The organism is Mesorhizobium sp. M0772 (assembly GCF_040320135.1).
Taxonomy (GTDB): Bacteria; Pseudomonadota; Alphaproteobacteria; order Rhizobiales; family Rhizobiaceae; genus Mesorhizobium.
In genome coordinates this window covers 113,862-224,323 of the sequence record NZ_JAMYPB010000001.1, presented here as the reverse complement: position 1 = coordinate 224,323, position 110,462 = coordinate 113,862, and the positions used below count along the sequence as shown (strand labels likewise).

Here is a 110,462-nt window from a genome sequence, read left to right as displayed (position 1 = left end):
ACCGCCCTGCCCGCCCGGAAAAATCCGAAGGCGGCATCGCCATCAAGATGGTGTCGGATTTCGAGCCGGCCGGCGACCAGCCGACCGCCATCAAGGATCTTGTCGAGGGCGTCGACAACAATGATCGCACTCAGGTGCTGCTCGGCGTCACCGGCTCCGGCAAAACCTTCACCATGGCCAAGGTAATCGAGCAGACGCAGCGCCCTGCTTTGATCCTGGCGCCCAACAAAACGCTGGCCGCGCAGCTCTATTCCGAGTTCAAGAAATTCTTCCCCGACAATGCGGTCGAGTATTTCGTCTCCTACTACGACTACTACCAGCCGGAAGCCTACGTTCCGCGCACCGACACCTTCATCGAGAAGGAATCCTCGATCAACGAGCAGATCGACCGGATGCGGCATTCGGCGACCCGCTCGCTGCTCGAGCGCGACGACGTCATCATCGTCGCCTCGGTGTCCTGCATTTACGGTATCGGCTCGGTCGAGACCTATACTGCGATGACCTTCCAGATGCAGATCGGCGACCGGCTCGACCAGCGGGCTCTGCTCGCGGATCTGGTCGCCCAGCAGTACAAGCGCCAGGACATCAATTTCGTGCGCGGCTCGTTCCGCGTGCGCGGCGACACGATCGAAATCTTCCCGGCCCACCTTGAGGACCGCGCCTGGCGCATCTCGATGTTCGGCGACGAGATCGAGGCGATCACCGAATTCGATCCGCTCACCGGCCAGAAGACCGGCGAGCTGAAGAGCGTCAAGATCTACGCCAACTCGCACTACGTGACGCCGCGTCCAACGCTCAACCAGGCGATCAAGTCGATCAAGGAGGAGCTCAAGCACCGGCTGGTCGAGCTCGAGCGCGCCGGCCGCCTGCTGGAGGCACAGCGGCTCGAACAGCGCTGCCGCTTCGATCTTGAGATGCTGGAAGCCACCGGCTCCTGCGCCGGCATCGAGAACTATTCGCGCTATCTCACGGGACGCCAGCCGGGCGATCCGCCGCCGACTTTGTTCGAATATATCCCCGACAATGCGCTGGTCTTCATCGACGAAAGCCACGTCACCGTGCCGCAGATCGGCGGCATGTATCGTGGCGACTTTCGGCGCAAGGCGACACTGGCGGAGTATGGTTTTCGCCTGCCCTCCTGCATGGACAATCGCCCGTTGCGCTTCGAGGAATGGGACGCCATGCGTCCGCTCTCCGTCGCGGTTTCTGCGACACCCGGCGCCTGGGAGATGGAACAGGCCGGCGGCGTGTTCGCCGAGCAGGTCATCCGCCCGACCGGCCTGATCGATCCGCCGGTCGAAGTCCGCCCGGCGAAAAGCCAGGTCGACGATGTCGTCGGCGAAATCCGCGACACCACGGCCGCCGGCTACCGCACGCTGGTCACCGTTTTGACCAAGCGCATGGCCGAAGACCTGACCGAATATTTGCATGAGCAAGGCGTGCGCGTTCGCTACATGCACTCCGACATCGATACGCTGGAGCGCATCGAGATTCTGCGCGATCTCCGCCTCGGCGCTTTCGACGTGCTGGTCGGCATCAACCTGCTGCGCGAAGGCCTCGACATTCCTGAATGCGGTTTCGTCGCCATCCTCGACGCCGACAAGGAGGGCTTCCTGCGCTCCGAGACGTCGCTGATCCAGACCATCGGTCGCGCCGCCCGCAACCTCGACGGCAAGGTCATCCTCTATGCCGACCAGGTCACCGGCTCGATGGAGCGGGCGATGGCCGAGACCAACCGCCGCCGCGAAAAGCAGATGGAATGGAACGCGGCCAACGGCATCACCCCGGAATCGGTGAAGTCGCGCATCTCCGACATTCTGGACTCGGTCTACGAGAAGGACCATGTCCGCGCCGATATCTCGCAGTTCACCGACGGCGCCGGTGCGATGATGGGCAACAATCTCAAGGCTCATCTCGACGCCATGGAAAAGCAGATGCGCGACGCCGCCGCCAATCTCGACTTCGAGAAGGCCGCCCGCATCCGTGACGAGATCAAGCGGCTGCGCGAGATGGAACTGTCCATCTCGGAAGACCCGCTGGCCAAATACGCCGACATGGAAAGCCCGGTCTCCGGCCGCGAGAAGGGCAAGCACAACAAGGGCGTGGCCAAGCACCGTACGGCTGAGGAACAGGAGCGTTTCCGCAAGTTCGACGACGCACGCGCGGCTGAAGAGGCGGCCAGGGCTGCCCGGTCCAACCTCTTCCGCAAGCCGGCGCTCGACGAAATGGGTGCCGAGGGCGCCGTGCCGGTGAAGAAACCGCTATTTGCCAAGCCGTCGATCGACGATATGGGGCCTGGTACCGACATGCCGACACCGTCAGGCGCGGTGTCGCGCTCGCTGTTCAAGAAACAGTCGGCGCAGGAAGCGCACGGCTCCGACTTCGGCATTCCGGGCGGCGCCACCAAGCCACTGTTCAAGAAGAATTCGCTCGACGAGATGACCGTGCGGCGCACGGAAAAGCCGGTCGAAGGAAAAGTGCCGGCCAAGCCCCAGCCAATCTCCCCCCGAGTGGGGGAGATGCCCGGCAGGGCAGAGGGGGGCGCGAAGGAACGCGACGCCAAGCCAATCATTCGCCAGCGCGCCGGCATCGGCTCCTACGAAGACCCCGCCGACGCCCGCCGCGAAAAGCGCCGGCCGGGCAAGACGGGACGGCCGGGGAAATAGCACCTCTTTCCTTCTCCACTTGTGGGAGAAGGAAAGAGCGCTCCACCACCGCCGCATCCGTCGCCCACTTGCCTCCACCCCCGCCTTTGGTGTAATCGCTCCACACACTCAAAGTTTTGTCTTGAAAGGAGGGCTGCGTGTCTATCGATCACCATCGTCAGCGTGGCCCGATTTCTGCCCTGCGGGTTCGCTTGCAGGGCTGACCAGGGACATCACGGGTTTTTTCCCGTTTCGATTTTTTGGTCTGCCCTTCGTGGTGCGCAAAGCTGAGCCTGATGGCCGGCAAGCACACCGTCAAAGTGCATCCGGAGTTGTCTCCGGCGAGACCAGAGAAATCGCAATGGCCCTGATCAGCCTCAAATCCCTCGGCGTCACCATGAGTGCGCCGCTGTTTTCCAATCTCGACCTCACCATCGGCGCCGGCGACCGGCTCGGCATCGTCGCCGCCAATGGCCGCGGCAAGTCGACCTTGCTTAAATGCCTGACCGGCGCGCTGGAGCCGACCTCGGGCGACATTTCTCGCACGCGCGGCCTGCGTGTCGGCCATGTCGAGCAGTCGGTTCCGCCTGCCCTTCTTAGCCGCAGCTTCCATCAGGTGGTGGCCGATGCCTTGCCGGCCGAGCAGGCCGACAGCGAGATGTGGCGCGTCGATGTGGTGCTGGATTCGCTCGACGTGCCCGAGCCGATGCGCGAACGGCCGATGCAGGCGCTGAGCGGCGGATGGCAGCGGCTGGCGCTGATTGCCCGCGTCTGGGTCACCGACCCCGATGTGCTTTTGCTCGACGAGCCCACCAACCATCTCGACCTCGCCAAGATCAGCCAGCTGGAAAGCTGGCTGAACGCCCTGCCTCGCGAGGTGCCGGTGGTCATCGCCAGTCACGACCGCGCCTTTCTCGACGCCGTCACCAACCGCACGCTGTTCTTGCGCCCGGAGGACTCGCCGGTGTTTGCACTGCCCTATTTCAGGGCGAGGCAAGCGCTCGACGACCTGGACGCTTCGACGGCGCGCCGGTTCGAGCGCGACATGAAGGTGGCGCAGCAACTGCGCAAGCAGGCCGCCAAGCTCAACAACATCGGCATCAATTCCGGCAGCGACCTTTTGACGGTGAAGACCAAGCAACTCAGGGAACGGGCGGAGAAGCTGGAAGACGACGCGGTATCGGCGCATCGCGAGAAATCAGCCGGCGCGATCCGGCTGGCCAACCGCGGCACCCATGCCAAGATGCTGATTACGCTGGACGACGCCAGGGTGGAAACGCCGGACGGCATGCTGCTGTTCAAGACCGGCAAGCGCCACATCTGCCAGGGCGATCGCATCGTGCTGCTCGGCCGCAACGGCGTCGGCAAGTCGCGTTTCGTCAACCTGATCCGCAATGCCATCTCCGAGCCTGACACGGTGCCGAACGTCAAAGTGACGCCGTCGACGGTGCTCGGTTACAGCGACCAGGCGCTGGCCGGCATCAGTGGCGACGACACGCCGCTGGCCATGGTCTCGCGCCGCTACGATGTCGGCGAGCAGCGCGCCCGTTCGCTGCTTGCCGGCGCCGGCGTTGTCATTGAGATGCAGGAGAAGAAGATCGGCGTGCTGTCCGGCGGCCAGAAGGCGCGGCTGATGATGCTGGCGCTGAGACTCGCCAACCCCAACTTCTACCTGCTCGACGAGCCGACCAACCATCTCGACATCGACGGCCAGGAAGCGCTGGAGGAGGAACTGCTCAAGCACCAGGCGAGCTGTGTGCTCGCCTCGCACGACCGTTCCTTCATCCGCGCCATCGGCAACCGCTTCTGGCTGATCGACAAGCGGAAGCTGACCGAAGTCGAAGACCCCGAGGATTTCTTCCGCTCAGTGGCTGAAACGGCGGGCTGAGGAACTACCACCATGGGCCGCACTGTGTTGCGGCCATGGTCTCACATCTCCCAGAATATTTTCAGCGCTCTGTCGGATCGCCTGAACCTGCTGCGTCCTTGGGATGCCGACACGATGATGCCGGCTTCATCTGAGGAGAACGCATCATGTCCATCCTGTCATCCATAGGCCGCGTCGCCGCCCGTTACGCACAGAACCGCGCCCGCTATCGCAGCGAGCGCGAGCTTCTGGCCCTGCCGATCGAACTGCGCAAGGATATCGGCTGGCCGGAAATCCTCATCGACGCGCAAAACGGCCCGCAGATCTGCAGGGCGCCCTGACCATGCGGTCGGGAAAGATCGATGCAGGCCGCCGCGGGGCGACCGTTGCTCAGTCATGCGTATCGCCAGACAGCGGCGTCGCCTGCATCGATCGGCGCTTTTCGAACGCCTCGAACCAGCGCGTCAGCCGCGCCCGCGCGCGAAAGGACGGCAGCTGGCGGAACGCCATCCACGACAGCGTGGTGGCAAGCGCTATATGGCCGATATGGAGCGATGTCTCGTCGTCCAGCGCGCTTTCGATCCAGTCATAGCTGGCCTCGATTTTTTCCCGGTAGCCTTCGGCAAGCGCCGCATAGCGCAACTGTTCGGGCCGCCTTTCCGTCTCCCAGCGCAGGCCTATGCCCGTCTGCGCCAGGCCTTGGGCGACCGCCTGCAGCCGCAACGCCTGCCAGCGCGCCTCGCCATCTGGCGGCAGCAATTTGCGGCCGTCATGCAGCGTATCGAGATAGGCGCAGATGACATCGGAATCGAAGAGCGGCGGCGCATCCGGCCGCAGCAGCACCGGGACCTTGCCGAGCGGGTTTTCGGCGTAGACACGGGCATTGCGCAAGGTCGGGCTGGTCTCGTGATGAATGACCTCGAGCCGGTCGGCAAGCCCGACCTCATGGGCGAAGACGAGCGCCTTGCGCGCAAAGGGCGAATGGGTCTGGTAATAGAGGATCATTGTCGTCTCAGCGGGTTGAAGAAGCGGTCCCCTTTCTAGCCTGCTGACAGCGAGGATTGCGCTCTGATTGTGCGCCGCCGACGCAAGTTCATTTCACCCAAAAATCGCATCGGCCCAAAAAATCGCATCAGACATGTAGGATTGCCGCCGCCTCGTTCGTCCTGAGGTTCGCAAAGGCCAGACCAAGCGCCCAGACCAAACCCAAAGAGGAACAAGACATGACCGACCAGACCCCCATTCAGCCGGCCGCGAAAGTTCTCGGTGGATTGACCCCCTATCTGCAGCTGGACGGCGCCTTCAAGGCCGCCGAATTCTACAAGAAGGCCTTCGGCGCCGAACAGGTGTTCTTCTATCCGCCCGATGAGCAGGGCCGCACCATGCACATCCATCTCCACATCAACGGCTCGACGCTGATGATTTCCGATTTCTACCCCGAAAACGGCATGCCTGCCGTCAAGCCGCAGGGCTATACCATGCAGCTCCATCTCGGCGCCGACGAGATCGATGGCTGGTGGAAGCGCGCGGTCGATGCCGGCTGCGAAGTCGCAGTGCCGCTGCAGCTGATGTTCTGGGGCGACCAGTGGGGCAACATGCGCGATCCCTTCGGGGTCGAATGGGCGATGAACGCGCCGGCGAAGAAAGACTGACCACCGCTGACAAAGCTCCTCACCGGCTGACGCCGGTAAGGAGCTTTGTGAGATACTCCAAGGAGAACCTGATGTCCTATGTCGATGGTTTCGTGCTCGCCGTGCCGAAGGCAAATATCGATGACTACAAGAAGCTGGCCAACCTCGCAGGCCCGATATGGAAGGAACACGGAGCGCTCGCCTATGTCGAATGTATCGCCGACGACGTGCCCTATGGTGAGTTGACCTCGTTTCCGCGTGCCGTTCAGGCAAAAGACGACGAGATCGTCGTCTTCGCCTGGGCCGTCTATTCATCCAGGCAAAGCCGCGACGCGGTAATGGCCAAGGTTATGGCCGATCCGCGTTTGACGCCCGATTTGGGGCCTATGCCCTTCGATATGAAGCGCATGATCTTCGGAGGCTTCCAGCCCTTCATCGAGCTTTAGCCGCTGCTCAGGCCAGCTTGTCCAGCAGCGGCTTCAATCTGTCGCCATAGCGCTTCCAGAGATCGACCGAGCCCTGATACATCGGCTGGCGCACCTGCGCGGCCGAGGCCGTGCGCACCGGACGGTCGGTCTCGTGGAACGACAGCGCCTTGTCGTCCCAGGACAGGCCGAGATGCGCGATCAGCGCCCGCGTCTGTCCCTCCTGGTCGGCCACGAAATCCTCGTAACGCACGTCATGCACGACGCCCGGCAGAACATCGCGCCAATGCGCCATGATGTCGGTGTAGATGTTGTGGAAATCGGCGAGCTCGCCCAGATCATAGCCGTAGCGATGGTTGTCGCCGCGGAAATGCACCTTGTAGATCGAAAGGCAGGTCGCCGCCGCATCGCGCGCGCAATGGATGATCCTGGCTTTCGGCAGCATCATATGGATGAAGCCGATGAGCAGGAAGTTGCCGGGCATCTTGTCGGTGACATGCCTGAAGTTGGGATAGCGCTCATGCAGCATGTCGAGATAGGCTTGGCCCGCCTCCGCAAACTCCGCGTCGGATACATCGACCAGTCCCCAGGGGAAACCTCCCGGCATGGTCAGCGGAAATTGCTTGCCGACCGCGGTTTTCAACATGCTGAGCTCGCCCGCGCCATAGACTTGTGGATGGCTGGCGATGATCTGTTCGACCAGCGTGGTGCCGGAGCGCGGCATGCCGACGACGAAAATCGGCGTGTCGTCGGAGATTGCACTTGGCTTGTGCTTTTCGAAAAAGCCGGCGTTGAACACCGTCTTCATCGCCTCGAATTCGGCCCGCGTCCTGACCGGATCATAATCGATGCCCTTGCGGCGGATCGCATTGCCTTCAGCGAAATAGTCGAAGGCCCTGTTGTAGTCCTTCAAATCGTCATTGGCCTTGCCGAGACCGAAGGACAGCTGCATGCGTGCCAGGCTGTCGGCCGGCGCCTTGGCATGCTGGGCCTCCATGCCGGCGAGTTCGGCGTCGCGCTCCTTCTGGCGCTTGACCTGCGTCAGCATCAGCCAGGCTTTGGCCATGCCCGGCGTGATCGCCACCGCCTGCCGGAACAGATCGGCCGCTTCACCGAGCTTGCCTTTTTCCATCAGCCCGACGCCGAGCCCGTGCAACAGGTCGGCATCCCGGGGCCGGATCATCAGCGCCTCGCGAAAGGTCGCCAGCGCCTCGTCCAGACGACCGGCTTCCTGCAACGTTTCGGCCAGCCCGATGCGGGCGCGGACATGGAAGGGATTGCGCCCGATTGTGCCGCGATAGATGTCCTCCGCAGCCTCGAACTGGCCGAGCTGTTTTAACGCCGAACCCAGATTATCGCGTGCCGCGAGCTGGTCGGGCTTGAGATCTACCGCGCCGCGGAAGAAATCGGCGGCCGCTGCGATGCGGCCGAGATCGCGCATCACCGTGCCGAGATTGTTGAGGAAATCCGGATTCTTCGGCTGCAGACGCACCGACTGCTCGATCAGCTCCAGCCCTTCGGGGCTGCGCCCGGTCTGGTGCAGCAGCAGGCCCAGGAAATGCGCCGCCGCCGGGTGATTGGCCTTGCGCGCCAGCACCTGCCGGTAGAGCGTCTCAGCCTCCTGCCGGCGCCCGCCCTGATGCAGCTGCAGCGCCTGCTGCACATATTGGTCGAGGCCCAGCGGCGGCTGTCCGCCAGCTCCAGCACCCGCCGCTCTTCTCTGATCTCTGTTGATGGGAAACCTGCCGTGTTTGTCCGCTTGCCGGACCTAAGGCATGGAAGAGATAGATTCAAGGGTGCGGCCGGATATCCTCTTCGGTCCGGACAAGGTGTTGCTGCGGTTGAACCCAAAGCAGCGCAGCCCGGTCAAATCAGCCGGTTGCTCTCGGCGAGCCGGCGCTCCCGCCGTTGCGTGCCGTCGGTGTCGGCAATCTTGCGCCGTGCCGCTTCGTCGCTTCTTATCGTCAGGCGCACTGATATTGCCTTGGGGAAGAGGACGATTGGCTCGATTGTTGCGGTCGGACGATCCGGCGTTTTCATGATCCTCATATATTTTTCCCTTTCGTAAAAAATAATCTTAGGCACTGGAATAATTATTCCGATGCTCTCTAAATAAGAAACTGGCTGATATTGTTCCAGGATAGCAGATTTATTAGGGGTTTATACGAGAAATTTTTTATATCCGTCGAGCCGTGGCGGAAATCAGCTTGAATAGCCAACAATTTCGGATTATTGGTCTGAGATCGTTTTTTGGGCCAAGCTTGGCATATAGCGGCGTCGGAGATACTCGACCCGCCAAACTCATTCCAATCGCCGATGGTTGAGTTCCCGGTTGATGCCGGAAAGCATCGACGAACCAGAGCCAAGCCAATGCCGGATCGCACCACCCGTTCCATCGCCCATTTCGCGGCACCCTTCGTGCTTGGCGGGCTGGAAGGGCAACTGCCAGCCGGCGACTATGACATCGATCACGACGAAGAGCTGATCGAGGGCATGTCGCGGCTTGCCTGGCGTCGCGTCGCTACCTTCATCCATTTGCCGGCAAGGGCGGTGAAGAACCCGGCCACCAGCCAGCTTGTCGCCATCGACTACCTCGAACTCGAAACAGCGCTGAGGCGCGACCAGGAGAACGCAGCATGATCCGCTTCCAGCAGAATGCGCGTCCGCGCACCGACACGCCCTCGCACCTCTTCGCCATCGGCCAGACCGTGCGCATGAAGAGCCGCAGCGGGCTCGCCCAGCAGACGGCCGAGCTGTTTCAGATCAAGAGCAGATTGCCGGTCAAGGATGGCTCGCCGCAATATCGCATCCGCAGCGAGGAGGAGACCTATGAGCGGGTCACCACGGAAGACAACCTCGAAGTGGCGGACGCCCCGGCTGTCCCCGACAGCCCGGCCGTCTGACACCGCACCCACCCCAGCACGTACGAAGGAGCAGACAGATGGCCAAGGGTCAGCAGCGCAGCAATCGCGAAACGCGCAAGCCCAGGAAAGACAAGGTGGTGGCCAAGGCCGCCTCCCCGTTCGGTTCCTCGGTCAAGCAAGCCGAGAGCAGCCTGAAGCCGAAGTCGAAAGGCTGACCAGGCAGGGCGCGCCTGGCGCACCTGCCGGCAATGGACTGACGATCTCGGACTGACGATCTCGCGCAAAACTCTGCAACGGAGGCTTGCTTGACGTTCTTCGTCGAGCCGCTCGCGCGACGTCGACGAAGCCACGCTCGACAAGGTATCGCTGGACGCGCCGAACCTGCGCGCCGCCCTGCAGGGCGCCACCGCGCTGTTCCACAGCCTCGCCATGCCGCAGATCCCCGACCGTCTGCGCATTTGCGACGAGGACGGCGCAGAGCTTTATGCCGGCCCGGCCGACGGGGCGTATTCGGCGTAGGCAACCACTCCGATCCGCGACCTTGCCTTCTCCCTTGGGGGTGAGAAGCGGTCCGCGCAGCAGACGAAAAGCCAATTGTTGGCTTTTCGAGTTTCGAACGCCCTGAGCCTGCGAAGGACCAAGGGTGGTCCGGTCCACCCGCCCGGTCCCCGCTGCTTCGCAGGGTCCCGGCATTCGCCGCCTTTTATCGTGCCAGTGGGACGGTGAATTCGCCTCCCGGCGGACTCACCCGACAGGGGAGAAGGAAAAATCAGCAGGGGCCGTCCTCGACGACGCGGTAGTCGGCGGCACGGGCCTCGCAGGCGTTGGGGAAGGTGCGCAGTTCGCCATGGCGGCGGGCGCAGACCGGGGCGTATTCGCGCGTGCAGAATGTCGGCTCTTCGCCGCCACCACCGCCACCACCGCCGCCGTCGCGGCAAGGGCCGTCGCGAACGATGCGGTAGCCTTCCCGTTCGGCAAGGCAGGCATTGGCGAAGGTCTGGCGGTCACCGCCGCGCCGCGCGCAGACCGGCTCGTATTGCCTGGTGCAGAATTCCGGTTCCGGCCGTGGCGGGCGCGGACGTGGTCCCGGCCCGTCATCGACGACGACGGTGCAGGCCGCAAGAAGACCCGACAGGAAGAGAATAGTAAAACCCTGGCGCGAGAAGATCGTCGCAAGAAATCTCATGAATATGCCTCCCTCGAGCCGGCGCAAAACGCGCCTGTCGATCCTCGCCATTCCCTTGCCAAATGCAACCCCCGTTTGCGGCGCGGGAGCCATGCGATGCCCGGCCCGCGCATTGGTTTGGCCCTGGACCAGACCGCTGGACCATGCGTGGCCGGGCTCTGGCTGGTGAACTCTCAAGAGGCCGGGTTTATCGAAGCGCCTGCGTCGGGACGCGTCGATGGACGCGGCCCGCGGCGCTATCTTGCAACGATCACGTTTCCGTGCGATAAATTTTGTGTTCGGGCATTTGCGACCCGGAGAGCGGAACGTTTTGGACGACCTTTCCCCGATACTGTGAATCTCTGACGGCCCCGTTTTCGGCGGGGGGTTTTACCATGCGCAAATGCAGGACTGCCGAAGCAACCACCGGGACTTGCCCACGATGCCAGGCGGCGGGCAAACCACAAGACTGACACGGGTGAAGGAGTTTCCCCAATGGCCCAGACCGGCACCGTTAAATTCTTCAACGCGACCAAAGGCTTCGGCTTCATCACGCCCGACGGCGGCGCCAAGGATGTGTTCGTCCACATTTCCGCGATCGAGGCCTCGGGCCTGCGTACCCTCGTCGACGGCCAGAAGGTCACCTTCGACGTTGAACCCGACCGCATGGGCAAGGGTCCGAAGGCGGTCAACCTCCGCGCGGCCTGAACCGGCGGTGCCCGCGCGCCCGTCAGGGCGCTCGAAAAAGCACCTCAAGCGTGTTTGAACCGGCTTTGTCAGCCGTCCAGAGTTTCGAAGGCGCGACGTTTCTGGTCGCGCCTTTTTCATGTCCGCCGTCGCCGCAGGCAAAGGACGCTCTACCGGTCCATGGCGTGGCTGATCGCCGGAGCAATCGTCTGGCGCGAATTGCCTTCGGTGCAACAATCTATTTGACCAGCCTTCAGCGTTGCCGCCGTCGCCAAAACTTTCTCTTGCCGATAGCGCTAAAATAAAGGACAAATTTCCCTTCGGGCATTTGCCGGCCCGAAACTGGACTTTATGGGATCAAAGGGAGCTTCCCATGCCGCAGACCGGCACCGTCAAATTCTTCAATCATGCCAAAGGCTTCGGCTTCATTACGCCCGACGACGGGCAGAAGGATGTCTTCGTCCATATTTCGGCCGTGCAGGCCTCGGGTCTTTCCGGTCTGGAGGATGGACAGAAAGTGACATTCGACACCGAGCCGGACAAGCGCGGCAAGGGTCCGAAGGCCGTCAACCTGTCGGTCGGCTAAGCCGGCTCAAGACAGTCCGGACGGAGATTGACGAGGCGGAGCGCCTTGCGTACGCGCTTGGTTTTGCCGCAAGAACTGGATCGTGCCAGCCAATTCCGTTCAGCCCCCGTTCAGCCACGGTCTTCTATTAATCGTCCCCCAGGCTGGACCGCATCCCCGAAAACTATCCGGGCCGGCACGAAGGAGACCAAAATGAATCGCATTTTCAAGACCGCCATCCTGGGCGCCGCTCTCGCCGCGACCACCCTCGCCACCTTGCCTGCCGCCAATGCCAAGGACTGGAACCGCTGGCATCATGGCCATGGTCGTCATCATAATGGCGACGCGCTTGCGGCCGGTGTCGTCGGCCTTGCGGCCGGCGCTCTGATCGCCGGTGCGCTGAGCAACCCGCAGCCGCGCTACAGCAGCTATGACGACGACTATGACTATCGCGAAGTGCGGCCGGCGCCGGTGCGCCGTTACTATGCCGAACCGCGGGTCGTCTATGCCGACCGCTATGCCGAGCCGTGGACCCGCGATTGGTACGAATACTGCTCGGACCGCTACCGGAGCTTCAATGCCCGCAGCGGCACGTTCACCGGCAATGACGGTGAGCAGCATTTCTGCGTCGCGAATTGAGGCTTCCCTGCCCCAAAAAAAAGCGCTGACCGCAAGGCCAGCGCTTTTTTTGTTGGCAGAAAGACATCGCTAAGTCAGGAAGGGATTGGTCCGCCTTTCCTCGCCAAAGCGGCCACCCGGGCCGTGGCCGCAGATGAAGCCGATCTCGTCGCCGAGCGGCAAAAGCTTGTCCTTGATCGAGGCGATCAGCGCCGCATGGTCGCCGCCCGGCAGGTCGGTGCGCCCGACCGAGCCGCGAAACAGCACGTCGCCGACATGAGCGAACTTCGCCGCGCGATTGTAGTATACGACATGGCCGGGCGCATGGCCGGGGCAGTGCAGCACCTCGAACATATGTGAGCCGAACGAAACCGTCTCGCCCTCTGCGAGAAACCGGTCGGGCACGCAGTTGCGCGCCCCGGCAATGCCGTAGCGCTGGCCCTGGTTCTCGAGATTGTCGAGCAATAGCTTGTCGGCTTCGTGCGGGCCGATGATCTCGATGCCGAGTGCTTCCTTCAGCTCCATGGCGCCGCCGGCGTGATCGATGTGGCCATGGGTGATCCAGATCGCAGCGGCGGTGATCGCATTGTCCTTCAGCACCGCCAGCACCTTGTCGATGTCGCCGCCCGGATCGACGACGACGCCATGCTTGTCATCCATGTCGAACAGGATGGTGCAGTTCTGCTGGAAAGGCGTGACCGGCACGATGCCGGCATTGAGCTGACCCATGATTGTCCTTTCGCTGTTCCAGCGTGATGTAGAGGCGCGGGCGAAGGCCGTCCACTGCTGAAAGGCAAACAGTCCGTCCCAAAACAGAAATGGGCGGCCCAACGGCCGCCCATTTGACGAAGCCTGAGTCTCGGGCAATTCCAGGAAAAGTGTAAAGCGGTTTTGCGTCCGGAATTGCGTAAAACAACAAACTAGATCATTCGCCGTGAAACGGTGAATGATCTAGAGGCTTACTTCTTCATCGCGCCCATGACCGCACCGATGATGCCGGTCAGGATGGCGCCGCCGCCGGCGCCGCCGAGCAGGTTTTTGAGGTTCAGCGTATCACCCAATCCGCCCGCTGCCGTGGCAGCCGCTGCCGGGTCGGCCGTACCGCCGAGCAGGCTGCCGAGGATCGCCGCGCCGCCGACGCCGCCAACGGCGCCGCCGAGGATTTTGGTCAGCTGGCCCATCGCCGCATTCTTCAGCGCAACGCCGACCGCCTGACCACCGACAACACCTGCAATTACCTGCACAACGAGCGCAATGAGCGTATTCGTATCCATGTACCTAGTCCCTCCATAGCTGCCAGCCTCCCGGGCCGACACCATCATGAGACGCTGAATTATACGAAAGTCAAATGCACAGATGCTGAAATAAAGGGGCCGGCCTCAAAACCGCCCCTGCTTGCGAAAAAAGCTGTGACTTTCGTTATTCTGCGGCTATCGCATGCTTAGGTTGCACCGCAGCAGAATAGTCGTTCATCAAAGTCTTGGCGATCTCGCCGACCTCGAATCGGTACGGACCGATCTCGGAGACCGGCGTCACTTCCGCTGCCGTTCCGGTGAGGAAGCACTGTTCGAAGCCTGCGAGTTCCTCAGGCATGATGGCGCGCTCGACGACTTCAAGGCCGCGGTCCTTGGCGAGGCCGATGACGGTGCGGCGGGTGATGCCGTCGAGGAAGCAATCGGGCTTCGGCGTGTGGATCTTGCCATCCTTGACGAAGAAGATGTTGGCGCCCGTTGCTTCGGCGACCTGGCCGCGCCAGTCGAGCATCATGGCATCGGCATAGCCCTTGGCCTCGGCGGCATGCTTGGACATGGTGCAGATCATGTAGAGGCCCGCGGCTTTCGACTTCGACGGCGCGGTGCTCGGATCGGGCCGGCGCCATTCCGCCAGATCGAGACGGATGCCCTTGAGCTTCTGCGCCGGGTCGAAATAGCTCGGCCATTGCCAGATGGCGATGGCGCAGTTGATGCGGCTGTTCTGCGCCGACACCCCCATCTGTTCGCTGCCGCGCCAGGCGATCGGCCTGACATAGGCGTCCTGGAAACCCTGCTTCTCCAGAAGCGTGGTCGAGGCGTCATTGAGCTCGGCCACGGAATAGGGAATATTGAAGCCGAGCAGGCGCGCCGATTCATGCAGACGCTCGGTGTGCTCGTTGAGCTTGAAGATGGCGCCGCCATAGGCGCGCTCGCCCTCGAAGACGGCGCTGGCATAGTGCAGGCCGTGGGTCAGCACGTGGATCTTGGCGTCGGCCCATTTGACGAACTCGCCGTTGATCCAGATGAAGCCGCCCAGTTGGTCGAAGGGAACGGATGCCATGGAAACCTCCCGCGGGCGGCGACCCGCATATCATTGGTGTTGTTTTTGTTGCGCGACAGCCGCGTCGGGCGGCCCTTGAAGCGTAAGCGGAGAATCGAACTCTGGCAAACTCAGGAAGTTCCGGAAAAACCGCACTCCCTTGCCTTTTCGTTCGCATTCAGCCGAAAAGCTTGTCAAAAATTACCATTGCGGGGAAATTACGTCAATAGTACTGACATAATTTCCCTCTATGGACGGAGAAATGATGACGGATCGAAGCCCAGCTGCCGGAAAACCGATCAAGACGCCGATCACCGACGAGGACGGCATCGACTTCGCCATCATCGAACTGTTCTTCTTTGCGTATCGCGATTTCACTTCCGATCCGGACCAGATCCTGGCCGATTACGGCTTTGGCCGCGCCCATCACCGTGTGCTGCATTTCGTCAACCGCCGGCCGGGACTGACGGTCGCCGAACTGCTCGACGTGCTCAAGATCACCAAGCAGAGCCTGGCGCGGGTGCTCAAGCAGTTGATCGACACCGACCATATCGTGCAATTGCAGGGTCCGCGCGACCGCCGCCAGCGGGAGCTCTATCCGACAGCCAAGGGGCGCGCCCTGGCGCTGGCCCTGGCGCGGCCACAGTCACGCCGCATCCGTGCTGCATTGGAAGATTCCGGAGCCAGCGAGCGTCCCTTGATCGAACGATTCCTGGAAGCCATGGTCAATCCGGAACTAAGGGCGCAGATCGACATTGTGCCTGCAAACATGTCAGGGAAAAGCCATGGAGACCATTGAGAGGGTGGACCAGCCGACGGCGCCGGACGATGACGCGCCGCATCTGCTTGTGGTCGACGACGACACCCGCATCCGTAATTTGCTCAAGCAGTATCTGACCGAAAATGGTTTTCGCGTCACTGTCGCCGGAAATGCCGGCGAGGCCAGGCGCAAGCTCGCCGGACTCGACTTCGACCTCCTTGTCCTCGACGTCATGATGCCCGGAGAGACCGGCGTCGACCTCACCAAGGCGCTGCGGGCGGAGAAGAACGTGCCGATCCTGATGCTCACCGCGCTATCGGAAACCGACAGCCGCATCACCGGGCTCGAGGCCGGCGCCGACGACTATCTGCCCAAGCCCTTCGACCCGCGCGAACTGATCCTGCGCATCAATAACATTCTGCGCCGCGGCGGCCCGGCGACGACGCCCAAGGTCGAGCAGCTGGTCTTCGGCCCCTACACCTTCCAGATCGCCAGGCGCGAGCTGAAGCGGGGCGGCGAGGCGCTGAAGCTGACCGACCGCGAGCAGGAGATCTTGGCGATCTTTGCCGCGCGGGCCGGCGAAACGATCCCGCGTCACGAGCTTGTCGGCGACGATTCGGAAGTCGGCGAGCGCACCATCGACGTCCAGATCAACCGCCTGCGCCGCAAGATCGAGCGCGATCCGTCCAATCCGGTCTGGCTGCAGACGGTGCGCGGTATTGGGTATCGGCTCAGCGTGGAATAGAATGCCGCTGACGGCCGCCCTTGGCCATAGATGTGTGGCCATCGACCAGCGGCCATTGACCCAGCGGAAGGATAAATGGCGACCACGCAACTGGAACGGCCGGAACAAGGCGGCTTTGGCGCGCGCGTATCACGCGCGCTGAAAGCAATGCCGCGTGCCTGGAAGCGGTTCTGGCGGCTGGTTGCGTTCTATATGCCCAAGCGGCTTTATGCCCGCTCGCTGATCATCGTCATCGCGCCGATGATCCTTCTGCAGTCGGTCGTCGCCTTCGACTTCATGGAACGCCACTGGGCAACCGTGACGCAGCGCCTGTCGCAGGCCACCGTGCGCGACATCGCCGCGATCATCGACATGATCGAGACCTATCCGCACGATGGCGACTACGCCAACATCATCCGCATCGCCCAAGACCGCATGCAGTTGAAGGTCGACCTCTTGCCGCCCGACCCGTTGCCCGCGCCTGGACCCAAGCCCTTCTTCTCGATCCTTGACGACGTCCTTTCCACCGAGATCACCCGCCAGATCAACCGCCCGTTCTGGATCGACACGGTCGGCAATTCCAACATCGTCGAGGTTCGCATCCAGCTCGAGGGCAAGGTGCTGCGCGTCTTCGTGCGCCGCAGCCAGGCCTATGCCTCCAACACCCACATCTTCCTGATCTGGATGGTCGGGACGTCGCTGGTGCTGCTGACGATCGCCATCCCCTTCCTTCGCAACCAGATCCGGCCGATCCTGTCTCTGGCCGAGGCCGCCGAAAGCTTCGGCAAGGGTCGGCCGATGCCGCGCGATTTCCGCCCACGCGGCGCCGAGGAGGTTCGCCGGGCCGGCTTTGCCTTCATCCAGATGCGCGAGCGCATCGAACGCCAGCTGGAACAGCGCACCGCCATGCTGACCGGCGTCAGCCACGATCTCAGAACCATCCTCACACGCTTCAAGCTGCAGCTGGCGCTGGCCGGCGGCAAGCCCGAGACCAAGGCCGCGCTCAACCAGGACATCGACGACATGCAGTCGATGCTGGAAGGCTATATCGCCTTTGCCCGCGGCGAAGCGTCGGAAGATGCCGGCCATTTCGATCTCGAGGCCTATTTCCAAAAGCTCGGCGAGGAGGCGTCGCTGCACAAGCGCAAGCTATCGACCGTGCTTGCCGGTGATCCGGACGTGCATGTGCGCCCGCACGCTTTCGCCCGGCTGTTGTCCAATGTCGCCGGCAATGCCTTGCGCTATGCCAAGACGGTGGAGATCAGCGCCGATCACGGCCGCGGCTCACTCGTCGTCACCATCGACGACGACGGTCCGGGCATCCCGCCGGAAAAGCGCGAGGACGTGTTCAAACCGTTCGTGCGGCTCGACGAGGCGCGCAACCTCGACGCCAGCGGCACCGGCCTTGGTCTCTCTATCGCCCGCGATATTGCCCGCAGCCATGGCGGCGACATCATGCTGGAAGACAGCCCGCTCGGCGGCCTGCGGGCGGTGATCAAGGTGCCCGCCTGACCAAAGCATGATCTGGAAGGCGGGCTCGGCCAAAAACCACCTTCATCCGCCCGTCATGAAACCATGGTCAAGAGCGCGCATGAAGCGCGCGACCTCAGTTGATTCGGCTCAGCCGCCTTACTTCGACCTCGTGCCTGCCCGGGTGCGGTGGAGCGAAGCGAGGGCAGCCGGGCCGTACCGCTATCGCATCAAGGCAACCGTCGACCCGAGCAAAGGACCGCCATGCGCATCCTGATGGTCACCGACGCCTGGCGGCCGCAAGTCAACGGCGTCGTCCACACGCTGGAGCGGCTCACCGAAACGCTGAAAACCTTCGACGTTGCGGTCGACTTCCTGACCCCGAACATCTTTCGCACCTTGCCGTTGCCGACCTACCCCGACATCAGGCTGGCGCTGACCACGCCCGGTCATGTCGCGCGGCTGATCGAGGCTCGCAAGACCGACCATATCCATATCGTCACCGAAGGCCCGCTCGGCATCATGGCGCGGCGCTATTGCCGCAATGCTGGCCGTCCCTTTACCACCAGCTATCACACCCGCTTTCCCGAATATCTCAGCGCCCGCCTGCCGGTGCCGGAGAGCTGGGCCTATCGCTGGCTGCGTGATTTCCACAATTCCGGACAAGGCACGCTGGTCGCCACCCAGTCGCTGGCGGAGGACCTTGCCTCGCGAGGCTTCACCAAGCTCAGGCCGTGGACGCGGGGCGTCGACACCGATCACTTCCGCCCGGACAAGAAGAAGGACCTCGGCTTTCCCGGCCCGGTATTCCTGTGCGTCGGCCGCGTCGCCATCGAGAAGAACCTGAGCGCCTTCCTCGATCTCGACCTGCCCGGCAGCAAGGTGATCGTCGGCGAAGGACCGGAACTGGCTAGGCTCAGGGCGAAGTACCCGCAGGCGCACTTCCTCGGCCATCGCCCGAACGATGAGCTGGCCGAGATCTACGCCTCGGCTGATGTTTTCGTTTTCCCCAGCCGCACCGACACGTTCGGCAACGTCATCATCGAGGCGCTGGCCAGCGGCACGCCGGTGGCCGCCTATCCGGTCACCGGACCGATCGACATTGTCGGCGACGGCATCGGCGGCGCGGTGTCGACCGATCTGCGCGAGGCCTCGCTCGCCGCGCTCAATGTCGACCGCGCCGAGGCGCGCGAACGCGCCATGCGCTACAGTTGGAAAGCCTGCGCCGAAATGTTCATGGACACGGTCGAAGAGGCGCTGAGCACAAGGCGCAAGCTGGCCGCCTGACGCAATCTTCCTAAAACAACCTGCCGCCGTCCGGCACCTTGCGCTCGATGGCGCCAAGGACCACGGCGCCTTCCTCATCAGGGAAGCCGAGCGTGAGCACTTCCGACATGAACGGACCGATCTGGCGCGGCGGGAAATTCACCACCGCAAACACCTGCCGTCCCACCAGCGTTTCCGGCGCATAGTATTTCGTGATCTGTGCCGAGGATTTCTTCACGCCGATCTCAGGGCCGAAATCGATCTTCAGCTTGAACGCGGGTTTGCGCGCCTCGGGGAAAGGCTCGGCCTCGACGATCGTGCCGGCACGGATGTCGACACGATCAAAATCGGCAAAGCTGATCTCGGGCTTGCGCGCGCTGCTCGAACTCATGGAAGCTCAAGCGTTACCATAGGTCTCGAACAGGACGCCGGCCAGCGCATCCTTGGCCGAGGTTCCCGACCAGACAACGAACTGGAAGGCCTGGAAATAGCATTCGCAGGCTTCAAGCGCCGACGACAAAAGCACCTCGACCTGCTGGCTCGACGGTTCGACCCCGCCGGCGAGCAGCAGTGACTGGCGAAACATGATCGCGCCCTCCTGCTCCCAGAGATCGAAATGGCCAAACAGCATCTGCTCGTTGATCAGCGACAAAAGCCGCATCACTTCCAGCGCGCGGGCTTCCGGCACCTTGATGTCGAAAGCACAGGCCAGATGCAGCGCCTCGAAGTCCTCCATCCACGAGAAGGAGACGTGATAATCGGTCCAGCTGCCGGCAACCGAGATCGAGATTTCGTCATCGCCGGCCCGTTCGAAGGACCAGTCATTGTTATGGGCGACCTGCTCGATGACATCCACCGGATGGATTTCGCGGGAGAATTCGAGTTCGAGAAGTTCCATGGAATGCTTCCTGTGTTCAGGGGAGCGCCACACGCTCCGCGGGGCACACACGACGAACAATTTGTCTTGAACTCGGACGGCCAGGACTTCACGACACAAAGACCCCGGACCGGACCCCACCGCCCGGCCGCATGACCCTGCTCCGAATCATGCAACAAATTCAGTCTATTGATCGGGAGTCGCGTGAACAGCCTAATTTTTCGCACTGCGTCATCAGCATGTGGAAAGGCGCTGTCACAAAGATTCATGCATTGCCGGTAAACGATTCACGGCAAAGCATTTTTTCGGATTGTGCTTTGTGGAAAAGTTCAAATTTTATTTTTTTGCTTTGGGCTTTGCCGCAGCCACAGGTGCGGCCTGTCCGGTCAATTCGGCAAGCCTGGCCTCGAGCGCATCGATGCGGGCGGCCAGCCTGGTGTTTTCTTCGCGGGCCTTTGCAGCCATGTCGCGGGCAGCCTCGAACTCCTCGCGCTGCACCACATCCATGGTGTTGAGGATGCGCTCCGCCTGCCCCTTGAAGGCAGTCTCCACCTCGCGGCGCACGCCTTGTGCGGCACCCGCGGCATCGGTCATCAGCTTGGCGAATTCATCGAGAATGCGGTTCGGTCCGGTTGACATGGCAAATCCTCGCTTGCTCGAATTGACGTAGTGGCACTGCCTGCGGAATGCAAGAACGTTGAAGCTGGTGCGGCTTCATGTCGGACGCGATTTGGCTCACGGTCCGGCCGACAGATTGCTATTATCGCAAATGGATTCTTGGAACGACGGTTGCCGTGACGGACAGTGCGGACTTGGAGAAGCGCTTTGCAGCACTCGATGCAGCACTCGCAAAGGGCATTTCGGATGCCAGTGCGGGCCGGGTCTAGCCTGGCGACGAGGTGCTGGACAGGCTTGAAGCCAAATACAGGGCAACGTCAGAGAGAACCAAGTGAAGTTACTGGTCTTCACAGACCAGCGGCCTAGTTTTCCTCACGACTTGCTCCAGGCAAGAGTCACTCTCATTCAGGATCAACCAATGGCAACGCCCCCGCGCCGACCGACCAATGCGATGGAAGCCGCTGAAGCGGCCTTCAAGCCGGTCAAGAAACCCGCGCCTCCCATTCGCGAACCCTCCGCCGCACCAAACGTTCGCGAGCTTGTCTCGATCAGGATCGATCGCGCCGTGCTCGACCATTTCCAGGAAGATGGCCCCGGCTGGCAAGACAGGATCAACGATGCGCTCAGGCAATTGGTCGCCGGCAAGCCGCAGGGTTGAGCCCATTATCTCTGACGATCAGGCTGTCGTCACCTTGCCTTGACCCCGCCAAAACCCTGCCGCATGGTCCGCGCCCTAACGCGAGCCCTCCCAGGAGATCCTGTTGAACGACTATTTCCCGCTGCCGATGGCGTCGCTGTCCTTCCCCAACATCGACCCGATCCTGGTTCAGATCGGCCCGCTGGCTGTGCACTGGTACGGCATCGGCTATATCGTCGGCATCCTGTTCGCCTGGTGGTACGCCAAGCGGCTCGTCACCAACACAAGGCTGTGGCCTGATGGCGTCTTGCCGATGAAGCCGATCGACCTCGACGATTTCATCGTCTGGGCCGCCGTCGGCGTCGTGCTCGGCGGACGCACCGGCTATGTGCTTTTCTACGATTTAAAGCGCTATATCTACCACCCGCTCGACATCTTCGCCGTCTGGCAGGGCGGCATGTCGTTCCATGGCGGCCTGCTTGGCGTCATCCTCGCCATGACGCTGTTTTCCCTCAAGCGCGGCATCCGCACCTGGACGCTGTTCGACGTGGTGGCAGCCGGCGTGCCGGTCGGGCTCGGCCTCGTCCGCATCGCGAACTTCGTCAATGCCGAACTCTGGGGTCGCGTGACCGACGTGTCGTGGGGCGTCGTCTTCTGCAACGAGCGTCTCCAGCAGACCGTGGTGGGTTGTGTCGCGGGCCTGGAGCCTCGCCATCCGAGCCAGCTCTACGAAGCGCTGCTCGAGGGCGCGGTGCTGTTCCTGGTCCTGCGCTTCCTCACCCATTCGCGGCTGAAGCTGAAGACGCCGCGCTTTGTCGGCGGCGCCTTCATTTGCGGCTACGGCCTGTCACGCATCTTCGTCGAGTTCTTCCGCGAGCCCGACCAGCAGCTCGGCTACCTCCTCGGCGGCTGGCTCACCATGGGCATGGTGCTGTCGCTGCCGATGGTGCTGGCCGGCATCTGGGCGATGGCCACAGCCAAACCGGCGCCGCAACCACAGCCGGCATGACACGGCTGAAGACCCGCATCGTCGACCTGATCGGCGCGCTCGGCCCCCTCCCCGTCAACGAGTACATGGCGCTCTGCCTGTTCGATCCCAGCGACGGCTACTACACCACGCGCGAGCCGTTCGGCGCCGCCGGCGACTTCGTCACCGCACCCGAGATCAGCCAGATGTTCGGCGAACTCGTCGCCGTCTGGCTCTATCAGGCCTGGCTGGCGATCGGCCGACCGCTGCCGGCCACCATCGCGGAGATCGGGCCCGGCCGCGGCACGCTGATGAAGGACATGCTTCGCACCCTGACGCGGCTCGATCCGGCTATCGCCGCCGGAGCGTCCTTCGCTCTGGTCGAGACCAGCCCGCGGCTAACCGAAATCCAGAAACAGACGCTTGCCGAAAGTTCGGTTGAGCTCGGCTGGCACGAAACCATCGCCACGCTAGCGCAGGCGCCATTGCTGATCGTCGGCAACGAATTGTTCGATGCCGTGCCGATCCGCCAGTTCATCCGCGCCGGCGCCGGCTGGCGCGAACGGGTGATCGGCCTCGATGTCTCAGACGAGTTGAGCTTCTTCGCCGGCGCCGGCTCGGTCGCGGCGCCGCTGCTGCCGGAAGACGCCGCCGAGGCGCCACAAGGCTCTATTTTCGAAATAGCACCGGCCCGCGCGGCACTGATGGCGACCATTGCCGAACGCATAGCCGACCACGGCGGCGCCGGGCTGTTCCCTGATTACGGCCATCTCCAGCCCGGTTTCGGCGACACATTGCAGGCCGTGCGCAGGCACGCCCCCGAAGATGTGCTAGCCAATCCCGGCGAAGCCGATCTCACCGCCCATGTCGACTTCGCGGCACTGGCCGCCGTCGTGCGGGCGCATGGCCTCGATGTGGAATTGGCGACGCAGGGCGACTTTCTGCTTGGCATGGGATTGCTTGAGCGAGCTGGCCAGTTGGGCAGCCAGGCAAGCCAAGAGGCACGACAAACCATTGCCGATGCCGTCGAGCGCCTGGCCGGCCCCGACGGCATGGGCACGCTGTTCAAAATCCTGAAAATCCTGCCGCATCAGCCAGTCTGACCCTCAGAGATCGTTACAAGCCGTCCCGCGACGCCGCCTATGGTCGCATGCCTGCTTTTGGCCAATGCAAAGTCGACGCGGCAGCACTGTCGCAATCACTCGGCCGAACTTCGCCTTGACGAAAACGCTGGCACGGACAACAAACCCATCCATGCTGAATCAGACCAAACCGGATCCTGTTCGCTCGCCGCTGCTGGAAGCGGCCAAGCCGCAAGGTATCCGCCATGGCTATTTCACCCGTATCGGCGGCGTCTCCGGCGGCATCTATCAGGGACTTAACATCGGCACCGGCTCGGATGACGATCAGATGCTGGTCGCCGAGAACCGCCGCCGCGTCGCTGCCTGGATGGGCGTGCCGGCCAGCCATCTCCTGACCGCGCATCAGGTCCACTCGCCCGATGTCGTCATTGCCAGGGAACCCTTTCCCGGCCCGCGGCCCAACGCCGACGCCATCGTCACCGACCGGCCGGGCATCGCCATCGGCGCCTCGACGGCCGATTGCGGCCCCGTGCTGTTCGCCGATGCTCAAGCGCGCATCATTGGCGCAGCGCATGCCGGCTGGAAGGGCGCTTTTACCGGCGTGCTTGAAAACACCATTGCCGCGATGGAAAGCCTTGGCGCCCGCCGTGAGCGCATCATTGCGGTTCTCGGTCCTTCGATCGGCCCCGACAATTACGAGGTCGGGCCGGAATTCGTCGCCCGTTTCGTCGAAGCCGATGCCGAAAACATCGGCTATTTCGCGCCTTCGGCCAATCCGGCGCATGCAATGTTCGATCTCAACCTCTATACGGTCGACCGGCTGAAGAAGGCTGGCGTGACCGCCGAGGGGCTTGGCCGCTGCACCTATGCCGAGGAGGATCTCTTCTTTTCCTACCGGCGCGCGACGCATCGCAAGGAACCGGACTATGGTCGGCAGGTTTCGGCAATTGTTTTGGAGAACGGATAATGGCGCTGCATTTCGAACGGTCGGAATTTGACGCCCGGCGTGACCGGTTGATGATCGAGATGACGGAAAAGAAGCTCGATGCTGTACTGCTTTTCGCCCAGGAGAGCATGTACTGGCTAACCGGCTACGACACGTTCGGCTTCTGTTTCTTCCAGTGCCTGGTTGTGAAGGCTGACGGCTCGATGGTGCTGCTCACCCGCTCGGCCGATTTGCGCCAGGCGCGCCACACCTCGATCATCGACAACATCGTGCTGTGGACCGACCGCGACGGCGCCAACCCGGCGATCGACCTGCGCAACCTGCTCAACGACCTCAATCTCCTCGGCGCCCGCATCGGCGTCGAATACGACACCCATGGCCTGACCGCCTTCAATGGCCGCCGCGTCGACGAGCAGCTGCAGACCTTCGGCCAGATCGCCGACGCCTCCGGTATTGTCGGCCGTCTGCGCCTGTTCAAGAGCCCGGCTGAAATCGCCAAGGCCGAAAAGGCCGCCAACCTTTCCGACGACGCGCTCGACGCGGCCCTGCCGCTGATCAAGCAGGGCGGCGACGAAGCGCTGGTCCTTGCCGCCATGCAGGGCGCGGTGTTTGCCGGCGGCGGCGACTATCCGGCGAATGAATTCATCATCGGCTCGGGCATCGACGCGCTGCTCTGCCGCTACAAGGCCGGGCGCCGCAAGCTGACCAAGAACGATCAGCTGACGCTCGAATGGGCCGGCGTGTTCCATCACTATCACGCGCCGATGATGCGCACCGTGCTGACCGGCAAGGCGTCGAAGCGCCATCAGGAGCTGTTCGACGCCGCCCGCGCGGCTCTTCTGGCGGTCGAGAAGGCGATGACGCCCGGCAACACCTTCGGCGACGTCTTCGACGCGCATGCCCGCACGCTGGAGGCGCACAGCCTGACCAAGCATCGGTTGAACGCCTGCGGCTATTCCGTCGGCGCCCGCTTCACCCCGTCCTGGATGGACATGCCGATGTTCTACCAGAGCAATCCCGAGCCGATCGCGCCCAACATGACATTGTTCGCGCACATGATCATCATGGACTCCGAAACCGAGACGGCGATGACGCTTGGCCGCACCTACCTGACCACCGAATCCCAGCCGAAGCCGCTTTCACGCCATGATCTCGACTTGATCGTACAGTGAATCCATAATGGTTGGTCCACGCGGGGGCGTTCACGACTAAGGAGTTTTCGGGCAGATGAGACGATCGCACGTGACGACCGTGTCATTGCTCGCAGCGCTTGTGCTGGCCGCTTGCACCAACGCCAAGGACGTCCTTGAGCCGTCCGCCATCACGCCGCCGGCAGCCTCGGCCCAACCGGCTCAGCCCTTGGCTGCCCCGGGCGTCGCGCCCGCCGCCACACCAGCGCCGGCCGTCGGCGCCACGACACCCGCCAACCCCGCGCAGAGCGCCGCCGCTTTGTCGAAGACCCGGCTGCAGATCGCGCCGATCGTCGGCGCCTCCGTGGAAGCGGCAACGCCGCTGACGGCCGAACTGCAGACACGCGCCAAGCAGCGCGGCATCACCCTTGCCGGCAGCGCCGACCAAGCCGCCACCCATGTGCTGAAGGGCTACTTCTCGACGATGACGGAAGGCAAGGACACCACCGTTATCTATGTCTGGGACGTCTATGACCCCGCCGGCAACCGGCTACACCGCATCAATGGCCAGCAGAAGGCGCCCTCGGTCAATGCCGCCGAAGGCTGGCCCGCGGTTGCACCCGCTACCATGCAGGCGATCGCCGACCAGACGATCGACCAGTTCGCGGCCTGGCTCGGCGGCAGCGCCGGCTGATCCGCCTGTTACCGGCTTCCGTTCACTGTTGACGTTTTTGAGATTAGCCGGCGGATTCCCGTCAACGAGGCTTGCAATACCGGCACGGCTCGCTACAAGCCCGATTAAGAGGACCTCCCCATCCTTCGCCAGGAACGGTGCATGAAGCTTTTCGCGGGCAATTCCAACCGGGTGCTGGCCGAAGCGGTCGCCCGCTATCTCAATGTCCCGCTGGGCAAGGCCAGCGTCAGACGCTTCGCCGATCAGGAAATCTTCGTCGAAATCCAGGAAAACGTGCGCGGCGAGGATGTCTTCATCCTGCAGTCGACCTCGTTCCCGACCAACGATCATCTGATGGAACTGCTCATCATGATCGATGCCTTCATGCGCTCCTCGGCCAAGCGCATCACCGCGGTCATCCCATATTTCGGTTACGCCAGGCAGGATCGCCGGGCCTCGGGCCGCACACCGATCTCGGCGAAGCTGGTCGCCAACATGATCACCCGCGCCGGCGTGGACCGCGTCTTGACGCTCGACCTCCATGCCGGCCAGATCCAGGGTTTTTTCGACATTCCGACCGACAATCTGTTCTCGGTGCCGGTGATGGCCCGTGACGTGAAGGCAAAATACAAACAGCTTGCCAATGTCGTCGTCGTCTCGCCCGACATCGGCGGCGTGGTGCGCGCCCGCGCGCTCGCCAAACGCTTCGACGCACAACTGGCCATCGTCGACAAGCGCCGCGAACGTCCCGGTGAATCCGAAGTGATGAACATCATCGGCGCGGTCGCCGGCAAGGATTGCCTGCTGATCGACGACATCGTCGATTCCGGCGGCACGCTGTGCAATGCCGCCGATGCGCTGCTCGCCAACGGCGCTACCAGCGTCACCGCCTATATCACCCACGGCGTGCTGTCGGGCGGTGCGGTCGCCCGGATCAGCGGCTCGAAGCTGCAGGAACTGGTGATCACCGATTCCATCCAGCCGACGCAAGGCGTGCTCGACGCCCCGAATATCCGCGTCATCTCCATCGCCGACCTGATGGGCGAGGCGATTTCGCGCACAGCGACCGAAGAGTCCGTGTCGAGCCTGTTCGATTAATCCATGTTGCCCAAAAGCGTGCCCCCGGGCCTGGCTCGGGGGTAATCTCGTTTTTGGAATCTGCCCCAAACCGTCGTGAAAGGAGCGCAGCTGATGCGCAATCGAATCAAGGCTGCAGGCATCGCAGGAATGCTTCTCGCAATCGGCATCGCCAGCGCGGCCTATGCGCCGACAATCGCTCCGGTTTCGACCGCGCAGGCGCAAACGGAATATCTTCCCACCGAAAGGATTTCATCGGCAAATGGAGCATCGCAGGGTCCGCAATCCGACCACCGCGTGATCTGAAAGAGCCGGCGAAGCCCGACCAGGAAGCGGCTGCGACCGAATTTCAGCAGACTGTGACCGCCTTTTATGGCGCCTTCGACTATCTGGAGATCACGGCGGACGGCCGCTACAATTTTCACCAACCGGGTGACCCGGCATCGGGGCCTTGCGTCTGGTGCGGGACATGGTCGTTCAAGAACGATTCCCTGTGGCTCGAACTGGACACGGCGCCCAGGCTCGACATCTACGCCGAGGGCGGCGAAATGCAGATGACCTACACGGCCGAGCCTGAAGAGACGTCACGATACAAATGGCTTGTTTTCAGCTGGACCAAGGCTGATTGAACTGAGGGGTGAGGCGTTCTCGCGCACGCCAACCGAAGCATCGGTGTCAAGCCCGATCTCCTGAGGCGGGCAGTCAGTCCATGGTTGCATTGTGCGAGGAGTTCACCATGGCCATACTGCCCCTCCAATCAACGGAGGAGTAGCAGATGCGGCGTAGGACTTTGCTCGGGCTCGCGGTTTCCATCGCAGCCACCCTTTCAGCACCGGCGGCCTGGGCCGCCGATTTTCCGGACCGGACCATCACCATGGTTGTCCCCTTTTCCGCCGGCGGCTCGACGGATCTGGTCGCGCGCCTCATCGCCAACAAGATGTCCGAAAAGCTGGGCCAGCAGATTGTCGTCGAAAATGTCGGCGGCGCCGGGGGCAGCATCGGCGCTGCCCAGGTCGGCCGAGCCGAACCGGACGGCTACACGATCCTGATGGGCACGGTCGCAACCCACGCGCTCAACCCGCTGATCCTGAAGACAAAGCCCTACGATGCGGAGAAGGATTTTGCGCCGATATCGTTGCTCGTGCTGGTGCCAAACGTCCTGGTCGTGAACCCTGAATTCCCTGCCAAGGACGTCGAGGAACTGATCGAGATGCTGAAGAAGGATCCGGACAAATACGCCTATGCCTCATCCGGCAATGGCACCCCGCTGCATCTCTCCGGCGAGCTTTTCAAGACGATGGCCGGCGTCAGCATGCAGCACATTCCCTACAAGGGCGCCGGACCGGCCTTGAACGACGTTATCGGCAATCAGGTGCCGATGATGTTCGACAACCTCCCCTCTTCATCGGGCCACATCAAGAGCGGGACGCTGAGAGCGCTTGGCGTCACCACCAAGGAGCGCGTTCCCTCCTTCCCCGACATACCGGCCATTGCCGAAACCATTCCCGGCTATGAAACCTACAGCTGGAACGCTCTGTTCGCGCCCGCAGGCACGCCGCCGGAGGTCGTCGCCGTTCTTCAGAAGGCGGCAGTTGAAGCCCTGAAAGACCCTGATGTGATCGCCCGCATGGCCCAGTTCAGCGCCTCGATCGTGGCCTCCACCCCGGAAGAGCTTGGAGCGCATGTGAAGGCCGAACTCGCCAAATGGGAACCGATCGTCAAGGCCAGCGGCGTTCAGCTGGACTAGGGCCTACGACAAAGTGCTGCGGGCTTTTCCTGGCGCTACGGCGCCGGGGCCTCAAGCCGAGGCTGAGCCCGCCGCATGCCTTCGTCGCGGGCGCCGCGCATATAGCCGCGCGGCGAGGCGCCGAGCATGCGCTTGAACATGGTTATGAATGCCGGCACGCTGTCATAACCGAGGTCGAGCGCCACCCTGGTGATCGGCTCGCCGTCGGCGAGCCTGGGAAGGGCCGCAAACAGGCAGGCCTGCTGGCGCCAAGTCGACAGCGACAGGCCGGTCTGGCGCTGGAAGGCGCGGGTGAACGAACGGCGGCTCATGCCTGCGGCATTCGCCCACTCGTCGATCGTGGCGTGCGGCGAAGGTGCCGCGACAAAGCGTCGGCAGAGCGCCGCCAGCTTCGGGTCGGACGGGAACGGCAGCCCGAGCGGCCGTTCCGGCAAGGTCGGGATCTCGTGCAGCAACAGGTTCATGATCAGCCCGCCGCGGCCTTCCAGTTCGCCGCCTTGCGGCAGCTTTTCCGATTCGACGATCAGGCTGTGCATCAGCTCGGTGACGCCGACGACGCGCAAGCCTACCGGCAGGCCGGGGATCGCGCCCGGCATGACATAGACCGAGCGCATCGAGACATCGCCCAGCATTTCGACGGAATGCTCGGTGCCGGCCGGTATCCACATTGCGTGGTCGGGTGGCACCATCCAGCGCCCGTACCTGGTCGTCACCAGCACGACACCGACCAGCGCATGCAGCAGCTGGCTGCGGCTGTGGCGGTGTTGCGGAACGTGGTAGCCGTCGGGATATTCGGTCGGCAAAGCCACCGCCGGCCCGGAAACCTCCTCCAGCCACTGCCAGCGGCTTTCGTGCAATCGGCCGAGATCGGCATTGCCGGCGCGGAAGATATCCCTGCGATGTGGCATCGGCTATGGCCCACTTGCGAAACTATTGGACCAAACCACGAAAGAAGTCGCCTCGCAAGCGGCTTATAAGGCAGCCATCCCCAAGGCGCTCCGCAGGGGCGTCGCCCAAGCGCTTCAGACGAGCGTCCTTAAGGCGGTCCGCGGGAGCGGCCGCCAAGCCTGCCCGCGGGCAAACACCCGCCAAAAAGACCTCGGAGCCTGCCTTGACCGATACGACAGCCACCAGCATTGCACCGCAGCCAAGCGCCAGCCTCCCTTCAGCCCAGGCGACCGCCTTCACCGTCATTCTGGCGGTGAGCTTTTGCCACGGCATCAACGACATCATGCAATCGCTGCTGCCGGCGATCTATCCGCTGCTGAAAGAGAATTACGGTCTCGATTTCTGGCAGATCGGTCTTTTGACCTTCACCTTCCAGGTCACGGCGTCGCTGCTGCAGCCGGTCATCGGCATGATCACCGACAAGCGGCCAATGCCCTATTCGCTGCCCTACGGAATGGCGTCCTCGCTGATTGGCCTGATCGTGCTCGCCTATGCCGGCCACTATGCGCTGCTTCTGGTCGGCGCCTCGCTGATCGGCATCGGCTCGGCGATCTTCCATCCGGAATCCTCGCGCATTGCCCGCTTTGCCTCCGGCGGCCGCTTTGGCCTGGCGCAATCTTTGTTCCAGGTCGGCGGCAATTTCGGCCAGTCGATGGGGCCGCTGCTCGCTGCCTTCATCGTCGTGCCCTTCGGCCAGACCAGCATTTCATGGTTCGCCGTCGGTTCTCTGATCGGCATCATCGTTTTGTCGCGGGTCGGCGGCTGGTACAGCCGGATGCGCGCCGCGCAGGGCAATCGCAAGGCGGCAAGCTTCGTCTCGCCCTTCCCGCGCAAGAAGGTGATGGGAGCGCTGGCGGTGCTGACGCTGCTGGTGCTGACCAAGAATGCCTACATCGCCTCGCTCTCCAGCTACTACACCTTCTATTCCATCCATAAGTTCGGCGTGTCGGTGCAGATGAGCCAGGTCATGCTGTTCCTGTTCCTCGGCGCCTCGGCGCTGGGCATCCTGCTCGGCGGACCGTTCGGCGACCGCTACGGCCAGAAGGCGATGATCTGGTTCTCGATCGTCGGCGTGCTGCCGTTCACGCTGGCGCTGCCCTACGCCAATTTCGAATGGACGATGGTGCTGACGGTGCTGATCGGCCTGATCCTGTCCTCGGCCTTCTCCAACATCGTCGTGTTTGCGCAGGAGTTGGTGCCGGGACGTGTCGGCACCATCGCCGGGATCTTCTTCGGCTTCGCCTTCGGCATGGGCGGCATTGCAGCCGCAGTGCTCGGCGTCGTCGCCGACATGAAGGGCATCAATTTCGTCTTCCAGATCTGCTCGTATCTGCCGCTGCTCGGCCTGCTGACGGTGTTCCTGCCCAACATGAAGGAAGCCAGGAAGGCGCAAGCGGCGGCCAGATAAAACCGGTCGATTTTGCGGATTTGACGCAGGGCGAGGCATTGCTGCGCACTCTGTGATTCTTTCACCATGCGCTGGTTGAAAAGCCTGCTAGAGATAGTCATCAACGAAGGCTTGGGGCCTTCGACGTCTCTGGGGGATGACATGCGCAAGATCGTATTGGCCGTATTGGGTGTGCTTCTTGTTACCTTGCCGGCGACGGCACGCCTCGTTCCCTTTCCGCCGGGTTTCAAGACGCAGTCCGTCGAAACCAACGGCACCAAACTCTATGTGCGCGTTGGCGGCAAGGGTCCCGCCGTCGTGCTGCTGCACGGCTTTGCCGATACCGGAGACATGTGGGGCGCCGCGGCCATCGCCCTCGCAAAGGACCACACCGTCATCGTGCCGGACCTGCGCGGCATGGGTCTGTCGGCCCACCCGGAAGCGGGCTACGCCAAGAAGAACCAGGCCGTCGACATCGCCGGCGTGTTGGATGCCCTGAAGATCGACAAGGCAGATCTCGTCACTCACGACATCGGCAACATGGTCGGCTATGCGCTCGCCGCTCAGTATCCCAAGCGCATCACCAAATGGGTTATCATCGACGCGCCGCTGCCCGGCATAGGCGACTGGGAAAAGATCAAGCAAAGCCCGCTGCTTTGGCACTTCAACTTCCGCGGCCCGGATATGGAGCGGCTGGTCGCGGGGCGCGAGCGCATCTATCTCGACCGCTTCTACAACGAGCTGTCGGCTGACCCCAAGAAGATCGACGAGGCGACGCGCAGGCACTACGCCAAACTCTATGCCCGCCCGCATGCGATGCATGACGCTTTCGAGCAGTTCAAGGCGTTTGACCAGGACGCGATCGACAACCAGGCGATGCTTGCCGCCGGCGGCAAACTGACCATGCCGCTACTAGCTGTCGGCGGTGAAAAATCCGCTGGCACTACGCAGGCCGATCTCCTGCGGCTTGTTGCGACCGATGTCACGGGCGGCATCGTGCCCGCTTCCGGACACTGGATCATGGAGGAAAACCCCGACGACACCGTCAAACTGATCACTGGTTTTCTCGATAAATAGGCACTGTCCCGCTGACATTTCGACGAAAGCAAATGCACCCGCCCGGCGGCGGGTGCCTTGCCTATCCAACTGGACGATGTCTATTCAACTGAACGATTCTACGCCTTGAAGAACGCCAGCAGGTCGGCGTTGATCACATCGGCGTGGGTGGTCGCCATGCCGTGCGGGAAGCCCTTGTAGACCTTGAGCTCGCCCTTTTTGAGCAGCTTGACAGCCAGCAGCGCGGAGTCGGCGATCGGAACGATCTGGTCGTCGTCGCCATGCATCACCAGCACCGGCACCTCGATGGCCTTCAGATCGTCGGTGAAGTCGGTTTCCGAGAACGCCTTGATGCAATCATAATGCGCCTTGGTGCCGCCCATCATGCCCTGGCGCCACCAATTCTCGACGACAGCCTGCGACACCTGGGCGCCGGGGCGGTTGAAGCCGTAGAACGGGCCGGCCGCAACATCGTGGAAAAACTGGGCGCGGTTGGCTGCCTGGGCGGAGCGGAAACCATCGAACACCTCGATCGGCAGGCCACCCGGATTGGCCGCCGTCTTCAGCATGATCGGCGGCACCGCGCCGAGCAATGCGGCCTTGGCGACACGGCCACCGGAGCCGTACTTCGCGACATAACGGGCCACTTCGCCGCCACCGGTGGAATGGCCGACATGGATGGCGTCTCTGAGGTCGAGATGCGCCGCAAGTTCCGCGACATCGGCGGCATACGTATCCATCTCGTTGCCGGTATCGGTCTGGGTCGAGCGGCCATGGCCGCGCCGGTCATGGGCAATGACGCGGTAGCCCTTGGAAAGGAAGAACAGCATCTGGGCGTCCCAGTCGTCGCTGCTCAGCGGCCAGCCGTGATGGAAGACGATGGGTTGTCCCGTTCCCCAATCCTTGTAGAAAATTTCGGTGCCGTCCTTGGTGGTGATCGTGCTGCTGCCGGGCTTGGTCATCTCGCTCTCCATTGATTGCTTCCGCGATAATCAATATCGCGATAACCATAAGATTAGCGCAGGTCCAAATCCTTGTCTACAGAAAAATATATCGCGATATCATTTTTCGTGGTACATATTGATGTGCTCAGTCGGCAAAGGAATGCCTCGTGCCTCTCCCGTTGGACAACCAGCTCTGCTTCACGCTTTACGCCACCAGCATGGCAATCAATCGCACCTACAAGCCCATGCTGGACGAGATGGGCATCACCTATCCGCAATATCTCGTGCTGAACGCACTTGCCGAAGCCGGCGGGATGTCGGTCGGCTCGATTGCGCACAGGCTCGCTTTGGAATCGAGCACCATCACGCCGCTGGTGAAGCGCATGGAACAGGCGGGTCTCGTCACCCGCCAGCGCAGCCAGACGGACGAGCGCCAAGTGCAGGTCGACCTGACGCCTGCCGGCCGCGCGCTGCTCGTCCAGTGCAACTGCCTCAACGAAACCCTGATCGAACGCTCGGGCATGACGATGGCTGATCTCGATGCCTTGAATCGGCGGATCCAGGCGCTGCGCGAAGCGTTGAGCAGCAAGCCGGACTAGCTGCCCTACAAACACGCCAGGCTTAATCCTTGCCGGCCAGCCAGCGCACGACGTTGCCCATCAGCTTGCCGTAGAGCGGCCATCCCAAAAAGTCCTGCGACAGCCAGTGCGGGCCGATGTCGGTCGCCCACGCGACGGTGCGGCCACGGCCATGCTCACGAACCGCAAGCAGCGGCCAGTCCGTGCCACGATAATGGCAGGTCGCCAGAAGCTGGGACGAGCCGTCGCGCCTGAAATCGAGTTTGTTCATGCCGAGGATCGGCGGCAACGGACCCGCGACACCGGCAAGGATCGGATGCGACGCCTGAAGGATCGACGGCTGCAGGCCTTGCGGCACTTCCAGCCCGTCCGAGAATGGCAGGCAGCGCACGGGCAGCACGTCCTCGACCGGGGTGTCGTGGAAACGCGCCGTGCCGAACATGCCCTGGAACCCCATATAGCCGCCGGCCAGCATCAGCCCGCCGCCGCCTTCGACATAGGCCTTGAGGACGTCGAGGCGGTTGACGCCGATGCGCCCGGCGCGGGCCTCCGGCGTGACCAGCAAGGTCAGCGCGCCGACATCGGAGATCACCACCGCCTGGTATTCGGCCAGCGCGTCGAGGTCATACGGAAATTCGGCCGCACAGCGATCGCCACCGATCTGCGTCACCGCTATGCCCTCTGCGGCAAGGGCGGCATTGAAGGCCGTCGCGCCATTCACCCATGTCGCACTTGTCAGAACGTCGCCGCCGGCAGCGACCGACGTCGTCGCCGCGAAGGTCTCGCCTGCCAGCAAGAGTTTCATCGTCGCCCTCACGCTTTTCGACTGACAATTGAACGAGCGGGCGCCGGCTTGAACCGGCACCCGCCGGGCCTTGGGAGGCTTAGAACTTAAACTCGGCCAGGTTTTCCGGCGTCACGATCTTGGCCGGGCCAAGGATCAGTTCGCCGCTGGCCCCGATCGTGTATTCGCCGAGCCTGCCCGCCGTGAACTTCTCACCTTCCTTGCCGGTGATCTTGCACTGCGCCAGCGCCTGGGCCGCCTGATAGGTCAGGTAGCCGAGATCGGTGACATTCCACCAGATATCCTGGGCAGAGCCATCCTTGATGTATTTCGAAATCAAAGTGGCCGGCGCAAGGCCGGTCAGCTTGACCTTGCCGATCATGCCGGCTTCCTCGAGTGCGCGCGCGGCCGCCGGAAGGCCAATGCCTGCCGGCACGATGATCACCTTGAGATCCGGAAACGACTGCACCAGCGCCAAGGCCTGCTGCTGGTTGACCTGCTCGCTCTCCTCGCCATAGGCGACCTGCACCAGTTTCATCTTGGCGTATTTCGGCTCTGCCGCCATCTTCGCCTTCATGAAGTCGATCCAGGCGTTCTGGTTGGTCGCCGTCGGCGTCGACGACAGGATGGCGAACTCGCCTTCGCCGCCGCTGAGGTTGAATGCGCTTTCCAGCATCATTTCGGCCAGACTGTCGCCCTTCACCTGGTTCACGAACACCGCGCGCGCATCGGCCGCGACGTCGGAATCGTACGAGATCACCCGGACGCCTTGCTGAACGGCGCGCTTCAGCGCAGGCGCAACGGCATTGGCGTCGTTGCCGGCGATAGCGATGACCCCGACCTTCTGCGACACAAGGCTGTTGATGAATTCGATCTGTGCCTCGGCCGTCGCCTGCGAAGGGGCAACCTGGGTGGCGGTGCCGCCAATTTCCTTCGCAGCCTCCTCGGCGCCGCCGAAAGCCACCTTGAAGTAGGGATCGGTGTCGAGCTTGGGCAGGAAGCCGACGGTCACCGGTTCCTTGGCGCATTCCTGGCTGTAGGCCAGCGAGGCCGGCGCAAGCAGAACCGCGGATGCGAGCAGGGCTATTCTAAACGCTTTCATTGTGTCTCCTCCGTCAGAATTCGGGCTTGAAGAAAGGGGCCCGAGATCACCCCTTGGTTTCGCGCAGGACGCGCGATCTTGACAGCCGCTCCTCCAGGGAGCGCCAGTAATTGCCGACCAGCAGCGAGCCGATCAGAAGCAGGCCGATGATCATGCCTTGAGCGTCGCCGCCGATCTGGTTGAGCGCCAGCACATTTCGGATGATGGCGATCAACAGCAGCGCCAGCATGACCCCCGTGAGCCGCCCCTTACCACCGAAGACGCTGACGCCGCCGAGCAGCACGATGGTGATGACATCGAGCTCCATGCCGAGCGCATTGTTGGCGCGGGCGTTGGAGAGGCGCGCCGTATAGACGATGCCGGCGATGGCTGCGACCATGCCCGAAACGACGAACAGCTTCAGCACCATTTTGCGCGTATCGATGCCGGAATAACGCGCCACTTCGGGGCTGCCGCCGAGCGCATAGATGCGCTTGCCGGTCGGCGTCTTCTGCAGCACCACCGCGAAGATCGGCGCCAGCAGCAGGAACGGCACGATGGTCCACGGGATTTGTGTGCCCGGCAGATTGCTGATGCCGAAATCGACAACCGCCGGCGGCAATATGTTGACCGAACCGGTGCCGAGCAGGATGTAGCCAATGCCCCGATACAGCGCCATGGTGCCGAGCGTCACCACCAGCGACTGCAACCCGAGGCCCGACACCAGATAGCCGTTGAAGGCGCCGAGCAGGCCGCCGAAGACGAGCGTCAGCGGAATGGCCGCCAGCGTCGGCACGCCGCCCTGGACGAGCAGGCCAAACACCACGGATGTCAGCGCCAGCACCGAGGCGATCGACAGGTCGATCTCGCGGGTGACGATGAGCAGCGTCATCGGCAGGATCAGCAACGCCTTTTCCGAGGCGCTTGCGGCCAATTGCGAGAGGTTGAAGCCGGAGACGAAATACGGCACGAAGACCGCCGCATAGATAAAGACGGCGAGGCAGGCGGTCGCCAGCAGCAGATCCCAGAAGTCGATCGAGCGGATAAACTTTCTCATCTCGCCCTCGCCTGTCTCGCCTGTTCGGCGCGCCGCACGATGAAGGTGTCGATGCCGATGGCAACCAGGATCACCAGGCCATAGACGCCCTGCAGCCAGAGCGGATCGACGCGCACCAGCGTCAGCCCGTTCTTGATGACCAAGAGCGTGAGCGCGCCAAGGATGATGCCGAGCAGCGTGCCCGAGCCGCCGCGGATGGCGACGCCGCCGACCACCGCAGAGGCGATCACCGTGAGTTCGAAGCCGAGCGCGACGCGGGCATCGATGGTGGCGTAGCGCGAAGCCCACAGGGCGCCGCACAGGCCGCCTAGCAGGCCGGCCATGCCGAAGGCCAGCAGGATGCGCCAGTCGACCGGAATGCCGATCAGCCTTGCGCCGTCCGGGTTGGAACCGGTGGCAAACAGCTCGCGCCCGGTTGCGGTGCGATAGAGCAGCACATAGCCGGCGCACAGGATGACAATAGCGATGATGACGATCAGCGGCACGCCTGCGATCTTCAGCCCGGTCATGTCGAGCCAGGCTTGCGTGACTTCGTCGGCGCTGACCTGGTCGCCCGCCGCCCAGATCGAGTTGAAACCGCGGAAGATCGACATCGAAGCCAGCGTAACGACGATGGCCGGGATCTTTCCCCTGGTAACGACAAGGCCGTTGAGCAGTCCGGCAAAGCCGCCGACCGCGCAGGCGGTGATCAGGCCGATGCCGATGTCCAATCCGGGATAGGCCTGAACCATGCTGGCCGCCATATAGGCGGAGAGGCCGATCACAGCTGCGATCGACAGGTCGATGTTGCGGGTGATCAGCACCAGCATCTGCGCCAGTGCGGCGACAATCAGCAAGGCCGCGTCCATCGACACAGCGGTGAGGTTCGCCGCGCTCACCATGCGCGGGTTGATGATGGTGACCGGAATGGCGACGGCGAGCATCGCCGCAAGCAGGCCGAATTCCCGCCGCTTCAGAAAATCGAACGGTCCTTTTGCCTTTTCCTCCTCGGCGGCGCGTTCTATCTGCGCTGCCTGGCCGGCACGTTCATCGGTCCTGGTCGCCGCTTCCAGTACCTTTTCCTGCGTGGCTTGCCCGCGCGAAAACTCAGCAGTCTGGCGGCCTTCGCGCAGCACGATAATGCGGTCGCACATGCCGATCAGCTCGGGCATCTCTGACGAGATCAGCAGGATCGCCATGCCATGCGCGGCAAGGTCAGCGATCATTGCATGCACTTCCGCCTTGGTACCGACATCGATGCCTTGCGTCGGCTCGTCGAGGATGAGCACGCGCGGCTCGGTGCGCAGCCATTTGGCCAGCACCACCTTCTGCTGGTTGCCGCCGGATAACTCTTTCACCGGCTGCCCGTAGCCGGAAAAGCGCAGCTTCATGCGCTTCAGCCAGTCCGCCACCAGACCGATGGCGCGGTCGGTGCCGTAGAGACCGCGTTGTGCGGCCTTGTCGAGAACAGGTAGCACCGCATTGTCGAGGATGGAGAAATCCATCACCAGGCTCTGGCCCATGCGATCTTCCGACACATAGGCGATGCGCGCATCCATGGCGTCGCGCGCCGAGGCGAACTGCACGGGCTTGCCGTCGATCAGGATTTCGCCGGCGTCGGGCCGGTCGATACCGAACAGCACGCGCGCAATCTCGGTGCGTCCGCTGCCGACCAGACCGCCAAGGCCGAGCACCTCACCGGCGTGAAGCTTGAGGTCGATGCCGGCAAAGCCGCCGGCTCGCGAAAGTCCCTTCCCCTCCAGCACCAGCGCGCCTGAGGCATGGCGCCGTTCGGGATAGAGGTCGGTGACTTCGCGGCCGACCATCATGCTGATGGCGGCAGCGCGGCCAAGCTCGGCTCTCGGCTTGACGCCGATCAGGCGCCCGTCGCGCAGCACCGCGATGCGGTCGGCGATGCGGAAGATTTCATCCATGCGGTGGCCAACGAACATCATCGCCACGCCATGCAGCCTGAGATCGGCAACGACGGAAAACAGCCGCTCGACCTCGCGCTGTGACAGCGCCGCCGTGGGCTCGTCCATGATCAGCACGCGGGCATCCAGCGACAGCGCGCGGGCGATCTCGACCAGTTGCTGTTCTGAGGTACGCAGTGTTCCCAGCCGCGTTGCCGCCGGCACGTCGAGCCCGACGGTGGCCAGCACCTTGCGGGCGCCGGCCAGCATGGCGGCATTGTCGATGCCGCCAAAGCGGTCGCGCGGCATGTGGCCGAGATAGATGTTCTCCGCCACCGACAGATCGGGAAACAAGCCAGGATGCTGGTGCATGACCGCAATGCCGGCCGCCTGCGCGTCGTGCGGCGAATGGAAAGCTGCTGGCTTGCCGTCGACCTCGACGTGACCGCTGGTGGGGGAATGCACGCCGGCCAGAAGCTTCACGCAGGTGCTCTTCCCGGCGCCGTTTTCGCCAAGCAGCGCCAGCACCTCGCCGGAGCGCAATTCGAAGGAGGCGTCCTTGAGCGCAATCGTGCCGCCGAAAGCCTTCGTCGCCTGAACCAGGGAAACGGGAACAGCCCGCACCACCGCAGCGTCGGCTTCGCTTTGTGTGCCCGAGTGCAGCACGTCTCCTCCCTGACTAGTTATTTTTTCAATTTGCTATATTAAATGGCGCAAAGGCGCAACGGCAAAATTGACTTCCATGGTTCCGACGCGCACTGTCGCCGCCAACATAGGCACCGCAGGGTGCGCTCGGCCGCAGGTGGTTTGCGGGCTTCGCGCCGGGAACGGGACATTTGGGGAGTGTGCGGGTTTTGTCAGGGAAAGGCAGCAATTCTGTCAAAGTTCGGCACTATAATGAGCGTTTCGTGCTCGACGCCATCCGTCGCCTCAAGGAAGCCTCCAAGTCTGATCTGGCGCGCGCGGCAAGCCTGACGCCGGCGGCCGTCGCTGCCATCGTCGACGGCCTGGAATCTTCCGGATTCGTAAAGCAAGTGGGAAAAAGGTTCGGGCAGCGCGGTTCGCCCTCCACGCTGTACCGGCTGACGCCGGAGCGCATCTACAGCGTCGGCATCAAGATCGGCCGGCGTGCGCTTGAAGCCGTTCTGGTCGACTTCGCCGGTGAAATCCGCGCAAGAGAGTCGCACGAATACCGCTTCCCCGATCCTGATTTGGTGCTGAAGGCCGGCAACATGGCGCTGGCCACCTTCGAAAAGCTGGTGGATGGGCTTGGCGATGCCAGCATCGTCGGCGTCGGCATTGCCTCCCCCTATTTCCTCGGCGGCTGGAGCGAGGAACTCGGCTTTCCCGACGATCTCGGCAGCCGCTGGGAAGCGATCGACCTGACGACATGCTTTGCCACGCCGGCAAAGACGCCGGTGTTCGTGGAAAACGACGCCACGTCGGCGGCGCTGGCCGAACTTGTCCAGGGCGCCGGCGCCCGCTTCCGCGATTTCATGCACATCTCGATCGACACTTTTGTCGGCGGCGGCCTGGTGCAAGGCGGCAGGGTCCACACCGGGCCGCATGGCAACAGCGCTGCCCTCGGACCCTTGCCGGTCTCGCCCTCAAGCCTCGATTCGGTGGCGGCGAAGCCTGCGCGCTACCAGAGCCTGCTGCATCGCGCCTCGATCTATGTGCTGGTCAATCACCTGAGGTCGCGCGGCGTGGTGATTAATCGTGTGCGGGAACTCGATCCGTTGCCAGCCGAAGCGCGCGTGCCGCTGTTCGAATGGATCGACGATTGTGCGAGCGCGCTGGTCGAGGCGATCATCGCCATCACCTCCATCATCGACATCGAGGCCATCGTTCTCGACTCGATCCTGCCCAGGCCGATCCATCTCGAACTGCTGGCAAGGGTGCAGGCCCAGTTCAACCAGGCCAGCGCCATCGGCATCGTGGCGCCGGAGATCGTGCCGGGGCAATTCGGCCCTGAGGCCTCCTCGATCGGCGCTGCCATGCTTCCGTTCTCGGCGCTGCTGGCGCCCGACAGCGGCGTGCTCATGATCGGCAAGGACCGGACGAAACTGCTGAGCGCTCTGTCCACGCTCGGTGGCGCCAAGGGAAACGGATCAAATCCGCCCACCGACCTGCCGGCCTGAGCGCAATGCGGCGCGCCCAACGCAGGCATCGGCCGCCCTTGCCCGCCATGGCTTGCACGCCTGCCCGCCTTCCGCTATAGAGCCGCCACCCGCGTAGACACCCTTGGAGGCAACGCGGCGGAAGGCTGCCTTCCCTTGTGATCCCGAACAAAGCTCCGCGTATGCGGTTTCTGGCATTCGGACATCCAGGCCTGGCGGCTTTCGACGTTTACGGTCCAGGCACACTGCCACCGCAAACGCTCCATAAAACGCGAAAGGAAATGCCATGAGCCACGATACTTACGAGCTCAAGGCCGAAGCGCGCGAACAGGTCGGTAAGGGGTCCGCCCGTGCAGTTCGCCGCAACGGTAAAGTGCCTGCAGTTATCTACGGCGACAGACAGCCTCCCCTGGCGATTGCGCTGAACTACAAGGACGTCTTCTACAAAATCCATGGCGGCGGGTTTTTGACCACGATCGCCACGATCGATGTCGACGGCAAGAAAATCCAGGTTCTGCCCAAGGATTTCCAGCTCGACCCGGTCAAGGATTTCCCGGTCCATGTCGACTTCCTGCGCATCGGCAAGGACACCGAGGTCAACGTCGACGTGCCTGTCCACTTCATCAATGAAGACAAGTCGCCCGGCATCAAGCGCGGCGGCGTGCTCAACATCGTGCGTCATGAAGTCGAGTTCCACTGCCCGGCCAATGCGATCCCGGAATTCATCACCGTCGATCTCACCGGCGCCGACATTGGCGATTCGATCCACATCTCGGCGGTAACCCTGCCGGCCGGCGTCAAGCCGGTGATCTCCGACCGCGACTTCACCATCGCGACCATTGCCGGCTCCTCGGCGATGAAGCCGGAGACGGAAGAGACGGCGGAAGCGGCAGCCCCCGAAGCGGCGGCTCCTGCTGCCGAAGAGAAGTAATTTTCGAGCCCGGAGCAGACGATGCTTGTCTTTGCAGGCCTCGGCAATCCGGGCGCGAAATACGCTGATAACCGGCACAATGTCGGCTTCATGGCGGCGGACGCAATTGCCCGCCGCCATTCGTTTTCGCCCTGGTCGAAGAAGTTCCAGGGCCTGATCGCCGAAGGCACGATTGCCGGCGAAAAGATTCTCCTGATCAAACCGCAGACCTTCATGAACCTGTCGGGACAGCCGGTCGGCGAAGCCCTGCGCTTCTACAAGCTCGGCCCCGAGGCGCTGACCGTCTTCTACGACGAGATCGACCTGCCGGCCGGCAAATTGCGGGTCAAGGTCGGCGGCGGCGCCGGCGGCCACAACGGCATCCGCTCGCTCGACCAGCATGTCGGCAAGAATTTTCGACGCGTGCGCATCGGCGTCGGACACCCCGGCGTCCGGGAAATGGTGCATGGCCATGTTCTCGGCGACTTCGCCAAGGCCGATCGCGAGTGGCTGGACGTGCTGCTCGACACCATCGCCGACGATGCCGGGCTGCTGGCCAAGGGCGACGACAGTTCCTTCATGAACCGCATTACTCTGGCCCTGCGTGACAAGCTGGTGCCGACCAGCGACGACGACCGGCCGCCGCCCAAGGCGCCGAAGGCTGAAGGTCCAAAGGCTCAAAGCCACATCCGCCAGGCACGGCCACAGCAGGCGCCGGCCAAGCTGCCGGAAAGCGGCCCTATGGCCGCCATGCTGAAGAAACTGTTCGGCAAGAAGGACTGAGCGTCGATAGGATCGGGACTGCGGGGCTTGACGTTGCTCACCCCTATCGCCCATAGCCCTCATCAAATTTCTAGTTTCCCGATAGGACCGGACACATGGGTTTCAAATGCGGCATCGTTGGCTTGCCCAACGTCGGCAAGTCGACGCTTTTCAACGCGTTGACCAGGACGGCGGCGGCGCAGGCCGCCAACTATCCGTTCTGCACCATCGAACCGAACACCGGCGAGGTGGCGGTGCCCGATCCGCGGCTGCAGAAGATCGCCGCAATCGCCAAGTCTAAGGAGATCATCCCGACCCGCATCTCCTTCGTCGACATTGCCGGCCTGGTGCGCGGCGCCTCCAAGGGCGAAGGGCTGGGCAACCAGTTCCTCGCCAACATCCGCGAGGTCGACGCCATCGTCCACGTGCTGCGCTGCTTCGAGGATGACGACATCACCCATGTCGAGGGCAAGATCGACCCTGTCGCCGACGCCGATACAGTCGAGACCGAGTTGATGCTCGCCGACCTCGACAGCCTCGAGCGCCGCATCGTGCAGTTCCGCAAGCGCGCCGGCAGCAAGGACAAGGAAGCAACCACCGTGCTGCCGATGATGGAGGCAGCGCTCGAGCTGCTGCAGGCCGGCAAGCCGACCCGCATCCTGCTCAAGGGCATTTCAGCCGAGGATTTGCGCATCCTGCAGGGACTGAACCTCTTGACCTCGCACCCCGTGCTCTATGTCTGCAACGTCGCCGAAGCCGACGCCGCCACCGGCAACGAGCACACCAAGGCCGTGGAAAAGATGGCGACAGCGCAGGGCGCCGGCACCGTCGTAATCTCGGCCGCGATCGAGGCCGAAGTCGCCCAGCTCTCGGACGAAGAAGAGATGGAGTTCCTGTCGTCGCTCGGTCTCGACGAACCCGGCCTCAACAAGGTCATCCGCGCCGGCTATGATCTGTTGCATCTCATCACCTATTTCACCGCCGGGCCGAAAGAGACGCGCGCCTGGACCATCCACAAGGGCGACAAGGCCCCGCAGGCCGCCGGCGTCATCCACACCGACTTCGAGCGCGGCTTCATCCGCGCCCAGACCATCGCCTATAACGACTACGTCACGCTGGGCGGCGAAGTGGCGGCCAAGGAGGCCGGCAAGGCGCGCGACGAAGGCAAGGAATATGTCGTCCAGGATGGCGATGTCCTGCTGTTCAAGTTCAACACCTGAGGCGCCGCGGCTGGCGCGCTGACGGCGACCGATCACGGCTTCGTCAAGTGGAGGAGCCGGCATGCCGCTTCGCTTGACTGCCCTTGGCACCGGGTCTATGGCCGTTTGCATGCGACTTGGCCGTCCCCGTGGGAACGGCGGCGCGTGCAAGACCCATCGCTATTAAACGAAACCTTGGGCTCAACCAACGGAGACCGGCGATGATCAAGGCCTTCGTCGTCGACAATGATCGCCTGCGCCTCGCCGACGATCTCGTGGCCAATGGCGATCAGGTCGTCTGGCCGACCTTCTCAACCCGACCAAGGAAGAAGAAACGACGATCGAGACCTGGCTCGGCGTTGCCATCCCGACGCGCGAGGAGATGGAGGAGATCGAGATTTCGAGCCGCCTCTACATCGAGGACGGCGCCTACTTCATGACCGCCACCTTGCCGGCGCAGACCGAAATCGATGATCCCTTGATGTCACCGGTTACCTTTGTGCTTGCCGGCCCGAGACTGGTCACCATCCGCTATCATGAGCCGAAGGCGTTCAAGACCTTTCCCCTGCGCGCCGAGAAGGTGGCGACAGGCTGCACCACCGGCAACACCATCCTGATCGGCCTGCTGGAGGCGATCGTCGATCGCCTAGCCGATATTCTCGAACGCGCCGGCCGTGACATCGAGACGATCTCGCGCGATATCTTCGAAGCGCGGTCGACCAAGGTGAACAAGCGCAATCGCGACTTCCAGGAACTGCTCAAGGCCATCGGCCGCAAGGAGGACATTGCCTCCTCGATCCGCGACAGCCTTATCTCGCTGCAGCGCCTCACCGGCTTCCTTGCCCATGTCGCGACCCAGATCAAGATGAGCAAGGACGTCCGCGCCCGCATCAAGACAGTATCGCGCGACGTGCTGTCGCTCGCCGACCACGCCACCTTCCTGTCGCAGAAGATCTCGTTCCTGCTCGACGCGACGCTCGGCATGATCTCGATCGAGCAGAACGCCATAATCAAGATCTTCTCGGTCGCCGCCGTCATCTTCCTGCCGCCGACGCTGGTGGCTTCGATCTACGGCATGAATTTCGACGTCATCCCGGAGCTGAAATGGGAGCTCGGCTATCCCTTCGCCATCGGCCTGATGATCCTGTCGGCGATCCTGCCGTTCTGGTATTTCCGCCGCCGCGGCTGGTTGTAGGCCCAATAGAATTCGCTTGACCAAACGCCGCCCGGACGGCATCCGGATGCCCGGTGATCGTACAACCGGATTGGGATCATGACCGCAAAAAGCTGGGCCTACGAGGATTTCACCGAGGGCGCATCGATCGACCTCGGCGCCAAGCAGGTGAGTGCGGCCGAAATCATCGAATTCGCCACCGAATTCGACCCGCAGCCGATGCATCTCGACGAAGCCGCCGGCAAGGCCAGCATCCTTGGCGGCTTGGCCGCCTCCGGCTGGCACACCTGCGCGATCTTCATGCGCATGCTGTGCGACGCCTTCCTGCTCGACTCGACCGCGCAAGGCGCGCCCGGCATCGACCAGGTCAAATGGAAGAAGCCGGTGCTGGCCGGCGACACACTGGCCGGCAGCACCAGCGTGCTTGCCAGGCGCCTGTCGAAATCCAGGCCTCAACTCGGCCTCGTCACCTTGCGCAGCGAACTGTTCAACCAGCGCGGTGAAAGCGTCTTCGAACTTGAGAACACTGTCATGTTCTTGACCCGCGAGGCCGGCGCATGAGCCTCGACGCGTTCTTCCGCATCGGCGATACCATCAACCTCGGTTCGCACACATTCGAAACCGAGGCGATCAAGGCGTTCGCCTGCAAATACGATCCACAGGTCTTTCATGTCGACGAGGAGGCGGCGAAGAAAAGCGTGTTCGGCCGCCTCTGCGCCTCAGGCTGGCACACCGCGGCCACCTGGATGAAGCTCAATCTCAAAAATCCTATGGACGCTTCTCAATGGACCGGACCCGGCCCGGTACCAGAATTCGGCCCCTCCCCCGGCTTCAGGAACCTGAAATGGCCAAAGCCGGTCTATGCCGGCGAAACCGTCACCTTCACCCGCACGGCCGTCTCCCACCGCCCGCTGGCCAATCGCCCCGGCTGGCGGCTGCTCGCGCTGCGCTCGGAAGGATTCGATTCGACGGGCGACAAGGTGCTGGAGTTCGACAGCGCGGTGCTGGTGAAGGCTGGGTAGTGAATGGTGAGTAGTGAGTAGTGAGTAGTGAGTAGTGAGTAGTGAGTATTCAATATCAGAGTGTGTGAGTAAGCCTAGCGCCTGTCATTGAACGCTGACATTCACTATTCACTGTTCACTATTCACTAATGCCCCTCAAACCCGATCAACGTCCGCACCGGCACGCCCAGCGCTTCGAGCTTCGCCCGTCCGCCGAGATCCGGCAGGTCGATGACGAAGCACGCGGCAAGAATATCGGCGCCGATCTGCCTTAGCAGCTTGACCGCCGCCTCCGCCGTGCCGCCGGTCGCTATCAGGTCGTCAACCAGGATCACCTTCTCGCCCGGCGCAACGCCGTCCTTGTGCATCTCCATCTCGTCCAGCCCGTACTCCAGGCTGTAGGCGACGCGTACCGTCTCGTAAGGCAGCTTGCCCTTCTTCCGGATCGGCACGAAACCGGCCGAAAGCTGGTGCGCGACCGCACCGCCGAGAATGAAGCCGCGTGCCTCGATGCCGGCGATCTTGTCGATCTTCTGCCCGGCATAGGGATGCACCAGCTCGTCGATGGCGCGGCGGAAGGCGCGCGCATTGCCGAGCAAAGTGGTGATGTCGCGAAACAGGATGCCGGGCTTGGGGTAGTCCGGAATGGTGCGGATCGCGGCGAGCAGCGTGTCTTCGAGCGAGGATTTCATGGGTCGAGATTACCTGAAACGGAGGTTGTTGCGCGACAATTGTTCGATCGAACTGCAGCCCATCAGCTTCATGCCGCGCTCGATCTCGACCCGCATCTGCTCCAGCGCCCGCTCGACGCCCGGCTGTCCGGCCGCCGCCAAGGGGAACAGATAGTAGCGGCCGACGCCAACAGCCTTGGCGCCGAGCGACAGCGCCTTCAGCACATGGGTGCCGCGCTGCACGCCGCCATCCATGATGACGTCTATTCTGTCGCCGACGGCATCGACGATCTCGGCCAGTTGGTCGAACGCCGCCCGCGAGCCGTCCAGCTGCCGGCCGCCATGGTTGGACAGCACAATGCCGCTGCAGCCGATCTCGACGGCGCGCTTGGCATCCTCCACGGACATGACGCCCTTGAGACAGAACGGACCTCCCCACAGTCTGACCATCTCGGCAACATCGTCCCAGGTCATCGACGGATCGAGCATCTCGGTGAAGTAGCGGCTGATCGACATCGTGCCGCCGCCCATGTCGACATGCTCGTCGAGCTGCGGCAGCTTGAACCCCTCATGGGTGAAATAGTTGATCGCCCAGCCCGGCTTCAGCGCGAACTGCAGCATGCCGGCAAGGTTGAGCTTGAAGGGGATGGCAAAGCCGGTGCGCTTGTCGCGCTCGCGGTTGCCTCCGGTGATGCTGTCGACGGTCAGCATCATCACTTCGACTCCAACCGCTTTCGCCCGCTGCATCATCGCCCGGTTGAGGCCGCGATCCCGGTGGAAATAGAACTGGTAGACCTGCGGGCTGCTGCTGATCTTGCGCGCTTCCTCAAGACTGACAGTGCCGAGCGAGGACACGCCGAACATCGTGCCGAATTTGGCCGAAGCCTTGGCCACCGCGCGCTCGCCTTGATGATGGAACAGCCGCTGCAAGGCGGTCGGCGAGCAATAGACGGGCATGGCCAGCTTCTGGCCCATCACCGTCACCGACATGTCGATCTCGCTTACCCCGCGCAGCACGTTGGGAACGAGGTCGCAGCGCTCGAAGCTCTCGGTGTTGCGGCGGTAGGTGACCTCATCGTCGGCCGCGCCATCGATGTAGTTGAAGATTGGCCCCGGCAACCGCTGCTGGGCCATGCGCCGGAAATCGGAAAAGTTGTGACAGTCGCGTAGCCGCATCATCGATCCCAAATGCCCCTTTAGCCGGCGATCCGCCGGGCGCGCGTGCAATACCAATCGCATGGCGGCGTGCCAACGGACTTCTTACTGGACGGCTGCTGCGCCAAGATGCGAACCATGTCCGGTTTGGCAAGCAAAAAGGGCGTCCGAAGACGCCCTTTCCATTTCCGAGGAATAAGATGCGGCTTAGTGCGCCACGCCTTCCCACACCTTGCGCTTGGTCAGATACATCAGCGCCCCGAACAGAAGCAGAAACACCAGCACGCGGAAGCCGGTCTTCTTGCGGTCTTCCATATGCGGCTCGGCCGCCCACATCAGGAACGCCGAGACGTCGCGCGAATACTGGTCGATCGTCTGCGGCGAACCGTCATCGTAGGTCACCTGGCCGTCGGAGAGCGGCTTGGGCATCTTCAGCGACACGCCGGACATGAAGTATGGATTATAGTGGGTGCCTTCGGGGATCACCATGCCGGCAGGTGGCGTCTCGTCGTAGCCGGTCAGCAGCGAATGGATGTAGTCCGGGCCGCCCTGCGCATATTGCGTGAAGATGTCGAAGACGAAGCGCGGGAAGCCGCGCTCGACGCCGCGCGCCTTGGCCAGCAGCGACATATCCGGTGGGGCAGCGCCGCCGTTGGAAGCGGCAGCCGCCTCCTCATTGGCGAACGGCGCCGGGAAATGGTCTGACGGCTTGCCCGGCCGGTCGAACATGTCGCCGGCATCGTTGGGTCCATCATGGATGGTGTACTCGGCCGACAGCGACTTGATCTGCGCTTCCGAATAGCCGAGGTCCTCCAGCGTGCGGAACGCCACCAAATTCATCGAGTGGCAGGCCGAGCAGACTTCCTTGTAGACCTTCAGGCCACGCTGCAGCTGCGCCTTGTCGTAGGTGCCGAACGGCCCGGCAAAAGTCCAGTCCATCTCCTTCGGCTCGTGGATCGGGAAATGCGTCGGTGCCGCCGCGTTGTGCGCCTCTTCAGCGGCGATCGCCACACTGCCGACGGCTCCGATGCCAGCGGCAAACACGCCTAGCAGGGCGAGCGAGGTGAGAATCTTTTTCATGCCAAATCCCCTTAGATTCTCACTCAGCCTTTGGTTTCCGGCGCCGCGGTCGCACCGGCCGGATGTCCCCCTCCGGCACCCTTGTTCTTCTCCAGCACCGCCTCGGTGATCGAATTCGGCAGTCTGCGTGGCGTCTCGATCAGGCCAAGCACCGGCAGGATGACGAGGAAGAAGGCGAAGTAGAACAGTGTCGCCGCTTGAGCGTAGCCAACGTAGTTGCCCGAGACCTCACCTATCAGGAGGGTCAACAGACCGCCGCCTTCCGCCGGCTGCGAGCCAAGCCAGCCAAGCAGGACAGCGTCGGCGACGAACAGCCAGAAGAACAGCTTGTACCAGGGCCGGTAGACCGCCGAGCGCACCTTGGAGGTGTCGAGCCACGGCACCAGGAACAGCATGACGATGGCGCCGAACATGCACAGCACGCCACCGAGCTTGGAGTTGATCGGCCCGATGTTGAAGGTGATCGCGCGCAGGATCGCGTAGAACGGCAGGAAGTACCATTCCGGCACGATGTGGGCCGGCGTCTTCAGCGGGTTGGCGATCGTGTAATTGTCCGGATGGCCGAGAAAGTTCGGCAGGTAGAAGACGAAATAGGCGAAGAAGAACAGGAACACGATCATGCCGAATGCATCCTTGATGGTCGCATAGGGCGTAAAGGCAACGGTGTCGGTCTTCGATTTCACCTCGATGCCGGTCGGGTTCGACTGGCCGACCACGTGCAGCGCCCAGACGTGCAGCACGACGACGCCGGCGATCATGAACGGCAGCAAATAGTGCAGCGCAAAGAAGCGGTTGAGCGTCGGGTTGTCGACGGCGAAACCGCCGAGCAGCAGTTCCTGGATCCAGTTGCCGACCAGCGGAATGGCGCTGAAGAAGCCGGTGATGACGGTGGCGCCCCAGAAGCTCATCTGACCCCAAGGCAGCACATAGCCCATGAAGCCGGTCGCCATCATCAGCAGATAGATGATGCAGCCGAGGATCCACAGCAGCTCGCGCGGCGCCTTGTAGGAGCCGTAATAAAGCCCGCGGAAGATGTGGATGTAGACGGCGACGAAGAAGAACGAGGCGCCGTTGGAATGCATGTAGCGCAACAGCCAGCCCGAATTGACGTCGCGCATGATCTTCTCGACCGAATTGAAGGCGAGGTTGGTGTCGGCGGTATAGTGCATGGCCAGCACGATACCGGTCAGGATCTGCGCCACCAGCATGATCGTGAGGATGCCGCCGAAGGTCCACGCATAGTTAAGGTTGCGCGGCACCGGATAGGCGATGAAGCTGTCATAGACCATGCGCGGCAGCGGCATGCGGGCGTCGAACCAGCGTTCGATACCGGTCTTGGGCGTATAGGTCGAGTGTCCCTCGCTCATCGAATTATCCCCTGCCTCAACCGATAAGGATTTTGGTATCGGAAATGAACTTGAATACCGGCACGGCCATGTTTTCCGGCGCCGGGCCTTTGCGGATGCGGCCGGCGGTATCGTACACCGAACCGTGGCACGGGCAGAACCAGCCGCCGAAATCGCCTTCCTGGCCAAGCGGAATGCACCCCAGATGCGTGCAGACCTGCACCATCACCATCCAGGCTTCCTTGCCGGGCGTGGTGCGGTTGGCGTCGGTCGCCGGCGCATCGGCGGGCAGATTGGCGTTGCGGGCAATAGGATCCTTGAGATCGGCAAGGTTCACGGCTTCGCCGTCCTTCATCTCCTGCTCGGTGCGATTGCGCACCACGACCGGCTTGCCGCGCCATTTGACGATCAGCGACATGCCAGGCGTCAGCGAGGCGACATCGACCTCGACCGAGGCCAGCGCCAGCGTCGAGGCATCGGGGCGCATCTGGTCGATGAACGGCCAGGCGACGGCACCTGCGCCAACCACTGCGGCCATGCCGGTGGCGACGTAGAGAAAATCACGACGGTTGGGATCCTGGGTGTCGGTTGCGCTCACGGGTGCCTGATCCTTTCGCCTCTTCCGAGCCGGCGGCCGAGCTTTGTCCCCGCTCCATCGCGCCGGCCCGACAGCGCATGGCGAACAAGCTAGCGAATTCCTCCGGCATTTGGATTTCGGTTTATGCGTGAAGCCCGTTTTTGTCCAGCGGGCTGAGGCCACAAGGGCAGATTGTCGCGGGCGTTCCGCACGAAGAGAAATTTGACGAGCTTGGCCGAATGTAGCAATATGTCTACATCTTCCGGATGGAGGTGTTGATATGAATATCTCGACGAAGACGATAACCATCATGTCGAGCCGTGAATTCAACCAGGACACGGCGCATGCCAAACGGGCAGCCAAGAACGGGCCGGTCATCATTACCGACCGCGGCAAGCCCTCCCATGTGCTGATGTCGATGGAGGAATATCAGCGTTTAGAGAAGAAGCCGAGAAGCCTCGCGGACGCGATTGCCGATGATCGCCCCGAAGCAGATTTCGACTGGGAACCACCTCGCCTGGAAGGACCGTTTTTCAAGATTCCCGAACTCGACTGATGTTCATTCTTGACACCAATGTCGTTTCGAATCTGCGTCGTCGGGACAAGGCCGATCGCAACGTTTTGGCCTGGTCAGAGACCCACGACATCGCCAGCTTTTTCATGTCGGTCATTTCGATCCTGGAACTCGAAATCGGAACATTGCTCTTGTCGAGGAAGGATACTCGCCAGGCCACCATGTACCGTGAGTGGTTGGATCAGACACTCATTCCACAGTTTGACGACCGGATATTGAGCATAGACACGGCTGTTGTCCTGCGTTGCGCAAACCTCCACGTTCCCGATCCAAAGCCGGAGCGCGACGCCCTCATAGCCGCTACCGCGCTCGTCAAAAACTTGACAGTCGTGACCCGCAACACCAAGGATTTTGAAGGCACCGGCGTGAAGCTTTTCAACCCCTGGATACCGACGAAGGGTTAGAGGCTATGGCACACATCATCGACCGCGAGACCTGGACCAGGACGCCCGGCCGCTGGCAGGGCGAACTGCAATGCGGCGCCTACGGCTCCAACTCCTGCCTGATTTTCAACTATCAGGAAGAGATTGGCGGCGGCCCGCGCCTGCACACGCATCCCTATTGTGAGATATTCATCATCCGGCAAGGCACCGGCCTGTTCACGATCGGCGACCAGCAGATCGAGGCCACGGCCGGCCAGATCCTGATCGTGCCGCCCGATACGCCGCACAAATTCACCAATCTTGGCCCAGGCCCGCTCGAAACGACCGACATCCACGAAAACGGCAGCTTCATCACCGAATGGCTGGAATGAATGTTGCCGGCTGATGACCTCTAGCTTGCACCGAGCCTGACCAGCACGGCCCTTGGGATATCGTATTCGCGGATGACCGACTCATGCCGGCGCAGGCCGCAGAGTTCACGCTGGATGAAATAGGCGTGCACCGCTGCGGCAGCCTCCTTGAGCAGCCGCGGTCGCTGCTCCTTGTCGTCGTTGTTCTGACGGAGCTTGGCCAGCGTTTCCTCGACCCGTTGGCCGGCACGGCCGAGCGCTGCGGCCTTTTCAGCCAGTATCTCATGGCCAAGCGCGTCGAACGCGGCTTCGGCAGCCGAGGCGCCTAGGGATGGCGGACGCAGTGACATCTCAGCCTCCTTTTCTGTCTTGAGAGAGCATCATGCGGTGCGTGACGAATTCTTCGCCCACCACCGGCTGGAAGCCAAGCCGTTCATAGAACCCAAAGGCTTCTTGTGGCGCGCGGGTGTTCAGCACGGCAAAATGCTGACGTGCCCTGTCAATGACGGTCTCGACCAGCATGCGGCCAATGCCGCTGCGGCGGTGACGCGCGCTGACGAACAGGTGCCTGACCCGGCCGTGGTCCCGGCCTTCGAAATAAGGATCGATGTTCAACCCGCACACACCAGCGAGTTCTCGGCCATGCCATGCACCAAACAGCGCCTCGCCTCGTTTCAGGAACTTGTTGCGGCCGCCCGCCCAGCCATCCGCCAGCCGCACCAGCATCCAGTAGCCCTCCAGCCGGCTCTCCTCCTTCAGCGCGTCGAAGGCCGGCGCGGTTGGCCGCAGCCGCTTGAGGACGTAGCCGATATCAGGCGACGCTGCCATGCCCTACTCCGCCGGCCGTGTCTCTTCCAGCACGCTTTCCTCGTGGTAGAGGAAGCCGCCGGACTGCCGCTTCCACAGCCGCGCATAGAGCCCGTCGAGCGCCACCAGCTCGTCATGCGTGCCCTGTTCGACGATGCGGCCTCCGTCCAGCACCACAAGACGGTCGAGCGCGGCGATGGTCGACAGCCGATGAGCGATGGCGATGACAGTCTTGTTCTCCATCAGGCTGGCGAGATTCTCCTGGATCGCCGCCTCGATGTCGGAATCGAGCGCCGAGGTCGCCTCGTCGAGGATCAGGTTCGGCGCATCCTTGAGGAAGACGCGGGCGATCGCGACGCGCTGGCGCTGGCCGCCCGACAGTTTCACGCCGCGCTCGCCGACAAAAGCCTCGTAGCCGGTACGGTCCCGGTTGTCGCGCAGGCCCAATATGAACTCGTGCGCCTCGGCCTTCTTCGCCGCCGCGATCACCTCGGCGTCGGTCGCGTCCGGCATGCCGAGCTTGATGTTGTCGCGCAGCGAGCGGTGGAACAGCGCCGTGTCCTGGCTGACCACGCCGATATTGGCGCGCAGCGAGTTCTGCGTCACCTCGGCGACGTCTTGCCCGTCGATCAGGATTTTCCCGCTCTCGAGGTCGTAGAGGCGCAGGATGAGATTGGCTAAGGTCGTCTTGCCCGCACCGGACGGCCCGACCAGCCCGACCTTCTCGCCAGGCTTGACCACAAGGTCGATGCCATTCAGCACGCCAAAACCCTTGCCGTAGTGGAACTCGACATTCTTCACCTCGATGCGGCCGCCGGCGACGACAAGCTCTTTCGCATCCGGCGCATCGACAAGGCCAAGCGGCTGCGAGATCAGCGCCTTGGAGTTTTCCAGCACGCCGAGGTTTCGCAAAATGCCGTTGAGCTGCATCATCACGCGCCCGAGCAGCATGTTGAGCCGTAGCACCAGGGACAGCGTGAAGGCGACGGCGCCGACAGTGATCGACCCTTCGACCCAGAGATAGACGGCAAAGCAGCCAATCGCGGTGATCATGATGCCCGACAGCGTCGTCAGCGCCATTCGCACGCCGGTCAGCCGGCGGGTGAAGGGCCGTAGTGCATCGAGATAGATGTCGAAGCCGTTCTTGATGTAGCGGTCGTCGCCGTCGGCCGAGAACAGCTTCAGCGTCTGCACGTTGGAATAGGAATCGATGATGCGCCCATTGATCATCGAGCCCGCTTCAGCCGTCGCCTCGGCATGCCTGCGGATCGAGGGCAGATAGAGCTTGGCCAGCCAGGCGAAAGCGAGGATCCAGATCACCACCAGCACGGCCAGGCGCAGATCCAGCCCGGCGACCAGCGCCAAGGTCGTCACCGTATAGATGAGCATGAACCAGATGACCTCGATGAAGCTCTCCATCAGGTCGCCGGTCGCCTGCCCCGCCTGCCAGACTTTTGTCGCGATACGGCCGGCGAAATCGTTCTGGAAGAAAGTGTAGGACTGCCGCGACACATGCCGGTGTGCCTGCCAGCGCACCAGATTGTAGAAGCCCGGCGTGATCGTCTGTTCGTTGACCAGCGCCGACAGGCCGACGACGACGGTGCGGATGACCAGCACCACTGCGATCATGAAAACAAGCTCAGGCCCGGCGGCGGTCCACAGCGCGTCCCAGCTGCGTTCACCGGGAAGCTGGTCGAGAATATCGACCAGCCGCCCGACGAAGTAGAAAAGCCCGGCCTCGATCAGCGGCGCGATGCCGCCGATGACCAGCATGGCGAAGAAGGCGAACTTCGCCTGGCCGACATAGTGCCAGAGGAAGCCGCCGACGCTTGGCGGTGGCCGAAGGTCCGCCGGCTCCCTGAACGGATAGACCCAGTCCTCGAACCAGCGATAGACGGCTGTCATCATGCTGACGTCATCACTCTGCGGCTTCACCCTTCACGCCGATGTCGTTGGCAACGGCGTCATTGGCGGCATCGACCGGACCGTCGTCGAGCAGGAACCCGCCCGACTGGCGCTGCCAGAGCTGCGCGTAGAGCCCGCCGCTGGCAACGAGTTCCTCGTGCGACCCTTCCTCGATGACACGGCCCTTGTCGAGGACGACGAGCCTGTCCATCGCCGCGATGGTCGACAGCCGGTGCGCAATGGCGATGACGGTCTTGCCTTGCATGAGCTTGTAGAGATTCTCCTGGATGGCGGCCTCGGCTTCGGAATCCAGCGCCGACGTCGCTTCGTCAAGGATAAGTATCGGTGCGTCCTTCAACATAACGCGAGCAATGGCGATGCGTTGCCGCTGGCCGCCGGACAATTTGACGCCGCGGTCGCCGACATGAGCATCGAGCCCTTTACGTCCGGTGTGATCCGAAAGCCTGCCGATAAACTCCAGCGCCTCGGCCCGCCCGGCTGCCTCGACAAGCATTTCCTCCGTCGCATCGGGCCGCCCGTAAAGGATGTTGTCGCGCACCGAACGATGCAGCAGCGAAGTGTCCTGCGTCACCATGCCGATCTGCGCGCGCAGCGAATCCTGCGTCACCGAAGCGATCTCCTGGCCGTCGATCAGGATCCGGCCGTTCTCGAGGTCGTAGAACCGCAACAGGAGATTGACCAGCGTCGACTTGCCCGCACCCGAGCGCCCGACAATGCCGACTTTCTCGCCGGGCTTCACCGTCAGCGACAGGTTCTCGATGACGCCCTTCTGCTTGCCATAGTGGAAACGAATGTCGTCGAAGCGGATCTCGCCCTTGGTGACGGCAATGTGCTTCGCCCCCGGCCGGTCTTCGACCAGGCGCGGCAGCGAGATCGAGGCGATGCCGTCTTGCACCGTGCCGATGTTCTCGAACAGGCTCGACATTTCCCACATGATCCACTGCGACATGCCCCACATACGGAGCACGAGGCCGATGACCACGGCGACGGCGCCGATCGTCACCGCCTGGCCGAGCCACAGCCACAGCGCCAGCGCCGTCACCGAAAACAGGAGCAGCGCATTGAGGATATAGAGCAGCCCGTAAAGCACCGTCACCAGCCGCATCGACCGGTAGACCGTGTCGAGGAAGCCTGCCATGCCTTCTTTGGCGAACGTTGCTTCGCGCCGTGCATGGGAAAACAACTTGACCGTCTGGATGTTGGTGTAGCTGTCGACGACGCGGCCGGTCATCGTCGAGCGCGCATTGGCCTGCGCCTCGCCGACCTTGCCCAGCTTCGGGATGATATAGCGCAACAACCCGATATAGCCGAGCAGCCAGACGCCGAGAGGTGCCGCCAGCCGCAAGTCGGCCGAGCCGACGATGAACAGCATGCCGAGGAAATAGACGATGACGTAATTGAGCACCTCGATCACCTTGATGACGCATTCGCGCACGGCGAGTGCCGTCTGCATCAGCTTGGTGGCGATGCGGCCGGCAAATTCGTCCTGGTAGAAGCTCATCGACTGCTTCAAGAGATAACGATGCACCTGCCATCGGATGCGCATGGGGTAGTTGCCCATCAGCGTCTGCTGGTTGAGCAAAGAATGCAGCCATACCGTACCCGGCAGCGCGAACAGCACGACGAAGGCCATGCCGGCAAGCTTCCAGCTCTCGGTCTGCAGGAAGGTTTCGCGGTTCTGCCCGGACAGCCAGTCGACGATGTGGCCCATGAAGCCGAACATCCACACTTCCGCGATGGCAATCGCCGTCACCAGCACCGCGTCGACGATGATGTATGGCCAGGCGCCGCGCGTATAATGCACGCAGAAGGCAACCAGCGTCTTCGGCGGCTCGACCGGTTCCGCTGCGGGGAACGGATCGAGCCTTCTTTCAAACCAGCTAAACATAGTGATGCTCACAAAACTGTTGTCCGCTCATGCGGCGCGGGAAAAATCCCCGGGGCGCTCCGCGTCCCCAGACCGTACGTCGGCGGGGACTGACGGCCCGGAATCACCCGGGCCATCGGTCCTGCTTCGCGCAATATAGGGACTTGCGGGCCTTTCACCGACAGAAGCCTTCGACTGAGCTGACGGCACGCCGCCGCCAGTCCGGTTTTTCGCGCCCGGCCGGATCAGCCGGATGATCCGGCGCACCAGCGACGGCCGGCTGTGGTCGGGAACCGCACGCGAGAAATCGACATCCGGCAACATGCCGCGATGCGGACGCCGGCGCGTCTCGGCATGAACCGCCGACGAATAGGTCTCGCCGACTAGCAACGCCCAGGTCGCCGTCTTGCGTTCGTGCAGGCTTCTTGAACCAGGTATCTTATAGGGATCGAACATCGGTCCGTCCTCCGTGTGAAAATAGACATAAAAAGGCGAAGCAATGTCGTGCGCCGGCCTTCGGCCGGAGGCACGGATTGCATCCGTCGGGACACGAGGATAGGCCTCGGTCGCGACATGCTCAGCTGGGGCGCTTGGCCCCTTTGACCGTTTGAAAAACATCGCAGGATTCCTTCGAGAGCCGAAAATTGGGTTCGGCGGGAATCGGTGCGATCAGATCTAAGAGATCAGGTAAATCGTCGTACCGAAACCGCCAGCAGGCAGGTAAGCCCACGGGAGGGGCGCTGGATGTGCATGGTCATCATGAAATACCCCTCCATCGGTTCGGGTTGACAATGCGTGCGGTATAATCGACTTCGCAGAAAATGGCCACCCGCAGGTCCAGCAATTTCCAAAACCAGCCACCCGCTGTGGCCGATCTGCCACTTATTAGAAAGACGCGGAAATGAACCACCGTCTCCGCATCGCCCTCTACCAGCCTGACATCGCCGGCAACACCGGAACAATCCTGCGCTTCGCCGCCTGCCTCGGCCTTGGCGTCGACATTATCGAACCAGCCGGCTTTCCGCTCTCCGACAAAGCGCTCAAGCGCGCCGGGATGGACTACCTCGAAATGGCTGCCCTGACCCGGCATGTCGACTGGAACGCCTTCGAGGATTGGCGCAAGGGCCAAGCCTGCCGGCTGGTGCTGCTCACCACCAAAGCCGCGACCCCCTATACGGGCTTCAGCTTCGCCCAAGGCGACATCCTGCTGTTCGGCCGCGAATCCGCCGGCGTGCCGGATCCTGTCCATCAGGCGGCGGATGCGCGGCTGACGATCCCGATGCAGCCGGGCACGCGCAGCATCAACGTCGCGCTGTCCGTCGCCATGGTCGCCGGTGAAGCCATCCGGCAGCTCGGCTAGACCCTTCAACGCGTTGTCGTCATCGCCAACGGCCGTTGCGTCTTGCGTCATTCTCACCCAGGCGCACATCGCCTTCTCCTCAATTACCCTATCGACATTTCCTGGCTACAAGCTCAACTTAAGTTGAGGTCAAGCGGAAAATCGAGATGGCTCCGGTAAAGGAATTGACGGTCGGCCAGTTGGCCATGCGCAGCGGCGTGGCGGTGTCGGCGCTGCATTTCTACGAGGCGCGCGGGCTGATCCGCAGCCACCGCACGTCGGGCAACCAGCGGCGCTATGGCCGCGACGTGCTGCGGCGGGTGGCAATCATCCGGATCGCCCAAGAGGTCGGCATTTCGCTAGCCGAGATCGGCGCCGCACTTGAATCGCTCCCAGAAGGCCGTACCCCGACGCGCGAGGACTGGAACCTGTTGTCGACCGGCTGGCGCGACGACCTCGATCGCAAGATCACTCAGCTAAAGAAGCTGCGCGACGGCCTGACCGACTGCATCGGCTGCGGCTGCATGTCGATCGACAAATGCCCGCTGCGAAACAGGGAAGATCGCTTGAGTGCGCAAGGGCCGGGCGCAAGGCGACTGCTTGCGGAATTCTAATCCGCCGCAGGCAGCCGCCGTATCGTGAATTCGATGACGTCGCCTGGCCGTTCGAACCAGCTTTCGATCTCGGTCCAGTAGGCCTGCTTGGGAAAGCGTTCGAACCATTCCTTGGCTTTGAGCCGCGCATCGGGGCGCGGCAAGACAAAGGTCTCCCGCAAAAACCCGTCACGCGGCATGCGCTCGCGCTCGGCGCGTGAACGATCGAGCCTTTTCTTCAGGCCATGCAGCGGCGGTCTTGCCGGCGTGCGCATGAAAGAACTCCTGGGCCGAACCAGATGACACTTGACCCTTGCCCCTAAGAGATTAGGGATCGCGCCCGGAAAAGGCTAGTGCTCCGATTCCAACATTCGCCTTCCTAATCCCCAGTCGCCGTTGCGAACGTTGGAATCACAAGGACCACTAGCAAGTTTATGTTTCTGGTGGAGTTTTCGAATTTGACATTTGCGCCGTGCCCTGCGCCACGCTGTGTGCAAATCTCAAATTCACTCCACTAGGTCCTTTGTCGGCTGCGACCGGAGACAGCATTTTGGAACGACCAGAAATACCGGCAGGCCTGCCAGCCGACATCGAACAGAAGAAAATGAAGGCCAGGCTCTGGTTCGAGACGCTGCGGGAGCGCATCTGCACCACCTTCGAGCAGATCGAGCAGGACTTGACCGGTCCGCTGGCCGAATGGTCGCCCGGCCGCTTCGAAAAGACGCCGTGGGAACGAGACCATGGCAAGGGCGGCGGCGGCGCCATGTCGATGATGCGCGGCCGCGTCTTCGAGAAGGTCGGCGTCCATACTTCGACCGTCTATGGCGAATTCTCGCCCGAATTCAGGAAGCAGATGCCCGGCGCCGAGGAAGACCCGAGCTTCTGGGCATCAGGCATTTCGTTGATCGCGCATCCCTGGAACCCCAACGTGCCGGCCGTGCACATGAACACCCGCATGGTCGTGACGTCGCGCCACTGGTTTGGCGGCGGCGCCGATCTGACGCCGGTGCTCGACCGCAACCGCACGGAAGATCACCCCGACACGGTCGCCTTCCATCGAGCCATGCAGTTCGCCTGCGAGAAGAACGCTGCGATCGCCGACCACCCCAAATTCAAGGCCTGGTGCGACGAGTATTTCTATCTGCCGCACCGCAACGAGCCGCGCGGCGTCGGCGGCATCTTTTTCGACTGGCTGCATTCGGGCGAGGAGAAAGGCGGCTGGAATGCCGATTTGAACTTCGTCCAGGATGTCGGGCGTTCTTTCCTTGTCGTCTACGGCCACCTGGTTCGAGCCCATTTCAACGAGAACTGGACCGATGATGACCGCGACGAGCAGCTCATTCGCCGCGGCCGTTACGTAGAATTCAACTTGCTTCACGATCGCGGCACCATTTTCGGCCTGAAGACCGGGGGCAATGTCGCCTCGATCCTGTCCAGCCTGCCGCCGGAGGTCAGGTGGCCGTAAACTCTCTGTGAGCGCAACGTGAGCCACAATGGCGTCCACTTCCCTGAATCTGGGCAGCGAATGTGGCTCCGGGATTATCTTTTTCGGCTAATAGGCAGTTGAAATGGAACGACTATTTGTCGTTTCAGGGTCGGGAAGCGCCGGCGGTTCGCCCGACAGCAATTTCAGGAAAAGTGCGTAGCGGTTTTCCATCCGGAATTGCGTCATGAAAGGGTATCGCGACTCGACGCGACCGGACGGCCCCCTAACGAAGCGGAGCATTTTCCCAAACGAATGCCCGCATTTTCCAGGAGTACTTACCATGCGAAAGCTCATTGTATCGGTAACCGCCGCTGCCCTTCTCGCTTCCGGCTCGATTGCCTTTGCCGCAGTCAAGCACACCACGGGCACGGTTAAGACCTATGATGGCACGGCCATGAGCCTCGTTCTGGACGATGGATCGACCTTTACGCTGCCCAAGACCTTCAAGGATCCTGGCCTGAAGGCAGGCGAAAAGGTCCGCGTTTCCTGGGACATGAGCGGCAAGAACAAGGTTGCCGAGTCCGTCAAGATCGAGAAGTGATCGGGACAAGACCGAACGTTCTCGCCTTGGCTTAGCCTGGCAAGAGGGGGCGGCGCAGCGCTGCTCCGCCTTTTTCGCACCCACGGCAACCAAACTCGTGGAACCGTGTTATGCTAACTCCCCCGTGCGCGCCCCCGAAACCGACTGCTGTGACAGGGCGCGGAACAGAGATGGCGGAGCTTCGTGTGCCCATGAGAGGCACAGGCTCCAAGGAGGAAAAGGAGAAAATCCCATGAAGGAATTCCATTGCGGCTCGCTGGTTCCCGGCTGTGAGTGGCACACCCGTGCCGGTGAGGAAGCCGAGGTCATGCGCCGCGCCGTCGACCATATGCGCGAGACACATGGCGAAACGGTCATTCGCGAGACGATGATCGAGGCGATCCGCTCGCGCATCGAGAAAGTTCGCGACGCGGCCTGAGCAGTCCTATCTGGCCTTCAAGGCTTCCGCGGCGCGCTCCAGCAGCGCGTCGCGATCGAGCGCAAAGCCGGACCCGATCCATTCCTTTTCCAGGTTTTTCAGGATCGCACCGAGTATTGGCCCCGGCGACGCGCCAAGCGCCGTCAGATCGCCGCCCTTGACCGGGAACACCGGTTTTTCCCATTTCAGCGCAAAAGCGAGCAGGCGCGAAAACCCGCCGGCCTGAACCAGCGCGTCATTGTCCTCGAGAGCCCGCGCTCGCGCCGACGCCAGCGACAGCCGCAGGCGATCGAGAAAACCCTGGCGCTCGCCGGAATAGAGTTTCTTGGCCAGTTCCGCTTCGCTTGTCTTGGGCTCGACGGCAGCCGTCAGCGCCCAGTGGCGCAGGCGCTCCGCCTCAGTGGTCGAAAGTTTCAGCCGCTCGGCCAGTGTCTTCATCCTCGCCGCATCGGGCGGCACGATCGCCTCCAGCCTGAGCAGCGGGTCCGGCGCCCAGCCCAGATCCTTTTCTGTCTTGGTCAGCCCATGAATGGCATCGATGCCCCATTTCTCGCTTTCCGGCAGGGCGCTGGTGAGCACGCCGGCCTGGCGCATCCACAGCAAGGCGCGCGACGGATCTGGGGCCGATAACAACTTCTTCAGCTCGGACCAGATGCGTTCGGCCGAGAGATGGGCGAGACCGTCCTTGAGCCGGGCGCAGGCCTTCAATCCCTCGGCATCGGGCCGACCCTCGCCATACCAGGCGAAAAAGCGGAAGAAACGCAGGATGCGCAGATAGTCTTCGCGGATCCGCTGCTCGGCATCGCCAATGAAGCGCAGCCTTCGTGCCTCGATATCGCCGACGCCGCCGACCAGGTCCACGACCGTCCCGTCAGCCTCCGCATAGAGCGCGTTGATGGTGAAATCGCGCCTTTCGGCGTCGGCCTTCCAGTCGCGGCCGAACGACACTTTGGCGCGGCGGCCATCGGTCTCGATGTCGGCGCGCAGCGTGGTGACCTCATAGGGCGCGCCGCCGGCAATCACCGTGATCGTGCCGTGCTCGATGCCGGTCGGCACCGCCTTGAAGCCCGCCGCCTCGGCGCGGCGAACGGTTTCCTCGGGCAGGCAAGTGGTAGCAACGTCGATATCGGCGACCAGCTGCCCAATCAGCGCATTGCGCACCGCGCCGCCCGCGATGCGGGCTTCCTCGCCGCCCTGCGCCAGCACGGCAAGCAGCCGCTGCAGATGCTTTTCACCCAGCCAGTCGGCTCTGCCCGCCAGCGATATCGGATCACTCAAGCATAGAGCCTTTCATAGAGCGTGCGGATGATGCCGGCGGTGACGCCCCAGATGCGCTGGCCGCCATAGGGCATATCGTAGAAGAACCATTCCAGGTCGTTCCACATGCGGCTGTCCCTGGTGTGGTTGGCCGGATCCATCAGGAACGAAAGCGGCACTTCGAAGGCGGCGTCGACCTCGTCGGAATTGAGCGACAGCGTAAAACCGGGCTCGACGATCGCCAGCACCGGCGCGATGCGATAGCCGCTGCCGGCGACATAATCGGGCATGCGGCCGATGATCTCGATGCGGTCATGGCCGAGGCCGATCTCCTCGAAGGTCTCGCGCAAGGCCGCTGCTTCCGGGGTCGCATCGGTGGGATCAATGGTGCCGCCAGGAAAAGCCACCTGCCCGGAATGGCTGCGCAGTTTTTGCGCCCGCTTGGTCAAAAGCACGGTCGCATCGCGTCCATGATCGACGACCGGGATCAGCACCGCGGCGTCGCGCAGCGCTTTGAGCTGCGTCAACCGTGGATGGCCGGGGTTGAAGCGATGATCGCCATAATCGTCGCCGGCATGGGCTTCAGCTTGCGCCGCGACCCGCGCGCGAAAATCCGCTGTGGAAAACGGCGGCGGCCTCACCTGATCCATCATGCGCTCAGCCGCTTCAGTTTTTCCGCCGGCATGATCGGATAGATTTCGCCTTTCGAGCGCACGGCAAACATCGTCTTGCCGCCGATATCGATCTCCTCGCCATGCTCGACCAGTTCGTACATCACCGGCCGCGCCACCAGCGCTTCCAGCCGCCCGCGCACCAGCACATAGGGCTTCAGGCCGCCGGTCTCGTTCTCGTCGACGAAGCGCAGCGGATGGCCAGGTCCGGCCTCGACGACATCGCCGACATTGGTGCGGAAAGTGATGGTCTGCTCGGCGCCGGCGCCGGAAACATCCATTTCAACCGCGATGAAAGGCGCGTCCACGACGCGGATGCCGACCCGTTCGACCGGCGTCACCAGATAGGTCCTGCCATCCTCGTCCTTGCGCAGCACGCTGGAAAACAGCTGCACCAGCGGCATGCGGCCGATCGGCGTGCCGAGATAGAACCACGTTCCGTCTTGTTTGATCTCCATGTCGAGATCGCCGCAAAAGTCGGGATTCCAGCGCTCCACCGGCGCCGCGCCCTTGCCGGCGCGAGCCGCACGCGAGATCAACGCTTCGAGACCGCGCGCCTCGGTTGCGGCAGCAAGGCTGTGTTCGCGATGTTCGGAGCGTTCCGTCATGGTCACGAAATAGTCACTGTTGTTCCGCTTGTCAGCCTAAGTCTGTGATTTAAATTCATTCGTAGGCGCCAGGCGAAGCCGAATCGCGGCATTCTAAGGCACTACAGTGCAAGCCGGTACTTCCAGCACAAGGATCGATGCGGCATGAGCGTAATGGTCAAGGAAAGCCCAATCAGCGAAAAGGACATGATCGCCCAGGCCGAGACGGCGCTGGCCGATATTTCCAGGGTGCGCGACGGCGTCGGCCGCGTCATTTTCGGCCAGGAAGTGGTGGTCGAGCGCACGCTGGTGGCGCTGCTTGCCGGCGGCCATGCGCTGCTGGTCGGCGTGCCCGGCCTTGCCAAGACCAAGCTGGTCGAAACGCTCGGTGTCGTGCTCGGCCTCGATTCGCGCCGCATCCAGTTCACACCCGACCTGATGCCGTCGGACATTCTCGGCTCAGAGGTGATGGAACAGGACGAGGCCGGCAAGCGCTCCTTCCGCTTCATCTCCGGCCCGATCTTCGCGCAATTGCTGATGGCCGACGAGATCAACCGCGCCTCGCCGCGCACCCAGTCGGCGCTGCTGCAGGCGATGCAGGAATATCACGTCACCATCGCCGGCATTCGCCACGACCTGCCCGCGCCCTTCCATGTACTGGCGACGCAAAACCCGCTGGAGCAGGAAGGCACCTATCCCCTGCCCGAAGCGCAGCTCGACCGCTTCCTGATGCAGGTCGACATCCTTTATCCCGAAATCGAGGCCGAGCGGCGCATTCTGCTGGAGACCACCGGCATCGAGGACGCCAAGGCGCAAAACGTGCTGCAGCCGGCGCGGCTGAGGGAAATCCAGACGCTGATCCGCCGTATGCCGGTGCCCGAAAGCGTCGTTGACGCCATCCTCAAACTGGTGCGTTCGGCGCGTCCCGGCCAGGGCAATGCCGAGACCGACAAGCATGTCGCCTGGGGTCCCGGCCCGCGCGCCAGCCAGGCGCTGACGCTGTGCGCCCGTGCGCGCGCGCTTTATGACGGGCGGCTGGCGCCGTCGGTGGACGACATCCGCGCGCTGGCCGAACCGGTGCTGCAGCACCGCATGGCGCTGACCTTTGCCGCCCGCGCCGAGGGCACGACCGTGCGCGACGTGGTAGCGAAACTGGCCAAAGGAATCTGATGGCGCGTATCGGCGAAGTCCAGGCACCGGCAGCGACGCGCGACGCGCTCGCCAGGGGCCGCTTGCGGGCTTCGCTGGTGCCGGACCTGCTGGTCGAGGCGCGCCGTATCGTCAATACGGTAATTGCCGGCTGGCATGGCCGCCGCAAGCGCGGCATCGGCGAGAATTTCTGGCAGTTCCGCCCCTATGTCGAAGGCGATTCCTCGCGCATCGACTGGCGCCGTTCGGCCCGCGACGACCACACCTATGTGCGCGACCGCGAATGGGAAGCAGCCCACACGGTGTGGCTTTGGGCCGACCCATCGCCCTCCATGCTCTACAAATCGACTGGCGCCAGCGTTTCCAAGGAATCGCGCGCGCTGGTGCTGGCACTGGCCATGGCCGAATTGCTATCTCGCAGCGGCGAGCGCATCGCATGGCCTGGCCTGACAGATCCGTTCACCGCCCGCAACGGCGCCGAGCGCATCGCAGCGCAATTGATGCACGCCGCGGACCTGCCAGCAAAGCCTGACCTGTCCGCCATCCGCCGCTTCTGCGACATCGTCGTCGTGAGCGATTTCCTCGACCCGGTCGAGGAGACCATGGAATGGCTCGATGTGCTGGCGCGGCATGGCGTGCGTGCGCATCTGATCGAGGTTGCCGATCCGGCGGAGGAGACCTTTCCCTATGCCGGCCGCACCGAATTCACCGATCCCGAGACCGGCGACAAGCTGACCGCCGGCCGCGCCGAAATGCTTGGCGACGAATATCGCCTGCTCTACACCGCCCGCCGCCAGGAGCTGGCCAGTTGGTGCAAGCGCCTCGGCTGGAGCTATACCGTCAACCACACCGACCGTCTCGCTTCCGAGGCGCTGGTGCGCATCCACATGGCGATGACCGCCGATGGCGCATTCGTGGGAAGGGCCGGCGCATGAGCTGGCTGCCGCTCTCCTTTGGCGCTCCCATGGTGTTGTGGGGCCTGCTGGCGCTGCCGGTGATCTGGTGGCTGCTCAGGCTCACACCGCCCAAGCCGCAGTCCGAAATGTTTCCGCCGCTGAAGATCCTCGCTCGCGTGCTGAAGCGCGAGGAAACGCCGCAGCAGAGCCCGTGGTGGCTGACGCTGCTGCGGCTGTTGATGGCAGCCCTTGTCGTCGCGGCATTAGCCGAACCCGTTTTCAATCCGCGCGAAAAATTGCCGGCCGAGGGCGCCGCCCTGGCGCTCGTCATCGACAATGACTGGGCGAGTGCTGCCGACTGGGGCAAGCGCGTCGCCACCGCCCAGCGGCTGATCGCCGATGCCGGTTCGAACGGCGTACCGGTCGTCATCGCCTTCACGGCCGAAAAGCCGAACGCCGAGATCGGCCCCTTCGATGCGGCGGCTGCCCTCGACCGGCTGCGCGCCGCCAAGCCGAGGCCGATCCCGACCGACCGACCCGCTGTCTATGCCCGCGTCGCCGGCGTGCTGGAAGCCTTGCCCGGCGCCAGCGTTGCCGTTCTCGCCGACGGCCTTGCGGCAAAGGGCGACGAGGCCGCCTTCAACACACTGCTGTCGAAAAATGCCGCCCGTGTCGTCTGGGCCAATTCCGACCGGCTGGCGCTGACTGGGCTCACCGGCGCCGAGAACGAGGTCGACGGCTTCGCCCTGACCGCCATTCGCGCGCCCGGCGATCCGGCGCCGGCACAAGTCACAGCCGGCGCCTTCGACGACAAGGGCCGCCGCATCGCCGACGCGACGCTGACCTTCGCGCCGGGTGAGACCACCGCCACCGGCACGATGGCGGTGCCGTTCGAACTGCGCAACGACTTCGCCTCGATCGCGCTCGACGGCGAACGCCAGGCAGGTGCGGTGCGCGTGCTCGACGAAAGCTCCAAGCGCCGCCGCGTCGGACTTTTATCGCAGGCCGAGGCCGACCAGGCGCAGCCGCTTCTGTCGCCGCTCTATTACATCAGGCGCGCGCTGCAGCCTTTCGCCGATCTGGTCGAACCGTCGAGCGTCGATCTCGCCGACGCCATCCCGCAGCTTCTCGACCAGAAACCGGCGATGATCGTCATGGCCGATATCGGTACCATTCCGCCGCAGGTCCATCAGCGGCTGGTCGACTGGGTCGACAATGGCGGCACGCTGGTGCGCTTTGCCGGTTCGCGGCTGGCCGCCGCCGGCAATGACGATGATCTGTTGCCGGTCAGGCTGCGCACCGGCGAGCGCTCGCTTGGCGGCGCGCTGTCATGGACAACGCCGCAAGCGGTGACCGAATTCCCGAAGAACGGCCCGTTCGCCGACCTCGCACCGCCGGCCGAGGTCACGGTGAGCCGGCAGGTGTTGGCCGAACCGACCCCGGACATCGTCGAACGCACCTGGGCAACCCTTGCCGATGGCACCCCGCTGGTGACCGGGTTGAAGAAGGGCAAGGGCACGCTGGTTCTGTTCCACATCACCCCGGAAGCGACATGGTCGACGCTGCCGATCTCCGGCAGCTTCGTCGAGATGCTGCGGCGCATCGTGCAGCTGTCGCGCAACCAGGGTGCGGCGGTCGCCAACGCCGAAGCCGCTGCTACGTCGCTGGCGCCTTATCGCATGATAGCCGCCGACGGCACTTTGGTGCCGCCGACGCCGGACGCACGACCGCTGGTCCCCGGCGCCGGCTCGCTGCCGGTGACGTTCGAGAACCCGCCCGGCCTCTATGGCTCGGAAACCGGCGTTTTCGCCCACAATCTGCTCGACCCGGCCACCGCCTTCGCGCCGCTGGTGCGCCCGCAATTCACAGTGCCGGTGACCAATATCCAGTACGCTTTCGATGAATCGCGCGACCTCAAGGGATCGCTGGTCACAGCGGCACTTGTGCTTATGCTGCTCGACACGCTGGCGGTGTTCTGGATGGGCGGGCTGATGTCGCGCCGACCGCGCCGCGCCCGATCGGCCGCAGCAACGACGGCTGCGCTGCTGCTTGGCCTCGGCATGCTGTTTGGCCATGCCGACCTCGCCCGCGCTGACGACGCCAAGCCCGGCGATGCCGCCGCTATCGAGGACATTGCCAAGACCCGCATCGCCTATGTGCTGACCGGTGTGCCCGGTGACGATTCGATCAGCCGCGCAGGGCTCGAAGGCTTGACCCGCTTCCTGATCGAGAAGACCGCGCTCGAGCCGGGCGCGCCGGCGGGCGTCGATATCTCGAAGGACGAGCTTTCCTTCTATCCGCTGATCTACTGGCCGATCGATCCCTCCGCGCCGATGCCGAGCCAAGCCGCGATCGCCCGCATCGACGCCTATATGCAGCAGGGCGGCACGGTGCTGTTCGACACGCGCGACCAGTTCGCCAACGGCATCGGTGCGGATTCGGCGAGCCCGGCGACGGAACGGTTGCGCGACATTCTCGGCAATCTCAACGTGCCGCCGCTGGAGCCGGTGCCCGCCGACCATGTGCTGACCAAATCCTTCTTCATCCTGCCCGAATTTCCCGGCCGCTTCTCCGGCAGCCCGCTCTGGGTGGAAGCCTCGCTCGAGGCCAGCAATGCCGAGAATCGGCCGGTACGCGTCGGCGACGGCGTCTCGCCGATCCTGATCACCGCCAATGATTTTGCCGGCGCCTGGGCCGTCGACGAGAATGGTGACCCGCTTTTGCCGACCGTGCCATCGGAACCGATGCAGCGCATCTATGCGCTGCGCGCCGGCGTCAACATCATGATGTACATGCTGACCGGCAACTACAAATCCGACCAGGTGCACGTGCCGATCCTGCTCGAACGGCTGGGGCAGTAGAATGGCGGTATTGGCTAATTTCGTCTCGATCCTGTCTGGCGCCGGCGGCGCAGCCTCACCCTCCTCCTTGTGGGGAGGGTCGGCTCGCTGCCGCAGCGAAGCGAAGACAGTGAGCCGGGGTGGGGGTGCAGCGCTAGCGCTCTGTCGCCTACCCCCACCCCGCTCCGCTACGCGGATCGACCCTCCCCACAAGGGGGAGGGTAAACGATGAACTGGTCGATTTCCTTCGAACCGCTGCTGTCCTGGCCCTTGCTGGCTTTGGTGCTCGCACCGCTGCTGGTGCTGGCGGCTGTCGGCTTGTGGTTTCGCCAGCGCGGCGCGATCTTCCGCATCGCGGCGCTGATTGCGCTGGGCGCAGCACTCCTCAATCCGGTTTTCCTGGATGAGGAGCGCGAGGCGCTGAAGAGCGTCGTTGCCGTCATCGTCGACCGCAGCCAGAGCCAGGATATCGGCGACCGGACCAAACAGACCGACGAAGCGCTTGCCGGTTTGCAGCAGCGCCTTGGCCGCTTCAAGCAGTTCGACGTCCGCGTCGTCGAGGCCGGCAAGTCGGAAGCCGCCGACGAGCGCACCGAGACCAAGCTTTTTGCAGCGCTTGAAGGCGCCTTCCGCGACGTGCCGCCCTCGCGCATCGGTGGCGCCATCATGATCACCGATGGCGAGGTGCATGACGCGCCGGCCGCCCCCGACTTCAATGCGCCGCTGCACGCGCTGATCACCGGCAACGAGCACGAGAAGGACCGCCGCATCCGCTTCGAGAACGCGCCGCGCTTCGGCCTCGTCGGCAAGCCGCTCGACATGACCTACCGCGTCATCGCCACCGACGGCGAAACCGGCCCGGTCGATGTCCGCGTCTCGGTCAATGGCGAGCAGGTCGCGGTCGAAGAGGCGACCATCGGCCAGGCGATGCCGCTGCAGGTGACCATCCCCGGCGCCGGCCGGAACATCGTTGAACTCTCCATCGACCGCGAGCCGGGCGAACTGACCGACGCCAACAACCGCGCCATCGCGCTGATCGACGGCATCCGCGAGAACTTGCGCGTGCTTTTGGTTTCCGGCGAACCGCATGCCGGCGAGCGCACGTGGCGCAATCTGCTGAAATCCGACGCCTCGGTCGATCTCGTCCATTTCACCATTTTGCGGCCGCCGGAAAAGCAGGACGGCACGCCGATCAACGAACTGTCGCTGATCGCCTTCCCGACCCGCGAGTTGTTCGTCGAGAAGATCAAGGATTTCGATCTCATCATATTCGACCGCTACCAGCACCGCGACGTGCTGCCGATCCTCTATTACGACTACATCTCCGAATACGTCGAAAAGGGCGGCGCGCTGCTGATCGCCGCCGGGCCGGAATATGCCGGCGACTCCTCGATTGCCCGCACCCCGCTAATGTCGTCGCTGCCGGCAATGCCGACCGGCGAAGTCATCGACAAGGCCTTCTATCCGCGCCTCACCGATCTCGGCCAGCGCCATCCGGTGACGCGCGGCCTCGACGGCTCGGCGACCGAGCCGCCGCGCTGGAGCCGCTGGTTCCGCACCATCGGCGTGCAGAACCCCGAAGGCGAAGTGGTGATGAAGGGCGCCGACAACCGCCCGCTGCTTCTGCTCGATCATAAGGGCGAAGGCCGCGTCGGCATGCTTCTGTCCGATCAGGGCTGGCTATGGGCTCGCGGCTTCGAGGGTGGCGGGCCGCATGTCCAGCTTTACCGCCGCATCGCCCACTGGCTGATGAAGGAACCTGAACTCGAGGAAGAGCGGCTGACCGCCGACGGCCGCGGCATGATGCTGGAAATCCGCCGCCAGACGATGAGCGACGATCCCGGCCCGGCGCAGGTGATCACCCCTTCGGGCAAGGCGCTGATCGTCAAGCTGGAGAAGTCCGAACCTGGCGTTTTCCTGGGCAGCATCGAGACCAAGGAGATCGGCCTCTACCAGATCGGCAATGGTGACCTGACCGCACTCGCCCATGTCGGCCCGGTCAACGCGCCGGAATTCTCCGACGTCGTCTCTACCGAGGACCGCTTGAAGGCTCCGACTGAGGCCACCGGCGGCAGCGTGCGCCGGCTGGCGGCCTCCTCCACCCTTGGCCAGCTCACCGGCAGCGTCGCCCTGCCCTCCATCGTCCCGGTCCGCGCCTCCGGTGCGGCCTCGGGCGCAGACTGGATCGGCCTGCGCAGCACCGACGACAGCGTGCTCAAAGCCGTCTCGCGCGTACCCCTGTTCGGCGGCTTCCTCGGCCTTTGCCTGCTGCTGCTGGCCATGGGCGCGACGTGGTACAGAGAGGGAAGGTAAGGATCCCTTCTCCGTCACTATACGGGGAGAAAGACGCTCAACCTACTCCTCCGGCTCCGTCGTAAACAGCAGCGGGTACCCCTTGGCCTTGGCCGCGTCGACGGCCCGTGTCGCCTTGGTCTCGGCGACATCCCTGGTGAAGACGGCAACGACGCAAACGCCGAGCCGGTGCGCGGTGATCATCACCCGGTTAGCCTGGTCTTCGCTGAGCTTGAACTCGCCCTTCAGCACCGTCACCACGAATTCGCGCGGCGTAAAATCGTCATTGATGAGGATGACCTTGTAGAGCTTCGGCCGCTCGGTCCGCGGCTTCGTCTTGGTGCGGGGTTTGGAACTGATTTCAGGCATCGGGAACCGGTATCGCGCGAGGGGTCGCTCTCACTTTGTCATGGGGGAAAGCCGTCGTCCATTTTGATCGGCGCGCCAAACCGGCTTCCCGGAAGTGCTGCCGTTCACAAATTTAGGAACTGTACGCTGCGGTTCAACGGCTCTGGCGATCGGCGACGCGACGAGCCTGGAATTGCCGTGCGCTGGATGCCGCATCCGGCCTTGATCCGGCCGCCTTGTATTCGACCCAGGCGACCGCGAGCCAGCCGAAGAAGCAGGCCAGCGCCGCGCCGGTGATCACGGTAAGCAGCAGGCTTTGCCATGGTGTGATGTATTGCCAGCTGCTGGAGATTGCCGGTGCAAACAGCGACGGCTCCGTGCGCCCGCTCACCGGATCGGGCACCGGGCTGGCGGTGAACTGGATCAGCACCCTGACCATTGCCGAGGCCACAAGGCCGCCGATGGCCATCGAGCGCAGAATGGATGAAAGCCGCTTCTTCATGCGGGCTATCCTACCGGACCGGCATTGCAAACGGGTTAAAGTCCTGGGTGGCCGGCACCCATCAACGGGTAATCATGCACTCACACGACAAGGCCGCTCCAGCCGGGGGGGTGCTGGAGCGGCCTTGTTACAGACAAGCCTGTTGGCTGTCTGGATCAGGCCTTCGGGGCGTCCGTCTTGACGACCTTCTTCGCCTTCTTGTGCTTCTTGACGGGCTTCTTGGCGACGACCTTCTTCACCGGGGGCTTGGCGGTCGTGGTCGCCGGAGCGGTGGTCGTGGAAGCAGCCGGAGCAGCGGTCGTGGTGGCAGCGGCATTGCCCAGAGCCGGCATTGCGAAAGCGAGAGCGACGGCGAGACCGGTGGCGGAGAGGATGGACTTTTTCATGGCTTCATTTCCTTCTTTGTGCGGGTCGAGTTTCGAGTGTCACTGAACCGGGTCGATCGGTGTCACTCCAAGCAGCTTCAAAGCGTTCGCGAGCATCCGGATACCCTGTGCCTGTTTCTTGTTGGCGCAGAACCGGTTTCCCTTTCTTTGCAGTGCTTTCGCCGCGGTGACCTGCGTTGCCGCGGCATGGGTTTCAAGGGCTTCGTCTACCTGGCGATTGAGATCGATGCAGCGCTCGCTCCTTGTGATCGGCGTCACCTTTGCGGTTGTGGCTCCGACCGCGGCTGTGACGAGCGGAATGCTGAGCAGCGCACCCATCAAGCTGATCGTGAACCTGTGCATTGGTGATGTCCGTTACTCCGGAGACTTCGCGTCGCAGCCGATGTCCTGACCGCCACGGCACCCTTTATGCCCTTGATTTTTTTCGGGAGTTTTTCCGGACTATAGAATTTTGTTTCTGAATTGTTTCTGGCAAATCGGCTTTGCGGGCGATCATCGCCGCTGGCCAACATGTGGCCAGAATTCTATCGTGTGGGTGACGCCACAGAAGCAGACTCAGAAGGCAGCCGCCGACCGGCCGCCAGCAATGACAGGATCGCCGTGAAATCCGATGCGCACATACTGATCGTCGACGACGACAAGGGCATTCGCGACCTGCTTCAGGAATTCTTCCAGAAGCGCGGCCTGCGCACCACGGTTGCCGCCGACGGCGTCGAGATGGAAGACATACTGCGCCGCACGCAGGTAGACCTGATCGTGCTTGATGTGATGCTGCCAGGAAAGAGCGGGCTGGAGCTCTGCCGCGACCTGCGCGCCAGCTACTCGACGCCGATCATCATGCTGACGGCGGTGACCGAGACCACCGACCGCGTCGTCGGCCTGGAGATGGGCGCCGACGACTATGTGCCCAAACCCTTCGATCCGCGCGAGCTGCTGGCCCGCATCCGCGCCGTTTTGAGGCGCAATGGTGCTGCTGAGCCGAAGCGCGCCACCACCAAGCAGATCTACCATTTCGCCGGCTGGACGATGGACTGCTCGCGCCGGCGGCTGATGGCGCCGGGCGATGTCAGGGTCGAGCTGACGATGGCGGAGTTCAACCTGTTGCAGACCTTCGTCAAAAGCGCGCAGCGCGTGCTCACCCGCGACCAGCTCATCGAGCTTTCCGGCGGTGACAGCGACTATTCCTTCGATCGCAGTATCGACATCCTGGTCAGCCGTCTCAGGCGCAAGATGGAAGACGACCCCAAGACGCCGAAACTGATCCTGACTGTGCGCAGCGGCGGCTACCAGTTCCTGCCCGAGACCACCTCCGAATGAGACGTTTCCTGCCGCAAACCCTGCCGGTCTGGGTTTTGCTCATCGTCATTGCCGGCCTGCTGATCAGCCAGGTCGCCACGCTCTACATCGTCTCGCGCGATCGTGCCGTCGCCAATGACGAGGTCGATCTCTACCGGCTTAACGACCGCGCCTATTCGCTGGTGCAGCTGATGCATGACGACACGCCGGAGCAGCGCAAGCTGACGGCCTCCGGTCTGTTCAACGCCACCTATGCGCTCACCGTTTCGGACACGCCCGCGGTCACCTCGTCGATCGCCGGCGACGACGAACTGGCCGAGCTCGAGGACATTCTGGTCGGGCGGCTGTCGAAATTCGGCATCACCGACGCCCGCGTCCGGCGCGATCCGGCAACCCAGGCAGCCAACGCGCCTGGCGGTGTGGCCGTGACCAAGGATGTTGGCGCGGTGGAGCGCGACCTGTTATCGCTGGCGGCCAGCTTCGCCCAGAGCGACAAGCTGACGGCCTCTGTCCGCTTCGCCGACGGCCAATGGCTGAATTTCACCGAGCCCAACACGCCGGTCGGACCGATATTGAGCTTCGACAGCCTGCCGCTCTATTCGCTGATCGCGGCCCTGGTGGTGATCATGTCGATCTGGTCGCTGCGCCGGCTGACGGCGCCCTATCGGATGATGGAAACGGCGGTCAACCGGATCGGCACGGATCTGAAGAGCCCGCCGATCGCCGAGACCGGCAGCCGCGAAATCCGCGCCGCGGCCAAAGCCGTCAACGCCATGCAGGTCCGGCTGCGCGACTATGTCGAGGACCGCGAACATCTGGCCGCCGCGCTCGCCCACGATCTGCGCACGCCGCTGACCCGCATGCGGCTGCGCCTCGAACTGTTGCGCAGATCGACCGCGCGCGAGGCGCTGGCCCACGACCTCGCCGACATCGAGAGCATCGCCAGCTCCGTCATCGACTTCGCCACCTTCGAAGTCACCGAGGAGAAGAGCGAGCGGATCGATTTCTGGTCGCTGGTGGAATCGATCGCCGACAGTTTCGAGGACGTCACGTTCGACCATGACGGCGCCAGGCCGCGTGGCATGATCTGCATGGCGCGGCCGGTGGCGCTCAAGCGCTGCGTCAACAATCTGGTCCAGAATGCCGTGACCTACGGCAAGAAAGCCCATGTCAGCCTGCGGCAGTCGGACGGCACGGTCACGCTGGTTATCCGCGACGAGGGGCCGGGCATACCGCAGGCGCAGCTCGACCAGGTGTTCGGTTCCTTCGTGCGGCTGGAGCAATCGCGCAACCGCCAGACCGGCGGTCTCGGGCTAGGCCTGACCATTGCCCGCAACATTGCGCGTGCCGCCGGCGGCGATGTCAACCTGTCCAACCATCCTCGCGGCGGCCTGCTGACGGAGCTCAGCCTGCCGCTGGCGGCATAAGGCAGCAGACTGGCGTCTCGCTGGGCACCGGTGGTGGATCAACCAACCCGCCCTTGCAATAGTGCGGCCGCTCGAACAGGAGGAGATCGCCGCATGTTTTACGCCATCCTGGCCTATCACGTCGAACAGACCATCCAGTCCCTGACGCCGCAGCAGGATGCGGCGCTGATGCACGACCTGCTCGAGGTCAATGCCAGATTGACCCGCGAAGGCAAGCTCGGGCCGGCGGCAAGACTGGGCGCGACCGCCGACGCCGTCACGCTGCGTGGTCCGGGAGACGGCATCGTCATCGACGGGCCGTTTGCCGAGACCAAGGAACAATTGCTGGGTCTTTATGTCCTCGACTGCGCCACGCAGGAGGCGGCGATTGCGGCTGCGCGCGACTTGCGCCGCGTGAATCCCTCGGCAGTCTACGAAATCCGGCCGATCACATTTTACCTTCCCGGCGTGACGTTTCCCGCTACGGAGGGCGATTTAAAGGAGGCCGCCAGCGGCTGAGAACTACCCCATGGCCGGTCAGGCAGAAGCGATCTCGTTGCCCAGGCGGACCGTTTCGGCGACGAGAAGGTCGAGATCCTCGCGCCGGGTCCGGTGGTTGTTGATCGCCACCCTGAGGCAATGCCGGCCTTGCACCGTGGTATCGGAAATGGCGGCGGTTCCGTCTTCCTGCAGCCTCAGCATGATCTCGGTGTTGAGCGCTTTCGCGCGCTCGCCATCGAGACCATCCGCGCGATAGCGGAAGCAGACGATGTTGATGCTGGTCGGCGCCGTCAGTTCGAGCGCTGGTTCGGCCGCGATCAGCCCTGAGAGATACTGCCCCTGCGCAATGTTCTGGTCGATCAGGCGGCCGAATTTTTCGACGCCGTGTTCTCGCAACGCCATCCACACTTTGAATGCCTTGAAGCCGCGTGACGTCTGCAGGCCGTAATCGTGCAGCCATTGGCCGGAGGCGAGGCCGCGCGGTGTCGACTCCAGATATTCCGGCGTCACCGCGAAGGTCTTGCGATGCGCCAAGGCATCCCGCACCAGCGCGCAGCCTGCCTCGAAAGGCGCATGCAGCCATTTGTGCGGATCGAGCGCGATGGAATCGGCCCATTCGATGCCGGCGACGCGATGTGCATTCTCAGGCGCGATCGCGATCAGCGCGCCGATGCAGCCGTCGACATGGAACCAGAGGTCCTCCTCATGCGCCAGCTTGGCCAGCGCCTGCAGATCGTCGATGGCGCCGGTGTTGACAGTGCCGGCGTTGCCGATGATGCAGGCCGGCTTGAACCCGGCCGCGCGATCTTCCGATATCGCGGTCCTCAAACCTTCAATGTCGATGCGCAGGCCGGCGTCGCTGGCAATGCGGCGCAGCGCCTTGTTGCCGAGACCGAGCGCTTCCATCCCCTTGCGGTGACAGGAATGGACCTGGTCCGAGCCATAGAAACGCAAAGGCTTTTCGATTGCTCCAACGCCGTGCTCGCGCACGTCGATGCCGGCCTTGGTGTTGCGCGCCACGGTGAGCCCGATGATGTTGGCCATCGAGCCGCCGCTGACCAGCGTGCCGCTGGCCGAAGCCGGCATGCCCATCATCTGCTTGCACCAGTCGACCACCTGGCCGTCCATCAGGGCGGCGGCATGGTTGCCGCCGCCGAGATTGGAGCCCTGGATTGCCGCCAGGAAATCGCCGATCGCGCCGGTAAAATTGCTCGACCCCATATACCAGGACCAGAAGCGCGGATGGATGTTGCCCATCGGATAGGGCATCACCTTGTCCACGACATCGCCATAGATGTCGGCAAGCGGGGTCGGCGATTGCGGCAGCGAGGCGGTGAAGAAATCCCTTACATCTCCAGGCATCTCCTGCCACACCGGCCGTTGCCTGACATCGCGCAGGTAAGCGACGGCATCGTCAACGATCCGATGCGACAGGCTTTGCACATCGGCCCAGTCCGAGGGGTCAAGCGTTTCCTCGGCAGCCGAGGTGACAGGCATCGCGTCCATGGAGATTGCCCCCCCGCCATCATGCCGGGAACCGGCAACCGGGCGTCGAGCGCGAGAGAGCAAGCTCTTCCGCATTCATCTCGGCCTCGATGCCGTCGAACAAAGGCGTGGTCATGTAGCGTTCACCGGTATCGGGAAGCATGCACAGGATCACCGATCCGGCCGGTGCTGTGCCGGCGATCTGGCGCGCCACGGCAAAAGCCGAACCGCCGGAAATGCCGGTGAAGATGCCTTCCTGCTGCGCCAGCGCCTTGGCCCATTTCATGCCCTCCGGCCCGGCGATCGGCATCACCTCGTCATAGAAGTTGCCATCGATGGCCTCCTGCAGGACGCTGGGAATGAAATCCGGCGTCCAACCCTGGATCGGGTGCGGTTCGAAAGCCGGATGGCTGGCGGCCGGCGCTCCGCCGGCGCCACGCATCTGCGGCTTGCCGCTGCCGACAAGCTGCGCATTAACCGGTTCGGTGAGCACGATCCGAGTCTCAGGCCGCTCGCGGCGCAGCACCCGCGCCACGCCGGCGACGGTGCCGCCGGTGCCGTAGCCGGTGACGAAATAGTCGAGCCGCGAGCCGGCGAAATCATTGACGATCTCGCGTCCCGTGGTTGCTTCATGGATGTCGGCGTTGGCCTTGGTCTCGAACTGGCGGGCCAGGAACCAGCCATTGGCTTCGGCCAGTTCCACCGCCTTCTTGTACATGCCGAAGCCTTTCTCGGCGCGCGGCGTCAGCACCACCTTGGCGCCCAGCATCCGCATCAGCTTGCGGCGCTCGACCGAGAAACTGTCGGCCATCGTCACCACCAGCTTGTAGCCCTTCTGCGCACAGACCATGGCAAGACCGATGCCGGTGTTGCCGCTGGTCGCCTCGACGATGGTCTGTCCCGGCTTGAGCGCGCCGGTGCGTTCACCTTCCTCGATGATGTTGAGCGCCAGCCGGTCCTTCACCGACGCCGCCGGATTGAAGAACTCGGCCTTGACGTAGATGGTGGCGTGCGCCGGTCCGAGATTGTTGACGCGGATGACCGGCGTGTCGCCGATGGTGTCGAGAATGCTGTCGAACAGGCGGCCGCGGCCGGCCGTGGTTCTGATTTTCTGCTGATGCAACATGGTAGACTCCTGGTTCTTGCTCACGGGCCGGTTACACACCGGCGGTTTGGGCGGCGAGATTTCGACACCTTGCCGCACTACAGGTCCTTGACGTGCGGCAGTGTGGTAAACACCACATTCGGCGCACAAATTTTGCGAGCCGGGTGCACTTTGTCGTGCTCGGTGGTAAAGCAGGGGCCGGCAGGTCAGCGTGGGAGCAGGCGTGGTATCTGGCGTGGAATCGAGCCTGGCGAGCAGCCATCAAGGTGTTGTCGTGCGCCTGTTTGGGCCGCCGACGATTGCGCGCGACGGCGTCCCGGTGGTCTTGCCGGCATCGCGCAAGCTGCGCGCGCTGCTGGCCTATCTGGCGCTGGCGCCCCATCCGGTCGGACGTGGCAAGCTCTGCGAGTTGCTGTGGGATGTTCCAAATGATCCCAGGAGTGAGCTTCGCTGGTGCCTGAGCAAGCTGCGGGCCGCGCTCGACGAACCGGGCCGCCGCAGGATCGAAACATCGGGCGATACGATCGCGCTCGACCTCGACGGCATCTCAGTCGACGTTCTGGATGTCGCGGCGGCGGCTGCCGCAGGCATCGAAACGCTCGAGCCGACGCGACTGCGGTTGCTCTCCGACCTGTTCGTCGGCGACTTCCTCGAAGGGCTGGAGATCGACCGCAGCCCTCTCTTCAACAGCTGGCTGACCGCGCAGCGCCGCCGTTTCGGCTCCTGCCACGCGGCTATACTGGAACATCTGGTTAAGACGCTGCCGGCCGATTCCGAAGACGTCTCCGCCCATCTCGAAAAATGGCTGGAATTGACCCCGTTCGACAGCAGCGCCCATGTCGCACTCCTGGTGAGGCTGGCGCGGCGCGGCCAGTTCCGTGCCTGCGAGGACCATCTTGCCGCAGCAGCATCGCTCTTCCAATCGGAAGAGCTGGATTTCGGCCCCGTGCGCCAGGCGTGGCTTGCCATTCGCGCGGAACGTCACTGCGCCACTTTGCCGGCACAGCCTGCGGTTGCGCCGGTGGCGGGCCACAGTCCGATCGCGCTTGCCGCCACCGAAGCCGCGACGCCGCACAAGGCTGCGCTGGCCGTGATGCCATTTGGCGAAGACGCCGGCAGCGGCGTTCGTGGCGGGTTGGCCGATGGCTTGACCCACGACATCATCACCCGCCTCGCCAAGCTCAGGGACTTCTTTGTCATCGCCCGGGGCTCGGTCTTTGCGCTGGCAGAAAGGAACATCGCGCCGGAAGATGCCGGCCGAAGGCTGAATGTCGACTATGTCGCCACCGGCACGGTGCGCAGCTTGACCGGCCGCCTGATCGTCACCGTCGAGCTCGTCGAGGTCCGCACAGCCAGGATCGTCTGGGCCGAGACCTTCGAGCGCAAGCCCGACGATCTTTTCGCCGTGCTTGACGATATCGGCAACAGCATCGTGGCCTCGGTCTCATCCGAGATCGAGACCGTCGAGCGCAACCGCGCCATGCTGAAAGCGCCCAATTCACTTAACGCCTGGGAGGCCTACCATCGCGGCCTCTGGCACATGTATCGCTTCACCCGCAGCGAGAACGACCTCGCACGGCATTTCTTCGACATTGCTGTCAGGCAGGATCCGACCTTCACCCGCGCCTATGCCGGCCTCTCCTTCACCCACTGGCAGAGCGCCTTCCAGCGCTGGGGCGACCGCGACCAGGACAGCGTGCTTGCCTTTGAGGCGGCCGGCCAGAGCCTTTTGGTCGACGATCATAATCCCGCCGCGCACTGGGCGATGGGCCGGGCGCTGTGGCTGCGCGGCGAGGGTGACGCGTCCGTGCTCGAACTGCAAAGAGCCGTCGACCTCAGCCCGAACTTCGCGCTTGGCCACTATGCGCTGTCCTTCGTGCATTCGCAGTCGGGCGACCCGCAAGCGGCGATCGGGTCGTCGGATCATTCGCGCCATCTGTCGCCGTTCGACCCGATGCTGTTCGGCATGCTGGGCGCACGCGCCATGGCGCATGTCCGCCTCGGCCAGTTCGACGAGGCAGCCGAATGGGCGCTGAAAGCGGCTGCCCGCCCCAACGCCCATGTCATCATCCTGTCGATCGCCGCTCACTGCCTGGCGTTGGCTGGGCGGCTGGACGAGGCGAAAAACTTCGCCGCCGCCATCCGCAAGACGCTTCCGGACTACCGTGCGGACGACTTCATCCACACCTTCCGCTTCGACCGGGATGCCACAGCCCTGTTCAAGCTCGGCGCCACGCGCATCGGTCTGGCTTAGAGCATGATCCCAAAAAGTGGGTACCGGTTTTTGGAAAAGATCATGCTCCAACAAAGGGTTAGATCATGATGAGATTTCAACCAAATCTCATCATGATCTAGCGCCGCAACACCGCGCTCAGCACGTCGCGTATGCCGATCGCCCCGACAAAGCGCGACTGGTCGTCGAACAGCGCCACGGGTGCCGTCTGCGAGCGGTGCATGGCCAGCATCACCGTCTTCAGCGAGGTCCCGGGATTGGCCCAGAACACTTGCGCCGTCTCCTCCGGCTGCGCCTCGACATCGGCGCATGAAACCCATACCGCCGGTTTGCCGTCGCGTTCCGCCGCCGCCACCAGCCCGTGCTCGTCGATCTTGAAGCGCGTCGTCTTGCGCCGGTCGAGCCACACCCAGCCATTATCGCCGTGCTCGAGGTCGCGGCTGTCGCGCATGACGTTCCAGGCGGTCAGCACCGACAACGGATTCACATTGGCGATGAAGTCGCGGACATAGTCGTTGGCGGGCTTGAGCACGATGTCTTCCGGCGCCCCGGTCTGCACGATGCGACCGCCTTCCATGATGGTGATATGGGTGCCGATCTTCAGCGCCTCTTCCAGATCATGGCTGACGAAGATGATGGTCTTCTTCAGCTCCGCCTGCAGCTGCAGCAATTCGTCCTGCAGCTTGGTGCGGATCAGCGGATCGAGCGCCGAGAACGGCTCGTCCATCAGCAGGATCGGCGCCTCGGTGGCGAAGGCACGGGCCAGGCCGACGCGCTGCTGCATGCCGCCGGACAGTTCATGCGCGTATTTCTTCGACCACTGGTCGAGATTGACCAGTTTCAGCTGGCGTTGCACGCGCTCCTTGCGCTCTTGCTCCGGCACGCCGGCAAGTTCGAGGCCAAGGCCGACATTCTCCTCCACCGTACGCCAAGGCAGCAGGCCAAACTGCTGGAACACCATCGCCACCTGCTTCTGGCGCAGCCGCCGCAGCGTCGCCTGATCGCAGGTCACGACATCGACGATATTGTCCCCGTCCCTGACCAGCACCTGGCCGCGCGACACCACATTCAGCCGGTTGACTGCCCGCAGCAGGGTCGACTTGCCCGAGCCGGACAGGCCCATCAGCACCGAGATTTCGCCCTCATGGACGGTCAGGCTGGCGCCGGCGCAACCCAGCACATTGCCGGTCTTTTCGAGGATTTCGGCGCGCGTGGCGCCGCCATCGATCAGCGCCAGCGAACCGGCCTGGTCGGACCCGAAGACGATATCGACATTTTTGAAATCGACGGCGACGGTCATTTCTTGCCTCCAACGCCGATACGCGTCATTCGGTCGAGCACGATGGCGAGTACGACAATCGCGAGGCCCGCCTCGAGCCCCAGATCGATGCGGCGCGAGCCGAGCGCGCGGTTGATTTCAGTGCCGAGGCCGCCGGCGCCGATCAGTGCTGCAAACACCACCATCGACAGCGACAGCATGATCGATTGCGTCAGCCCGGCCATGATGGTCGGCAAGGCCGAGGGCAGCTCGACCTTCCAAAGCAATTGCTGTTTGGTGGCGCCGAACGCCTCGCCTGCCTCGATGATCGACTTCGGCACCGAGACGACGCCGAGATGGGTGAGCCGGACCGCAGTCGGGATGACGAAGATGATGGTGACGATGAGGCCGGGCGCGTTGCCGAGACCGAACAGGGTCAGGACCGGGATCAGGTAGACGAAGGTCGGCAGCGTCTGCATCAGATCGAGCACCGGCAGCATGATGCGGTAGACCTTCGGCTTGTGCGCGGCCCAGATGCCGAGCGGCACGCCGATGGCCATCGCCATGGCGGCGGCCGCCACGACCAGCACCAGCGTCTGCACCGTCTGCTTCCAGAGGTTCTGGTTGATGATGAAGATCAGGCCGAGAAAGACGCCTATGGCCAGCGGGCGCGAGCGCTGCAGCAGCCAGGCGATGATGGCGATGATCAGCGCCAGCAGCACCGGCGGCACCATCAAAAGGATGCCAACCAGCCCGTCGAGCAGGAAATTGAGGCCATTCGAGAAGGCCCTGAACACGGTGTCGAAATTGTCGGTGAGGAAACCGAAGAACGCCTTTCCCCAGGCGCCGATCGGTATCTTGTGATCGACCATGAATTTCGAAATCGGATCCATATCGCCCCTCTCATGCGAGAGACCGCCTGCTTCCGGCCTCCGCTCTCATTAGGTCATCTTCTCACAGGATATGAAAAAGGGCAGCCTTTTCTAGATTGGCTGCCCTTCCTGGTTCGGCTTGGCCGAATTAGTCGGCTCAGCTTCCGAGCGCGGTCTTGACCGCCGCTGCCGCATCGCCGCCATCGAAGGTGGTGACGCCGGCAATCCACGGCGCAACCGCGTCAGGGTGCTTCTTCAGCCAGTCGGCTGCGACCGTGTTGGCGTCGCCGCCCTTCAGGATCGCGTCCATCATCTCGCCTTCCATGTCCAGGTTGAACTTCAGGTTGGCGATGAACTTGCCGGCATTCGGGCATTCGGTGGTGTAGCCCTTGCGCACATTGGTGTAGACGGTGGCGGCGCCGAAGCCGCTGTCGCCCATGCCGTCGAGATAGGTGAGCTTCATGGCGCCCATCACCGGATGCGGCGTCCAGCCGAGGAACGCGATCCACTCATTGTTCTTGATCGACTGCTCGGCCTGCGTCAGCATGCCGGCTTCCGAGGACTCGACCAGCTCGAAGCCTTCGAGATTGTCCTTCGGGTTCTTGATCATGTCGAGGATGATGCGGTTGCCGTCATTGCCCGCCTCGATGCCGTAAATCTTGCCGTTGAACTTGTCCTTGAACTTGCCGATGTCGGTCAGCGACTTGACGCCGGCCTCCGCGACATAGGTCGGTACGACGATGCCGTAGCCGGCGCCGGTCAGGTTGGTGCCGATCGTCTCGACCGAACCATCGGCGGTGTAGTCCTTGATGTCGTTGGTCATCGACGGCATCCAGTTGCCGAGGAAGACGTCGAGATCCTTGTTTTTCAGCGACGCCATGGTCACCGGTACCGATAGCTGGATCGTCTGCGGCTCGTAGCCGAGCGCGGTGAGCAGCACCGAAGCGACGCCGGTGGTTGCCTGGATGTCGGTCCAGCCGACATCGGAAAGGCGCACCGCCTTGCAGCTCTCCGGATCGCCGGCAAGTGCAGCGCTCGTGGACAGAAAAGTCGCCAGGCCGAGGCCGGCGACGAAGGTGTTCATACGCGACATTGGCAGTCTCCCATTGTGATTCTTTGGCGAAGCGTAGTTACGGTTTCTCTGCCCGCCTTGTTTCGTCAGCCAAACACCATTCTGGTGTGGTTTCAAGCGCTAAGACAATCACGATCAACGGCGCGGACTGGCCAAACAGCGACACGCCCGCCGCTTTTTCGATTGCAGACGGCTTTTCCCATCAAATGCAGCGGTGCCCTCTCCCCGCGCCGCGCCAACTCGGCTTAAAAGGACGGCATGGCCAAGCTCTACTTCCACTATGCGACGATGAATGCCGGCAAAACGACAATGCTGCTGCAGGCGTCCTACAATTATCGCGAACGCGGTATGACGACGATGCTGTTCGTCGCCGGCCACTACAGAAAGGGCGACACCGGGCTGATCTCGTCGCGCATCGGCCTGGAGACGGAGGCCGAGATGTTCCGCGACGGCGACGATCTCTACGCTCGCGTCGCCGAGCATCACGAACATACGACGGTGCATTGCATCTTTGTCGACGAGGCGCAATTTCTCGAGGAAGAGCAGGTCTGGCAGCTCGCCCGTATCGCCGACCGGCTGAACATCCCGGTGATGTGCTACGGCCTGCGCACCGATTTCCAGGGCAATCTGTTTTCCGGTTCGCGAGCGCTTCTGGCCATCGCAGACGATCTGCGCGAAGTGCGCACCATCTGCCGCTGCGGCCGCAAGGCGACGATGGTCGTGCGTCTCGGCGCTGACGGCAAGGTGGCCAGACAAGGCGAACAGGTGGCGATCGGCAAGGACGTCTATATCTCGCTCTGCCGCCGCCACTGGGAAGAGGAAATGGGCCGCGCCGCGCCCGACGATTTCATTGGCTTCACCAGAGGCTGAACGGCCGGGACAACATGAAAATTCTGCAGTTCACAGTTGATTGCCCGTTTCCGCCGGTCTCCGGCGGCGAGATCCGGAACGCCGCCAATGCACGCGCCCTGGCATCGATGGGCGAGGTCCTGACGGTAAGCCTGACTGGCGCCCCGGCACCCTCCACACCGCCGAACATCCGTCACCGGATCATCGAGGCAGCGCGCGGCAGGGCGCCCTGGGGCAGGCGCAGCCCGCACCCGACCGTGCATATGATGCCGGACGACGAGCTGGCCGAAGCCGACGCCATCTGGAGGGAATTCGCGCCCGATCTCGTGGTGATCGAGGAGATCGTGCTTTCGCAGCTGCTGACGCTGGCGCCGAAGCATCGCGCGCGCACTGTCCTTGACCAGCACAACATCGATTCCCGGACGGTGTCCGACCGGATCGCCGGCCTGACGCTGTGGCAGCAAATTCGTGACTGGCGCCAAAACAGGCGAAGGAAGGCAGAGGCGCGCGAAGCCGACAGGTGTGCGGCTGCCCTGGCCGACCAGGTCTGGGTTTGTTCGCGGGCCGACGAAGCGCTTCTGTCCGCTCTCGGCCCCGTCAACGACGTCAGGTTCGTCGCCAACCCCATTCCAGACGAGAGCGTGCTTTCCCTGCCGATTGCTGCCGAGCGCTTCAGTGAGCTCAGCCTGTGCTTCATCGGGCATCTCGGCTATTTCCCCAACATCGACGCCGTCAAGCAGATCGGCCGCGCGATGGCGCCGCGCCTCGCCGCTTCCGGCCGGCCCTGGTCGATCACCGTCGCCGGCAGAAACCCGCGCGATGTCGTGCGCGGTCTATGCACCAGGCATGGTCTGCGGTTGATCGAGAACCCACCGCATCTGCCGGAATTGCTTGGGCGTGCCGGCTATGCGCCGATCCCGCTGCGCTTCGGCGGCGGAACCCGCATCAAGGTGCTGGAGGCGATGGCGGCGGGCCTTGTCGTCGCCGCCACCGAAAAGGCCGTCGAAGGGCTTGGCCTGCAGGCGGGCAGGCATTTCCTGTCCAGCGACGATGCCGGCAAGTTGGCATTGAAAATCATCGATCTCGCGACACGCCCGCAAGCGGCCGCCGAGATGGCGGAGATCGGCCGCGCTTTCGTGCGCGACAATCATTCGTCGGCGGCGATTGAAAAGCAGGTCAAGCAGGCGGTCGCGGCGATCCCGCGCACGGATTGAGCCCGGCTGCTATCCACCGGCATACGGCGTTTGTTAAGGCCTGCAGCCTATTTTGCCCTCAGCCAGAGCCAGCCGGGAACCGCCATGCTTCGAGCCATTTCATCAGGCCTTGTCATTTACTTGGCCGGTATCCTCGCCGCGCTGGCCGACGGCGATGCAGCACTTGGCAAGAAAGTGTTCTACCGCTGCATGGCCTGCCACGAGGCGGCAAGCGACCGCGACAAGGTCGGCCCGCATCTCCTCGGTATCGTCGGCCGCACCGCCGGCACTGCCCAGAACTTCAACTATTCGCAGGCCATGAAGGACGCCGGCGCGGCCGGCCTCGTTTGGGACGAAGCCAACCTCAAAGCCTATCTCGGCGCTCCCAAGCTGAAAGTACCCGGCAACAGGATGGGCTTCTCCGGCCTGAGCAGCGACGAGGACATCGCCAACGTCATCGCCTATCTGAAGGCCGATCCGAAGCCTTGAACGGCGCGATGCGTAGCGTGATGGCGACGGCTTCCGCCAGCTGTCTCGCGCTTGCAACTCATTGAGCCGTCTGTTGAATTCAGCACACCCACACTGTCCGAGATCGACTTCTTCGCAGCCGTCAAAGTTCAATGACAATTGAACAATACTTGGCCGGCTGGTTAATCACGCCATGACCCCGCCTTCATTGCCTTTCAAGACGACCAGGCATTTTTTTGTTTTCGGGGCGGGTCTTGTCTTGCGTCTTTCAATCCCCTGATACCCCACATATATTCGCCGCTGTTCGCAGCCAGCGACCGGAAGCCGAAGCGGGAGGCCCCTATGGCGACATTGCAGAATTTCGATGCCGAAATTGCCAAGACCAGGCAGGTCGTGCAGGACATGCGCTCCAAGATCGAGCAGTCGGGCACGGTGCTTGATACGCTGGCCACCGCCGACAAGAAGATCGGCGACGCCAATTTCGACATCGAGAATGCCCGCATCGAGGACGTGCTGAAGCAGCAGAAGGTGATGGAAGGCAACATTGCCGACCTGATCATCGGGCTGGAAGACGCCACCAACGTCTTCGGCACCGAATTCGAGAGCATGAAGAACTACACCGGCTGGGAAAGCTTCGTCGGCGTCTTCTCGGCGCAACGCAAGCAGCGCATGCGCACCGACCGCGTCCGCAACATGTCGCTGGCCGGCAATCTGCAGGAGCTTCTGGTCAAGTCCGACACCATCGTCGGCATCCTGAAAGCGCAGAAAGAGGTCCTCGACCAGCGCTACAAGACCTCGGAAAACAGCCTGTCGCAGGTGATCGAGCGCCGCAAGGTCACCATGACCAACCTCGAGGCGGTGCAGAAGCGCATCGAGGAGGTCAATCCGCTGCTGCTCGACATCGAAAACAAGATCGCCGCTTCTACCAGTCAGAAGGAGCGCACGCAGCTTGAGGGCGAGCGCTCGAAACTGGCGACCGAATACAATGAAAAGCAAGCCAAGGAGCAGGAGCTTCTGGCCGAGAGCCAGACGCTGGAACGCTACACCTCGATGTTCCAGACCTTCGTCGATTCGCTCAACAATCAGATCGCAGCGCAGTCGACGCTGATCAACAAGCTGACCATCGATACCGAGCAGCGCATCGTGCTCTACAAGGCACTGGAAGATTCCTTGAAGACCGCCGCCCAGCAGGATGTCGCCCACAAGATCAACACGCTGGGCAGCCAGGTTGACAACACCGCCGAAGAGACCATGGCCGGCATTGGCGCCGCCTCGCAAAAGCACATCGGCGATCTCCTCGAAATGCACGAGAAGAACATGGTCGCCAGCTCCGACATCCAGCGCCGCAAGAAGCTCGCCGACGACGCCTTCGCCCGCCGTTTCGACGACGTGATGAAGAAGCACAATTCGGCCAACTACGTGCAGTCGTAAGGAGCGGCTGCACGCGGGCACACCGGCATGACTCCCGAAAACGAAGCGGCGGCGCGCTATTTTTCCGCCATCACGGCGGCACTCAGCGGCCTCGAAGTGTTCATGCGCGACGACCGCTCGCCGCTTTACCGGCACGGCATCGTCGCCAAGATTGTCGCCGAATACATTGCCCGGCTGGACAAATCGTTTTCCTGCTGGCGCAACCGGCTCGGCTTCATGGACACGTTCCGCATTTCGCGCGCCGACAGCGGCTATCCCGTCTTCCAGAACCTGCTCGAACTGGAAAACGACCGCCGCCAGGCCGAGGCGCGGCTGGCCAACATTCCGCTGGCCGGCGAATTGCGCGAGGAAATGGCCGACTTCATCCTGCGCCACAAGGAATTCCCCGAAGCGCTGCAGAAGTCGATGGCCGAGCGGCTCTATCTCGAGGACGTCAAGAGCGAACAGACTTTTGGCCCGTTCTCGCTGGCGCAGACGGCCAAGGTCTCGGTCAATCCAAAGACCGGGCGCCCCTATTACCTCGTGCACTGGGCGAGCTTCGACGGCAGCGCCAACCTGCCGCTGGTCTACATGGTGACGGTGGAGGATTCCTCCGAAAGCATGATCCGGCAGCTCGTTGACAGCAGCGGCAAGCTCAATGAACGGGTCGACATCCCGCTGCCGGTGGACGGCCTGCTCAACCCCGAACTCGCCCATCGCTTCGACGATTTCACCGAGAAGAATTCCGCCTACACGCTTTCCCCCGCAACGATTGCGGTCAATCTCGACAAGGATTTCGAGCCGCTGCACCCTAAGCAGCTGCGCCGCGTCGTGCTCGGCCCCTTTTATTCCGCAGGCATTACGGACAACAATTCGACGGTGACCGAGGTGCTGGCCAAGGTGCGCAAACCGGAAAATGCCTGGCTGCTCACCTGGACCATCCAGGAGGTCTACTCCAAGGGCGAGAAACCCGGCCGCAAGGGCCTGTTTTCGAGCGAGAAGACCACGCAGGAATTCTTTATCAACACCGACGATCTCGAAGCCGCGCGCCAGGGTGTGTCGAGCTACGAGAACCACGCCCTGATCCCGCACGAAGCCTATCAAGCACTCTACGCCGCCGGCGAAGCTCAAAAGATCTTTTCCGGCTACAAGGTTCACATCCTGTCAAATGGGCAGGTGATTTCAGATGTGTAAGAGTCTCGCTTGTGACGCCAATCGCCAAGCTGAGCCGAGGCCTGGCCGATGATGCCAGCGGTCCTCGCAAAGAAGAAACAGCTTGATGCTCTGAGAAAGACTGTCCGGGCCGGCGCGCTGGACGGTCTGGAGCACAGCCAGCGCATCGACATCACCTACACGTCCAATGCGATCGAAGGCAACACGCTGACTGCCGGGGAAACAGCCCTGGTGCTCGAGAAGGGCATCACGATCAGCGGCAAGCCCCTTAAGGACCATCTGGAGGCAGTCGATCATGCGCGAGCACTGAACTGGGTGCTGGAAATCGCCTCGCAACGCGACATGCCGATAATCGAGGCCCATATCCGTAACCTCCACCACCTGGTTGTCGCGAATTCCAGGCCCGAGATTGCAGGCAGCTATGCCGACAGCGCCCGCTATGTGAATACCGATGCCGGTGTTCACAATTTTCCGACGCCGACGGAAGTCCCGGCCCTCATGGAAGCTTTTTCCCATTGGCTGGGCGCGGCACGCAACACGCCGAAGACCGCCTTCGAAGCGCATAGACGGTTCGTCGGCATTCATCCTTTCAACGACGGGAATGGTCTTACGGCACGTCTGTTGATGAACCTCATTCTGGCGCGCGCCGGCTATCCGCCGGTAGCGATTCGTCCCGAGGACCGTCCGGCCTACATTGCCGCCCTTGAGATCGATCAACGCGGCGGCGGCCATGCCGCCTTCGACAAGTTGCTTTTGGACAGGCTGGACCAGACGTTGGATATGTATCTCGACGCCGCTCGCCAGGCGCGCGATTCGTCGGCCAGCAAAAGTATTCCTATGAGGAGCTGACCATGGACACCGGCCTGACCACCATTCCGGAAGCGGCTATCGAAAAGCACCGCGCAACCGCGCAAAGCTTCATCACTCGCGTCGTCGTGCTGGAGGATCCTTCACGCGAATCCGGCACCGCGCTTGCCGGCACCAACCGCCGCTTCGTCTCCACCGTCTCGGTCGGCTCGGTGCGCCGCACACGCGAGGTCGAGCTGACCAAGACCGTGGCCGCAATCCATCCCGACGACCAGCTGATGAGCATCCCGCAGCACACGCTGTTGTTCCGCGCCCGCCGCGGCCTGGCGATTGCGCTCGCCATCTCCGACGTCTTCGCCGAGGGCTCCGACCTCGAAAGCCTCCAGGCCAAGAACACCCGCGCGCCTCTTGAGGGCGATGAGGCGGCGACCTTCAAGAAGCTTCTGTCAGCCTCGGCTTACGTTTCAGCCTTCAGCCTCGCCTCTTACCTGTTCCAGCTGATCGACAGCGACGGCGAGGCTCCCAACGATATCCCCGAACCGGACTTCCTGTTCGACACGCCGCAGGACGCGGTGAAGTCGATCGTCGCCGGGTTGGACAAGGCGATTGCGGACTCCAAGGACGATGGCGACCTGACGACGCGCGCGCGAGCTTTTGCACGGGTCGCCATTGATGGGCTGCTGGCCCGCAAAGGCCGCTTCGACGGCATCGGTCCGTTCGAGAACGCCCATATCCGCATCGACGCCGACGATTTCACCCTCGACGGCTTCGACGTCGCGCCCGGCAAGCGTTCGAAACCGCTGGTGATGACCTTCAAGAAGCCCGAAGAGGTCGTCGGCAACCACATCGCCAAATACCAGTCGGTCAAGCTCGCCAAGATGCTGATGGCCTATGATTTCGAGCGCGAGCTGAACCCGTTCGTCGAGCTCGGCGGCTTCCTCTTCACCTTCATCGGCGATGGCGCGCCGGGCACCGGCAAGACGACGCTGATCCAGATGATCGCCGGCCTCGTCAACAATTATTGCCAGGTTGCCGGCTATCCCTTCGCCTATGAGAATTTCGGCGTCGACCAGATCTCGTCCTACCAGGGCAAATCCGGCCAGAATTGCCGCCAGTTCATCAACAATGTCTTGAACCCACGCGTCATCGGTTTCGGCACCGTCGACGACATCGACCAGGTGGCGGCCCGCCGCTCCGACGACCGCGCCTCGGCCGGCCAACAGGAAATCACCGGCGTCTTGATGGACGCCTTTGCCGGCGCCGGCACGGTGGTGCGCGGCAATTGCTCGTTCGGCATGTTTTCCAACTATCCCGAAAATGTCGACGATGCGCTGCGCCAGCGCGCCGGGGCCCGCTGGCTGGTCGACGGCCCACAGAGCCGCGACGACTATATCGACATCTTCGTCCTGCTTGCCGGCAAGAACCACAAGATCCCACTCGGCGACCACAAGCTCTACGCCGCGCAGGAGATCCAGCGTGCGGTGACCGAAGCCTATGAGGAGCACGAGAAGCCTCAGGAAGACGGGCTGATGAAGGTCTATGAGCGCTACATGAAGGAGAATGGCGCGCCGAAATCGATGGCCGACATCGGCACTTATCTGCACCTGATCAAGGATGCCGAGCCGCGCTTCACCGGCCGAGCCATCAAGAACGTCACCGACGCCATCAAGATGCGCGCCATGGACATCGAGCTGCCCGACGACTGGTTCGAGAAGCCGGAAGTCTTCATGCACAAGGGCTACGACGAAAAGAAGGCCATGATCGAGGAACTGCGGGGGCCGTTCTCGATGGACATGGTCATGCAGGAGATCAACCGCTACGCCGACTCGGAGTTCCGCTATTCCGACAAATCCGACGACGCCGCGGTGGAGAAGCTGCTGCGCGACGCACGCCTGCGCGAACGGGCGGGGCGCGAGATGGAGGAGATGAAGAAGAAGGGGCTCTGGAATGCGTGAACTTCCTTCGCTGCCCGCGGGTGCTGAAAGGCTTGGCGCTAACGCTGACGCCCCCCTCTCCCCGTCCTTCACGCGGCGAGGGCAAGGGTGAGGGGCGGCGCATGCGTGGACCAGAGATCGCTACGACCATACTGGCAGCTATCGAACAGCGCTCGATCGGCACATCCGGACCAATGATCTCCGATTTATTGACGCCAAAGGCCATGGGGAGACATGTCCTTGAATGCTAGCGCTGCCCCTCACCCTCACCCTTACTCCGTGAAGAACGGGGAGAGGGAGGCGTCAGCGTTGGCGCTTCGCCACAACAGGCAACGCCGCTCGGAACGTTCTGCATGAGCCACGCCAAAAAACCCGACCTTCTCCGCGACAATGAGCTGATCTACGGCCGCTTGCTCACCGTCGACGAGTCGCACCTCATCCAGCGCTACAACAAGGCGCTTGTTGCCTTCGGCCTCAAGCCCACCAAGCTGAAGAGCTTCCAGATCGACCGCACCGGCTTCTCGCCCGAAGTGGCCGAGGAATGCGGCGATTACGATTATCTCGACCCCAATGAGGTCAACCGCCGCTTCATCATCCTGACGCCTTCGCAGATCGATCTGCCGGTGGTGCACACCGCCTTTTCCAACACCTCGCAGCTGATGTTCGAGTTCATGTCCAAGAACCAGCGCGCCATCGATGCGCTGACCATCAAGGATGTCATCTACGGGGAGATCGAGGATTCCGTTCCCCTGGTCAACGACATCGAGGATCTGCTGTCGATCAGCCAGGTCGAGTTCCGGGTGCTTTCGGCCGAGGACGTGCTGGGCAAGGCCGCCGAACTCGGCAAGCTGGTCGACCGGCTGAAGCAGGAGCCCGATGCCTGGCGCGACAACACCATGCTGAGCCGTATGGTGGAGCTGGCGAAGGTCTGCGGCGATATCCGTGAGAATGCGCTGGTGCCCGACCAGGTGATCTTCCGCCACAACGCCTACTGGACCAGCCATTTCGGCGGCGTCTACGTCTTCGTCGATCCTGATATGACTACCGTCATCGGCGACCCGGCCGCCCCCGGCTTTCGCCGTTCGCGGCCCTGGCAGGTCAGCTATCTCTCGATCAACGATGCCGACAAGGTGTTCAAGTTCCTGGCCAGCACCGGCCGCATCGAACTGCCCCGCGCGTCATGGGTCGAAAGCTCGGGCTATCTCGAGCATCGCGCCGAGATGGTGGTGCGCTCTCTCATCCGCGACACAGAGCCGAACCGCAATTTGACCGAGGTCGACAAGGTCTGGCTGCAGACCTGGATCCATGGCCATGCCGATCTGATCACCAAGGACGGCAATTTCCCCTTTCTCAACGCCGCCAAGCGTGAGATCGCCCAGCTCGGCCATCTCAAGATCGAGGATGTGTTTCCGCAACAGCGCTTCCTGGTCGTGCGTGGCAAGCCCGACCATCCCGACGCCTGGCTGACCAACCAGTTGATCTCGGATTTCGTGCCGCAGGACTTTGTCTCGCGTTACGTCTTCAACAAGCCGGGCTTCTACAAGGACTATGACGGCTACAGCGACGCCTGGCGGTCGCATGTTGTGGACGTTCTGAAAACCACATATTTGAAAGACAAAGTGGCGTTTCGCACGCGCCTTTACGGCCTGACTGACTGAGGGGTGAACGAGAGCCATGCTTGATCCGATCGTGAATTTCTTCACCCGCATCTTCCAATGGATCGGCCGCGGCATCGGCCTCGTCATCGGCGCGATCCTGTGGCCGTTCCTCTGGGCTGGGCGCTGGTATACGCAGCGCGGCTGGATCCTGAAGGCTGTGGTCGGCCTCGCGCTTCTGGTGTTGATCGGCCTCTACGCCAATTTCTTCTACGCCACCCAGTGGTGGAACAAGTTCGATCCCAACTACGTCGACAAATACACCTTCGAGAACCGCAACATTTCCGCCGGCGAACAGGTCGCCGCCGGCGCCGGCACCGACACCGCCAAGACCTGCGGCAATTCGGGCATCGCCCAGGTGGCGGCCGACCTGACGGACTTCAACGTCAACCAGAATGCCTGGATCTCGTCGATGATCCTCTACAAACTCGGCCTGTTCGGCATCGACTGGGACAACACGCCGTTCATGGACAACAAGGCCTCGTTCCAGCGCGGCATCAACCAGGCGGTGCGGCGTACCGCCACCGAGCTTGCCGACAATCTCGGCCGTGTTCGCACCACATCGCAGATCGACGGCGACCTGCAGGATGCGCGCGGCAATCTGCAGTTCGACGAGGAGACCTGGTATTTCGGCCTCAACCCGTTCGGCCCCAAGACGCCGACGCCGAGCTATTATCGCGATGCCGTCACCAAGCTGCGCTCCTTCAACGCCCGCCTCGGCAGCTGCCAGGCGACGTTCGATGCCCGCGCCGACAATCTGAAGCAGTATATCGACCGCATCTCCTCCGACATCGGTTCCACCTCCGCGATCCTCAAGGAGCGCGCCGAAAACCATAACAATGGCTGGTTCGACTTCCGCGCCGACGACCGCTTCTGGTTCGCCTATGGCCAGCTCTATGCCTATTACGGCCTGATGAAGGGCGCCCAGGCCGACTTCGAGGACGTCATCAAGGAAAAGCATCTCGGCAATCTGTGGGACACGATGGATGCGCAATTCGTCTCGGCCCTGCGCATCCAGCCCTTCATCATCGCCAATGGCCGCGAGGATGGCTGGATCATGCCGACGCACCTGACGACGATGGGTTTCTACGTGCTTCGCGTGCGCTCCAACATGGTCGAGATCAGCAACGTCCTGACTCAGTAGCGTCCACAGCTTTCCCGGCGAGCGATGGCGAATTTGCGCCGTCGCCTCTGTCGCATTCCGTGCATTGGGCGGCTGTTTTGAGACGGCGGAACGTCGCGTCCTCTGGCTTCTATACGGCGCGGCAACGGAGCCAGGAAGAACCGGCGACAGGTCGGCCGGCCGCGGAGACACTTTCTTCATAGGAAACATAGTTGCATGCAAGTTGACGCCGCGGGAGCGACAGGGTTAGAACATGCCCGCGCCCTGGTTCAACATGCCTGCGAGTGAGATCAAACCCGTCCCCTCCACCGTCCAATCCGAAGGAAAGCCGTCATGGCCGAAGTGAAGTCCGACATCGAGATCGCGCGCGGCGCCAAGAAAAAGCAGATCCAGGAGATCGGCGCCAAGATCGGCATCCCGACCGAGCACCTTTTGCCCTACGGCCACGACAAGGCGAAGATTTCGGCCGAATTCATCAAATCGGTGAAGGGCAACAAGGACGGCAAGCTGATCCTCGTCACCGCCATCAACCCGACGCCGGCCGGCGAAGGCAAGACGACCACCACCGTCGGCCTTGGTGACGGTCTGAACCGCATCGGCAAGAAGGCGATCGTCTGCATCCGCGAGGCTTCGCTCGGCCCGAATTTCGGCGTCAAGGGCGGTGCTGCCGGCGGCGGCTACGCGCAGGTCGTGCCGATGGAGGACATGAACCTCCACTTCACCGGCGACTTCCACGCCATCACCACGGCGCACAACCTTCTGTCAGCGCTGATCGACAACCACATCTACTGGGGCAATGAGCTCGGCATCGACACCCGCCGCGTCGCCTGGCGCCGCGTCATGGACATGAACGACCGGGCGCTGCGCGAAATCATCTGCTCGCTCGGCGGCGTCGCCAACGGCTATCCGCGCGAGGCCGGCTTCGACATCACCGTCGCCTCGGAAGTCATGGCTATCCTGTGCCTTTCCACCGACCTCAAGGATCTGGAAAAGCGCCTTGGCGACATCATCGTCGCCTACCGCCGCGACAAGACGCCGGTCTATGCCCGCGACCTCAAGGCCGACGGCGCCATGGCGGTGCTGCTGAAGGACGCCATGCAGCCAAACCTGGTGCAGACGCTGGAAAACAACCCGGCCTTCGTGCATGGCGGCCCGTTCGCCAACATCGCCCATGGCTGCAACTCGGTCGTCGCCACCACGACGGCGCTGAAGCTCGCCGACTACGTCGTCACCGACGCCGGCTTCGGCGCCGACCTCGGTGCTGAAAAATTCTTCGACATCAAGTGCCGCAAGGCGGGTTTGAAGCCGGCGGCTGCCGTCATCGTCGCCACGGTGCGCGCCATGAAGATGAATGGCGGCGTCAAGAAGGAAGACCTCGGCAAGGAAAACATCGAGGCAGTCAAGAAGGGCTGCCTCAATCTGGGCCGCCACATCGAGAATGTGAAACAGTTCGGCGTGCCTGCGATCGTGGCGATCAATCATTTCACCACCGATACCGAGGTGGAAATCCAGGCGATGAAGGATTTCGTCGCCTCGCTCGGCGCCGAGGCGATCCTGTGCAAGCATTGGGCCAATGGCTCTGCCGGCATTGAGGAGTTGGCGCGCAAGGTCGTCGAGATCGCCGAATCCGGCGCCTCGCAGTTCGCGCCGCTCTATCCCGACGCAATGCCGCTGTTCGAGAAGATCAACACCATCGTCCAGCGCATCTATCGCGGCGACGAGGCGATCGCCGACAAGTCGGTGCGCGACCAGCTGCATGCCTGGGAGCAGGCCGGCTACGGGCACCTGCCGGTCTGCATGGCCAAGACCCAATATTCCTTCTCGACCGACCCGAACCTGCGCGGCGCGCCGACCGGGCACACCGTGCCGGTACGCGAGGTCAGGCTTTCGGCGGGCGCCGGCTTCGTCGTCGTCATCTGCGGTGAGGTCATGACCATGCCCGGCCTGCCCAAGGCGCCGTCCTCGGAAAAAATCTTCCTCAACGAGATCGGCCAGATCGAAGGCCTGTTTTGAAAATTTCGAGATCGTTGCGAGATCCAAGAAGGGCGGCCACTGGCCGCCCTTTTGCTTTTCGGGGACAGATTTGCCTATGCAGCGTTGCGCGCCAGCGCGCGCTGGTTGGACGCATAGGGCGTGTCGCGTTCGGGCAAAGCACCGGTCTTCAGGCAATCGATCCATTCGGCGGTCTTGAGCACGGCCGCAAAGCGCGACTGCAGGATGATGGACACCACGCGGTGGATCTCCTCGGCCGAGGCGTAGCCGGCGCTGTTGGCGTAAGGCAGCGAACCGGTGGCGTCGGACAGGAACTCGACCGCAAAGCCGACATGCGCGGCGTGGATGATGCTCGACAGGTCGCAATTATGCGTCATGTAGCCGATCACCGTTATCGTATCGATGGTATTGGCGCGCAGCCACGCCTCGAGGTCGGTGCCGGCAAAGGCGCTAGGCAGTGACTTCTCGACATAGTGGTCGCGGCTTCGCCGGGCGATCTCGGGATGCAGTTCGCCGCCATGGCTGCCCTTGGCGAAGACTGGCGAGGTCTCGGGCGCCATCTGCTTGACGACCACCACCTTCACGCCGGCCGCAGCGGCGGCATCCATGGCGCGCGCGACATTGACGACGCTGTCGCGGAACGGCGGATACTGGATGGCGAGGTTGCCGCCATCATAATCGTTCTGGACATCGATGACGATGAGCGCGCGGCGCGGCGTGATATTGGCGGACATGGTGTTCTCCTTCGGGCTGAATGGGACAGGTCGAAAATAGGCGGATCGCCCGACTGCCAAAAGTGGCCCGATTGACATCATTCGAAAGAATTAGGACAATTCGCTTTTCGCTTGCTGGAAACACGCATGGCCGACCCGATCATTGCCGTTCTCGCCTTTGACGGCATCAGCCCGTTCCACCTCTCCGTGCCGTGCGTGGTGTTCGGCACCGACCGCACCAAGCTTGGCTTGCCGCGTTTCGACTTTCGCGTCTGCGCGCTCGACGATGGAGCGATCCACACCGATGCCGGGCTGACCATCGCGGTGCCGTATGGCCTTTCCGCATTCGACGATGCCGACATCGTCATCATTCCGAGCTGGAAGGATCTCGAGGCCCCAATTCCGCCGCCGCTCCTGGCAGCGCTCACCCACGCGCACCGGCGCGGTGCGGTGATCGTCGGCCTCTGTCTCGGCACCTTCGCCATTGCCGCCGCCGGGCTGCTTGCGGGCCGGCGTGCGACGACACATTGGGCCTCCACCGACCGGCTGCAAACATTATACCCGGACATCGAAGTCGACGCCGACGTGCTCTATGTCGACGACGGCGACATCGTCACCTCGGCCGGCGTCGCCGCCGGGCTCGATTGCTGCCTGCACATTGTGCGCGCCCGCTATGGCGCAGAGGTAGCGCTGCGGCTGGCCAGGCACATCGTGCTGTCGCCGCACCGGCAGGGTGGGCAAGCGCAGTTCATCGAGCGCCCGCTGGCGAAAACCCCGGCCACCGACCGCTTCACCCTGGCGCTCGACACGGTGCGGGCAACGCTCGGACAAACGCACAACCTCGACCGCGTCGCGGAGGCCGCGGGCCTGACCCGGCGCACTTTCACCCGCCGTTTCCAGAAATCGATCGGCACCAGCTTTGGCGAATGGTTGGCCGGCCAACGCATCGAACTGGCGCAACGGCTGCTGGAGGCGACGGAAAAATCGATGGACATGGTGGCCTTCGAAGCCGGCTTCGGCAGCGCCACCTCGCTGCGCCAGCATTTCGCCGCACGGCTCAAGACGTCACCGGCCCAATACCGGCGTGAATTCTCGCGGCGAGCCGGTCCGGACGAGCGCATGGCACGCACGGCTTCATACTGACCGCCCACGACGAGTTCAGCCCCGCTTGACCGCCCGCGCCGGATTGCCGACCACCGTGGTGTTGTCAGGGACGTCGCGCGTCACCACCGCGCCGGCGCCGACTATGGCGCCATCGCCGATGCTGATGCCGCCGAGGATGATGGCGCTGCCGCCGATCCAGGCGTCATCGCCGATGGTGACCGGCCTGGCAATCTCCAGTCCCGACTGACGGCCAGCGGCCTCCTTGTGGTGCTCGGCGCCGTAGATCTGCACATTGGGGCCGAGAAGCGTCCGCCTGCCGATACGCACCGGCGCGGTGTCGAGGATGGTGCAGCCGGCATTGAGGAAGGCGCCGTCGCCGAGATGGATGTTGAAACCGTAGGCGCAGTGGAACGGCGCCTCGATGCGGGAGCCTGCGCCCGCGCTGCCGAGCAGCGCCAATAGCGCCGGGCCGATATTGCCGCGTTGCTGGGGCCGTAGCGTATTATGCTCGAACACCGCATCGCGCGCGATCGCCCGCAGCGCCTCCAGTTCGTCGTCGATGCAGATGTACCATTCGCCTGCAATCATCCTTGTGCGTTCGCTTCCGGCCATCACAGCGACTCCGTCCCTTCGTCATGTTCGACTGGTTACCAAAGTACAATGCTCACTGATGGAAGAAGCACCATCGCCTACTCTCGTCAAACGTAGGACCTATGCTAGCTTGCCCTCGTGGGCCAGTCCCGGGCCTGCTTTCGAGGGGATCGACATGCTCTATTTGCTTGCACTTCTGATCGGCGTCATTGCCGGTCTTCGCGCCATGACCGCGCCGGGCGCGATCGCCTGGGGCGCCTATCTCGGCTGGCTGCCGGTGGCCGGCACCTGGGCAAGTTTCATGGGCCATTGGGCCGCCGTCGGTATCTTCACCATCCTCGCCATCGTCGAACTGGTCACCGACCAGCTGCCCTCGACGCCGAGCCGCAAGGTGCCGCAGCAATTCGGCGCCCGCATCCTGCTTGGCGCCTTCAGCGGCGCGGTGATCGGCGCCACTGCCGGTTCCACCATTGGCGGCCTGATTGCCGGCGCCATCGGTGCTGTCATCGGCACCTATGGCGGCGCCGAAGCGCGCGGCCGGTTGGCCGCCGCCTTCGGCAAGGATTTGCCTGCCGCCCTCATCGAGGACGCGGTGGCGATCATCGGCGGCCTGCTGATCGTGGCGGCGGTGGTATGACTGCCCAAGCCTCAGACGCCAAGACATACGACGCCATCATCATCGGCGCCGGACAGGCCGGCCCTCCTCTCGCCGGCCGGCTGGCGTCAGCCGGCATGAGCGTGGCGCTGATCGAGCGCAAGCTGGTCGGCGGCACCTGCGTCAACACCGGCTGCATGCCGACCAAGACCATGGTCGCCAGCGCCTATGCCGCGCATCTGGCGCGGCGTGCCGCGGACTACGGCGTGACGTTCTCAGGCCCTGTCGGCGTGGACTACAAGAGGATCAAGGCGCGCAAGGACAAGGTCACAAACGACTCCCGCAGCAATCTGGAGACGTGGATCGCCGGCATGAAGGGCTGCACGCTTTATCGCGGCCACGCCCGCTTCGAATCCGCCAACACCGTGCGTGTCGGCGGCGACCTTCTGACCGCCGAAAAGATCTTCCTCAACACCGGCGGCCGCGCCTCGGTGCCCGACCTGCCGGGCGTCAACGACGTCGACTACCTCACCAACTCCTCGATGATGGATCTCGATGTTTTGCCGCGCCATCTTATCGTCGTCGGCGGCAGCTACATCTCTCTTGAATTCGCGCAGATGTTTCGCCGCTTCGGCTCTGAAGTCACCGTCATCGAGAAGAGTTCGCGCCTGACCGGCCGCGAGGACGAGGACGTGTCGGCGGCCATCCTGTCGATCCTCGAAAACGAAGCCATAGAAGTCCATGTCGGCGCCGACGACATCCGCTTTGCCAGACAGGGCAAGGACATCGCCGTGACCTTCTCATCCGGCAAGCCGCCGGCGGTCGGCTCGCATGTGCTTCTGGCACTCGGCCGCACCCCCAACACCGACGATCTCGGCCTCGATAAGGCCGGCGTCGCGGTCGATCTGCGCGGCTTCGTCACCGTCGACGACCAGCTGCGCACCAGCGTGCCCGGCATCTGGGCAATGGGCGACTGCAACGGCAAGGGCGCCTTCACCCACACCTCCTACAACGATTATGAGATCGTCGCCGCCAATCTGCTCGACGACGATCCGCGCAAGGTCAGCGACCGCATCGAGGCCTACGCGCTCTACATCGATCCGCCGCTCGGCCGCTGCGGCATGACCGAGGCGGCGGTGAAGAAATCCGGGCGCAAGGCGCTGGTCGGCCAGCGGCCAATGACCCGCGTCGGCCGCGCCATCGAAAAGGGCGAGACGCAAGGTTTCATGAAAATCCTGGTCGATGCCGACACCAGGCAAATCCTCGGCTGCTCCGTGCTTGGCCCCGGCGGCGACGAGGCGGTGCACTGCGTGCTCGACCTGATGTACGCCAAGGCGCCGGTCGATACGCTGGCGCGCGCCGTGCATATCCACCCCAACGTCTCGGAGCTGTTGCCAACCATCGCCCAGGAGCTGAAGCCGCTCGCCTGATATGACTCCGCGTCAAGCTCAGCGCTTTCTGCATTGGTGCGTTGCAGCAATGTGCATTGCGCGCGGCAAGGCTTCTCGTTCAGTCTGAATTGAACCGATTCAGTCTGGATTTTCCATGCCTTTGCCGATCCTTGCGCTTGCCATTGGGTCCTTCTGCATCGGCACCACCGAATTCGTCATCATGGGCCTGTTGCCGGAGGTTGCGGCCGATCTCGGCGTGTCGATCCCCTCGGCCGGCCTGCTGGTCACCGGCTATGCGCTGGGCGTCGTCTTCGGCGCACCCATCGTTGCCATGGCCACCGCGCATCTGCCGCGCAAGCCAGTGCTGGTCACGCTGACGGCGATGTTCGTCGTCGGCAATCTGCTCTGCGCCATTGCGCCCAATTACTGGCTTCTGATGGCCGCGCGCGTCTTCACCGCGTTTGGTCATGGCGCCTTTTTCGGCATTGGTTCCGTCGTTGCCGCCAGCCTGGTGCCGCGCAACAAGCGCGCCAGCGCCATGGCGATGATGTTCGCGGGATTGACGCTCTCCAACATTCTCGGCGTTCCTGCCGGCACCGCGCTTGGCGAAGCCTTCGGCTGGCGCTCCACCTTCCTTGCCGTCGTCGGCATCGGCCTGATCTCTGTTGCCGCCATCGCCTGGCTGGTGCCATCCAATGTCGCCGAACCGAGCGGCGGCGGCCTGCGCAGCGAACTGCGCGTGCTGGGCAAGCTGCAGGTCTGGCTCGCCATGCTGATCGCCTCGCTGGCCTCGGCCAGCCTGTTTGCCGTCTTCACCTACATCAAGCCCTACCTTACCGATGTCTCCGGCCTGTCGACCTCCGCGGTCACCTGGGTCCTGCTGCTGTTCGGCGCCGGCATGACCATAGGCAACATCATCGGCGGCCGGCTGGCCGACTGGAAATTGATGCCGACGGTCATCGGCACGCTGCTTTTGATGGCAGTTCTGTTTGTCGGCTTCATGCAGTACGGCGCGATCGCCAGCGTCGCCATCGGCATCGTCTTCTTGTGGGGACTGCTGATCTTCGTCGTCGTGCCGCCGCTGCAGATCCGCGTCGTCGAAGCGGCTTCGGAAGGGCCGAACCTCGCCGCCACGCTCAACCAGGGCGCATTCAATGTCGGCAATGCCAGCGGCGCCTGGATCGGCGGCGTGGCTCTGTCGGCCGGCGTTTCCTATGCTCATTTGCCGCTGGTCGGCGCGGTGCTGGCCCTGCTGGCGGTCAGCGTAGCCGTTGTCTCGCAGGCGCTCGAAGGATCGGCGCCGATAAGGCCGGTTCCGGCCGCCGCCGAATAATTCCATTGCGCCCATGGCGGCGCGAACTGGACCAATCGACAGCCCTTCGGCAAAAGTGCATGTGTTCTGCCTCTTATCCTGGAGGCATCCCATGCAGAAATCGATCGAACGCATCGCCGGCGATACCGAAGGCGTTTCCTACGAATTCCCGGTGTTCCGCTTCGCCGGCGCCGACAAGGCAGCACCTTCGGCCTATCTGCAGGCAGCACTCCACGCCGGTGAATTGCCTGGTGTCGTCGCCATCGACGCGCTGATGCCGGCGCTGAACAAGGCCGAAGCGGAAGGCCGCATCAAGGGCAGCATCACGGTCGTGCCCTGGGCCAATCCGATCGGCCGCGCGCAATATCATTTCGGCGAGCACCAGGGCCGCTTTCATCTCGGCACCCGCAACAATTTCAACCGCGGCTTTCCGTTGCTCGCAGCACCGGACGCCAAGCTTTTGCCCGACACCACGCTTGGCACCCCCGACCAGCGATTGAAGACCCGTCTGGTGCAGCTGTCGCTCGGCCACGACATCGTGCTCGACCTGCATTGCGATGACGAGGGCCTTGCCTATCTCTACGTCCACGCCAGCCTGTGGCCGGCGATGGCCGATTGCGCCGCCGCCATGGGTATCGACGCCGTGGTGTTGTGGAGCGAGGACACCGACGGCACCTTCGAGGGCGCCACGATCATGCCCTACCAGAACGTCCCCGCCAACGTGGCGAAGCTCGACCGCCGCGTTGCCACCACGGTAGAATACCGTGGCATGCTGGATGTCGACGGCGCGCTGGCAAGTTCCGATGCCGAAGGCCTTTACCGGCTGCTGGCGGCGCGCGGCGTCATCGCCGATACCGCCCTTCCCGCACCCGGCGCGTTCAAGGGCCTCGTCGCGCCGCTGGAGAACATCGACATGATGCCGGCGCCCCGGGCCGGCGCCATCCTCTACGACGTCAAGCCCGGCGACCGCGTCGCCAAGGGCGCGCGCCTCGCCACCATCGTCCACACACCGGGCGAGGCCGGCGGCCGCACCGAAGTGCTGGCGCCGCAGGACGGCGTCATCCTGACCCGCCGCTCACGCCGCATCATCCGCGCCGGCGAGGATCTCTTGAAGCTGGTCGGCGACAAGAAGAGCGCCGACGCGAGGTCAGGCACGCTGGAGGACTGAGCTAACCCGAAATCGCCAGCCGCGCCTTGGCCTCCAGCCATTCGGCCATCTGCCGGTACGGCACCGGGCCGTGGCTGACACGGGCAACACCAAGCTCGGCCAGGCGCTGGCGCGGCGGCACATGCGCCAGCGCGATGATGTTGACCGGCAATGCCGTCGCCTTGCACAGCGCCTCGATCAGACCCTCGTAGCCGAGTCCCGGCGCAAAGAAGCCGCTCGCTCCTGCCTTTTCATAAGCGTGCGCCCGCTCGATGGCCTGGTCGAGCAGCACGCTGTCATGCGCATCCGTCTTGGCCTTGAGGAAAATGTCGGTACGGGCGTTGATGTAGGCGGGAATGCCGGAAGCCTTCACCGCCGCCGCTGCCGCCTCGATCCGCTTCACCTGTATGGCGATGTCGTGCAGGCCGGCGCCGCCGACGATCTGGTCCTCGAAATTGAAACCGATGGCGCCGGCCTGCAGGGCACGTGTGACCGTCTGGGCGACAGTCTCCGGCTCGACGCCGTAGCCGCCTTCGAGGTCCATGGTCACCGGCAGGTCGACTGCCGCCACGATGCGCTTGATGTTGTCCAGCGCCAGCTCCAGCGGAATTTTCTCGCCATCGGCATAACCAAAAGCAGCCGCGACCGGCCAGCTTCCGGTGGCGATCGCCTTGGCGCCCGCCCTCTCGACGATCTTGGCCGAGCCCGGATCCCAGGCATTGTAGAGAACGATCGGGTTGCCCTTGACATGAAGGGCATGGAACGTGCGTGCGCGCTCGATCTGCTCGGTCATTGCTGTCTTCCCGTCTTTCCGATGTTGGACGAACAGTCTAGGCAGGACCCCAAGCCTTGGCGATGTGCCATGGGTTGCGGAAGCGGCGGCCACAAACAGGCCTTTCAAACCTGTTGCGCATCCGGCTTTTCGCCGCTATGGATTTCGCCCATGAACATGCGCTCGATCAAGACCATTTGGTGGTGGGCTCGCTGACAGCGGCCTGTTCGAACGCGTGCGCGTGAAAATAGAGGGTGGCCGCAACGGAATGTCCGGGCGGCCATTTGTTTTTTCAAAGCCATTCCCGGGTCCGTTGCCCCAACAAGCCATATGGAGACGGCAATGACGATGAAGGCTCTGGAAGACGGCGCGGAAAGCTTCGTGACCGCAGGTGGTGTCACCATCACCCGCGAACGCCACGACAAGCCTTACGCCGGTGCGATCGATGCCTATGTCGATGGCTTGAACTCGCGCCGTGGTGCGGTGTTTTCCTCGAATTACGAATATCCGGGCCGCTACACACGCTGGGATACGGCCATCATCGATCCGCCGCTGGTGATTTCCGCGCGTGGCCGCGCCATGCGCATCGAGGCGCTGAATGGCCGTGGCGAAGTGCTGCTGCCGGTGATCGGCAAGACGCTGGCCGGCGTTGCCGAGGTGACGATTGCTGAAACCTCGAAAAAGCTGATCCGCCTCGATGTCGCCAAGCCCGGCCGCGTCTTCACCGAGGAAGAGCGCAGCCGCGTCCCCTCTGTGTTTACTGTGCTGCGCGCCATCACCGCTCTGTTCAAGACCGACGAAGACGCCAATCTCGGCCTTTACGGCGCCTTCGGTTACGACCTCGCCTTCCAGTTCGATCCAGTCGACTACAAGCTTGAGCGCAAACAGAGCCAGCGCGATCTCGTGCTGTTCCTGCCTGACGAGATCCTGGTCGTCGACCATTATTCGACCAAGGCCTGGACCGACCGCTACGATTATTCCGGCGACGGTTTTTCAACCGAGGGGCTGCCGCGCGACGAAATTGCCGAACCGTTCAAGACCGCCGACCGCATCCCGCCGCGCGGCGACCATGAGCCGGGCGAATATGCCAATCTGGTGCGCAAGGCGATGGACAGTTTCAAGCGCGGCGACCTGTTCGAGGTCGTGCCCGGGCAGATGTTCTACGAACGCTGCGAGACGCAGCCTTCCGAAATCTCGCGCAAGCTGAAGTCGATCAACCCGTCGCCCTATTCCTTCTTCATCAATCTCGGCGAAAACGAGTATCTGATCGGCGCCTCGCCCGAAATGTTCGTGCGCGTCAACGGCCGCCGCGTAGAGACCTGCCCGATCTCCGGCACCATCAAACGCGGCGACGACGCCATTTCCGACAGCGAGCAGATCCTGAAGCTGCTCAATTCCAAGAAGGATGAATCCGAGCTGACCATGTGCTCGGACGTCGACCGCAACGACAAGTCAAGGGTCTGCGATCCGGGCTCGGTGCGCGTCATCGGCCGCCGCCAGATCGAGATGTATTCACGCCTGATCCACACCGTCGATCACATCGAAGGGCGCCTGCGCGAAGGCATGGATGCCTTCGACGCCTTCCTGTCGCATGCCTGGGCAGTCACCGTCACCGGCGCGCCGAAACTGTGGGCCATGCGCTTCATCGAGCAGAACGAAAAGAGCCCGCGAGCCTGGTATGGCGGCGCCATCGGCATGGTCAATTTCAACGGCGACATGAACACCGGCCTGACGCTCCGCACCATCCGCATCAAGGACGGCATTGCCGAGGTGCGCGCAGGCGCCACGTTGCTCTTCGACAGCATCCCCGAGGAAGAAGAAGCCGAAACCGAACTGAAGGCATCCGCCATGCTCTCCGCCATTCGCGACGCCAAATTGGGCAATGCCGCAGGCGCCGAACGCACCACCGCGCGCGTCGGCGACGGCGTCAACATCCTGCTCGTCGACCACGAAGACTCCTTTGTCCACACACTGGCCAACTATTTCCGCCAGACCGGTGCCAATGTCTCGACCGTGCGTTCGCCGGTGCCGGAAGAAGTCTTCGAACGGCTGAAGCCCGATCTCGTCGTGCTGTCGCCCGGACCGGGCACGCCGAAGGATTTCGACTGCGCCGCGACCATCAAGAACGCCCGCGCCCGCGACCTGCCGATCTTCGGTGTCTGCCTTGGCCTGCAGGCGCTGGCCGAGGCCTATGGCGGCGAACTCAGGCAGTTGCACGTGCCGATGCACGGCAAGCCGTCGCGCATCCGCGTCTCCAAGCCCGGAATCATCTTCTCCGGCCTGCCCAAGGAAGTGACCGTCGGCCGCTACCACTCGATCTTTGCCGATCCGGTGCGGCTGCCCGACGATTTCATCGTCACCGCCGAGACCGAGGATGGCATCATCATGGCCTTCGAACACCGCAAGGAGCCGATCGCCGCCGTCCAGTTCCATCCGGAATCGATTATGACGCTCGGCCACAATGCCGGCATGCGCATCATCGAAAACATCGTTGCGCATCTGCCGCGCAAGGCCAAGGAAAAGGCCGCTTAGAAACGATGGCGGCAACGGACGACATGGCGGCGATCGCAGCGAAGGCGGAGGCAAGGCAAAGGATCGCCAGCCTTGCCTTCTGGTCGATTGTCATCGCCTGCGTCGTGCTCGCGCTCAAGCTTGCCGCATGGTACGTCACCGGCTCCGTTGCGCTCTATTCGGATGCGCTGGAGTCGATCGTCAACGTCATAGCCTCGGCCGCCGCCTATTGGGCGGTCCTGGTCAGCTACAAGCCGGCCGACCAGGACCATCCGTTCGGCCACCACAAGGCCGAGTATTTTTCGGCGGTGCTGGAAGGCGTGCTGATCGTGCTCGCCGCGCTTTTGATCCTCAACGAGGTCTGGCGCTCCTGGCAGACGCCGACCCCGCTCGAACAACCCTGGGAGGGCTTGGCGATCAACGGCGTCGCCACCGTCATCAACGCCTTCTGGGCCTGGACGCTGATCCGCGCCGGGCGCAGCGCAAAATCACCGGCGCTGGTCGCCGACGGCCGGCACATCATGACCGACGTCGTGACCTCGGTCGGCGTCTTCGGCGGCCTCGTCGGCGCTATCCTGACCGGTTGGCAGATCCTCGATCCGGCGCTTGCCGTCATCGTCGCGCTCAACATCCTGTGGCAGGGCTGGCACGTCATCGGCTCGTCGATGAACGGGCTGATGGACCGCGCAGTGGACACGACCGAACACATGCACATTCGCGACATCATCTCGGCCAATTGCAAGGGCGCGCTGGAGGTTCATGACCTCAAGACCCGCATAGCCGGCCGCGCCACCTTCATCGAGTTCCACCTGGTCGTCGACGCCGACATGACGGTCGGCGCCAGCCACGTCATTTGCGACCGCATCGAGGACGCGCTGAAGGCCGAAATCCCCTCGGTGCGCGTCACCATCCATGTCGAACCGGACGACGAGGCGAAGCTGCCGAAAGGCACGACGGCGGTGCCGTTCGCGTGAGGAAAAACTCAGGGCATCATCCTCGGGCGAGGATCTGCCGACCTCGCCGGATCGATCGCGCCATTACCGCCATGTGGGGTAGCCCGCCAATGGCTACATCCAGGCGTTGATTGCCTCCAAATCGGGCAGCGCCTGCTGCTCAAACGCGCGCCAGCTCGGCCTCGGCAAAAGCGTAGTCAGGCGAACCGTCTAAGTTCGTCAAATCCAAACTCGGCAAGCGAAGTCCGATCCAAGGTAGCACCTCGCTTGCGACCGGCTCATCATGTGTCGGTCGAGATGTCATCCCATTCCTGCCCCATATACCCAATCAGCCAATTGAGCGCGTAATGACGTTCGACAACCACGCCTGGTTCCAATCCCGCCGGCGCGGCTTTCCCATTCACCCGCGCATCCACCACAGCCCAATCGTACTGATAGATCAGATCGGCAGCATCGAGAAGGTCGCTTTGCGGGCGCAAATTGGCCCGCTTGAGCAGCCCTTCCGTGTCGAGGTCACGCAAAATCGAAACCAATTGTGACACATCGCAAGGCTTGTCTGGACGCCCAAGGTTTTTGAAGACTTGCAACGCCCACAACATTACGAAAGCCCCTTCATAGCGCCAGCTAAAATTTGCGCGATCTTGCTCGGTTGCAACGGGGTTACCGACAAACGCTTGCTCTTTGGGCGTAAAAAACCCTTCGGCTCCAAACTGGCTGATCAAGTTGCTTAAAAGATTTCGATCATTGGTCTCCGCTGTGACGGCCACGATCACCAGTGCGATGGCGCGTTTAACCACCTCGTCCTTCGTTCGTCGCCGACTTTCGGCTGCGGTTTCGATCGTCGGCAAATGGTCGATGAACGGCACGCCCTCCTTCTTCAACTGTGCTGTTGAGGCCGCCTTGCGAGCCTCAGCCTCGCCTTCAGCGTTGGCGGAACCGATGAAAGCCAAGGAAGTCAGAAAACCAAGAAAGCTGCGACGCATCATATTCATTTCCAAATGGCTGCTAAAGTGACTAAGGCGCACACGCCGACTGCGGCATGGCCTCCAACCGGTAAACCTTGTCGTCCGACTTCGTCTTGCCATCCGCCGTCTTCGAGCACAAATCGACGATCGCCAAGCTGCTGTTGGGATTGGCGAGCATCATGGTGCCGTTGGCGCCGCGCTTGAGGTAGATTTCCTTTTGCGCGATATCGCAGGAAAAGTTGCTCATCTTCGCGCTGGCCGCACAACGCCACTGGTCCGCTTCGCCCTGGCAGGAATAGGTCTGCGTGACCTTGGCGCCGTTCTTCCTGGTGGTCACCGAAACCGCGATGTCTGCGCCGTCGGGCCAATTTGTGACATCGCCGCCTGAGGCGAAGGAGGCAAGCTCGACCGGTCCGCGGAAGACCCGGATCGACTGCGTCAGCTGGTCGGGATGAGAGCTCAGGTGCGCGGCATCGTAATCGCGTCCGAAGCAGAAAGGCTGGTCCGGCTTCAGCCGCTCGCGCAACGGCGCACCCAGCGCCGGATCGATCGGGTCGATCTTGGCGAACTCAGCCTGGCAGGTTGCGGCCGGCATCGGGTCGAGGCGGAAATTATCGTCCTCCGAGCCCAGCGCCTGCCGGTCATATTCGGCTTCGCCCAGTTCGTCTTCCGATCCGGCGTCGAGATAGAGATCGGACGAGACGTCGGTGAGGATCAGGCGGCCTTTGTCATCGAGCTTCAGCGACGCCATGGTGCGGTCGCAGTCCATGCCGCAGCGGATCGGACCTGACTTGCCGTCCTCGGACTCGTGATTGCACCAGCCGCCGGCCCATTGCGGCGCCTTGGCGCCGCGCACCATGGTGGTGAGAAAACCGTTGTAGGAGGTGTCGGCGTTTGCCATCGGCTCCTCGTTCGGATGGCTCACCGGATCATGGCCATAGAGGAAGAAGATCCGCGCCACCTTCTGCTTTGGATGCGCCTTGAGGTGCGCCGCATCATAGACGCGGCCGAAACAGGCATCGGCGCCATTCGGGCTGAGTTCGGGTAATTTAAGCACATCGTCGGCCGCGGCCGAACCCGCAAGCGCGCCGAGCAGCACGGCGCCAAATCCAGCGCTGGCAACAACCTTCCACTTCCTGAACGCCATGTGACCCCCTCCTCGCATCGACAGGACGTAACGTGAATTTATGCTAGTATCATGGCCGCAGCCACGCAATCTGCGGGGAGCGCCAAGCCGAGAGGATGCCATGCGTCGACGCGACATGTTCCGGGCCAGCCTTGCCGGTGCCGCCGGCCTGTTCGGGCTGAGCCGGGCCGCCGCCGCTGAAGACAGACCGAAGGTCGCCTATCACCTCAGCGACCTCGATAAGGTCAACTTCGTGCTCGGCAACATCAACAACCACTATGAAGGCACCGGCGGCAATGTCGACATCGTGTTGGTCGTGCATGGTCCGGCCCTCGCCGGCTTCAAGTCGAAAGGCATATCGGCGGCGATCTCGGGACGCTTTGCCGGCCTTGTCCAACAGGGCCTTGAGCCGCATGCCTGCGGCAACACCATGCAAGGCATGGAGATCACGCTTGCCGACCTGCTCGAGGGCTTCCACGCCGCCGACAAGGGCGGCGTCGTCAAGCTCGCCGAACTGCAGCGCCAGGGCTACGCCTATCTCCGGCCCTGAGCCGCCACGGGCTTGAACGTGAAGGCCATGAGAGCCTACGAAGGGTGGCCAAACAGCCCGAAGGAAAGTGCTCATGACCGCGACCACCCTCGTCATCCCCGATCTTGCCGGCAAAGCGGTGCTGGTCACCGGCGCTTCGACCGGCATAGGTGCGGCCCTCGCGCTCGCCTATGCCGCGCAGAAATGCCGTGTCGCGCTGCACTACAATTCGAGCCGCGAGGCGGCCGAGACGCTGGCCAAGACCATCTGCGATGACGGCGGCGAGGTGTTTCTAACCCAGGGCGACTTCTCGCAGGCCGCGGATGTCGAGCGTGTCGTCGAGGAGAGCGCAGAGCATTTCGGCCGGCTCGACGGGCTGGTCAACAATGCCGGCGGCATGCTTGGCCGCGTACCTTATGCGGAGCAGACCGAGGCGCACTACGACGCGGTGATGGACCTCAACGCCCGCTCGGTGCTGACGGCCTCGCGCAAGGCGATGCCATGGCTGAAGAAGCAGGGCGGCTTCATCGTCAACACCTCGTCGATCGCGGCGCGCAATGGCGCTGGCGGCGGCGCCGGGCTGTACGGTTCGGCCAAGGCCTTTGTCTCCAATGTGACGCGCGGCATGGCCAAGGAACTGATCGGCTTCGGCATCCGCGTCAACGCGGTGGCGCCGGGCACCATCGCGACACCCTTCCATGAGCGCTATTCCACCGACGAGCAGATGAAGGGCATGGTCGCCACCATTCCTCAAGGGCGTGCCGGCACGGCCGAAGACTGCGTCGGTGCCTATCTGTTTCTGTCCTCCGATCTTTTGAGCGGCTACATCACCGGTCAGGTCATCGAGGTGAACGGTGGCCAGTTGATGCCGTGAGCCGGCAATTGCATACTGCGTCTCGAAACCATGCATGTCGTGCGCACGTTTGCTGAGGTTGGAAGAAAGGGGAGAGGCAATGTACGGATTGATCGGAAAGATGCGGGTGGCGCGCGGCCAGCGCGACGCGATCATGGATGTGCTGCTCGCCTCGACCGGCGCCATGCCGGGTTGCCTGAGTTATGTCATCGCCCGCGACCCGGCCGATGCCGACGCGATCTGGGTGACCGAAGTGTGGACCGACGCCGCAAGCCACAAGGCTTCGCTGCAGCTGCCGAAGGTCCAGGCAGCGATCGCCAAGGCCCGGCCGATCATCGCCGGCTTCGAATTCCAGGTCGAGACCCATCCGGCCGGCGGTTTCGGCCTGCCCGCCATCAAAA

At 63.1% G+C, this 110,462-nt stretch carries 114 protein-coding genes and 1 pseudogene (2 of these 115 cut by a window edge); 71 read left to right on the top strand and 44 right to left on the bottom strand.

Annotation, left to right across the window (positions count from 1 at the left end; translation table 11 throughout):
• The 3 genes from uvrB to NKI06_RS01090 form a co-directional block, all read left to right on the top strand.
• Positions 1–2,666, top strand: partial view of an excinuclease ABC subunit UvrB gene (gene uvrB, locus NKI06_RS01100; RefSeq protein ID WP_352983565.1) — the 3' portion only. The gene continues 499 nt to the left of window position 1, outside the view; 2,666 of the gene's 3,165 nt are visible here — the last part of the coding sequence; its start codon lies off the left edge, out of view; it ends in the stop codon at positions 2,664–2,666.
• Between the two features lie 340 nt (positions 2,667–3,006).
• Positions 3,007–4,533 (top strand): ABC-F family ATP-binding cassette domain-containing protein, encoded by a 1,527-nt coding sequence (locus NKI06_RS01095; RefSeq protein ID WP_352983563.1) that lies wholly within the window; start codon positions 3,007–3,009, stop codon positions 4,531–4,533.
• A gap of 146 nt (positions 4,534–4,679) precedes the next feature.
• A complete protein-coding gene (locus NKI06_RS01090; RefSeq protein WP_352983561.1) occupies positions 4,680–4,853 on the top strand; it encodes a hypothetical protein in 174 nt (57 codons plus the stop codon).
• A gap of 49 nt (positions 4,854–4,902) precedes the next feature.
• Here the strand turns inward: NKI06_RS01090 and NKI06_RS01085 are convergent, their stop codons facing one another.
• Positions 4,903–5,517 carry a glutathione S-transferase family protein gene (locus NKI06_RS01085; protein WP_352983560.1) on the bottom strand — a complete coding sequence of 205 codons (615 nt, stop codon included), beginning with the start codon at positions 5,515–5,517 and terminating at the stop codon, positions 4,903–4,905.
• Between the two features lie 218 nt (positions 5,518–5,735).
• Between NKI06_RS01085 and NKI06_RS01080 the strand changes: the two genes are divergently transcribed.
• Positions 5,736–6,164 carry a VOC family protein gene (locus NKI06_RS01080; RefSeq protein ID WP_023705894.1) on the top strand — a complete coding sequence of 143 codons (429 nt, stop codon included), beginning with the start codon at positions 5,736–5,738 and terminating at the stop codon, positions 6,162–6,164.
• A 71-nt stretch (positions 6,165–6,235) separates the two neighbouring features.
• Positions 6,236–6,589 (top strand): DUF1428 domain-containing protein, encoded by a 354-nt coding sequence (locus NKI06_RS01075; protein WP_023683729.1) that lies wholly within the window; start codon positions 6,236–6,238, stop codon positions 6,587–6,589.
• Between the two features lie 7 nt (positions 6,590–6,596).
• Here NKI06_RS01075 and NKI06_RS01070 read toward each other — a convergent pair whose 3' ends face one another.
• The gene (locus NKI06_RS01070; protein ID WP_352983559.1) at positions 6,597–8,231 is read right to left on the bottom strand and encodes a tetratricopeptide repeat-containing sulfotransferase family protein; all 1,635 of its coding nucleotides are present in this window, start codon (positions 8,229–8,231) and stop codon (positions 6,597–6,599) included.
• A 203-nt stretch (positions 8,232–8,434) separates the two neighbouring features.
• Positions 8,435–8,617, bottom strand: coding sequence for a hypothetical protein (locus NKI06_RS01065; RefSeq protein WP_352803953.1), 183 nt, complete (start codon positions 8,615–8,617; stop codon positions 8,435–8,437).
• 321 nt (positions 8,618–8,938) lie between these two features.
• On the opposite strand from NKI06_RS01065, the gene NKI06_RS01060 reads away from it, so the two are divergent.
• The 3 genes from NKI06_RS01060 to NKI06_RS01050 are packed head-to-tail and all read left to right on the top strand — an operon-like array spanning position 8,939 to position 9,647.
• Positions 8,939–9,208, top strand: coding sequence for a hypothetical protein (locus tag NKI06_RS01060; protein ID WP_023672014.1), 270 nt, complete (start codon positions 8,939–8,941; stop codon positions 9,206–9,208).
• The gene (locus NKI06_RS01055; protein ID WP_023814998.1) at positions 9,205–9,471 is read left to right on the top strand and encodes a hypothetical protein; all 267 of its coding nucleotides are present in this window, start codon (positions 9,205–9,207) and stop codon (positions 9,469–9,471) included. The genes NKI06_RS01060 and NKI06_RS01055 overlap by 4 nt, the downstream gene beginning before the upstream one ends.
• A 38-nt stretch (positions 9,472–9,509) precedes the next feature.
• A complete protein-coding gene (locus tag NKI06_RS01050) occupies positions 9,510–9,647 on the top strand; it encodes a hypothetical protein (RefSeq protein ID WP_023695786.1) in 138 nt (45 codons plus the stop codon).
• A 554-nt stretch (positions 9,648–10,201) separates the two neighbouring features.
• On the opposite strand, the gene NKI06_RS01045 is transcribed toward NKI06_RS01050, so the two are convergent.
• A complete protein-coding gene (locus NKI06_RS01045) occupies positions 10,202–10,618 on the bottom strand; it encodes a Kazal-type serine protease inhibitor domain-containing protein (RefSeq protein ID WP_023711155.1) in 417 nt (138 codons plus the stop codon).
• Between the two features lie 474 nt (positions 10,619–11,092).
• On the opposite strand from NKI06_RS01045, the gene NKI06_RS01040 reads away from it, so the two are divergent.
• The 3 genes from NKI06_RS01040 to NKI06_RS01030 all read left to right on the top strand — a co-directional run bounded on the left by NKI06_RS01040 (position 11,093) and on the right by NKI06_RS01030 (position 12,488).
• Positions 11,093–11,305, top strand: a complete 213-nt coding sequence (locus tag NKI06_RS01040; RefSeq protein WP_006202520.1) for a cold-shock protein — start codon at positions 11,093–11,095, stop codon at positions 11,303–11,305.
• A gap of 352 nt (positions 11,306–11,657) precedes the next feature.
• On the top strand, positions 11,658–11,870 hold the full coding sequence (locus NKI06_RS01035) for a cold-shock protein (RefSeq protein ID WP_023672019.1): 213 nt from the start codon (positions 11,658–11,660) through the stop codon (positions 11,868–11,870).
• A gap of 192 nt (positions 11,871–12,062) precedes the next feature.
• The gene (locus NKI06_RS01030) at positions 12,063–12,488 is read left to right on the top strand and encodes a BA14K family protein (protein ID WP_023672020.1); all 426 of its coding nucleotides are present in this window, start codon (positions 12,063–12,065) and stop codon (positions 12,486–12,488) included.
• Between the two features lie 69 nt (positions 12,489–12,557).
• Here the strand turns inward: NKI06_RS01030 and NKI06_RS01025 are convergent, their stop codons facing one another.
• The 3 genes from NKI06_RS01025 to NKI06_RS01015 form a co-directional block, all read right to left on the bottom strand.
• On the bottom strand, positions 12,558–13,196 hold the full coding sequence (locus NKI06_RS01025; RefSeq protein ID WP_023683724.1) for an MBL fold metallo-hydrolase: 639 nt from the start codon (positions 13,194–13,196) through the stop codon (positions 12,558–12,560).
• A gap of 230 nt (positions 13,197–13,426) precedes the next feature.
• Positions 13,427–13,741, bottom strand: a complete 315-nt coding sequence (locus NKI06_RS01020) for a hypothetical protein (RefSeq protein WP_023672022.1) — start codon at positions 13,739–13,741, stop codon at positions 13,427–13,429.
• Positions 13,742–13,886: 145 nt separating this feature from the next.
• Positions 13,887–14,780, bottom strand: coding sequence for a branched-chain amino acid aminotransferase (locus NKI06_RS01015; protein ID WP_352983557.1), 894 nt, complete (start codon positions 14,778–14,780; stop codon positions 13,887–13,889).
• A gap of 244 nt (positions 14,781–15,024) precedes the next feature.
• On the opposite strand from NKI06_RS01015, the gene NKI06_RS01010 reads away from it, so the two are divergent.
• The 4 genes from NKI06_RS01010 (at position 15,025) to NKI06_RS00995 (ending at position 19,000) form a co-directional block, all read left to right on the top strand.
• On the top strand, positions 15,025–15,558 hold the full coding sequence (locus NKI06_RS01010) for a MarR family winged helix-turn-helix transcriptional regulator (protein WP_023683723.1): 534 nt from the start codon (positions 15,025–15,027) through the stop codon (positions 15,556–15,558).
• A complete protein-coding gene (locus NKI06_RS01005; protein WP_023672025.1) occupies positions 15,545–16,264 on the top strand; it encodes a response regulator in 720 nt (239 codons plus the stop codon). The genes NKI06_RS01010 and NKI06_RS01005 overlap by 14 nt, the downstream gene beginning before the upstream one ends.
• A gap of 75 nt (positions 16,265–16,339) precedes the next feature.
• A complete protein-coding gene (locus tag NKI06_RS01000; protein ID WP_023672026.1) occupies positions 16,340–17,755 on the top strand; it encodes an ATP-binding protein in 1,416 nt (471 codons plus the stop codon).
• 222 nt (positions 17,756–17,977) lie between these two features.
• Positions 17,978–19,000 carry a glycosyltransferase family 4 protein gene (locus NKI06_RS00995; protein ID WP_352983556.1) on the top strand — a complete coding sequence of 341 codons (1,023 nt, stop codon included), beginning with the start codon at positions 17,978–17,980 and terminating at the stop codon, positions 18,998–19,000.
• Between the two features lie 10 nt (positions 19,001–19,010).
• On the opposite strand, the gene NKI06_RS00990 is transcribed toward NKI06_RS00995, so the two are convergent.
• From NKI06_RS00990 to NKI06_RS00980, 3 genes are all read right to left on the bottom strand, one after another.
• Positions 19,011–19,370 (bottom strand): tRNA-binding protein, encoded by a 360-nt coding sequence (locus NKI06_RS00990; protein WP_023672028.1) that lies wholly within the window; start codon positions 19,368–19,370, stop codon positions 19,011–19,013.
• A 6-nt stretch (positions 19,371–19,376) separates the two neighbouring features.
• Positions 19,377–19,877: a type III secretion system chaperone family protein gene (locus NKI06_RS00985; RefSeq protein WP_006202532.1), complete on the bottom strand. Its 501-nt coding sequence runs from the start codon at positions 19,875–19,877 to the stop codon at positions 19,377–19,379.
• Between the two features lie 315 nt (positions 19,878–20,192).
• Positions 20,193–20,495: an accessory factor UbiK family protein gene (locus NKI06_RS00980; protein ID WP_023672029.1), complete on the bottom strand. Its 303-nt coding sequence runs from the start codon at positions 20,493–20,495 to the stop codon at positions 20,193–20,195.
• 397 nt (positions 20,496–20,892) lie between these two features.
• On the opposite strand from NKI06_RS00980, the gene NKI06_RS00975 reads away from it, so the two are divergent.
• The 10 genes from NKI06_RS00975 (at position 20,893) to NKI06_RS00930 (ending at position 28,733) form a co-directional block, all read left to right on the top strand.
• Complete coding sequence (locus tag NKI06_RS00975) at positions 20,893–21,132, top strand: BrnA antitoxin family protein (protein WP_352983554.1); 240 nt, start codon at positions 20,893–20,895, stop codon at positions 21,130–21,132.
• 103 nt (positions 21,133–21,235) lie between these two features.
• Entirely contained in the window at positions 21,236–22,120 is an 885-nt protein-coding gene (lgt, locus tag NKI06_RS00970) for a prolipoprotein diacylglyceryl transferase (protein WP_352983551.1), read from the top strand.
• Positions 22,117–23,181 (top strand): class I SAM-dependent methyltransferase, encoded by a 1,065-nt coding sequence (locus NKI06_RS00965; RefSeq protein WP_352983550.1) that lies wholly within the window; start codon positions 22,117–22,119, stop codon positions 23,179–23,181. Before lgt ends, NKI06_RS00965 begins: the two co-directional genes overlap by 4 nt.
• Positions 23,182–23,332: 151 nt before the next feature.
• Positions 23,333–24,127 (top strand): peptidoglycan editing factor PgeF, encoded by a 795-nt coding sequence (pgeF, locus tag NKI06_RS00960; protein ID WP_352655082.1) that lies wholly within the window; start codon positions 23,333–23,335, stop codon positions 24,125–24,127.
• Positions 24,127–25,278, top strand: coding sequence for a M24 family metallopeptidase (locus NKI06_RS00955; RefSeq protein WP_352983546.1), 1,152 nt, complete (start codon positions 24,127–24,129; stop codon positions 25,276–25,278). Before pgeF ends, NKI06_RS00955 begins: the two co-directional genes overlap by 1 nt.
• A 55-nt stretch (positions 25,279–25,333) precedes the next feature.
• Entirely contained in the window at positions 25,334–25,930 is a 597-nt protein-coding gene (locus NKI06_RS00950; RefSeq protein ID WP_352983545.1) for a hypothetical protein, read from the top strand.
• A 141-nt stretch (positions 25,931–26,071) separates the two neighbouring features.
• Positions 26,072–27,007, top strand: coding sequence for a ribose-phosphate pyrophosphokinase (locus tag NKI06_RS00945; RefSeq protein ID WP_023686119.1), 936 nt, complete (start codon positions 26,072–26,074; stop codon positions 27,005–27,007).
• Between the two features lie 93 nt (positions 27,008–27,100).
• The gene (locus tag NKI06_RS00940; RefSeq protein WP_352983542.1) at positions 27,101–27,292 is read left to right on the top strand and encodes a hypothetical protein; all 192 of its coding nucleotides are present in this window, start codon (positions 27,101–27,103) and stop codon (positions 27,290–27,292) included.
• A 53-nt stretch (positions 27,293–27,345) separates the two neighbouring features.
• Positions 27,346–27,615 (top strand): hypothetical protein, encoded by a 270-nt coding sequence (locus NKI06_RS00935; RefSeq protein ID WP_352983539.1) that lies wholly within the window; start codon positions 27,346–27,348, stop codon positions 27,613–27,615.
• 146 nt (positions 27,616–27,761) lie between these two features.
• The gene (locus NKI06_RS00930) at positions 27,762–28,733 is read left to right on the top strand and encodes a Bug family tripartite tricarboxylate transporter substrate binding protein (RefSeq protein WP_352983537.1); all 972 of its coding nucleotides are present in this window, start codon (positions 27,762–27,764) and stop codon (positions 28,731–28,733) included.
• Between the two features lie 35 nt (positions 28,734–28,768).
• Here the strand turns inward: NKI06_RS00930 and NKI06_RS00925 are convergent, their stop codons facing one another.
• A complete protein-coding gene (locus tag NKI06_RS00925) occupies positions 28,769–29,641 on the bottom strand; it encodes an AraC family transcriptional regulator (protein ID WP_352983535.1) in 873 nt (290 codons plus the stop codon).
• Between the two features lie 203 nt (positions 29,642–29,844).
• Between NKI06_RS00925 and NKI06_RS00920 the strand changes: the two genes are divergently transcribed.
• Both NKI06_RS00920 and NKI06_RS00915 read left to right on the top strand, forming a co-directional pair.
• Positions 29,845–31,089, top strand: coding sequence for an MFS transporter (locus tag NKI06_RS00920; protein ID WP_352983533.1), 1,245 nt, complete (start codon positions 29,845–29,847; stop codon positions 31,087–31,089).
• 141 nt (positions 31,090–31,230) lie between these two features.
• Positions 31,231–32,145: an alpha/beta fold hydrolase gene (locus NKI06_RS00915; RefSeq protein WP_352983530.1), complete on the top strand. Its 915-nt coding sequence runs from the start codon at positions 31,231–31,233 to the stop codon at positions 32,143–32,145.
• Positions 32,146–32,243: 98 nt separating this feature from the next.
• Here the strand turns inward: NKI06_RS00915 and NKI06_RS00910 are convergent, their stop codons facing one another.
• Positions 32,244–33,086 (bottom strand): alpha/beta fold hydrolase, encoded by an 843-nt coding sequence (locus NKI06_RS00910; protein WP_155923731.1) that lies wholly within the window; start codon positions 33,084–33,086, stop codon positions 32,244–32,246.
• A 149-nt stretch (positions 33,087–33,235) separates the two neighbouring features.
• On the opposite strand from NKI06_RS00910, the gene NKI06_RS00905 reads away from it, so the two are divergent.
• Positions 33,236–33,667, top strand: coding sequence for a MarR family winged helix-turn-helix transcriptional regulator (locus NKI06_RS00905; RefSeq protein ID WP_023670043.1), 432 nt, complete (start codon positions 33,236–33,238; stop codon positions 33,665–33,667).
• A 22-nt stretch (positions 33,668–33,689) separates the two neighbouring features.
• On the opposite strand, the gene NKI06_RS00900 is transcribed toward NKI06_RS00905, so the two are convergent.
• From NKI06_RS00900 to NKI06_RS00885, 4 genes are all read right to left on the bottom strand, one after another.
• On the bottom strand, positions 33,690–34,451 hold the full coding sequence (locus NKI06_RS00900; protein WP_023695801.1) for a glutamine amidotransferase: 762 nt from the start codon (positions 34,449–34,451) through the stop codon (positions 33,690–33,692).
• 79 nt (positions 34,452–34,530) lie between these two features.
• Positions 34,531–35,532, bottom strand: coding sequence for a rhamnose ABC transporter substrate-binding protein (locus NKI06_RS00895; RefSeq protein ID WP_352983527.1), 1,002 nt, complete (start codon positions 35,530–35,532; stop codon positions 34,531–34,533).
• A 46-nt stretch (positions 35,533–35,578) separates the two neighbouring features.
• Complete coding sequence (locus NKI06_RS00890) at positions 35,579–36,568, bottom strand: ABC transporter permease (protein ID WP_352983525.1); 990 nt, start codon at positions 36,566–36,568, stop codon at positions 35,579–35,581.
• Positions 36,565–39,126, bottom strand: coding sequence for an ATP-binding cassette domain-containing protein (locus NKI06_RS00885; RefSeq protein WP_352983523.1), 2,562 nt, complete (start codon positions 39,124–39,126; stop codon positions 36,565–36,567). Before NKI06_RS00885 ends, NKI06_RS00890 begins: the two co-directional genes overlap by 4 nt.
• A gap of 242 nt (positions 39,127–39,368) precedes the next feature.
• Here NKI06_RS00885 and NKI06_RS00880 point away from each other — a divergent pair, with 242 nt between their 5' ends.
• From NKI06_RS00880 to NKI06_RS00850, 7 genes and pseudogenes are all read left to right on the top strand, one after another.
• Positions 39,369–40,601 carry an ROK family transcriptional regulator gene (locus NKI06_RS00880; RefSeq protein WP_352983521.1) on the top strand — a complete coding sequence of 411 codons (1,233 nt, stop codon included), beginning with the start codon at positions 39,369–39,371 and terminating at the stop codon, positions 40,599–40,601.
• A 265-nt stretch (positions 40,602–40,866) separates the two neighbouring features.
• Positions 40,867–41,511 (top strand): 50S ribosomal protein L25/general stress protein Ctc, encoded by a 645-nt coding sequence (locus NKI06_RS00875; protein ID WP_023686131.1) that lies wholly within the window; start codon positions 40,867–40,869, stop codon positions 41,509–41,511.
• 21 nt (positions 41,512–41,532) lie between these two features.
• Positions 41,533–42,273 (top strand): aminoacyl-tRNA hydrolase, encoded by a 741-nt coding sequence (gene pth, locus NKI06_RS00870; RefSeq protein WP_352535912.1) that lies wholly within the window; start codon positions 41,533–41,535, stop codon positions 42,271–42,273.
• 95 nt (positions 42,274–42,368) lie between these two features.
• A complete protein-coding gene (gene ychF / locus NKI06_RS00865) occupies positions 42,369–43,472 on the top strand; it encodes a redox-regulated ATPase YchF (protein ID WP_023695807.1) in 1,104 nt (367 codons plus the stop codon).
• A 200-nt stretch (positions 43,473–43,672) separates the two neighbouring features.
• A pseudogene (gene corA, locus NKI06_RS00860) lies at positions 43,673–44,646 on the top strand (magnesium/cobalt transporter CorA).
• 78 nt (positions 44,647–44,724) lie between these two features.
• A complete protein-coding gene (locus NKI06_RS00855; RefSeq protein ID WP_023670033.1) occupies positions 44,725–45,186 on the top strand; it encodes a MaoC family dehydratase in 462 nt (153 codons plus the stop codon).
• Entirely contained in the window at positions 45,183–45,647 is a 465-nt protein-coding gene (locus tag NKI06_RS00850) for a MaoC family dehydratase (RefSeq protein ID WP_023748156.1), read from the top strand. The genes NKI06_RS00855 and NKI06_RS00850 overlap by 4 nt, the downstream gene beginning before the upstream one ends.
• 125 nt (positions 45,648–45,772) lie before the next feature.
• On the opposite strand, the gene NKI06_RS00845 is transcribed toward NKI06_RS00850, so the two are convergent.
• The 5 genes from NKI06_RS00845 to petA form a co-directional block, all read right to left on the bottom strand.
• The gene (locus tag NKI06_RS00845) at positions 45,773–46,318 is read right to left on the bottom strand and encodes an adenine phosphoribosyltransferase (protein WP_013529989.1); all 546 of its coding nucleotides are present in this window, start codon (positions 46,316–46,318) and stop codon (positions 45,773–45,775) included.
• 9 nt (positions 46,319–46,327) lie between these two features.
• Complete coding sequence (locus tag NKI06_RS00840) at positions 46,328–47,473, bottom strand: alpha-hydroxy acid oxidase (protein WP_023691587.1); 1,146 nt, start codon at positions 47,471–47,473, stop codon at positions 46,328–46,330.
• A 186-nt stretch (positions 47,474–47,659) separates the two neighbouring features.
• Entirely contained in the window at positions 47,660–48,532 is an 873-nt protein-coding gene (locus NKI06_RS00835; protein ID WP_023670029.1) for a cytochrome c1, read from the bottom strand.
• Positions 48,533–48,555: 23 nt separating this feature from the next.
• The gene (locus NKI06_RS00830) at positions 48,556–49,899 is read right to left on the bottom strand and encodes a cytochrome b (protein ID WP_023670028.1); all 1,344 of its coding nucleotides are present in this window, start codon (positions 49,897–49,899) and stop codon (positions 48,556–48,558) included.
• Between the two features lie 16 nt (positions 49,900–49,915).
• Complete coding sequence (gene petA, locus NKI06_RS00825) at positions 49,916–50,476, bottom strand: ubiquinol-cytochrome c reductase iron-sulfur subunit (RefSeq protein WP_023670027.1); 561 nt, start codon at positions 50,474–50,476, stop codon at positions 49,916–49,918.
• A gap of 259 nt (positions 50,477–50,735) precedes the next feature.
• Here petA and NKI06_RS00820 point away from each other — a divergent pair, with 259 nt between their 5' ends.
• The 3 genes from NKI06_RS00820 to NKI06_RS00810 are packed head-to-tail and all read left to right on the top strand — an operon-like array spanning position 50,736 to position 51,783.
• Positions 50,736–51,011 (top strand): type II toxin-antitoxin system Phd/YefM family antitoxin, encoded by a 276-nt coding sequence (locus NKI06_RS00820; RefSeq protein WP_023701566.1) that lies wholly within the window; start codon positions 50,736–50,738, stop codon positions 51,009–51,011.
• A complete protein-coding gene (locus NKI06_RS00815) occupies positions 51,011–51,433 on the top strand; it encodes a type II toxin-antitoxin system VapC family toxin (protein ID WP_023724964.1) in 423 nt (140 codons plus the stop codon). Before NKI06_RS00820 ends, NKI06_RS00815 begins: the two co-directional genes overlap by 1 nt.
• Positions 51,434–51,438: 5 nt before the next feature.
• On the top strand, positions 51,439–51,783 hold the full coding sequence (locus NKI06_RS00810) for a cupin domain-containing protein (protein ID WP_023724965.1): 345 nt from the start codon (positions 51,439–51,441) through the stop codon (positions 51,781–51,783).
• A 20-nt stretch (positions 51,784–51,803) separates the two neighbouring features.
• On the opposite strand, the gene NKI06_RS00805 is transcribed toward NKI06_RS00810, so the two are convergent.
• Genes NKI06_RS00805 through NKI06_RS00785 form a run of 5 tightly spaced genes read right to left on the bottom strand, consistent with a single transcriptional unit; the run spans position 51,804 to position 56,818 of the window.
• Positions 51,804–52,112 (bottom strand): DUF6665 family protein, encoded by a 309-nt coding sequence (locus NKI06_RS00805; RefSeq protein ID WP_023724966.1) that lies wholly within the window; start codon positions 52,110–52,112, stop codon positions 51,804–51,806.
• Position 52,113: 1 nt separating this feature from the next.
• A complete protein-coding gene (locus NKI06_RS00800; RefSeq protein ID WP_023691590.1) occupies positions 52,114–52,590 on the bottom strand; it encodes a GNAT family N-acetyltransferase in 477 nt (158 codons plus the stop codon).
• 3 nt (positions 52,591–52,593) lie between these two features.
• Positions 52,594–54,477, bottom strand: coding sequence for an ABC transporter ATP-binding protein (locus tag NKI06_RS00795; protein WP_023748155.1), 1,884 nt, complete (start codon positions 54,475–54,477; stop codon positions 52,594–52,596).
• Between the two features lie 10 nt (positions 54,478–54,487).
• On the bottom strand, positions 54,488–56,383 hold the full coding sequence (locus tag NKI06_RS00790; protein ID WP_352983514.1) for an ABC transporter ATP-binding protein: 1,896 nt from the start codon (positions 56,381–56,383) through the stop codon (positions 54,488–54,490).
• A gap of 27 nt (positions 56,384–56,410) precedes the next feature.
• The gene (locus tag NKI06_RS00785) at positions 56,411–56,818 is read right to left on the bottom strand and encodes a hypothetical protein (protein ID WP_023695813.1); all 408 of its coding nucleotides are present in this window, start codon (positions 56,816–56,818) and stop codon (positions 56,411–56,413) included.
• 445 nt (positions 56,819–57,263) lie between these two features.
• On the opposite strand from NKI06_RS00785, the gene NKI06_RS00780 reads away from it, so the two are divergent.
• A complete protein-coding gene (locus NKI06_RS00780; RefSeq protein WP_023670018.1) occupies positions 57,264–57,722 on the top strand; it encodes a tRNA (cytidine(34)-2'-O)-methyltransferase in 459 nt (152 codons plus the stop codon).
• Positions 57,723–57,868: 146 nt separating this feature from the next.
• The gene (gene soxR / locus NKI06_RS00775; RefSeq protein WP_352534321.1) at positions 57,869–58,315 is read left to right on the top strand and encodes a redox-sensitive transcriptional activator SoxR; all 447 of its coding nucleotides are present in this window, start codon (positions 57,869–57,871) and stop codon (positions 58,313–58,315) included.
• Here soxR and NKI06_RS00770 read toward each other — a convergent pair.
• Positions 58,312–58,569, bottom strand: a complete 258-nt coding sequence (locus NKI06_RS00770; RefSeq protein ID WP_023683688.1) for a hypothetical protein — start codon at positions 58,567–58,569, stop codon at positions 58,312–58,314. The genes soxR and NKI06_RS00770 overlap by 4 nt on opposite strands.
• A gap of 275 nt (positions 58,570–58,844) precedes the next feature.
• Between NKI06_RS00770 and hemF the strand changes: the two genes are divergently transcribed.
• The 3 genes from hemF to NKI06_RS00755 all read left to right on the top strand — a co-directional run bounded on the left by hemF (position 58,845) and on the right by NKI06_RS00755 (position 60,739).
• Positions 58,845–59,759, top strand: coding sequence for an oxygen-dependent coproporphyrinogen oxidase (gene hemF / locus NKI06_RS00765; RefSeq protein WP_352983510.1), 915 nt, complete (start codon positions 58,845–58,847; stop codon positions 59,757–59,759).
• 301 nt (positions 59,760–60,060) lie between these two features.
• Complete coding sequence (locus NKI06_RS00760) at positions 60,061–60,321, top strand: DUF1344 domain-containing protein (RefSeq protein WP_023737803.1); 261 nt, start codon at positions 60,061–60,063, stop codon at positions 60,319–60,321.
• A gap of 232 nt (positions 60,322–60,553) precedes the next feature.
• On the top strand, positions 60,554–60,739 hold the full coding sequence (locus NKI06_RS00755) for a DUF1059 domain-containing protein (protein WP_023670013.1): 186 nt from the start codon (positions 60,554–60,556) through the stop codon (positions 60,737–60,739).
• 6 nt (positions 60,740–60,745) lie between these two features.
• Here the strand turns inward: NKI06_RS00755 and NKI06_RS00750 are convergent, their stop codons facing one another.
• From NKI06_RS00750 to NKI06_RS00740, 3 genes are read right to left on the bottom strand one after another with little or no spacing between them, the layout of a single operon-like run.
• Positions 60,746–62,017, bottom strand: coding sequence for a CCA tRNA nucleotidyltransferase (locus NKI06_RS00750; protein WP_031199225.1), 1,272 nt, complete (start codon positions 62,015–62,017; stop codon positions 60,746–60,748).
• Positions 62,014–62,646: a CoA pyrophosphatase gene (locus NKI06_RS00745; protein WP_352983629.1), complete on the bottom strand. Its 633-nt coding sequence runs from the start codon at positions 62,644–62,646 to the stop codon at positions 62,014–62,016. Before NKI06_RS00745 ends, NKI06_RS00750 begins: the two co-directional genes overlap by 4 nt.
• A complete protein-coding gene (locus tag NKI06_RS00740; RefSeq protein ID WP_023670010.1) occupies positions 62,646–63,275 on the bottom strand; it encodes a DUF1285 domain-containing protein in 630 nt (209 codons plus the stop codon). The genes NKI06_RS00745 and NKI06_RS00740 overlap by 1 nt, the downstream gene beginning before the upstream one ends.
• A 144-nt stretch (positions 63,276–63,419) precedes the next feature.
• Here NKI06_RS00740 and NKI06_RS00735 point away from each other — a divergent pair, with 144 nt between their 5' ends.
• The 4 genes from NKI06_RS00735 (at position 63,420) to NKI06_RS00720 (ending at position 70,452) form a co-directional block, all read left to right on the top strand.
• A complete protein-coding gene (locus NKI06_RS00735; protein WP_023670009.1) occupies positions 63,420–64,424 on the top strand; it encodes an AAA family ATPase in 1,005 nt (334 codons plus the stop codon).
• Positions 64,424–65,338, top strand: a complete 915-nt coding sequence (locus NKI06_RS00730) for a DUF58 domain-containing protein (RefSeq protein WP_023695816.1) — start codon at positions 64,424–64,426, stop codon at positions 65,336–65,338. The genes NKI06_RS00735 and NKI06_RS00730 overlap by 1 nt, the downstream gene beginning before the upstream one ends.
• A complete protein-coding gene (locus tag NKI06_RS00725) occupies positions 65,335–68,160 on the top strand; it encodes a DUF4159 domain-containing protein (RefSeq protein WP_352983506.1) in 2,826 nt (941 codons plus the stop codon). Before NKI06_RS00730 ends, NKI06_RS00725 begins: the two co-directional genes overlap by 4 nt.
• Positions 68,161–68,367: 207 nt before the next feature.
• A complete protein-coding gene (locus tag NKI06_RS00720; RefSeq protein ID WP_352983503.1) occupies positions 68,368–70,452 on the top strand; it encodes a hypothetical protein in 2,085 nt (694 codons plus the stop codon).
• Positions 70,453–70,494: 42 nt separating this feature from the next.
• Here the strand turns inward: NKI06_RS00720 and clpS are convergent, their stop codons facing one another.
• From clpS to NKI06_RS00700, 4 genes are all read right to left on the bottom strand, one after another.
• A complete protein-coding gene (gene clpS / locus NKI06_RS00715) occupies positions 70,495–70,800 on the bottom strand; it encodes an ATP-dependent Clp protease adapter ClpS (RefSeq protein WP_023670006.1) in 306 nt (101 codons plus the stop codon).
• 133 nt (positions 70,801–70,933) lie between these two features.
• Positions 70,934–71,281, bottom strand: a complete 348-nt coding sequence (locus NKI06_RS00710; protein ID WP_023670005.1) for a hypothetical protein — start codon at positions 71,279–71,281, stop codon at positions 70,934–70,936.
• Between the two features lie 155 nt (positions 71,282–71,436).
• Positions 71,437–71,667 (bottom strand): hypothetical protein, encoded by a 231-nt coding sequence (locus NKI06_RS00705; protein WP_023670004.1) that lies wholly within the window; start codon positions 71,665–71,667, stop codon positions 71,437–71,439.
• A 39-nt stretch (positions 71,668–71,706) separates the two neighbouring features.
• On the bottom strand, positions 71,707–72,009 hold the full coding sequence (locus NKI06_RS00700; RefSeq protein ID WP_023683677.1) for a hypothetical protein: 303 nt from the start codon (positions 72,007–72,009) through the stop codon (positions 71,707–71,709).
• Between the two features lie 258 nt (positions 72,010–72,267).
• Between NKI06_RS00700 and NKI06_RS00695 the strand changes: the two genes are divergently transcribed.
• From NKI06_RS00695 to NKI06_RS00685, 3 genes are all read left to right on the top strand, one after another.
• Positions 72,268–72,984, top strand: a complete 717-nt coding sequence (locus tag NKI06_RS00695; protein WP_023670002.1) for a response regulator — start codon at positions 72,268–72,270, stop codon at positions 72,982–72,984.
• On the top strand, positions 72,981–74,390 hold the full coding sequence (locus tag NKI06_RS00690; protein ID WP_023670001.1) for an ATP-binding protein: 1,410 nt from the start codon (positions 72,981–72,983) through the stop codon (positions 74,388–74,390). Before NKI06_RS00695 ends, NKI06_RS00690 begins: the two co-directional genes overlap by 4 nt.
• A 93-nt stretch (positions 74,391–74,483) precedes the next feature.
• Positions 74,484–74,888 carry a YciI family protein gene (locus NKI06_RS00685; protein ID WP_023828130.1) on the top strand — a complete coding sequence of 135 codons (405 nt, stop codon included), beginning with the start codon at positions 74,484–74,486 and terminating at the stop codon, positions 74,886–74,888.
• 18 nt (positions 74,889–74,906) lie between these two features.
• Here the strand turns inward: NKI06_RS00685 and NKI06_RS00680 are convergent, their stop codons facing one another.
• Positions 74,907–76,376 (bottom strand): pyridoxal phosphate-dependent decarboxylase family protein, encoded by a 1,470-nt coding sequence (locus NKI06_RS00680; protein WP_352983498.1) that lies wholly within the window; start codon positions 76,374–76,376, stop codon positions 74,907–74,909.
• 19 nt (positions 76,377–76,395) lie between these two features.
• The gene (locus NKI06_RS00675; RefSeq protein WP_352983496.1) at positions 76,396–77,481 is read right to left on the bottom strand and encodes a PLP-dependent cysteine synthase family protein; all 1,086 of its coding nucleotides are present in this window, start codon (positions 77,479–77,481) and stop codon (positions 76,396–76,398) included.
• Positions 77,482–77,683: 202 nt separating this feature from the next.
• Here NKI06_RS00675 and NKI06_RS00670 point away from each other — a divergent pair, with 202 nt between their 5' ends.
• A complete protein-coding gene (locus NKI06_RS00670) occupies positions 77,684–79,714 on the top strand; it encodes a transcriptional regulator (RefSeq protein ID WP_352983493.1) in 2,031 nt (676 codons plus the stop codon).
• 97 nt (positions 79,715–79,811) lie between these two features.
• Here NKI06_RS00670 and choV read toward each other — a convergent pair whose 3' ends face one another.
• The 3 genes from choV to NKI06_RS00655 form a co-directional block, all read right to left on the bottom strand.
• On the bottom strand, positions 79,812–80,993 hold the full coding sequence (gene choV, locus NKI06_RS00665; protein WP_023749796.1) for a choline ABC transporter ATP-binding protein: 1,182 nt from the start codon (positions 80,991–80,993) through the stop codon (positions 79,812–79,814).
• On the bottom strand, positions 80,990–81,844 hold the full coding sequence (gene choW, locus NKI06_RS00660) for a choline ABC transporter permease subunit (RefSeq protein WP_023669995.1): 855 nt from the start codon (positions 81,842–81,844) through the stop codon (positions 80,990–80,992). The genes choV and choW overlap by 4 nt, the downstream gene beginning before the upstream one ends.
• A gap of 136 nt (positions 81,845–81,980) precedes the next feature.
• On the bottom strand, positions 81,981–82,916 hold the full coding sequence (locus NKI06_RS00655; RefSeq protein WP_023686157.1) for a choline ABC transporter substrate-binding protein: 936 nt from the start codon (positions 82,914–82,916) through the stop codon (positions 81,981–81,983).
• Positions 82,917–83,153: 237 nt separating this feature from the next.
• On the opposite strand from NKI06_RS00655, the gene NKI06_RS00650 reads away from it, so the two are divergent.
• The 10 genes from NKI06_RS00650 to NKI06_RS00605 all read left to right on the top strand — a co-directional run bounded on the left by NKI06_RS00650 (position 83,154) and on the right by NKI06_RS00605 (position 95,520).
• A complete protein-coding gene (locus NKI06_RS00650; protein ID WP_023683669.1) occupies positions 83,154–83,765 on the top strand; it encodes a thymidine kinase in 612 nt (203 codons plus the stop codon).
• A 14-nt stretch (positions 83,766–83,779) separates the two neighbouring features.
• Positions 83,780–84,958: a glycosyltransferase gene (locus NKI06_RS00645; protein ID WP_023691608.1), complete on the top strand. Its 1,179-nt coding sequence runs from the start codon at positions 83,780–83,782 to the stop codon at positions 84,956–84,958.
• Positions 84,959–85,042: 84 nt separating this feature from the next.
• The gene (locus NKI06_RS00640; RefSeq protein ID WP_023669991.1) at positions 85,043–85,426 is read left to right on the top strand and encodes a c-type cytochrome; all 384 of its coding nucleotides are present in this window, start codon (positions 85,043–85,045) and stop codon (positions 85,424–85,426) included.
• Positions 85,427–85,747: 321 nt separating this feature from the next.
• Entirely contained in the window at positions 85,748–86,836 is a 1,089-nt protein-coding gene (locus NKI06_RS00635) for a hypothetical protein (RefSeq protein WP_023669990.1), read from the top strand.
• A gap of 27 nt (positions 86,837–86,863) precedes the next feature.
• A complete protein-coding gene (locus NKI06_RS00630; RefSeq protein WP_023669989.1) occupies positions 86,864–88,009 on the top strand; it encodes a hypothetical protein in 1,146 nt (381 codons plus the stop codon).
• Positions 88,010–88,057: 48 nt separating this feature from the next.
• Positions 88,058–88,837: a Fic family protein gene (locus tag NKI06_RS00625; protein ID WP_352983490.1), complete on the top strand. Its 780-nt coding sequence runs from the start codon at positions 88,058–88,060 to the stop codon at positions 88,835–88,837.
• A 2-nt stretch (positions 88,838–88,839) separates the two neighbouring features.
• Entirely contained in the window at positions 88,840–90,750 is a 1,911-nt protein-coding gene (locus NKI06_RS00620) for an ATP-binding protein (RefSeq protein WP_352983488.1), read from the top strand.
• 332 nt (positions 90,751–91,082) lie between these two features.
• Complete coding sequence (locus NKI06_RS00615) at positions 91,083–92,387, top strand: DUF6638 family protein (protein WP_023683664.1); 1,305 nt, start codon at positions 91,083–91,085, stop codon at positions 92,385–92,387.
• A 16-nt stretch (positions 92,388–92,403) separates the two neighbouring features.
• Positions 92,404–93,528: a DUF2333 family protein gene (locus NKI06_RS00610; protein WP_023686165.1), complete on the top strand. Its 1,125-nt coding sequence runs from the start codon at positions 92,404–92,406 to the stop codon at positions 93,526–93,528.
• Positions 93,529–93,840: 312 nt separating this feature from the next.
• On the top strand, positions 93,841–95,520 hold the full coding sequence (locus NKI06_RS00605; protein ID WP_352983486.1) for a formate--tetrahydrofolate ligase: 1,680 nt from the start codon (positions 93,841–93,843) through the stop codon (positions 95,518–95,520).
• Positions 95,521–95,594: 74 nt separating this feature from the next.
• Here the strand turns inward: NKI06_RS00605 and NKI06_RS00600 are convergent, their stop codons facing one another.
• A complete protein-coding gene (locus NKI06_RS00600) occupies positions 95,595–96,233 on the bottom strand; it encodes an isochorismatase family protein (RefSeq protein WP_023748141.1) in 639 nt (212 codons plus the stop codon).
• A 126-nt stretch (positions 96,234–96,359) separates the two neighbouring features.
• Here NKI06_RS00600 and NKI06_RS00595 point away from each other — a divergent pair, with 126 nt between their 5' ends.
• Complete coding sequence (locus NKI06_RS00595; protein WP_352443356.1) at positions 96,360–97,355, top strand: helix-turn-helix domain-containing protein; 996 nt, start codon at positions 96,360–96,362, stop codon at positions 97,353–97,355.
• A gap of 15 nt (positions 97,356–97,370) precedes the next feature.
• Here the strand turns inward: NKI06_RS00595 and NKI06_RS00590 are convergent, their stop codons facing one another.
• Complete coding sequence (locus tag NKI06_RS00590) at positions 97,371–97,928, bottom strand: sugar O-acetyltransferase (RefSeq protein ID WP_352983484.1); 558 nt, start codon at positions 97,926–97,928, stop codon at positions 97,371–97,373.
• Positions 97,929–98,082: 154 nt separating this feature from the next.
• Between NKI06_RS00590 and NKI06_RS00585 the strand changes: the two genes are divergently transcribed.
• The 4 genes from NKI06_RS00585 (at position 98,083) to NKI06_RS00570 (ending at position 102,373) form a co-directional block, all read left to right on the top strand.
• Positions 98,083–98,544, top strand: coding sequence for a membrane protein (locus NKI06_RS00585; protein ID WP_023669981.1), 462 nt, complete (start codon positions 98,083–98,085; stop codon positions 98,542–98,544).
• Positions 98,541–99,932, top strand: coding sequence for an FAD-containing oxidoreductase (locus tag NKI06_RS00580; protein ID WP_352983481.1), 1,392 nt, complete (start codon positions 98,541–98,543; stop codon positions 99,930–99,932). Before NKI06_RS00585 ends, NKI06_RS00580 begins: the two co-directional genes overlap by 4 nt.
• A gap of 115 nt (positions 99,933–100,047) precedes the next feature.
• A complete protein-coding gene (locus NKI06_RS00575) occupies positions 100,048–101,226 on the top strand; it encodes an MFS transporter (protein ID WP_352983479.1) in 1,179 nt (392 codons plus the stop codon).
• A 91-nt stretch (positions 101,227–101,317) separates the two neighbouring features.
• A complete protein-coding gene (locus tag NKI06_RS00570) occupies positions 101,318–102,373 on the top strand; it encodes a succinylglutamate desuccinylase/aspartoacylase family protein (protein WP_023695830.1) in 1,056 nt (351 codons plus the stop codon).
• Position 102,374: 1 nt separating this feature from the next.
• Here NKI06_RS00570 and NKI06_RS00565 read toward each other — a convergent pair whose 3' ends face one another.
• Entirely contained in the window at positions 102,375–103,145 is a 771-nt protein-coding gene (locus tag NKI06_RS00565; protein ID WP_352510453.1) for an isocitrate lyase/PEP mutase family protein, read from the bottom strand.
• Positions 103,146–103,466: 321 nt separating this feature from the next.
• Between NKI06_RS00565 and NKI06_RS00560 the strand changes: the two genes are divergently transcribed.
• A complete protein-coding gene (locus NKI06_RS00560; protein ID WP_352838774.1) occupies positions 103,467–105,656 on the top strand; it encodes an anthranilate synthase in 2,190 nt (729 codons plus the stop codon).
• Positions 105,657–105,661: 5 nt separating this feature from the next.
• Positions 105,662–106,609: a cation diffusion facilitator family transporter gene (locus tag NKI06_RS00555; RefSeq protein WP_352983476.1), complete on the top strand. Its 948-nt coding sequence runs from the start codon at positions 105,662–105,664 to the stop codon at positions 106,607–106,609.
• A gap of 260 nt (positions 106,610–106,869) precedes the next feature.
• Here NKI06_RS00555 and NKI06_RS00550 read toward each other — a convergent pair whose 3' ends face one another.
• A complete protein-coding gene (locus NKI06_RS00550) occupies positions 106,870–107,574 on the bottom strand; it encodes a DUF4272 domain-containing protein (RefSeq protein WP_352838772.1) in 705 nt (234 codons plus the stop codon).
• A gap of 28 nt (positions 107,575–107,602) precedes the next feature.
• On the bottom strand, positions 107,603–108,700 hold the full coding sequence (locus NKI06_RS00545) for a hypothetical protein (RefSeq protein ID WP_352983473.1): 1,098 nt from the start codon (positions 108,698–108,700) through the stop codon (positions 107,603–107,605).
• Positions 108,701–108,800: 100 nt separating this feature from the next.
• Between NKI06_RS00545 and NKI06_RS00540 the strand changes: the two genes are divergently transcribed.
• The 3 genes from NKI06_RS00540 to NKI06_RS00530 all read left to right on the top strand — a co-directional run.
• The gene (locus tag NKI06_RS00540) at positions 108,801–109,229 is read left to right on the top strand and encodes a DsrE family protein (RefSeq protein ID WP_023669972.1); all 429 of its coding nucleotides are present in this window, start codon (positions 108,801–108,803) and stop codon (positions 109,227–109,229) included.
• Positions 109,230–109,302: 73 nt separating this feature from the next.
• On the top strand, positions 109,303–110,082 hold the full coding sequence (locus NKI06_RS00535) for an SDR family NAD(P)-dependent oxidoreductase (RefSeq protein WP_352838770.1): 780 nt from the start codon (positions 109,303–109,305) through the stop codon (positions 110,080–110,082).
• Between the two features lie 79 nt (positions 110,083–110,161).
• Positions 110,162–110,462, top strand: the 5' portion of a protein-coding gene (locus NKI06_RS00530) for a putative quinol monooxygenase (protein ID WP_352983471.1). 8 nt of this gene lie beyond the right edge of the window; the window shows 301 of its 309 coding nt (coding positions 1–301); its start codon is at positions 110,162–110,164; its stop codon lies beyond the right edge, outside the window.

Excerpts from the sequence above, each read along its gene's own strand:
- NKI06_RS00575 (WP_352983479.1), top strand. The coding sequence starts at position 100,048 with ATGCCTTTGCCGATCCTTGCGCTTGCCATTGGGTCCTTCTGCATCGGC.
- pth (WP_352535912.1), top strand. The coding sequence starts at position 41,533 with ATGCTTGTCTTTGCAGGCCTCGGCAATCCGGGCGCGAAATACGCTGAT.
- NKI06_RS01030 (WP_023672020.1), top strand. The coding sequence starts at position 12,063 with ATGAATCGCATTTTCAAGACCGCCATCCTGGGCGCCGCTCTCGCCGCG.
- NKI06_RS01085 (WP_352983560.1), bottom strand. The coding sequence starts at position 5,517 with ATGATCCTCTATTACCAGACCCATTCGCCCTTTGCGCGCAAGGCGCTC.
- NKI06_RS00685 (WP_023828130.1), top strand. The coding sequence starts at position 74,484 with ATGTTTTACGCCATCCTGGCCTATCACGTCGAACAGACCATCCAGTCC.
- NKI06_RS00815 (WP_023724964.1), top strand. The coding sequence starts at position 51,011 with ATGTTCATTCTTGACACCAATGTCGTTTCGAATCTGCGTCGTCGGGAC.
- NKI06_RS00595 (WP_352443356.1), top strand. The coding sequence starts at position 96,360 with ATGGCCGACCCGATCATTGCCGTTCTCGCCTTTGACGGCATCAGCCCG.
- NKI06_RS00840 (WP_023691587.1), bottom strand. The coding sequence starts at position 47,473 with ATGCGGCTACGCGACTGTCACAACTTTTCCGATTTCCGGCGCATGGCC.
- NKI06_RS00950 (WP_352983545.1), top strand. The coding sequence starts at position 25,334 with ATGAGACGATCGCACGTGACGACCGTGTCATTGCTCGCAGCGCTTGTG.
- NKI06_RS00745 (WP_352983629.1), bottom strand. The coding sequence starts at position 62,646 with ATGGATCAGGTGAGGCCGCCGCCGTTTTCCACAGCGGATTTTCGCGCG.
- NKI06_RS00795 (WP_023748155.1), bottom strand. The coding sequence starts at position 54,477 with ATGATGACAGCCGTCTATCGCTGGTTCGAGGACTGGGTCTATCCGTTC.
- NKI06_RS00975 (WP_352983554.1), top strand. The coding sequence starts at position 20,893 with ATGGCAACGCCCCCGCGCCGACCGACCAATGCGATGGAAGCCGCTGAA.
- NKI06_RS00640 (WP_023669991.1), top strand. The coding sequence starts at position 85,043 with ATGCTTCGAGCCATTTCATCAGGCCTTGTCATTTACTTGGCCGGTATC.
- clpS (WP_023670006.1), bottom strand. The coding sequence starts at position 70,800 with ATGCCTGAAATCAGTTCCAAACCCCGCACCAAGACGAAGCCGCGGACC.
- NKI06_RS00875 (WP_023686131.1), top strand. The coding sequence starts at position 40,867 with ATGAGCCACGATACTTACGAGCTCAAGGCCGAAGCGCGCGAACAGGTC.
- NKI06_RS00675 (WP_352983496.1), bottom strand. The coding sequence starts at position 77,481 with ATGTTGCATCAGCAGAAAATCAGAACCACGGCCGGCCGCGGCCGCCTG.
- NKI06_RS00635 (WP_023669990.1), top strand. The coding sequence starts at position 85,748 with ATGGCGACATTGCAGAATTTCGATGCCGAAATTGCCAAGACCAGGCAG.
- NKI06_RS01035 (WP_023672019.1), top strand. The coding sequence starts at position 11,658 with ATGCCGCAGACCGGCACCGTCAAATTCTTCAATCATGCCAAAGGCTTC.
- NKI06_RS00910 (WP_155923731.1), bottom strand. The coding sequence starts at position 33,086 with ATGACCAAGCCCGGCAGCAGCACGATCACCACCAAGGACGGCACCGAA.
- NKI06_RS01025 (WP_023683724.1), bottom strand. The coding sequence starts at position 13,196 with ATGGGTCAGCTCAATGCCGGCATCGTGCCGGTCACGCCTTTCCAGCAG.
- choW (WP_023669995.1), bottom strand. The coding sequence starts at position 81,844 with ATGGATCCGATTTCGAAATTCATGGTCGATCACAAGATACCGATCGGC.
- NKI06_RS00615 (WP_023683664.1), top strand. The coding sequence starts at position 91,083 with ATGAGCCACGCCAAAAAACCCGACCTTCTCCGCGACAATGAGCTGATC.
- NKI06_RS00965 (WP_352983550.1), top strand. The coding sequence starts at position 22,117 with ATGACACGGCTGAAGACCCGCATCGTCGACCTGATCGGCGCGCTCGGC.
- soxR (WP_352534321.1), top strand. The coding sequence starts at position 57,869 with ATGGCTCCGGTAAAGGAATTGACGGTCGGCCAGTTGGCCATGCGCAGC.
- NKI06_RS00610 (WP_023686165.1), top strand. The coding sequence starts at position 92,404 with ATGCTTGATCCGATCGTGAATTTCTTCACCCGCATCTTCCAATGGATC.
- NKI06_RS00855 (WP_023670033.1), top strand. The coding sequence starts at position 44,725 with ATGACCGCAAAAAGCTGGGCCTACGAGGATTTCACCGAGGGCGCATCG.
- NKI06_RS01045 (WP_023711155.1), bottom strand. The coding sequence starts at position 10,618 with ATGAGATTTCTTGCGACGATCTTCTCGCGCCAGGGTTTTACTATTCTC.
- NKI06_RS00930 (WP_352983537.1), top strand. The coding sequence starts at position 27,762 with ATGCGGCGTAGGACTTTGCTCGGGCTCGCGGTTTCCATCGCAGCCACC.
- NKI06_RS00570 (WP_023695830.1), top strand. The coding sequence starts at position 101,318 with ATGCAGAAATCGATCGAACGCATCGCCGGCGATACCGAAGGCGTTTCC.
- NKI06_RS00785 (WP_023695813.1), bottom strand. The coding sequence starts at position 56,818 with ATGTTCGATCCCTATAAGATACCTGGTTCAAGAAGCCTGCACGAACGC.
- NKI06_RS00900 (WP_023695801.1), bottom strand. The coding sequence starts at position 34,451 with ATGAAACTCTTGCTGGCAGGCGAGACCTTCGCGGCGACGACGTCGGTC.
- NKI06_RS01075 (WP_023683729.1), top strand. The coding sequence starts at position 6,236 with ATGTCCTATGTCGATGGTTTCGTGCTCGCCGTGCCGAAGGCAAATATC.
- NKI06_RS00790 (WP_352983514.1), bottom strand. The coding sequence starts at position 56,383 with ATGTTTAGCTGGTTTGAAAGAAGGCTCGATCCGTTCCCCGCAGCGGAA.
- NKI06_RS00805 (WP_023724966.1), bottom strand. The coding sequence starts at position 52,112 with ATGTCACTGCGTCCGCCATCCCTAGGCGCCTCGGCTGCCGAAGCCGCG.
- NKI06_RS00555 (WP_352983476.1), top strand. The coding sequence starts at position 105,662 with ATGGCGGCAACGGACGACATGGCGGCGATCGCAGCGAAGGCGGAGGCA.
- NKI06_RS00995 (WP_352983556.1), top strand. The coding sequence starts at position 17,978 with ATGCGCATCCTGATGGTCACCGACGCCTGGCGGCCGCAAGTCAACGGC.
- NKI06_RS00940 (WP_352983542.1), top strand. The coding sequence starts at position 27,101 with ATGCGCAATCGAATCAAGGCTGCAGGCATCGCAGGAATGCTTCTCGCA.
- NKI06_RS00605 (WP_352983486.1), top strand. The coding sequence starts at position 93,841 with ATGGCCGAAGTGAAGTCCGACATCGAGATCGCGCGCGGCGCCAAGAAA.
- NKI06_RS00700 (WP_023683677.1), bottom strand. The coding sequence starts at position 72,009 with ATGCACAGGTTCACGATCAGCTTGATGGGTGCGCTGCTCAGCATTCCG.
- NKI06_RS00780 (WP_023670018.1), top strand. The coding sequence starts at position 57,264 with ATGAACCACCGTCTCCGCATCGCCCTCTACCAGCCTGACATCGCCGGC.
- choV (WP_023749796.1), bottom strand. The coding sequence starts at position 80,993 with ATGACCGTCGCCGTCGATTTCAAAAATGTCGATATCGTCTTCGGGTCC.
- NKI06_RS00680 (WP_352983498.1), bottom strand. The coding sequence starts at position 76,376 with ATGGACGCGATGCCTGTCACCTCGGCTGCCGAGGAAACGCTTGACCCC.
- NKI06_RS00850 (WP_023748156.1), top strand. The coding sequence starts at position 45,183 with ATGAGCCTCGACGCGTTCTTCCGCATCGGCGATACCATCAACCTCGGT.
- NKI06_RS00925 (WP_352983535.1), bottom strand. The coding sequence starts at position 29,641 with ATGCCACATCGCAGGGATATCTTCCGCGCCGGCAATGCCGATCTCGGC.
- NKI06_RS00650 (WP_023683669.1), top strand. The coding sequence starts at position 83,154 with ATGGCCAAGCTCTACTTCCACTATGCGACGATGAATGCCGGCAAAACG.
- NKI06_RS00800 (WP_023691590.1), bottom strand. The coding sequence starts at position 52,590 with ATGGCAGCGTCGCCTGATATCGGCTACGTCCTCAAGCGGCTGCGGCCA.
- NKI06_RS00545 (WP_352983473.1), bottom strand. The coding sequence starts at position 108,700 with ATGGCGTTCAGGAAGTGGAAGGTTGTTGCCAGCGCTGGATTTGGCGCC.
- NKI06_RS00585 (WP_023669981.1), top strand. The coding sequence starts at position 98,083 with ATGCTCTATTTGCTTGCACTTCTGATCGGCGTCATTGCCGGTCTTCGC.
- NKI06_RS00835 (WP_023670029.1), bottom strand. The coding sequence starts at position 48,532 with ATGAAAAAGATTCTCACCTCGCTCGCCCTGCTAGGCGTGTTTGCCGCT.
- NKI06_RS00890 (WP_352983525.1), bottom strand. The coding sequence starts at position 36,568 with ATGAGAAAGTTTATCCGCTCGATCGACTTCTGGGATCTGCTGCTGGCG.
- NKI06_RS00645 (WP_023691608.1), top strand. The coding sequence starts at position 83,780 with ATGAAAATTCTGCAGTTCACAGTTGATTGCCCGTTTCCGCCGGTCTCC.
- NKI06_RS00625 (WP_352983490.1), top strand. The coding sequence starts at position 88,058 with ATGATGCCAGCGGTCCTCGCAAAGAAGAAACAGCTTGATGCTCTGAGA.
- NKI06_RS01095 (WP_352983563.1), top strand. The coding sequence starts at position 3,007 with ATGGCCCTGATCAGCCTCAAATCCCTCGGCGTCACCATGAGTGCGCCG.
- NKI06_RS01050 (WP_023695786.1), top strand. The coding sequence starts at position 9,510 with ATGGCCAAGGGTCAGCAGCGCAGCAATCGCGAAACGCGCAAGCCCAGG.
- NKI06_RS01055 (WP_023814998.1), top strand. The coding sequence starts at position 9,205 with ATGATCCGCTTCCAGCAGAATGCGCGTCCGCGCACCGACACGCCCTCG.
- NKI06_RS00735 (WP_023670009.1), top strand. The coding sequence starts at position 63,420 with ATGAGCGTAATGGTCAAGGAAAGCCCAATCAGCGAAAAGGACATGATC.
- NKI06_RS00535 (WP_352838770.1), top strand. The coding sequence starts at position 109,303 with ATGACCGCGACCACCCTCGTCATCCCCGATCTTGCCGGCAAAGCGGTG.
- NKI06_RS00945 (WP_023686119.1), top strand. The coding sequence starts at position 26,072 with ATGAAGCTTTTCGCGGGCAATTCCAACCGGGTGCTGGCCGAAGCGGTC.
- NKI06_RS00710 (WP_023670005.1), bottom strand. The coding sequence starts at position 71,281 with ATGAAGAAGCGGCTTTCATCCATTCTGCGCTCGATGGCCATCGGCGGC.
- NKI06_RS00985 (WP_006202532.1), bottom strand. The coding sequence starts at position 19,877 with ATGGAACTTCTCGAACTCGAATTCTCCCGCGAAATCCATCCGGTGGAT.
- NKI06_RS01090 (WP_352983561.1), top strand. The coding sequence starts at position 4,680 with ATGTCCATCCTGTCATCCATAGGCCGCGTCGCCGCCCGTTACGCACAG.
- NKI06_RS00620 (WP_352983488.1), top strand. The coding sequence starts at position 88,840 with ATGGACACCGGCCTGACCACCATTCCGGAAGCGGCTATCGAAAAGCAC.
- NKI06_RS00770 (WP_023683688.1), bottom strand. The coding sequence starts at position 58,569 with ATGCGCACGCCGGCAAGACCGCCGCTGCATGGCCTGAAGAAAAGGCTC.
- NKI06_RS00810 (WP_023724965.1), top strand. The coding sequence starts at position 51,439 with ATGGCACACATCATCGACCGCGAGACCTGGACCAGGACGCCCGGCCGC.
- NKI06_RS00550 (WP_352838772.1), bottom strand. The coding sequence starts at position 107,574 with ATGATGCGTCGCAGCTTTCTTGGTTTTCTGACTTCCTTGGCTTTCATC.
- NKI06_RS00895 (WP_352983527.1), bottom strand. The coding sequence starts at position 35,532 with ATGAAAGCGTTTAGAATAGCCCTGCTCGCATCCGCGGTTCTGCTTGCG.
- NKI06_RS01010 (WP_023683723.1), top strand. The coding sequence starts at position 15,025 with ATGACGGATCGAAGCCCAGCTGCCGGAAAACCGATCAAGACGCCGATC.
- NKI06_RS00565 (WP_352510453.1), bottom strand. The coding sequence starts at position 103,145 with ATGACCGAGCAGATCGAGCGCGCACGCACGTTCCATGCCCTTCATGTC.
- NKI06_RS00580 (WP_352983481.1), top strand. The coding sequence starts at position 98,541 with ATGACTGCCCAAGCCTCAGACGCCAAGACATACGACGCCATCATCATC.
- ychF (WP_023695807.1), top strand. The coding sequence starts at position 42,369 with ATGGGTTTCAAATGCGGCATCGTTGGCTTGCCCAACGTCGGCAAGTCG.
- NKI06_RS01060 (WP_023672014.1), top strand. The coding sequence starts at position 8,939 with ATGCCGGATCGCACCACCCGTTCCATCGCCCATTTCGCGGCACCCTTC.
- NKI06_RS00725 (WP_352983506.1), top strand. The coding sequence starts at position 65,335 with ATGAGCTGGCTGCCGCTCTCCTTTGGCGCTCCCATGGTGTTGTGGGGC.
- NKI06_RS00740 (WP_023670010.1), bottom strand. The coding sequence starts at position 63,275 with ATGACGGAACGCTCCGAACATCGCGAACACAGCCTTGCTGCCGCAACC.
- NKI06_RS00630 (WP_023669989.1), top strand. The coding sequence starts at position 86,864 with ATGACTCCCGAAAACGAAGCGGCGGCGCGCTATTTTTCCGCCATCACG.
- NKI06_RS01080 (WP_023705894.1), top strand. The coding sequence starts at position 5,736 with ATGACCGACCAGACCCCCATTCAGCCGGCCGCGAAAGTTCTCGGTGGA.
- NKI06_RS00690 (WP_023670001.1), top strand. The coding sequence starts at position 72,981 with ATGAGACGTTTCCTGCCGCAAACCCTGCCGGTCTGGGTTTTGCTCATC.
- NKI06_RS01005 (WP_023672025.1), top strand. The coding sequence starts at position 15,545 with ATGGAGACCATTGAGAGGGTGGACCAGCCGACGGCGCCGGACGATGAC.
- NKI06_RS01015 (WP_352983557.1), bottom strand. The coding sequence starts at position 14,780 with ATGGCATCCGTTCCCTTCGACCAACTGGGCGGCTTCATCTGGATCAAC.
- NKI06_RS00600 (WP_023748141.1), bottom strand. The coding sequence starts at position 96,233 with ATGTCCGCCAATATCACGCCGCGCCGCGCGCTCATCGTCATCGATGTC.
- NKI06_RS00845 (WP_013529989.1), bottom strand. The coding sequence starts at position 46,318 with ATGAAATCCTCGCTCGAAGACACGCTGCTCGCCGCGATCCGCACCATT.
- NKI06_RS00955 (WP_352983546.1), top strand. The coding sequence starts at position 24,127 with ATGGCGCTGCATTTCGAACGGTCGGAATTTGACGCCCGGCGTGACCGG.
- NKI06_RS01065 (WP_352803953.1), bottom strand. The coding sequence starts at position 8,617 with ATGAGGATCATGAAAACGCCGGATCGTCCGACCGCAACAATCGAGCCA.
- NKI06_RS00590 (WP_352983484.1), bottom strand. The coding sequence starts at position 97,928 with ATGGCCGGAAGCGAACGCACAAGGATGATTGCAGGCGAATGGTACATC.
- NKI06_RS01040 (WP_006202520.1), top strand. The coding sequence starts at position 11,093 with ATGGCCCAGACCGGCACCGTTAAATTCTTCAACGCGACCAAAGGCTTC.
- NKI06_RS00720 (WP_352983503.1), top strand. The coding sequence starts at position 68,368 with ATGAACTGGTCGATTTCCTTCGAACCGCTGCTGTCCTGGCCCTTGCTG.
- pgeF (WP_352655082.1), top strand. The coding sequence starts at position 23,333 with ATGCTGAATCAGACCAAACCGGATCCTGTTCGCTCGCCGCTGCTGGAA.
- NKI06_RS00760 (WP_023737803.1), top strand. The coding sequence starts at position 60,061 with ATGCGAAAGCTCATTGTATCGGTAACCGCCGCTGCCCTTCTCGCTTCC.
- NKI06_RS00980 (WP_023672029.1), bottom strand. The coding sequence starts at position 20,495 with ATGTCAACCGGACCGAACCGCATTCTCGATGAATTCGCCAAGCTGATG.
- NKI06_RS00755 (WP_023670013.1), top strand. The coding sequence starts at position 60,554 with ATGAAGGAATTCCATTGCGGCTCGCTGGTTCCCGGCTGTGAGTGGCAC.
- NKI06_RS00655 (WP_023686157.1), bottom strand. The coding sequence starts at position 82,916 with ATGTCGCGTATGAACACCTTCGTCGCCGGCCTCGGCCTGGCGACTTTT.
- NKI06_RS00915 (WP_352983530.1), top strand. The coding sequence starts at position 31,231 with ATGCGCAAGATCGTATTGGCCGTATTGGGTGTGCTTCTTGTTACCTTG.
- NKI06_RS01000 (WP_023672026.1), top strand. The coding sequence starts at position 16,340 with ATGGCGACCACGCAACTGGAACGGCCGGAACAAGGCGGCTTTGGCGCG.
- NKI06_RS00540 (WP_023669972.1), top strand. The coding sequence starts at position 108,801 with ATGCGTCGACGCGACATGTTCCGGGCCAGCCTTGCCGGTGCCGCCGGC.
- NKI06_RS00705 (WP_023670004.1), bottom strand. The coding sequence starts at position 71,667 with ATGAAAAAGTCCATCCTCTCCGCCACCGGTCTCGCCGTCGCTCTCGCT.
- NKI06_RS00730 (WP_023695816.1), top strand. The coding sequence starts at position 64,424 with ATGGCGCGTATCGGCGAAGTCCAGGCACCGGCAGCGACGCGCGACGCG.
- NKI06_RS01020 (WP_023672022.1), bottom strand. The coding sequence starts at position 13,741 with ATGGATACGAATACGCTCATTGCGCTCGTTGTGCAGGTAATTGCAGGT.
- NKI06_RS00830 (WP_023670028.1), bottom strand. The coding sequence starts at position 49,899 with ATGAGCGAGGGACACTCGACCTATACGCCCAAGACCGGTATCGAACGC.
- NKI06_RS00820 (WP_023701566.1), top strand. The coding sequence starts at position 50,736 with ATGAATATCTCGACGAAGACGATAACCATCATGTCGAGCCGTGAATTC.
- NKI06_RS00560 (WP_352838774.1), top strand. The coding sequence starts at position 103,467 with ATGACGATGAAGGCTCTGGAAGACGGCGCGGAAAGCTTCGTGACCGCA.
- NKI06_RS00990 (WP_023672028.1), bottom strand. The coding sequence starts at position 19,370 with ATGAGTTCGAGCAGCGCGCGCAAGCCCGAGATCAGCTTTGCCGATTTT.